The sequence below is a fragment of the Nocardioides imazamoxiresistens genome (assembly GCF_032378595.1).
In the GTDB taxonomy this organism is placed as follows: domain Bacteria; phylum Actinomycetota; class Actinomycetes; order Propionibacteriales; family Nocardioidaceae; genus Nocardioides; species Nocardioides imazamoxiresistens.
In genome coordinates this window covers 55,241-153,372 of sequence record NZ_JAVYII010000006.1, presented here as the reverse complement: position 1 = coordinate 153,372, position 98,132 = coordinate 55,241, and the positions used below count along the sequence as shown (strand labels likewise).

92 protein-coding genes, 1 pseudogene and 4 riboswitches (1 of these 97 cut by a window edge) are annotated in these 98,132 nt (G+C 74.6%); of the genes and pseudogenes, 50 read left to right on the top strand and 43 right to left on the bottom strand.

Going from position 1 to position 98,132, the window contains the following annotated elements:
- The 3 genes and pseudogenes from RDV89_RS14495 to RDV89_RS14485 form a co-directional block, all read right to left on the bottom strand.
- A pseudogene (locus RDV89_RS14495) lies at positions 1–193 on the bottom strand (30S ribosomal protein S12); the annotation flags it as partial.
- A gap of 82 nt (positions 194–275) precedes the next feature.
- Positions 276–1,649, bottom strand: a complete 1,374-nt coding sequence (locus RDV89_RS14490) for an MFS transporter (RefSeq protein WP_315733886.1) — start codon at positions 1,647–1,649, stop codon at positions 276–278.
- A 4-nt stretch (positions 1,650–1,653) separates the two neighbouring features.
- Positions 1,654–2,106 carry a MarR family transcriptional regulator gene (locus RDV89_RS14485; protein ID WP_315733884.1) on the bottom strand — a complete coding sequence of 151 codons (453 nt, stop codon included), beginning with the start codon at positions 2,104–2,106 and terminating at the stop codon, positions 1,654–1,656.
- A gap of 81 nt (positions 2,107–2,187) precedes the next feature.
- Here RDV89_RS14485 and RDV89_RS14480 point away from each other — a divergent pair, with 81 nt between their 5' ends.
- Positions 2,188–2,529, top strand: coding sequence for a DUF2530 domain-containing protein (locus tag RDV89_RS14480; RefSeq protein ID WP_315733881.1), 342 nt, complete (start codon positions 2,188–2,190; stop codon positions 2,527–2,529).
- Positions 2,530–2,538: 9 nt separating this feature from the next.
- Here the strand turns inward: RDV89_RS14480 and RDV89_RS14475 are convergent, their stop codons facing one another.
- Positions 2,539–3,333, bottom strand: a complete 795-nt coding sequence (locus RDV89_RS14475; protein WP_438823289.1) for a DUF3027 domain-containing protein — start codon at positions 3,331–3,333, stop codon at positions 2,539–2,541.
- A gap of 147 nt (positions 3,334–3,480) precedes the next feature.
- Here RDV89_RS14475 and RDV89_RS14470 point away from each other — a divergent pair, with 147 nt between their 5' ends.
- Positions 3,481–5,262 carry an MFS transporter gene (locus tag RDV89_RS14470; RefSeq protein WP_315733877.1) on the top strand — a complete coding sequence of 594 codons (1,782 nt, stop codon included), beginning with the start codon at positions 3,481–3,483 and terminating at the stop codon, positions 5,260–5,262.
- Between the two features lie 14 nt (positions 5,263–5,276).
- Here the strand turns inward: RDV89_RS14470 and RDV89_RS14465 are convergent, their stop codons facing one another.
- Positions 5,277–5,678 (bottom strand): cold-shock protein, encoded by a 402-nt coding sequence (locus RDV89_RS14465; protein WP_315733875.1) that lies wholly within the window; start codon positions 5,676–5,678, stop codon positions 5,277–5,279.
- Positions 5,679–5,797: 119 nt separating this feature from the next.
- Between RDV89_RS14465 and RDV89_RS14460 the strand changes: the two genes are divergently transcribed.
- Complete coding sequence (locus RDV89_RS14460; protein WP_315733873.1) at positions 5,798–6,550, top strand: SDR family NAD(P)-dependent oxidoreductase; 753 nt, start codon at positions 5,798–5,800, stop codon at positions 6,548–6,550.
- Positions 6,551–6,559: 9 nt separating this feature from the next.
- On the opposite strand, the gene RDV89_RS14455 is transcribed toward RDV89_RS14460, so the two are convergent.
- Positions 6,560–7,186, bottom strand: coding sequence for an HAD family hydrolase (locus tag RDV89_RS14455; protein ID WP_315733871.1), 627 nt, complete (start codon positions 7,184–7,186; stop codon positions 6,560–6,562).
- 100 nt (positions 7,187–7,286) lie between these two features.
- On the opposite strand from RDV89_RS14455, the gene RDV89_RS14450 reads away from it, so the two are divergent.
- From RDV89_RS14450 to RDV89_RS14435, 4 genes are all read left to right on the top strand, one after another.
- The gene (locus RDV89_RS14450) at positions 7,287–9,464 is read left to right on the top strand and encodes a carbon starvation CstA family protein (RefSeq protein WP_315733869.1); all 2,178 of its coding nucleotides are present in this window, start codon (positions 7,287–7,289) and stop codon (positions 9,462–9,464) included.
- On the top strand, positions 9,461–9,658 hold the full coding sequence (locus tag RDV89_RS14445) for a CstA-like transporter-associated (seleno)protein (RefSeq protein WP_315733867.1): 198 nt from the start codon (positions 9,461–9,463) through the stop codon (positions 9,656–9,658). Before RDV89_RS14450 ends, RDV89_RS14445 begins: the two co-directional genes overlap by 4 nt.
- Entirely contained in the window at positions 9,649–10,218 is a 570-nt protein-coding gene (locus RDV89_RS14440) for a P-loop NTPase family protein (protein WP_315733865.1), read from the top strand. The genes RDV89_RS14445 and RDV89_RS14440 overlap by 10 nt, the downstream gene beginning before the upstream one ends.
- A gap of 174 nt (positions 10,219–10,392) precedes the next feature.
- Positions 10,393–11,244, top strand: a complete 852-nt coding sequence (locus RDV89_RS14435; protein ID WP_315733863.1) for a DsbA family protein — start codon at positions 10,393–10,395, stop codon at positions 11,242–11,244.
- Between the two features lie 157 nt (positions 11,245–11,401).
- Here the strand turns inward: RDV89_RS14435 and cobF are convergent, their stop codons facing one another.
- Both cobF and cobN read right to left on the bottom strand, forming a co-directional pair.
- Positions 11,402–12,181, bottom strand: coding sequence for a precorrin-6A synthase (deacetylating) (gene cobF / locus RDV89_RS14430; protein WP_315733861.1), 780 nt, complete (start codon positions 12,179–12,181; stop codon positions 11,402–11,404).
- On the bottom strand, positions 12,178–15,816 hold the full coding sequence (gene cobN, locus RDV89_RS14425) for a cobaltochelatase subunit CobN (RefSeq protein WP_315733859.1): 3,639 nt from the start codon (positions 15,814–15,816) through the stop codon (positions 12,178–12,180). The genes cobF and cobN overlap by 4 nt, the downstream gene beginning before the upstream one ends.
- Positions 15,817–15,865: 49 nt before the next feature.
- Positions 15,866–15,952: riboswitch (cobalamin riboswitch) on the bottom strand.
- Between the two features lie 100 nt (positions 15,953–16,052).
- On the opposite strand from cobN, the gene RDV89_RS14420 reads away from it, so the two are divergent.
- Positions 16,053–17,375 (top strand): ATP-dependent 6-phosphofructokinase, encoded by a 1,323-nt coding sequence (locus RDV89_RS14420; protein WP_315733857.1) that lies wholly within the window; start codon positions 16,053–16,055, stop codon positions 17,373–17,375.
- Positions 17,376–17,402: 27 nt separating this feature from the next.
- Here RDV89_RS14420 and RDV89_RS14415 read toward each other — a convergent pair whose 3' ends face one another.
- The 4 genes from RDV89_RS14415 to RDV89_RS14400 form a co-directional block, all read right to left on the bottom strand.
- Complete coding sequence (locus tag RDV89_RS14415; RefSeq protein ID WP_315733855.1) at positions 17,403–18,158, bottom strand: (2Fe-2S) ferredoxin domain-containing protein; 756 nt, start codon at positions 18,156–18,158, stop codon at positions 17,403–17,405.
- Positions 18,155–18,952 carry an ABC transporter ATP-binding protein gene (locus RDV89_RS14410; RefSeq protein ID WP_315733853.1) on the bottom strand — a complete coding sequence of 266 codons (798 nt, stop codon included), beginning with the start codon at positions 18,950–18,952 and terminating at the stop codon, positions 18,155–18,157. The genes RDV89_RS14415 and RDV89_RS14410 overlap by 4 nt, the downstream gene beginning before the upstream one ends.
- The gene (locus tag RDV89_RS14405; RefSeq protein ID WP_438823288.1) at positions 18,949–19,929 is read right to left on the bottom strand and encodes a FecCD family ABC transporter permease; all 981 of its coding nucleotides are present in this window, start codon (positions 19,927–19,929) and stop codon (positions 18,949–18,951) included. The genes RDV89_RS14410 and RDV89_RS14405 overlap by 4 nt, the downstream gene beginning before the upstream one ends.
- A 65-nt stretch (positions 19,930–19,994) precedes the next feature.
- Complete coding sequence (locus tag RDV89_RS14400; protein WP_315733849.1) at positions 19,995–21,011, bottom strand: ABC transporter substrate-binding protein; 1,017 nt, start codon at positions 21,009–21,011, stop codon at positions 19,995–19,997.
- A 62-nt stretch (positions 21,012–21,073) separates the two neighbouring features.
- Positions 21,074–21,263: riboswitch (cobalamin riboswitch) on the bottom strand.
- A gap of 15 nt (positions 21,264–21,278) precedes the next feature.
- Here RDV89_RS14400 and bluB point away from each other — a divergent pair.
- The 3 genes from bluB (at position 21,279) to RDV89_RS14385 (ending at position 25,301) form a co-directional block, all read left to right on the top strand.
- The gene (gene bluB / locus RDV89_RS14395) at positions 21,279–21,944 is read left to right on the top strand and encodes a 5,6-dimethylbenzimidazole synthase (RefSeq protein ID WP_315733847.1); all 666 of its coding nucleotides are present in this window, start codon (positions 21,279–21,281) and stop codon (positions 21,942–21,944) included.
- A riboswitch (cobalamin riboswitch) is annotated at positions 21,939–22,127 on the top strand. Its footprint overlaps the gene before it by 6 nt.
- Positions 22,128–22,182: 55 nt before the next feature.
- Positions 22,183–23,724 (top strand): precorrin-8X methylmutase, encoded by a 1,542-nt coding sequence (locus RDV89_RS20250; protein WP_315733845.1) that lies wholly within the window; start codon positions 22,183–22,185, stop codon positions 23,722–23,724.
- Positions 23,721–25,301, top strand: a complete 1,581-nt coding sequence (locus RDV89_RS14385) for a precorrin-2 C(20)-methyltransferase (RefSeq protein ID WP_315733843.1) — start codon at positions 23,721–23,723, stop codon at positions 25,299–25,301. The genes RDV89_RS20250 and RDV89_RS14385 overlap by 4 nt, the downstream gene beginning before the upstream one ends.
- Positions 25,302–25,525: 224 nt before the next feature.
- On the opposite strand, the gene RDV89_RS14380 is transcribed toward RDV89_RS14385, so the two are convergent.
- Positions 25,526–25,957: an organic hydroperoxide resistance protein gene (locus tag RDV89_RS14380; protein ID WP_315733841.1), complete on the bottom strand. Its 432-nt coding sequence runs from the start codon at positions 25,955–25,957 to the stop codon at positions 25,526–25,528.
- Between the two features lie 102 nt (positions 25,958–26,059).
- Here RDV89_RS14380 and RDV89_RS14375 point away from each other — a divergent pair, with 102 nt between their 5' ends.
- The gene (locus RDV89_RS14375) at positions 26,060–26,659 is read left to right on the top strand and encodes a TetR/AcrR family transcriptional regulator (protein ID WP_315733840.1); all 600 of its coding nucleotides are present in this window, start codon (positions 26,060–26,062) and stop codon (positions 26,657–26,659) included.
- On the opposite strand, the gene RDV89_RS14370 is transcribed toward RDV89_RS14375, so the two are convergent.
- The 5 genes from RDV89_RS14370 to RDV89_RS14350 form a co-directional block, all read right to left on the bottom strand.
- Positions 26,643–27,410: a cobalt-precorrin-4/precorrin-4 C(11)-methyltransferase gene (locus RDV89_RS14370; protein ID WP_315733838.1), complete on the bottom strand. Its 768-nt coding sequence runs from the start codon at positions 27,408–27,410 to the stop codon at positions 26,643–26,645. The two genes, RDV89_RS14375 and RDV89_RS14370, sit on opposite strands and share 17 nt — an antisense overlap.
- Positions 27,407–28,645: a precorrin-6y C5,15-methyltransferase (decarboxylating) subunit CbiE gene (gene cbiE / locus RDV89_RS14365; RefSeq protein WP_315733836.1), complete on the bottom strand. Its 1,239-nt coding sequence runs from the start codon at positions 28,643–28,645 to the stop codon at positions 27,407–27,409. The genes RDV89_RS14370 and cbiE overlap by 4 nt, the downstream gene beginning before the upstream one ends.
- Entirely contained in the window at positions 28,642–29,037 is a 396-nt protein-coding gene (locus RDV89_RS14360; RefSeq protein WP_315733834.1) for an NUDIX hydrolase, read from the bottom strand. Before RDV89_RS14360 ends, cbiE begins: the two co-directional genes overlap by 4 nt.
- 10 nt (positions 29,038–29,047) lie before the next feature.
- Complete coding sequence (locus RDV89_RS14355) at positions 29,048–29,953, bottom strand: alpha/beta hydrolase (protein WP_315733832.1); 906 nt, start codon at positions 29,951–29,953, stop codon at positions 29,048–29,050.
- 77 nt (positions 29,954–30,030) lie between these two features.
- The gene (locus tag RDV89_RS14350; RefSeq protein ID WP_315733830.1) at positions 30,031–31,251 is read right to left on the bottom strand and encodes an FAD-dependent monooxygenase; all 1,221 of its coding nucleotides are present in this window, start codon (positions 31,249–31,251) and stop codon (positions 30,031–30,033) included.
- Between the two features lie 122 nt (positions 31,252–31,373).
- A riboswitch (cobalamin riboswitch) is annotated at positions 31,374–31,538 on the top strand.
- Positions 31,539–31,563: 25 nt separating this feature from the next.
- Here RDV89_RS14350 and RDV89_RS14345 point away from each other — a divergent pair.
- Genes RDV89_RS14345 through RDV89_RS14330 form a run of 4 tightly spaced genes read left to right on the top strand, consistent with a single transcriptional unit; the run spans position 31,564 to position 37,809 of the window.
- Positions 31,564–33,687 carry a magnesium chelatase subunit D family protein gene (locus tag RDV89_RS14345; protein ID WP_315733828.1) on the top strand — a complete coding sequence of 708 codons (2,124 nt, stop codon included), beginning with the start codon at positions 31,564–31,566 and terminating at the stop codon, positions 33,685–33,687.
- Entirely contained in the window at positions 33,687–34,301 is a 615-nt protein-coding gene (gene cobO, locus RDV89_RS14340) for a cob(I)yrinic acid a,c-diamide adenosyltransferase (protein ID WP_315733826.1), read from the top strand. Before RDV89_RS14345 ends, cobO begins: the two co-directional genes overlap by 1 nt.
- The gene (cobBC, locus tag RDV89_RS14335) at positions 34,295–36,859 is read left to right on the top strand and encodes a bifunctional hydrogenobyrinic acid a,c-diamide synthase/histidinol phosphate aminotransferase CobBC (protein WP_438823283.1); all 2,565 of its coding nucleotides are present in this window, start codon (positions 34,295–34,297) and stop codon (positions 36,857–36,859) included. Before cobO ends, cobBC begins: the two co-directional genes overlap by 7 nt.
- On the top strand, positions 36,856–37,809 hold the full coding sequence (locus tag RDV89_RS14330) for a cobalamin biosynthesis protein (RefSeq protein WP_315733820.1): 954 nt from the start codon (positions 36,856–36,858) through the stop codon (positions 37,807–37,809). Before cobBC ends, RDV89_RS14330 begins: the two co-directional genes overlap by 4 nt.
- Before the next feature lie 28 nt (positions 37,810–37,837).
- Here the strand turns inward: RDV89_RS14330 and RDV89_RS14325 are convergent, their stop codons facing one another.
- Both RDV89_RS14325 and RDV89_RS14320 read right to left on the bottom strand, forming a co-directional pair.
- Entirely contained in the window at positions 37,838–39,313 is a 1,476-nt protein-coding gene (locus tag RDV89_RS14325) for a GntP family permease (protein ID WP_315733818.1), read from the bottom strand.
- A 111-nt stretch (positions 39,314–39,424) separates the two neighbouring features.
- Complete coding sequence (locus tag RDV89_RS14320) at positions 39,425–41,200, bottom strand: IlvD/Edd family dehydratase (protein ID WP_315733816.1); 1,776 nt, start codon at positions 41,198–41,200, stop codon at positions 39,425–39,427.
- 116 nt (positions 41,201–41,316) lie between these two features.
- Between RDV89_RS14320 and RDV89_RS14315 the strand changes: the two genes are divergently transcribed.
- Positions 41,317–41,997 (top strand): GntR family transcriptional regulator, encoded by a 681-nt coding sequence (locus RDV89_RS14315; protein ID WP_315733814.1) that lies wholly within the window; start codon positions 41,317–41,319, stop codon positions 41,995–41,997.
- Between the two features lie 37 nt (positions 41,998–42,034).
- Here RDV89_RS14315 and RDV89_RS14310 read toward each other — a convergent pair whose 3' ends face one another.
- The 5 genes from RDV89_RS14310 to RDV89_RS14290 are packed head-to-tail and all read right to left on the bottom strand — an operon-like array spanning position 42,035 to position 48,381.
- Positions 42,035–42,763 carry a cobalt-precorrin-6A reductase gene (locus RDV89_RS14310; RefSeq protein WP_315733812.1) on the bottom strand — a complete coding sequence of 243 codons (729 nt, stop codon included), beginning with the start codon at positions 42,761–42,763 and terminating at the stop codon, positions 42,035–42,037.
- Positions 42,760–44,283 carry a cobyric acid synthase gene (locus RDV89_RS14305; protein WP_315733810.1) on the bottom strand — a complete coding sequence of 508 codons (1,524 nt, stop codon included), beginning with the start codon at positions 44,281–44,283 and terminating at the stop codon, positions 42,760–42,762. The genes RDV89_RS14310 and RDV89_RS14305 overlap by 4 nt, the downstream gene beginning before the upstream one ends.
- Positions 44,284–44,297: 14 nt before the next feature.
- Positions 44,298–45,665: an RDD family protein gene (locus tag RDV89_RS14300; protein ID WP_315733808.1), complete on the bottom strand. Its 1,368-nt coding sequence runs from the start codon at positions 45,663–45,665 to the stop codon at positions 44,298–44,300.
- Positions 45,665–47,557 (bottom strand): FHA domain-containing protein, encoded by a 1,893-nt coding sequence (locus RDV89_RS14295; RefSeq protein WP_315733806.1) that lies wholly within the window; start codon positions 47,555–47,557, stop codon positions 45,665–45,667. Before RDV89_RS14295 ends, RDV89_RS14300 begins: the two co-directional genes overlap by 1 nt.
- Positions 47,554–48,381, bottom strand: a complete 828-nt coding sequence (locus tag RDV89_RS14290; RefSeq protein WP_315733805.1) for a PP2C family protein-serine/threonine phosphatase — start codon at positions 48,379–48,381, stop codon at positions 47,554–47,556. Before RDV89_RS14290 ends, RDV89_RS14295 begins: the two co-directional genes overlap by 4 nt.
- A 60-nt stretch (positions 48,382–48,441) precedes the next feature.
- Between RDV89_RS14290 and RDV89_RS14285 the strand changes: the two genes are divergently transcribed.
- The 5 genes from RDV89_RS14285 to RDV89_RS14265 all read left to right on the top strand — a co-directional run bounded on the left by RDV89_RS14285 (position 48,442) and on the right by RDV89_RS14265 (position 54,634).
- Positions 48,442–50,718: a helicase-associated domain-containing protein gene (locus RDV89_RS14285; protein ID WP_315733803.1), complete on the top strand. Its 2,277-nt coding sequence runs from the start codon at positions 48,442–48,444 to the stop codon at positions 50,716–50,718.
- Between the two features lie 91 nt (positions 50,719–50,809).
- Positions 50,810–51,754, top strand: coding sequence for an ABC transporter substrate-binding protein (locus RDV89_RS14280; RefSeq protein ID WP_315733801.1), 945 nt, complete (start codon positions 50,810–50,812; stop codon positions 51,752–51,754).
- A complete protein-coding gene (locus RDV89_RS14275) occupies positions 51,751–52,743 on the top strand; it encodes a FecCD family ABC transporter permease (RefSeq protein WP_315733799.1) in 993 nt (330 codons plus the stop codon). Before RDV89_RS14280 ends, RDV89_RS14275 begins: the two co-directional genes overlap by 4 nt.
- On the top strand, positions 52,740–53,804 hold the full coding sequence (locus tag RDV89_RS14270; RefSeq protein ID WP_315733797.1) for a FecCD family ABC transporter permease: 1,065 nt from the start codon (positions 52,740–52,742) through the stop codon (positions 53,802–53,804). Before RDV89_RS14275 ends, RDV89_RS14270 begins: the two co-directional genes overlap by 4 nt.
- Positions 53,801–54,634 (top strand): ABC transporter ATP-binding protein, encoded by an 834-nt coding sequence (locus tag RDV89_RS14265; protein ID WP_315733795.1) that lies wholly within the window; start codon positions 53,801–53,803, stop codon positions 54,632–54,634. Before RDV89_RS14270 ends, RDV89_RS14265 begins: the two co-directional genes overlap by 4 nt.
- Here RDV89_RS14265 and RDV89_RS14260 read toward each other — a convergent pair.
- On the bottom strand, positions 54,619–55,440 hold the full coding sequence (locus RDV89_RS14260) for a hypothetical protein (RefSeq protein ID WP_315733793.1): 822 nt from the start codon (positions 55,438–55,440) through the stop codon (positions 54,619–54,621). The two genes, RDV89_RS14265 and RDV89_RS14260, sit on opposite strands and share 16 nt — an antisense overlap.
- 65 nt (positions 55,441–55,505) lie before the next feature.
- On the opposite strand from RDV89_RS14260, the gene RDV89_RS14255 reads away from it, so the two are divergent.
- The 8 genes from RDV89_RS14255 to RDV89_RS14220 all read left to right on the top strand — a co-directional run bounded on the left by RDV89_RS14255 (position 55,506) and on the right by RDV89_RS14220 (position 62,616).
- Positions 55,506–57,161 (top strand): DNA repair helicase XPB, encoded by a 1,656-nt coding sequence (locus RDV89_RS14255; protein WP_315733791.1) that lies wholly within the window; start codon positions 55,506–55,508, stop codon positions 57,159–57,161.
- Positions 57,158–57,553: a hypothetical protein gene (locus RDV89_RS14250; protein ID WP_315733789.1), complete on the top strand. Its 396-nt coding sequence runs from the start codon at positions 57,158–57,160 to the stop codon at positions 57,551–57,553. Before RDV89_RS14255 ends, RDV89_RS14250 begins: the two co-directional genes overlap by 4 nt.
- 170 nt (positions 57,554–57,723) lie before the next feature.
- Positions 57,724–58,374, top strand: coding sequence for a DUF5343 domain-containing protein (locus tag RDV89_RS14245; RefSeq protein WP_315733787.1), 651 nt, complete (start codon positions 57,724–57,726; stop codon positions 58,372–58,374).
- Entirely contained in the window at positions 58,361–58,894 is a 534-nt protein-coding gene (locus tag RDV89_RS14240) for a hypothetical protein (RefSeq protein WP_315733785.1), read from the top strand. Before RDV89_RS14245 ends, RDV89_RS14240 begins: the two co-directional genes overlap by 14 nt.
- A gap of 375 nt (positions 58,895–59,269) precedes the next feature.
- Positions 59,270–59,986 (top strand): DUF8453 domain-containing protein, encoded by a 717-nt coding sequence (locus RDV89_RS14235; protein WP_315733783.1) that lies wholly within the window; start codon positions 59,270–59,272, stop codon positions 59,984–59,986.
- 370 nt (positions 59,987–60,356) lie between these two features.
- A complete protein-coding gene (locus RDV89_RS14230) occupies positions 60,357–61,256 on the top strand; it encodes an arginase family protein (RefSeq protein ID WP_315733782.1) in 900 nt (299 codons plus the stop codon).
- Positions 61,257–61,295: 39 nt separating this feature from the next.
- On the top strand, positions 61,296–62,153 hold the full coding sequence (locus tag RDV89_RS14225; protein WP_315733780.1) for a hypothetical protein: 858 nt from the start codon (positions 61,296–61,298) through the stop codon (positions 62,151–62,153).
- 40 nt (positions 62,154–62,193) lie between these two features.
- Positions 62,194–62,616 (top strand): VOC family protein, encoded by a 423-nt coding sequence (locus RDV89_RS14220; RefSeq protein ID WP_315733778.1) that lies wholly within the window; start codon positions 62,194–62,196, stop codon positions 62,614–62,616.
- Between the two features lie 6 nt (positions 62,617–62,622).
- Here RDV89_RS14220 and RDV89_RS14215 read toward each other — a convergent pair whose 3' ends face one another.
- Complete coding sequence (locus RDV89_RS14215; RefSeq protein WP_315733776.1) at positions 62,623–62,760, bottom strand: hypothetical protein; 138 nt, start codon at positions 62,758–62,760, stop codon at positions 62,623–62,625.
- A gap of 139 nt (positions 62,761–62,899) precedes the next feature.
- Between RDV89_RS14215 and RDV89_RS14210 the strand changes: the two genes are divergently transcribed.
- Both RDV89_RS14210 and RDV89_RS14205 read left to right on the top strand, forming a co-directional pair.
- Positions 62,900–63,295, top strand: a complete 396-nt coding sequence (locus tag RDV89_RS14210) for a hypothetical protein (RefSeq protein WP_315733774.1) — start codon at positions 62,900–62,902, stop codon at positions 63,293–63,295.
- Positions 63,292–64,293: a nuclease-related domain-containing protein gene (locus tag RDV89_RS14205; RefSeq protein ID WP_315733772.1), complete on the top strand. Its 1,002-nt coding sequence runs from the start codon at positions 63,292–63,294 to the stop codon at positions 64,291–64,293. Before RDV89_RS14210 ends, RDV89_RS14205 begins: the two co-directional genes overlap by 4 nt.
- A 1,483-nt stretch (positions 64,294–65,776) precedes the next feature.
- Here the strand turns inward: RDV89_RS14205 and RDV89_RS14200 are convergent.
- Together RDV89_RS14200 and RDV89_RS14195 are read right to left on the bottom strand one after the other, a co-directional pair.
- On the bottom strand, positions 65,777–66,178 hold the full coding sequence (locus RDV89_RS14200; protein WP_315733770.1) for a putative quinol monooxygenase: 402 nt from the start codon (positions 66,176–66,178) through the stop codon (positions 65,777–65,779).
- A gap of 68 nt (positions 66,179–66,246) precedes the next feature.
- A complete protein-coding gene (locus tag RDV89_RS14195) occupies positions 66,247–67,008 on the bottom strand; it encodes an SDR family NAD(P)-dependent oxidoreductase (RefSeq protein ID WP_315733768.1) in 762 nt (253 codons plus the stop codon).
- Between the two features lie 198 nt (positions 67,009–67,206).
- Here RDV89_RS14195 and RDV89_RS14190 point away from each other — a divergent pair, with 198 nt between their 5' ends.
- Complete coding sequence (locus tag RDV89_RS14190) at positions 67,207–67,908, top strand: GOLPH3/VPS74 family protein (RefSeq protein WP_315733766.1); 702 nt, start codon at positions 67,207–67,209, stop codon at positions 67,906–67,908.
- 95 nt (positions 67,909–68,003) lie between these two features.
- A complete protein-coding gene (locus tag RDV89_RS14185) occupies positions 68,004–70,346 on the top strand; it encodes a SpoIIE family protein phosphatase (protein ID WP_315733764.1) in 2,343 nt (780 codons plus the stop codon).
- Here RDV89_RS14185 and RDV89_RS14180 read toward each other — a convergent pair.
- Together RDV89_RS14180 and RDV89_RS14175 are read right to left on the bottom strand one after the other, a co-directional pair.
- A complete protein-coding gene (locus tag RDV89_RS14180; protein WP_315733762.1) occupies positions 70,309–70,653 on the bottom strand; it encodes an STAS domain-containing protein in 345 nt (114 codons plus the stop codon). The genes RDV89_RS14185 and RDV89_RS14180 overlap by 38 nt on opposite strands.
- Before the next feature lie 94 nt (positions 70,654–70,747).
- On the bottom strand, positions 70,748–71,065 hold the full coding sequence (locus RDV89_RS14175; protein WP_315733760.1) for an STAS domain-containing protein: 318 nt from the start codon (positions 71,063–71,065) through the stop codon (positions 70,748–70,750).
- A 180-nt stretch (positions 71,066–71,245) separates the two neighbouring features.
- Between RDV89_RS14175 and RDV89_RS14170 the strand changes: the two genes are divergently transcribed.
- From RDV89_RS14170 to RDV89_RS14145, 6 genes are all read left to right on the top strand, one after another.
- Positions 71,246–71,932, top strand: a complete 687-nt coding sequence (locus tag RDV89_RS14170) for a maleylpyruvate isomerase family mycothiol-dependent enzyme (protein WP_315733758.1) — start codon at positions 71,246–71,248, stop codon at positions 71,930–71,932.
- Positions 71,929–73,368 carry a mycothione reductase gene (locus RDV89_RS14165; protein ID WP_315733756.1) on the top strand — a complete coding sequence of 480 codons (1,440 nt, stop codon included), beginning with the start codon at positions 71,929–71,931 and terminating at the stop codon, positions 73,366–73,368. The genes RDV89_RS14170 and RDV89_RS14165 overlap by 4 nt, the downstream gene beginning before the upstream one ends.
- Positions 73,365–74,183 carry a DUF1295 domain-containing protein gene (locus RDV89_RS14160; protein WP_315733754.1) on the top strand — a complete coding sequence of 273 codons (819 nt, stop codon included), beginning with the start codon at positions 73,365–73,367 and terminating at the stop codon, positions 74,181–74,183. The genes RDV89_RS14165 and RDV89_RS14160 overlap by 4 nt, the downstream gene beginning before the upstream one ends.
- A 181-nt stretch (positions 74,184–74,364) precedes the next feature.
- Positions 74,365–74,763, top strand: coding sequence for an ATP-binding protein (locus RDV89_RS14155; protein WP_315733752.1), 399 nt, complete (start codon positions 74,365–74,367; stop codon positions 74,761–74,763).
- Positions 74,760–75,185, top strand: a complete 426-nt coding sequence (locus RDV89_RS14150) for a MerR family transcriptional regulator (RefSeq protein ID WP_315733750.1) — start codon at positions 74,760–74,762, stop codon at positions 75,183–75,185. Before RDV89_RS14155 ends, RDV89_RS14150 begins: the two co-directional genes overlap by 4 nt.
- Before the next feature lie 16 nt (positions 75,186–75,201).
- The gene (locus tag RDV89_RS14145) at positions 75,202–76,713 is read left to right on the top strand and encodes a SulP family inorganic anion transporter (RefSeq protein ID WP_315733748.1); all 1,512 of its coding nucleotides are present in this window, start codon (positions 75,202–75,204) and stop codon (positions 76,711–76,713) included.
- Between the two features lie 36 nt (positions 76,714–76,749).
- Here the strand turns inward: RDV89_RS14145 and RDV89_RS14140 are convergent, their stop codons facing one another.
- From RDV89_RS14140 to RDV89_RS14110, 7 genes are read right to left on the bottom strand one after another with little or no spacing between them, the layout of a single operon-like run.
- Positions 76,750–78,018, bottom strand: coding sequence for an aspartate aminotransferase type Ic (locus RDV89_RS14140; RefSeq protein WP_315733746.1), 1,269 nt, complete (start codon positions 78,016–78,018; stop codon positions 76,750–76,752).
- 55 nt (positions 78,019–78,073) lie between these two features.
- On the bottom strand, positions 78,074–79,117 hold the full coding sequence (locus RDV89_RS14135; RefSeq protein WP_315733744.1) for an LLM class flavin-dependent oxidoreductase: 1,044 nt from the start codon (positions 79,115–79,117) through the stop codon (positions 78,074–78,076).
- A complete protein-coding gene (locus RDV89_RS14130) occupies positions 79,114–79,347 on the bottom strand; it encodes a tautomerase family protein (RefSeq protein ID WP_315733742.1) in 234 nt (77 codons plus the stop codon). The genes RDV89_RS14135 and RDV89_RS14130 overlap by 4 nt, the downstream gene beginning before the upstream one ends.
- Entirely contained in the window at positions 79,347–80,879 is a 1,533-nt protein-coding gene (locus RDV89_RS14125) for an aldehyde dehydrogenase (RefSeq protein ID WP_315733740.1), read from the bottom strand. Before RDV89_RS14125 ends, RDV89_RS14130 begins: the two co-directional genes overlap by 1 nt.
- Positions 80,860–81,630: an alpha/beta fold hydrolase gene (locus RDV89_RS14120; RefSeq protein WP_315733738.1), complete on the bottom strand. Its 771-nt coding sequence runs from the start codon at positions 81,628–81,630 to the stop codon at positions 80,860–80,862. The genes RDV89_RS14125 and RDV89_RS14120 overlap by 20 nt, the downstream gene beginning before the upstream one ends.
- 7 nt (positions 81,631–81,637) lie before the next feature.
- The gene (locus tag RDV89_RS14115) at positions 81,638–82,189 is read right to left on the bottom strand and encodes an amino acid synthesis family protein (protein WP_315733735.1); all 552 of its coding nucleotides are present in this window, start codon (positions 82,187–82,189) and stop codon (positions 81,638–81,640) included.
- On the bottom strand, positions 82,186–82,848 hold the full coding sequence (locus RDV89_RS14110) for an amino acid synthesis family protein (protein ID WP_315733733.1): 663 nt from the start codon (positions 82,846–82,848) through the stop codon (positions 82,186–82,188). Before RDV89_RS14110 ends, RDV89_RS14115 begins: the two co-directional genes overlap by 4 nt.
- Before the next feature lie 345 nt (positions 82,849–83,193).
- Between RDV89_RS14110 and RDV89_RS14105 the strand changes: the two genes are divergently transcribed.
- The 5 genes from RDV89_RS14105 (at position 83,194) to RDV89_RS14085 (ending at position 88,230) form a co-directional block, all read left to right on the top strand.
- Entirely contained in the window at positions 83,194–84,894 is a 1,701-nt protein-coding gene (locus tag RDV89_RS14105; protein WP_315733731.1) for a BCCT family transporter, read from the top strand.
- 47 nt (positions 84,895–84,941) lie between these two features.
- Complete coding sequence (locus tag RDV89_RS14100; protein ID WP_315733729.1) at positions 84,942–85,394, top strand: ester cyclase; 453 nt, start codon at positions 84,942–84,944, stop codon at positions 85,392–85,394.
- Between the two features lie 70 nt (positions 85,395–85,464).
- Positions 85,465–85,971, top strand: coding sequence for a flavin reductase family protein (locus RDV89_RS14095; protein WP_315733727.1), 507 nt, complete (start codon positions 85,465–85,467; stop codon positions 85,969–85,971).
- A gap of 30 nt (positions 85,972–86,001) precedes the next feature.
- Positions 86,002–86,667 (top strand): GntR family transcriptional regulator, encoded by a 666-nt coding sequence (locus RDV89_RS14090; RefSeq protein WP_315733725.1) that lies wholly within the window; start codon positions 86,002–86,004, stop codon positions 86,665–86,667.
- Positions 86,668–86,808: 141 nt separating this feature from the next.
- A complete protein-coding gene (locus RDV89_RS14085; RefSeq protein WP_438823287.1) occupies positions 86,809–88,230 on the top strand; it encodes an NAD-dependent succinate-semialdehyde dehydrogenase in 1,422 nt (473 codons plus the stop codon).
- A 21-nt stretch (positions 88,231–88,251) separates the two neighbouring features.
- Here RDV89_RS14085 and RDV89_RS14080 read toward each other — a convergent pair whose 3' ends face one another.
- Positions 88,252–88,578: a ribosomal protein L7/L12 gene (locus tag RDV89_RS14080; protein ID WP_315733721.1), complete on the bottom strand. Its 327-nt coding sequence runs from the start codon at positions 88,576–88,578 to the stop codon at positions 88,252–88,254.
- Positions 88,579–88,785: 207 nt separating this feature from the next.
- On the opposite strand from RDV89_RS14080, the gene RDV89_RS14075 reads away from it, so the two are divergent.
- From RDV89_RS14075 to RDV89_RS14060, 4 genes are all read left to right on the top strand, one after another.
- Entirely contained in the window at positions 88,786–89,961 is a 1,176-nt protein-coding gene (locus tag RDV89_RS14075; RefSeq protein ID WP_315733719.1) for an RtcB family protein, read from the top strand.
- A gap of 31 nt (positions 89,962–89,992) precedes the next feature.
- Positions 89,993–90,934, top strand: coding sequence for an oxygenase MpaB family protein (locus tag RDV89_RS14070; RefSeq protein WP_315733717.1), 942 nt, complete (start codon positions 89,993–89,995; stop codon positions 90,932–90,934).
- 103 nt (positions 90,935–91,037) lie between these two features.
- Positions 91,038–92,501 (top strand): hypothetical protein, encoded by a 1,464-nt coding sequence (locus RDV89_RS14065; RefSeq protein WP_315733715.1) that lies wholly within the window; start codon positions 91,038–91,040, stop codon positions 92,499–92,501.
- A 23-nt stretch (positions 92,502–92,524) separates the two neighbouring features.
- Positions 92,525–92,875, top strand: a complete 351-nt coding sequence (locus RDV89_RS14060) for a DUF8819 family protein (RefSeq protein ID WP_315733713.1) — start codon at positions 92,525–92,527, stop codon at positions 92,873–92,875.
- Here the strand turns inward: RDV89_RS14060 and RDV89_RS14055 are convergent.
- From RDV89_RS14055 to RDV89_RS14040, 4 genes are all read right to left on the bottom strand, one after another.
- Positions 92,862–93,422 carry a nucleotidyltransferase family protein gene (locus RDV89_RS14055; RefSeq protein WP_315734256.1) on the bottom strand — a complete coding sequence of 187 codons (561 nt, stop codon included), beginning with the start codon at positions 93,420–93,422 and terminating at the stop codon, positions 92,862–92,864. The genes RDV89_RS14060 and RDV89_RS14055 overlap by 14 nt on opposite strands.
- Before the next feature lie 38 nt (positions 93,423–93,460).
- On the bottom strand, positions 93,461–94,177 hold the full coding sequence (locus RDV89_RS14050; RefSeq protein WP_315733711.1) for a GntR family transcriptional regulator: 717 nt from the start codon (positions 94,175–94,177) through the stop codon (positions 93,461–93,463).
- A gap of 79 nt (positions 94,178–94,256) precedes the next feature.
- Positions 94,257–96,809, bottom strand: coding sequence for an ABC transporter permease (locus tag RDV89_RS14045; protein WP_315734254.1), 2,553 nt, complete (start codon positions 96,807–96,809; stop codon positions 94,257–94,259).
- A complete protein-coding gene (locus RDV89_RS14040; RefSeq protein ID WP_315733709.1) occupies positions 96,809–97,588 on the bottom strand; it encodes an ABC transporter ATP-binding protein in 780 nt (259 codons plus the stop codon). The genes RDV89_RS14045 and RDV89_RS14040 overlap by 1 nt, the downstream gene beginning before the upstream one ends.
- Before the next feature lie 96 nt (positions 97,589–97,684).
- On the opposite strand from RDV89_RS14040, the gene RDV89_RS14035 reads away from it, so the two are divergent.
- Positions 97,685–98,132: the 5' portion of an alpha-ketoglutarate-dependent dioxygenase AlkB gene (locus RDV89_RS14035; protein ID WP_315733707.1), read on the top strand. The gene runs 188 nt beyond the window's last position; 448 of the gene's 636 nt are visible here — the first part of the coding sequence; it begins with the start codon at positions 97,685–97,687; the stop codon falls past the right edge of the window.

Below are 98,132 nucleotides of genomic sequence, written 5' to 3'. Positions count from 1 at the left end.
CGGTGACCTCGACCTGCGAGCTCAGACGCACGCGAGCGACCTTGCGCAGTGCGGAGTTCGGCTTCTTCGGGGTCGTGGTGTAGACGCGGGTGCAGACGCCGCGGCGCTGGGGAGATCCCTTCAGGGCAGGCGTCTTGTTCTTGGACACCTTGTCCTGGCGGCCCTTGCGGACCAGCTGCTGAATGGTGGGCACCTGGTGGTTCCCTCTCTATGTCGAATCTCAGACCCCGGCACCCTGCCGGGGTCGAAGGTGGAGCGGTTGGTGCGACGTTCTCTCACGTGCCCCGGGCGACCGGCCGAGCGTCGACCTCGCGGGGGCTGCCCCCGAGGTCGGGCGTGTCGGACTGTTTTCCGGCACGCTCGACGGCCTGGCTGTCCCAGACACGAAGAGCGAGGCTACCGGCTCCCCCGGAGGGGGTCAAAACGCGCCGGCGCAGGTCCTTCAGGTGTCCCAGGACCGCCAGCGAGACCAGGATGCCCAGCACCGTCGCGGCCCCGCCGACGATCAGCGTCCATCGTGCCCCGAGGTGGCTGCCGATCCAACCGATCAGCGGCGCCCCCACGGGCGTACCGCCCATGAAGATCGTCATGTAGAGCGCCATCACGCGCCCGCGCAGCGACGGTTCGGTCGAGATCTGCATGCGGGTGTTGGCCGCGGTGATCATCGTCAGCGCCGTGATCCCGAGCACCGGGGCGAACACCACGAAGGACCAGTAGGTGGGCAGGAGGCCGGCGACGACCACCGACACCCCGAACACGAGGCCCGCCACGACGACCAGGCGCAGCCGCACGGTGGCCCGGCTCGCCGCCAGCAGCGCGCCGCTCAGCGAGCCGACCGCGACCGCCGAGCCGACGAGCCCGAAGGCGGCGGAGTCACGCTCGTACACCTCGGTCACCATCAGCGCGGAGGTCACCGAGAAGTTGAGCCCGAACGTCCCCGCGAAGAAGACGACGGCCAGGATCAGCATGAGGTCGCGCCGACCGCGCACGTAGCGCAGGCCCTCGCGCAGGGCTCCGGGACCGCGGGGCACCCGGGGCGGGCTGTGCAGCGCACGGGCGTCCATGCGCTGCAGGACCGCGATCACCGGCAGGTAGGAGACGGCGTTGACCAGGATCACCCACCCGGTGCCGGTCACTCCCCCGCCCAGCAGCGCGATCAGGACTCCGGCGAGCGCGGGACCCACGAGCCGGGCCGCGTTGAACGACGCGGAGTTGAGGCCGACCGCGTTCGTCAGGTCGTCCTCGTCGACGATCTCGCTGACGAACGACTGGCGCGCCGGCGCGTCGAAGGCCGTGCCGATGCCGAACACGAACGCGAGCAGGTAGACGTGCCAGACCTCCACGGTGCCGCTGAGCGCGAGCACGCCGAGCACCGCGGAGGGCACCGCCATCATCACCTGCGTCACCTGCAGCACCCGGCGCTTCGGGAAGCGGTCGGCGATCACGCCGGCGTACGGCGAGAGCAGCAGGATGGGGAGGAACTGCAGGGCCGTGGTGATGCCGAGGGCGATGGCGCCGTTGGCGGCCACGGCGAGCACGAGCCAGTCCTGGGCGATGCGCTGCATCCAGGTGCCGGTGTTGGACACCAGGCCACCGGCGGCGTACAGGCGGTAGTTGGGGTTGCGCAGTGCCCGGAAGGTGGGGCTCAAACGATCAGTCCTCCGCAGCGAGTCGGTCGAGGATGGGCAGGGCGGCACGCAGGGCGGCGCGGTCGTCCGCGCTCAGCCCGCGCAGGCGGGAGGCCAGCCACTCGTCGCGGCGGCGACGGTCGGCGAGCACGAGGTCGCGGCCCGCGTCGGTGAGGGAGACGAGTACCTGGCGGCCGTCGGTCTCGTGGGGCCGACGTGCGACGTACCCCTTCTCCTCCAGCTTGCGCACCGCGCGGGTCATGGACGGCGGCTGCACCCGCTCGTACGCCGCGAGCTCGCCGACGCTCAGCTCCCCGCGGCGGTAGAGGCAGGCCAGCACCGCCATCACGCCGATCCCGATGTCGTTGCCCGGCTCGCGCTCGATGGCCAGCCGGCGGCGCAGACGCATCACGGCGACCCGGAGCTCGGAGGCGAGGCCGGCGTCCGTGCGGGCGACGTGCTGCGTGGTGGGTGGCATGACACTGAGCGTAACTCGTTACCCGTGCTAACTATTCCTCCTGGGCGGCGGAGTCGGCGGGCGCCGCACTACAGTGACGGCGTGGACCTCCGCGACGACCAGCCGACGCAGCACGAGATCGGGCGACGCACCTACGTCGTCGCCGACGTCGAGCCGCTCGACGTCGACGGCGTGCATACCGTGGTCGTGGGCTCGATCGTGTGGGCGGTCGCGTTCGTCGCGCTCCTGCCCTTCTACTCCCGGCTCACCGAGCTCGGTCTGGAGTGGGTGCTGTGGACGTGCCTGGCCGGGCTCGGTCTCGGCCTGCTGGGGCTCGAGTACTGCCGCCGGCGCCGCCGGGCGCGCGCCGCGGCGCACGAGGGCGAGGACGACCAGGGCGCGGACCTCGCACCGGGCCTCGGCGAGGCCCGCGACGACGCCTGAGGTCGGGCCTCAGAACCGCTCGAGGTCCTCGAGCGTGAGCTCGTCGACGACCGGGTCGGGCAGCGGCGCGGGCAGGTTGCGCCGGGCGACCTGGGCCTCCGAGTGCGCACCGCAGCCGTGGTCCAGGGAGACCACGCGGCCGTCGTCGTTGGCGTTCGCGTTGGCGCACACGCCGAAGGTCTCCGAGAGCGGGCCCGCGAGACGCACGAGGAAGCCGCACGACATGCAGTCCGACGGCGCCGCCTTCGCGACCGCGGCGTGGGGGCCGCCGACGCCGGCGTACCAGCGCTGCGTCGCCTGGTCGCGTCCCTCGACCGAGAGGGTCCGCACCCGGCCGAGCCCGAGCTCGCGGGAGACCCGGCGGACCTGGTCGCGCTCGTCCTCGTCGAGGAGCTCCTCGACCGGGTCGTCCCCGAAGGACCAGGTCGGCACCAGGCGGGGGTCGTCGTCGTCGACGGGCAGCAGGTCGCCGGGCGAGAGGTCGCCGGGGCGTACGCGGTCGCGCCACGGCACCCAGGCGGGGGCCACGATGGCCTCCTCCCCCGGGATCAGCACGACCTCGTCGACCGTGACGGTGCGCTGGCGCGACGCCCGGGCGACGGTCACGGACCAGCGCCAGCCGCGGTAGCCCGCGCGCTCGCAGGAGAACGTGTGGGTGACCACGCGCTCGGCCTCGACGAAGCAGCCGAGGTGCACGCCGACCTCGTCGGCGGCGACGTGCTCCAGCAACGCCGCACGGGCCACGTCCTCGGCCTTCTCGAGGGTGGCGTCCGAGGCCCGCGTGCGCGGTCCGGTCTGCGGCAGTGGTGCGGTGGTGCTCACGGTGCACGATCATGACGCATCGGCGGCGCCCCTGTCGCGTCGGGTCGCGGCGCGGCGTCGGGCGCGGTGGCAGTATGGGACCTCGACCACCCGACCGACCGGCCGTTGACGAGGGGGAACCGGACGCCGATGAGCAGCCCCCACGGCACTCCCCACGAGCCCCCGGGCCACGGGCCGCGCGAGGCGTACGGGGCACCGCCCCCCGCCGACCCGCAGGACCCCCACGGGGCGCGGGCGGGCGAGATCGCGGCACGCACCGCCAAGGCCACCGGTCGCGGCGTCGCCGCGGCGGCCCGGGGCACGGCGCGGTTCGGTCGCTTCACGTTCACCCAGGCGCGTCGCGCCTCGCACGCCGAGGGGGCCGGCGCGAGCGGGCTGTCGCGGATCATCGAGCTGCACGCGTTCAACGCCGCCGGCGACGCCGCGGTCGCGATCTCCCTGGCCGGCACCCTCTTCTTCCAGGTGCCGGACGGCGAGGCGCGCGGACAGGTGGCGCAGTTCCTGGCGCTCACGATGCTGCCGTTCGCCATCGTCGCGCCGCTCATCGGACCGTTCCTCGACCGGTTCAGCCACGGCCGCCGCTGGGCGGTCGGCGGCACCATGGCGATCCGCGCGTTCCTGTGCTGGGTGCTCGCCGGCGCCGTGCTGACGGGCTCGACCTGGTTGTTCCCCGCCGCGCTCGGCGTGCTCGTGGCGTCGAAGGCGTACGGCGTGACCCGGGCCGCCGCGGTGCCCCGCGTCGTGCCGGCCGGACTGACCCTGGTCAAGGCCAACGGGCGCGTCTCGCTGGCGGGCGTGGTCGGCGCGGGCGTCTCGGCGCCGCTCGCCGGGCTGGCCTCCCTGGCCGGTCCCGAGTGGTCGCTGCGCTACGCGTTCGTCATCTTCGTGATCGCCACCATCCTGGCGATCCTGCTGCCCCGCCAGGTCGACGCCTCGCACGGCGAGACCCGGCTGTCCCTGGTGGCCGGGCCCTCGGCCGCCAGCGCCGGCCGTGACCCGGGCAACCGGCGCAAGGCCAGCCTGCGGATGCCCCCGGCCGTCGCGTTCGCGCTGCGGGCCAACTGCGGCCCCCGCTGGCTCTCGGGCTTCCTGACGATGTTCGTGGCGTTCCTGCTCACCACGCAGCCGTTCGGCCCCGGCTGGAGCACGACGGTGCTGTTCGCCCTCATCATCGGCGCCGCCGGCCTCGGCAACACGCTCGGCATCGCGCTGGCCTCGCTGCTGAAGAACGTGAACCCGGCGGTGACCGTGGTGGTCGCGCTGCTGGCGGCCGCCACCGTGGCCACGCTCGCAGCCGTCTTCTACAGCGTCGTCACGCTCTCGCTGCTCGGCCTGACGGCCGGGCTGGCGCAGTCGCTGGCCAAGCTGTCGCTCGACTCGACGATCCAGCACGACGTGCACGAGCGGGTGCGCACGAGCGCGCTGGCCCGCTCCGACACGCTCCTGCAGTTCGCGTGGGTCGTCGGCGGCTTCGTCGGCATCGCGGTGCCGCTGGGCAACGGGCGCGTCGGCCTCACCGTCGCCGCGGTCGTGCTGGTGGCCTGGAGCGGCTACGTGCTCGGCGAGCGGGTGCGAGGCGCCGCCCGCCGCCGCGCCGAGGGCCCCTCCCCCTCCGAGCGACCCGGTGCCGCAGCAGCCGGCGCGGCAGCAGGTCCGGCCAGCGGTCCGGCGACCGCGGGGCCCACCGACGACCGCGAGCACGAGGCGTACCCGGGGGCGCGGCCGCGGCCCACGCGGCGCTACGCCGCCGACGACCGCCTCCGGGACGACCACGCGGACCTCGACGACGACGGCCTGCCGCCCACCCAGCCCTACAACGCGGCCCGCGGGGAAGCCGGTCGCACGACGATCGTCATGCCGCCCGAGCCGCCGCGGCCCTTCGACCGCCGCGAGGACGACGAGCGCCGCTGAGACCGGCGGGCGGGTCAGCCGTTGAGCTCGAGCTCGTCGGCCAGGGCGCGCAGCAGCTTCGCGGTGGGGCGGGCGGTACGCCCGTCGGGGTGGCGACCGTGCCGGTAGCCCTCGCCGACGCCGTCGAGCAGCTGGATCACGTCCTCGACGATGCCGACCATCTCGTCTGGCTTCTTGCGGGCGGCGCGGGTCTGGTTGCGCACGACCGAGGCCGGGGCGTCGAGGAGCCGCACCTGCAGCGCCTGCTCACCACGTCGGCCCTGGGCGACGCCGAACTCCACCCGCGTCCCGGCCTTGAGGGTGGCGACGCCCGCCGGGAGCGCGTCCGCGCGCACGTGCACGTCCTGTCCGGTGTCGGAGGCGATGAACCCGAAGCCCTTCGCCGCGTCGTACCACTTCACCTTGCCCGTCGGCACTGCCTGACCTTCTCTCGTCCCGCTGGTCCGTCGTCGCTCCGGGTGCTCCGGACGCACGACGGCCGGGCAGCAGCCCGGCCGCGCCCAGCCTAGCGCCCACGTTGCTAGGTTCGGTCGTCATGCAGGACTCCCCCACGAGCCCGGACGGCACCCCGCGGGGCGTCGTCGCCGTGACGGGCGGCGGTCGCGGCATCGGGGCGGCAGTGTGTCGCCGTCTCGGTCGGGACGGCCGCACGGTGCTGGTCGGCTACCTGCGCGACCGCGAGGCCGCCGAGCAGGTCGCGGTCGACGTCCGCGCGGCCGGGGGCAGGGCCGAGGCGGTCGCCGTCGACGTGCGAGACGAGGGATCCGTCGAGGCCTTCGTCGCGGCGGCGCTCGCGCTCGGCCCGCTGACGGGGCTGGTCGCCAACGCCGGCGCCGCCCGGGCCGTCGGAGCCCTGGTCGACAACGACCTCGACGACATCCGCCGCGACGTCGAGGTCAACCTGGTCGGGGTGATCGCCACGGTGCGGGCCGGCCTCGCGGCGATGGGCGAGGGCGGGGCGGTCGTCACGCTGTCGTCGGCGAGCGCGACGCTGGGCGCCGCGGGGCGCTACGTGCACTACGCGGCGGCCAAGGCGGGCGTCGAGGCCTTCACCGTCGGCGTCGCGCGGGAGGCCGCCGAGCGCGGCGTGCGGGTCAACGCCGTGGCTCCCGGCACCACCTGGACCGACTTCCACGTCGAGCCCGACCGTCCGGCGCAGGTGGCGCCGACGGTCCCGCTGGGTCGCGCCGGCGACGCGGACGAGATCGCGGCCGCGGTGGTCTGGCTGCTGGGCGAGGACGCGTCCTACACGACCGGAGCCGTGCTCCGGGTCGCCGGCGGACTCTGAGCGGGCGTCTCAGGCGGCCGTCAGCGCCGGCGCGTGCTCGGCCAGCCAGCCGGGGAACGCGCGCAGGTCGTCGAGCACCACGTGGGTGCCGGCGGCGCGCAGCTCGTCGGCCTCGCAGCCGCCCGTCAGCACGGAGACGCTGCGGATACCGGCGGCCAGCGCACCCTCCACGTCGTGGACGTGGTCGCCCACGTAGACCTGGGCGCCGTGCTCGCGCAGCGGCCCGGCCTTGAGCGCGCCCCACACCCAGCCGTCGACGCCGTCGACGTCGAGGCCGAGGTGGTCGACGTGGCGCTGGGCGTTCGGGGCGTACTTGCCCGTTACCACCACGGAGCGCCCGCCCGCCCCGCGTACCGCCGCGAGCGCCTCGTGGGCGCCCGGCAGCACCGGGACGGTCGTGACCGCGAGGTCGGGGTAGAGCTCCCGGAAACGGTCGCAGGCCGGGGCGAGGAGCTCGGGCGGCAGGTGCGGACCGAGCAGCAGGTCCAGCGGGGGGCCCAACCGCCGCGTCAGCTGGGCGACCGGCAGCTCGACGCCGAGCTCGTCGGCCAGCGCGTCCAGGGTCGCGACGAAGCCCGGCACCGTGTCGATCAGCGTCATGTCGAGGTCGAAGCCGACCACCAGCGCAGCGCTCACCCGCCCCACCCTAGGAGCCGCTCGACGTGACGCGCGCGTAGGGGCCGAGCGGAGGTAGGTTTCCGTGGTCCTCGTCTCACCCGACCTCCTGGAGACGCCCATGTCAGCCCCCTCTCCCACCGCGACCGAACCCCGGTCACGGCGCTCCCCGGCCTCGATCGCCGTCTGGGTGCTCGTCGCCCTCGTCGGCGCCGTGTGCTGGTCGGTGCTCGCCCTCAGCCGCGGCGAGGAGGTCTCCGCGCTGTGGATCCTGTTCGCGGCCCTGGCCTCGTACGCCATCGCGTACCGCTTCTACTCCCGCTTCATCGCGCGCCGCGTGCTCAAGCTCGACGACCGCCGCGCCACGCCGGCCGAGCGGCTCGAGAACGGCTCCGACTACGAGGTCACCGACCGCCGCGTGCTGTTCGGCCACCACTTCGCGGCCATCGCGGGCGCCGGCCCGCTCGTCGGCCCGGTGCTGGCCGCCCAGATGGGCTACCTGCCCGGAACGATCTGGATCATCGTCGGCGTCATCTTCGCCGGCGCCGTGCAGGACATGGTCGTCATGTTCTTCTCGATGCGCCGCGACGGGAAGTCGCTGGGCCAGATGATCCGCGAGGAGATCGGCGTCGTCGGCGGCACCGCGGCCCTCGTCGCCGTGTTCGCCATCATGATCATCATCCTGGCGGTGCTCTCACTGGTCGTGGTCAACGCGCTCGCCGAGTCGCCGTGGGGCGTGTTCTCGATCGGCCTGACCATCCCGATCGCGCTGTTCATGGGCTTCTACCTGCGCTACATCCGGCCCGGCCGGGTGCTCGAGACGACCGGCATCGGCGTCGTGCTCCTGCTGCTGGCCATCGTCGGCGGCGGCTACGTTGAGTCGTGGGGCCTCGGCGAGGCGCTGACGCTCGACAAGGAGACGCTGACGCTGATGCTCGTCGCGTACGGCTTCGTCGCCTCGATCCTGCCGGTCTGGATGCTGCTGACGCCGCGCGACTACCTGTCGACCTTCATGAAGATCGGCGTGATCATCCTGCTGGCCGTCGGTCTCGTGATGGCCAACCCGGTGCTCTCCGCCGAGGCCATGAGCCCGTTCGCCTCCTCGGGCGAGGGCCCCGTGTTCGCGGGCAAGCTGTTCCCGTTCCTGTTCATCACCATCGCCTGCGGAGCCCTGTCCGGCTTCCACGCCCTGATCTCGTCGGGCACCACCCCGAAGATGGTCGCCAAGGAGCGCCAGGTCCGGATGATCGGCTACGGCGGCATGCTGATGGAGTCGTTCGTCGCCATCTCCGCGCTCATCGCCGCCTGCGTCATCGACCAGGGTCTGTACTTCGCGATGAACGCGCCGCTGGGCGCCACCGGGGGCACCCCGGAGACGGCGTCGCAGTTCGTCGGCGCCCTGGGCTACACGATCTCGCCGGACGCGCTGACCGCCGCGGCCGCGGCGGTCGAGGAGGACATCATCTCCCGCACGGGCGGTGCGCCGACCCTGGCCTTCGGCATCTCGCAGATCTTCACCGACGCCTTCGGCGGCAACCTGCAGGCGTTCTGGTACCACTTCGCGATCATGTTCGAGGCGCTGTTCATCCTCACCGCCGTCGACGCCGGCACCCGCGTCGGCCGCTTCATGCTGCAGGACACCATCGGCAACTTCTGGCCGAAGTTCGGCGACACGTCGTGGAAGCCCGCCGCGTGGGGCGCCTCGGCCGTCGTGGTCGCCGCCTGGGGCTACATGCTCTACGTCGGCGTCACCGACCCGCTCGGCGGCATCAACCAGCTGTTCCCGCTGTTCGGCATCGCCAACCAGCTGCTCGCCGCCATCGCCCTGACGCTGTGCGTCACGCTGTTCCTCAAGCACGGCTGGCTCAAGTGGGTCTGGGTGCCGGGCGTACCGCTCGCCTGGGACCTCGTGGTCACCATGACCGCGTCCTACCAGAAGGTCTTCTCCGACAACCCGGCGATCGGCTACTTCGCCCAGGCCGACGCGACGCGCACGGCCCGGGACGCCGGCGAGCTCAGCGGGGCGGCCCAGAACGCCGACCAGATGGACGTCATCATCCGCAACTCGACGACCAACGGCGTGCTGCAGGCGACCTTCGCGGTCCTCGTGATCATCGTGGTCGCCAACGCCGCGGTGATCTGGGTGAAGGCCGTGCGGGCCGGCTCCCTGCCGACCACCGAGGTGCCGGCCACGCCGTCCACCCTGGTCGCGCCGGCCGACTTCGTGGCCACCAAGGAGGAGAAGGCCGAGCTCGCCCGCTGGGAGGCGGAGCGCGCCGAGAAGGCGGGTACGCCGTGAGCGCGGTCGCCGTGCGCGTGCGCGAGGCCTGGACGGGGGTGCGCTGGTACCTCCGGGAGGTCAGCGGCGAGGGACGGTGGGACGCGTACGTCGCCCGCTGCTCCGCCGAGGGCGTCGCGCCGATGTCGCGGCGCGCCTTCGAGCGCCAGCGCGACCACGAGCGCGAGCACTCGGCACGCGGCAAGTGCTGCTGAACGACCCCTCCCCCGGCGCCGCCGGGACCCCGGGACGCCCGCGACGGTTCGCCGTCGCGGGCGTCTCCGGCGTCGGGAAGACGACGCTCGCCCGCGGCATCGCCGCCCGCCTCGGGGTGCCGCACACGGAGACGGACGCGCTCTTCCACGGGCCGGGCTGGACGCCGCGTCCCGAGTTCCTCGACGACGTGCGGGCCGCCGTGGCCGAGGACGCCTGGGTGATGGAGTGGCTCTACTCCGCCGCCCGGCCCGTCATCGCCGGGCGCGCCGACGTGCTGGTCTGGCTCGACCTGCCGACCCGCGTGACCATGACGCGGGTGGTCCGCCGGACCCTGGGCCGCCGCCTGCGGCGCACGGTGCTGTGGAACGGCAACGTCGAGCAGCCACTGCACCGCGTCCTGCGCGACCCCGACCACATCGTGCGGTGGGCCTGGCGGACCCGGCACAAGCTCCGCGACGGGCTGGTCGCGACGACCCTCGCCCAGCACCCGCACCTGCAGGTGGTGTGGCTGCGCAGCCGGCGCGAGGCCGTCGCGTGGCTGGACGCCCTGGGTCGGTGACGCCCGAGGTGACGCCCGACGGTGACGCGTCTGACGACGCCGCCGGCTCGCACCCGCGACCGGGCGTCCGGCACCATCGCCACGAGCGCACGTCGCGCCGACCACGCGCCGTTCTACGTCTTGTCGAGGACCGGTAGCGTGGCGCGCGAACGCCGGACGACCGAGAGGACCGAAGTGGCCAGCGAGCCGAAGAAGAAGGTGCCCACGAAGAAGACGGGCCCCACCCCGTCGCGCGTGGAGCGGGCCGCAGCCGCCCGGCGCCAGGCCGAGAAGGGCGCCTGGATCCGCGAGTGGGCCATCGTCATCGGCGTGGTCGCCGTCGTCGCGGTCCTCATCGGCGGGGCGTTCCTCGTCAGCGGCGGCGACAGCCCGCTGGGCGGCGACGACGACGAGCTCGCCACCTCGGGCCCGACCCCGGCGGTCGCGACCGCGGAGGCCGGCGAGGGGAGCGCCGACGGCGCCGAGGCCGGCCTGGTCGGCGAGGTCACCGCGGACGGCGGTCTCGCGTTCGGCGACCCGGCCGCCCCGCACCGCGTCGTGATCTACGAGGACTTCCTCTGCCCGTTCTGCGGCCAGCTCGAGGCCGCGGTCGGCGACGACCTGGCCGAGCTGGTGGCCTCCGGAGACACGGTCGTGGAGTACCGCGCCCTCAACTTCCTCAGCCGCATCGGTGACTACTCGCTGCGCGCGGCGAACGCCTTCGCGGTCGTGATGGACGCCTCCGGCCCCCAGGTCGCCCGCGACTTCCACGACCTGGTCTTCGCGAACCAGCCGGCCGAGAGCGGCGAGATGCCCGACGACGACTGGCTCGTCGAGCGGGCCGTCGAGGCCGGCGCCGACGAGGACGCCGTGCGCACGGGCATCGTGGACCAGGAGTTCGCCGGCTGGGTCAACCGCGGCACCCTCGCCGCCAGCGACGCCGGGGTCGCCAGCACGCCGACCGTGCTGGTCGACGGCGAGGAGCTCACCGGCTACGAGACCCTCGACGAGCTCGCGGCCCTGATCGTGGAGCGCGCTTCGGCCTGAGCCGCCGAGCGCCGCCGGAGCGCCGCCGGAGAAAACGCGGGCCGGAGCACGGAGAACGCGGACCGGGACCACCCTGGAGGTGGATCCGGTCCGCGTTCTCTCGTTCCCGGCCCGCGTCTTCTTTCCCAGGGCCCGTCCGGGCGGGCGCGGCCGCGGGTCAGGGGCGGCGGAGCAGGTACGCGTCCATCACCCAGCCGGCGGCGTCCTTGACGGCGGCACGCGTCGCCCGGATCTCGTCCAGCACGTCGCCGACGCGTCCGGCGACCAGTCGCTCGTCGGGGGCGGCCAGGTTGGCGCCCCACCAGATCGTCCAGTCCTCCAGGCCGTCGAGCTCGAGCGTCGCGTTCAGCATCACGAGCACGTTCTCGGCCCCGGCCGCCACGGCCTCGCCGAGGCGCCGGCCGGTCGTCACGGTGATCGGCTGCCCGACCTCGTGCAGCACGATCCGGTGGGCGGCGGCGAGCAGCTGCAGGCTCGAGATGCCGGGCACGACCCGGACGTCGGCCCCCACCCGGCCGCGCGCCAGCATGGCGTCGACGATGCGCAGGGTGGAGTCGTAGAACGCGGGGTCGCCCCACACGAGGAACGCGGCGTCGCCGGGACGCTCCAGGAGCACGCGCTCGTACGCCTCGGCCCGCGCACCGTGCCAGTCCGCCACCGCGCCGCGGTACGCCTCGGCGTCGCCCGCCACGCGCGCCGAGCGGTCCCGCTCGGGGTCCGCGACCTCGACCAGCTCCAGGTCGGGGGCCGCCGCGGCGAGCACGCGGCGGCGTACCTCGACCAGCGGGTCCGCTCCCCCGTCCCCGCGCGCCTTGCGGGGCGCGAGGGCGTACGCCGCGGTGCCCAGCGCCGCGACCGCCTGCCCGGTCAGGTGCGCGGGGTCACCGCACCCGATGCCGACGACGTGGAGGGTGCGCCCGGACGCCCCGGCACTCACCGGTCCTCGATCTCGCCCTCGACCTCGAGGTAGACGCGCTGCATCTCCTCGATCACGGCCGGGTCGGGCTCGGCCCACAGGCCGCGCTCGGCGGCCTCGGAGAGCCGCTCGACCATGCCGCGCAGGGCCCACGGGTTCGACTGGCGCAGGAAGGCCTGCACCTCGGGGTCGAGCACGTAGGCGCGGGTCAGCGACTCGTACATGTCGTCGCGGACCACGCCGGCGGTGGCGTCGAACCCGAAGAGGTAGTCGACGGTGGCGGCCAGCTCGAACGCGCCCTTGTAGCCGTGGCGCTGCATCGCGGAGATCCAGCGCGGGTTGACGACGCGGGCGCGGAAGACGCGGGCGGTCTCCTCCGAGAGCGTGCGGGTGCGCACGGCGTCGGGCGAGGTGGAGTCCCCGACGTACGCCCGCGGCGCGGTGCCCGTCAGGGCGCGCACGGTCGCGACCATCCCGCCGTGGTACTCGAAGTAGTCGGCCGAGTCAGCGATGTCGTGCTCGCGGGTGTCGATGTTCTTCGCGGCCACCGCAATCCGGCGGTAGTTGGCCTGCATGTCCTCGGTGGCGGGCACGCCCGAGAGGTCGCGGCCGTAGGCGAAGCCGCCCCACGCCGTGTAGACCTCCGCGAGGTCGGCGTCGGTGCGCCAGCTGCCCGACTCGACGGCCTGCAGCACGCCGGCGCCGTACGCCCCCGGCGCCGAGCCGAAGATGCGCGTGGTGGCCCGGCGCTCGTCACCGTGGACGGCGAGGTCGGCGCGGGCGTGGGCGCGCACGTAGTTCAGCTCGTCGGGCTCGTCGAGGTCCGCGACCATCCGGATCGCGTCGTCGAGCATGTCGACGACGTGCGGGAACGCGTCGCGGAAGAAGCCCGAGATGCGCAGCGTGACGTCGACGCGGGGCCGCCCGAGCTCCTCGAGCGGCACGGGCTCGAGGCCGTCGACGCGGCGCGACATCTCGTCCCACGTCGGGCGGACGCCGACCAGGGCCAGCACCTCGGCGACGTCGTCGCCGCTGGTGCGCATCGCGGAGGTGCCCCAGGCCGAGAGGCCGACCGAGGAGGGCCACTCGCCGGTGTCCTCGCGGTGGCGGGCCAGCAGGGACTCCGCCATCGCGGCGCCGGTCTGGTACGCGAGCCGCGAGGGCACCGCGCGCGGGTCGACGGTGTAGAAGTTGCGGCCCGTCGGCAGGACGTTGACCAGGCCGCGCAGCGGCGAGCCGGACGGGCCGGCAGGCACGAACCCGCCGTCGAGGGCGTGCAGGACGACGGTGAGCTCGTCGGTGGTGCGCGACAGGCGCGGCACGACCTCGGTGGCCGCGAACGCGAGCACCTGCGCGACCGCCGGGTCGGCGTCACCCTCGAGCCGCGCCACGACGCCGGGCACGGCCGTCGGGTCCCAGTCCGCCTCCTCGAGCGCGAGCACCAGGGCCCGGGCACGGGTCTCGACCGCGTCCACCTCGGCGACGCTCGGCTCCTTGCCCGCCCCGGTGGGCAGGCCGAGCGCGGCCCGCAGACCCGGCACGGCGCCGGCCTGGCCGCCCCAGACCTGGGCGGCCCGGAGGATCGCGAGGACGAGGTTGACCCGCGCCTCGCCGGTGGGCGCGGCGCCGAGGACGTGCAGGCCGTCGCGGATCTGGGCGTCCTTGACCTCGCACAGCCAGCCGTCGACGTGGAGGAGGAAGTCGTCGAAGTCGTCGTCCTCCGGCCGCTCCTCCAGCCCGAGGTCGCGGTGCATCTGCGCGGACTGCATGAGCGTCCAGATCTCGCCGCGGATGGCCGGCAGCTTGGCCTGGTCCATCGCGGCGATGTTGCCGTACTCGTCCAGCAGCTGCTCGAGGCGCGCGATGTCGCCGTAGGTCTCCGCGCGTGCCATCGGCGGCACGAGGTGGTCGACGATCGTGGCGTGGGCGCGGCGCTTGGCCTGCGCGCCCTCGCCCGGGTCGTTGACGAGGAACGGGTAGATCAGCGGGAGGTTGCCCCCGACCGCGTCGGCCGCGCACTCGGCCGACAGCGCGGCGTTCTTGCCCGGCAGCCACTCCATCGAGCCGTGCTTGCCGAGGTGCACGATCGCGTGCGCCCCGAAGCCGCCGGCCTCGGGCGCCGCCTCGACCCAGCGGTAGGCCGCGAGGTAGTGGTGGCTCGGCGCCATGTCGGGGTCGTGGTAGATCGCGACGGGGTTCTCCCCGAAGCCGCGCGGCGGCTGGATCATCACCACGACGTTGCCGGCGCGCAGCGTGGCGAGCACGATCTCGCTGTCGTCGTTGACGAAGAGCTTCCCGGGCGCCTCGCCCCAGGCCTCGACCATCTCCGCGCGCAGCCGCGTGGGCACGTCGGTGGTCCACGCCGCGTACTGCTCCGGGGTGATCCGCACGTGGGCGTCGGTGAGGTCGGCGTTGGTCAGCCACTCCTCGTCCTGCCCGCCCGCGGCGATGAGGGCGTGGATGAGGGCGTCGCCCGCGGCGGTGTCGTCGTCGAGGTCGAGCAGGCGGGTGACCTCCCCGTCGGCGGGACCGAGGTCGTAGCCGCTCGCGCGCAGCTCGCGCAGCAGCCGGATGGCGGAGACCGGGGTGTCGAGGCCGACCGCGTTGCCGATCCGGGCGTGCTTGGTGGGGTACGCCGACAGCATCAGCACGACGCGCTTGTCGGCGTGCTCGACCCGGCGCAGGGTGGCGTGCGCCGCGGCGATGCGCGCGACCCGCGTGCAGCGCTCGGCGTCGGCGACGTAGCGCGGCAGGCCGTCGGCGTCGACCTCCTTGAAGGAGAACGGGGCGGTGATGATCCGGCCGTCGAACTCGGGGATCGCGATCTGGGTGGCGGAGTCGAGCGGGCTGACGCCGTCGTCCGACTCCTCCCACTCGGCGCGGCTGCTGGTCAGCGCCAGCGCCTGCAGGACCGGGATGTCGAGGGCCGCGATCCGCTCGACGTCCCACGCCTCGTCGTCGCCGCCCGCGCTCGCGCCGGCGGGCGTGGAGCCGCCGGCGGCGAGCACCGTGACGACGAGGGCGTCGAGCGTGCCGAGCGCCTCGTACAGGCTGTCGGGCGCGGTGCGCAGCGAGGAGGAGTAGATCGGCACGCCGACGCAGGTGCCGGTCGCGTCGACGGCGTCGGCGAGCGCGTGCGCGAACGCCACGTTCCCCGAGGCGTGGTGCGCGCGGTAGTAGAGGATGCCGACCCGGGCGCGGTCGGCGGCGTCGGCGACGGGCGTACGCTCCGCCCACCCCCAGGCCGGCAGCTCGGCCGGGGGCTCGAAGCCCTCGCCGGTCAGCAGCACCGTGTCGGAGAGGAACGCGTGCAGCTGCGCCAGGTTCTCCGGGCCGCCCTCGGCGAGGTAGCGGTGCGCCTGCGCGGCGACGCCGACCGGCACCGTCGAGAGCTCCATCAGCTCGGCGTTGGGGGTCTGCTCGCCGCCGAGCACGACGGTCGGCACGCCGGTGCCGACGATGCGCCGGAAGCCGGAGCACAGGTCCTGGGGCGAGCCGAGGATGCGGGCCACCACGACGTCGGCCGACTCCAGGGCGGCCGCCATGTCCTGGTGGGCGGAGCGCGAGGGGTTGGCGACGGTGTAGCCCGCGCCGCTGGCGCGGGCGGAGAGCAGGTCCGTGTCGGACGTGGAGACGAGGGCGACGCGCGCGGACATGAGGTTCCTCCTCGGGGTTCTCGCCCCGTCGGGTGGGACCGCCGGCGGTCAGTGTCTGGCTGGTCGCGCCCCGCCCGGTCAGGCGTAGCACGGCGTCACAGTGGCGGAACCGCCCCGGATTCGCACCGGGTTCCTGGGCCCGTCGGCGGAAGGTCGTCCGCAGCCTAGCCGTCGGCCCGCCCGTGCTCCGGACCGCCCACGTCGAGCCGCTCGGCTCGCCCACTAGGGTGACGCCCGTGGTGACCCTCGCGGATCTTCAGGTGGCGACGCTCGGCGAGCCCCGTCTCGACTCCCCGCTCGCGTCCTACGTCGAGGGGCGCTCGACGAACCAGTACTACGTCGCCGAGGGCGACCGCATCCTCATGGACGACACCCAGGCCCTCGTCGAGAGCCGCCAGGTGCCGTGGGAGGAGCTGCCGACCTTCGAGGCCGGCGGCCCGCGGGCCCGGATCTTCTTCGACCCCGCGCGCACCAAGGCGGCCGTGGTCACCTGCGGCGGCCTGTGCCCGGGCCTCAACAACGTGATCCGCTCGCTGGTGCGTGCCCTCGACGACCACTACGGCGTCTCGGACGTGGTGGGTTTCCGCAACGGGTACGCCGGCCTCGACCCTGCCACGGGCCTCGAGCCGGTGGCGCTGACGCGGGACTACGTCGCGGACATCCACGAGCGCGGCGGCACGGTGCTGGGCTCCTCGCGCGGCGCCCGCGACGTCGGCGTCATGGTCGACACGCTGGTGCACCACGGCATCGACATCCTCTTCGTCGTCGGCGGCGACGGCTCGATGCGCGGCGCCCACGTCATCTCCGAGGAGTGCCGGCGCCGGGGCCTGGAGATCGCCGTCGTCGGCGTGCCCAAGACGATCGACAACGACATCCCCCACATCGGCCAGAGCTTCGGCTTCCAGACCGCGTTCGCCCGGGCCGCGCAGTCGATCACCGCCGCGAAGGTCGAGGCGCAGGCCGCGGTCAACGGGGTCGGGATCGTGCAGACGATGGGTCGCCACGCCGGCTTCATCGCCTGCTACTCCGCGCTCGCCGCGCAGACCGCGAACTTCGTGCTGATCCCCGAGGTGCCGTTCACCCTCGACGGCGAGAACGGGCTGCTGGCCCACCTGCGCCGCCGGGTCGCCGACCGCGGGTACGCCGTCGTCGTGGTCGCCGAGGGCGTCGGCCCGCACCTGCAGGAGGGCGCCGGCGACGCGACCGACGCGTCGGGCAACGCGATCCTGGGCGACCCCGGGCGCTACCTGCGCGACCGGATCCGCGCCGACTTCGCCGAGCACGGCGAGGAGGCGACCCTGCGCTTCTTCGACCCCGGCTACCTGATCCGCTCGGTGCCCGCCGACCCGGCCGACGCCGTCTACTGCTCGCGCCTGGCTCAGACCGCGGTGCACGCCGCCATGTCGGGGCGCACCGACATGGTCGTCGGGCGACGCCGTCACCGCTTCGTCAACGTGCCGATCGGCGCGGTCGTGCAGCGCTCCCACAACGTCTCCCCCGACGGCGACCTGTGGCTCTCGGTGCTCGAGTCGACGGCCCAGCCGCGCTCGATGGTCTGAGCGCGGCCGTCAGGTCCGTCAGGGCCGTCAGGGCTGCTCGGGCCGTCGCCGCTCCAGGCGCTTCGCCGCGAGCGGGACGCCCTCGACCAGGTGGGAGTCCACCAGGGCGTCGACGTCGTCCGCACCCAGGCGGGCGTACCAGCTGTCGTCCGGCTGCACGCACACCACCGGCGCGTGGTTGCAGGGGAACAGGCAGCCGGTCTGGGTGACCAGCACGTCGTCGTCGCCGAGGTCGCGGGCGCGCAGCGCACGACCCAGGGCCTCCGCGGTGGCGTCGGCGCCCTGCGCCGAGCAGCGCGGCCCGCGGCAGACCAGGACGTGGTGCCGGTGCCCGGGCACGTCCTCCCAGGCCGCGGAGGTCAGCGGCGCCTCGGCGCCGTGGATCGGTCGGGTCACGTCGAGGACTCCCAGCTCGAGGTCGGACTCGTGGCGCAGCAGCGTGGTGGCGACGGCGACGACGGGACGGTGCCCCGAGGTCTCGCCGCGCTCGCGCCACCAGTGCCCGGCGATGCGGCGCAGCCACGAGTTGGCGGGCGCCAGCGTGCCGAGGCTGACGCCGAGCAGCACGACGCGCTCGACGCCCTCGTCGGCGAGACGTGTCAGGGCGGCGGAGAGGGACGGATCGCCGACCTGGAGGTACGCCACCTGCGCCCCCAGCGCGTCGGCCATCGCGGCCATCCGCCCCGCGTGGCTGGCCTCGCGCACGGACATGCCGACGAGCAGGCGCACCTCCCCCGGCGGCAGGTCCGGCACGGGTGGCACGGGCGGCACGGCGGCGGTCACCGGCCCCACCACCGCACGCGCACCCGGCCGTCGACCTCGGTGACGTCGACGCGGACGCCCCACACCCGCGCAACCAGGTCGGGCGTCAGCACGTCGGCGGCGGGGCCGGCGGCCACGACGCGTCCGGCGTCGAGGACGACGAGCCGGTCGCAGTGCGCGGCGGCCAGGTCGAGGTCGTGCAGCGCGGCCACCGCGGTCACCCCGAGGGCCCGGACCCGGGCGAGCAGGTCGAGCTGGTGACCGAGGTCGAGGTGGTTGGTCGGCTCGTCGAGCAGCAGCACCTCGGGCTCCTGGGCCACGGCGCGGGCGAGGTGGACCCGCTGCCGCTCGCCGCCCGAGAGGGTCGGCCAGGCCCGGTCGGCGAGGTGGTCCACGTCGGTGAACCGCATGGCCCCGCCCACCGTCGCGTCGTCGTCGACGGGGGCCGCGAACCGTCCCCGGTGCGGGGTGCGGCCGAGGGCGACGACGTCGCGCACCCGCAGGTCGAGGCCGGTCTCCGCGTGCTGCTCCACGAGCGCGACCCGGCGGGCCCGGGCGCCGGCCCGCAGGGCGTGGAGGTCGTCGTCGCCGATGCGGACCGTGCCCGCCGACGGTCGCCGCAGCCCGGCGAGCAGGTGCAGCAGCGTGGTCTTGCCCGAGCCGTTGGGCCCGAGCAGCCCGGTCACGGTGCCGACCGGGGCGTCCAGGGCCGCGTCGGCCAAGACGGTGCGCCGCTGCGCACCGCGTCCGACGTGCCAGGTCAGGCCCTCCGCGCGCAGGGCCGCGCCGCCGCTCGTGTCGCCCGTGCCGCTCACGCCATGCTCCGGCGTCGCGAGCGGTGCAGCAGCCACACGAACAGCGGCGTGCCGACGATGCCGGTGACGACGCTGATCGGGATCTCCGTGCCGTCCACGAGCGTGCGGGCGCCGGTGTCGGCCCAGACCAGCAGCACGGCGCCGGCCACCGCGGTCGTCGGCAGCAGCGCCCGGTGGCCGGGCCCCACGACCATCCGGGCCACGTGCGGCACCACGAGCCCGACGAAGCCGATCGCGCCGACGTGGGCGACGAGCACCGAGACGACGAGCGCGGAGCCCGCCAGCAGCAGCCAGCGCAGGCGGGTCACGTCGACGCCGAGGCTGCGCGCGCCCGTCTCGCCGAACGCGAAGGCGTCGAGGCTGCCGGCGCAGGCCAGCACCACCACGACCGTGACGAGCGCCGTGCCCACGAGCACGGCGACGTCGTCGGTGCGCACCCGCGCGATCGAGCCGAGCGTCCAGCGCATCACGCGGTCGGCCGAGTGCGAGTCGCCGTGCACCATCACCAGGAACGAGGTGTAGGCGGCGGCCGCCTGGCCCACCGCGACGCCCGCGAGGACGGTGCGGGTCGGGTCGAGCGTGCCGCCGCGCCCGACGGCGAGGAGCAGCACCAGCACCAGCGCGCCCAGGGCCCCGAGGAACGACGCGAGCGCCAGCGCGGCGGAGCCGACGAGCCCGCCGACGCCGATCCCGAGCACGATGACCGAGACGGCGCCGACGGCCGCGCCGCCGGAGATGCCGAGCAGGTAGGGGTCCGCGAGGTCGTTGCGCGTCAGCGACTGCAACACCGCGCCGACGAGCGCCAGCACGGTGCCGCAGGCCGCGGCCGCCAGCACCCGCGGCATCCGCAGCTGCCACACGATCTGGTCCTCGGCGAGCGTGACGCCGTGCTCGCCCAGACCGAGGCGCCGCGCGACGACGGCCACGACGCGGTCGGCCGGGACGTCCACGGAGCCGCGGCCCAGGGCGTACGTCATCGTCGCGGCGAGCACGAGCAGGCCGACGACGAGGACGGGCGCCGCCGCAGGTCGTCGCAACCCGGTCAGCCCTGCGCGCCGAGGGCCTCGAGGCCCTCGGCCAGGGTCGCGGCGCCCTCGGCGAGGCGTACGCCCGGGGTCGAGGCCGAGTAGGGCACCGTGACGTACGCGCCCTCGCGCACGGCACGCAGCTCGCTCAGCACCGGGTCGGCCTCGAGGAACGCGATCTTCTCCTCGGCCGACGACCACGAGGCGTCGGCGAGCGCGATCACGTCGGGGTCGGCGGCGACGACGTCCTCCCACGGCACCTCGGACCAGTTGCCCTCGACGTCGGCGAAGACGTTCTCGGCGCCGGTCGCCTCGACGACCAGCTGCGGGCCACCGTCGCCGGCGCCGGCCAGGGCGGCGTCCTCGCCGGAGTCGAACCAGAACACCCGGGTGCCCGCGCCGACCGCGGCGGCCTCGAGGTCCGTCAGCGTCTGCTCCTGGGTGGCGCGCAGCTCGGCGGCGCGCTCTGGCACGCCGAAGACGTCGCCGACGGCCTCCACCTCCGACCAGACCGAGTCCCAGCTGGTGGCGGCCACGTCGGAGGCGTCGGGGCAGCCGAACGGCGAGAGGTAGGACGCGACGCCGCCCTCGGCGAGCTCGTCCTGCGAGCCGGCCACCTCGTCGCCGAACGCGGAGACGTAGGAGGCGTAGACGAAGTCGGGCGAGGCGCCGAGCAGCTCCTCCCGGCTCGGGTAGGTCGCTGCGAGCACGGGCACCTCGTCGTACGCCGCGGCGTGGGCGTCCGCGACCTGGTCGTCGAGGTAGGCCGTGCCGGCCATCCGGTCCTCGAGCCCGAGGGCCAGGAGGACCTCGGTGGCGCCCTGGTTGAGGGTGACGGCGGCCTCGGGCGGTGCCTCGAGGGTGGTGGTGAAGCCGCAGGCGGTGACCTCGACGGGGAACAGGTCGGGGTCGCCCGCGGCGGCGCGGTCCTCGGCGGCGGGGGCGCCCGCGCAACCGGCGAGCAGGACCCCGCAGGCGAGCGCGGCGGTCAGGGGCAGGGCGGGACGCAGGGTGGGGCGAGCACGGGTGGACATGGCCATCCTTCGTGTCGTGGCTCGGTCGCGGAGCCATGCGGACGTGTGACGCGACCGTCCGTGGCGGACGAGCGCGGCCAGCAGGTCTTCGGACTCGGGATCGACCGGACGGAGCGCCTTCCCAGGAGCTGCGCTCCCAGTGGCTGCACGTGTGCGTGCCCCGCCCGTCACCCTCACCGCTGCGCGTCAGTCCCGGATTCGCACCGGGTTCCCTGGCTCGTGGTGAGCACGACTGGCAGGGGGAACCTAGCAGTAACCTCGCCCGCCGTGAACGCCCTTCGAGATGCGGACCCCGACCACCACGCGTACCCCGCCGAGGTGCGGGCCGCCGTCTACCGCGTCATCGGCGAGCGGCGCGACATGCGCCGCTTCGTGCCCGGAGCCACCGTCGACGAGGACGTGCTGGCCCGGCTGCTCGCCGCCGCCCACGCCGGGCCCAGCGTCGGGCTGATGCAGCCGTGGCGCTTCGTGCGGGTGGTCTCCCCCGCCCTGCGCGAGCAGGTGCACGCCCTGGTCGACGCGGAGCGTCACGCGACCGCGGCCGCCCTCGACGAGCGCGCCGCGGAGTTCCTGCGGCTCAAGGTGGAGGGCATCCGCGAGTGCGCCGAGCTGCTGGTCGTGGCGCTGCGCGAGGGCCGCGAGCCGCACGTGTTCGGCCGCCGCACGATGCCCCACATGGACCTGGCCTCCGTGGCCTGCGCGATCCAGAACCTCTGGCTCGCCGCGCGGGCCGAGGGCCTCGGCATGGGCTGGGTCTCGCTGTTCGTGCCCGACGACCTCGCGGCGCTGCTCGGCATGCCCGCGGGGGCCGAGCCGGTGGCCGTGCTGTGCCTCGGCCCGGTGCCGGCCTTCCCCGACCGCCCGAGCCTGGAGATCGACGGCTGGACCCGTGCGCGCCCACTCGCGGACTTCGTCACCGAGGACGGTTGGTAGGGTCCGTGCGCCAGTCGACCCCCGAGGGGTCAGGGAACCCGGTGCGACTCCGGGACTGACGCGCAGCGGTGAGGGCGACGGGTCGGGGCACGTCCGCGTGCCGCCACTGGGAGCCCGCTCCCGGGAAGGTCCCCGGCCCGGACGACCCCGAGTCCGAAGACCTGCTGGCACCCGGTGGCAGCCGCCACCTGGTCGAGCAGGGGCCCCGCGCACGGGCCCCCGGACCGAGCGAGGACGCATGACCCGCACGCGCACCGACCTGTGCCCCGGCGTGAGCCGGCCCTGGCCCGCCGAGGACGGCGGGCTGGTGCGCCTGCGGCTGGTCGGCGGCGCCGTGAGCGTCGGGGAGGTACGCGCGCTGCTGGGCGTCGCGGCGGCCCACGGCGACGGCGACCTGCACCTGACGCGCCGCGCCAACCTGCAGCTGCGCGCCCTGCCGCTGACCGGGACCGGGGCGCTGCGCCAGGACGTGGCGGGCGCGATCGCGCACACCGGCCTGCTGCCCTCCCCCAGCCACGAGCTGGTCCGCAACGTGCTCGTCTCGCCGCTGACCGGGATCACCGGCGGGCGCCTCGACCTGCGTCCCACCGCCCGCGAGCTGGACCGGGCGTTGTGCGCCGACCCGGCGTTGGCCGGCCTGTCCGCCCGCTTCCTGATGGTGCTCGACGACGGGCGCGGCGACGTCCTCGACCGGTCCGCCGACGTGGCGCTGACCGTGCTCGACGACGCGACCGTGCAGCTGCGCCGGGGCGACGGGCACTGGCAGCCGCCGGTGCCGGTCGCCGAGGCCGTGCCCGCGCTGCTCGAGGTGGCCCGCGCGTTCGTCGTCGCCCGCGGCGACGGCCCCGAGGCGCCCTGGCACGTCGACGAGCTCACCACCCCGCTGGACCTGCCGACCGCGCCACGCGACCCGCGGGTGCCCGCGGCGGCCGAGCCCCCGGCGTACGGCCTCGTGCGCGGCGAGAGCCCCGACGCCCCCGACCTGCGCCACGTCCCCGTGCCCGACGGGGTGCTCGGCGCGGCGCTGGCCACCGAGCTGCTCGACGGCCTGGCCGACGAGGCGCCGCTCGTCGTGACGCCGTGGCGCTCGCTGCTCGTGCCGGTCGTCCCCGCGGCGGCCACCGGCGGGCTGCAGGCGCCGACGCGGCGCTACGCCTACGAGGGCGACGGGCAGGCCATCTACGTCGACTCGTTCGCGATGATCCGCGCCGAGTCCGACCTGCGCCACGTGCCCGCGGACGCCGAGAAGGTCGTCGTGCGGATGGTGCACGGCACCGGGCAGACCGACCTCGCGCCGCAGGTCGTCGTCTCGCCCGACCTGGTCGGGGCGGCCCGCGCCGCGCTGCGGGCCGGCGCGCCGATCATCACCGACGCCCACATGGTCGCCTCGGGCGTCACCCGCACCCGGCTGCCCGCCGACAACGAGGTGCTGTGCGCGCTGCGCGACCCCCGCGTCGCCGACCTCGCCCGCGCCTGGGGCACCACCCGCTCGGCGGCCGCGCTCTCGCTGCTGGCCGACCGGGTCGCCGGCGCGGTGGTCGCGATCGGCAACGCGCCGACCGCGCTGTTCCACCTGCTCGAGCTGCTCGCCGACGGCTGCCCGCCGCCCGCCGCGATCGTGGGCTGCCCGGTCGGGTTCGTCGGGGCGGCGGAGTCCAAGGAGGCGCTGGCGGAGTACGCCGAGGCGCACGGCGTCCCGTACCTCACCGTCCACGGCCGCCGCGGCGGCTCGGCGATGACGGCATCGGCGCTCAACGCGATCGCGCAGGAGGCGGAGTGAGCACGCAGCCCGAGCCGGCCGAGCCCACCGAGCCCACCGCGGGCCGGTTCTACGGCGTCGGCGTCGGCCCCGGCGACCCCGAGCTGATCACCCGCAAGGGCGCCCGGCTGATCGCGGCGGCCGACGTGGTGGCGTACCACGCCGGGCGCGGCAAGACGTCCAACGCGCGCCGGATCGCGGCCGACCTGATCCCCGCCGGGGCCGTCGAGGAGGAGCTGGTCTACCCCGTCACGACGGGCACCACCGACCACCCGGGCGGCTACGCGGGCGCGATGGCGGACTTCTACCTCGCGTCGGCGCAGCGGCTGGCCGCGCACCTGGAGGCCGGGCGCGACGTCGTGCTGCTCTCCGAGGGCGACCCGATGTTCTACGGGTCGTACATGTACATGCACGACGCCCTCGCCGAGCGGTTCACCACCGAGGTCGTGCCCGGCGTGCCGGCCTTCGCGGCCGCGACGGCGACCATCGCGGCGCCGCTGGTGCGCCAGACCGACGTGCTGACGATCCTGCCCGGCACCCTGCCGGAGACCGAGCTCGCGCGACGCCTCGCCGACACCGACGGCGCGATCATCATGAAGCTCGGGCGTCGGTTCCCGGCGGTACGCCGCGCGCTGGCCGCCGCGGGCCGCCTCGAGCACGCCGTCTACGTCGAGCGGGCCTCGATGAGCTCCGAGCGGCACCTGCGCGTCGTCGACGTGGACGCGGACTCGGTGCCGTACTTCTCGCTGATCGTCGTCGCCGGCGACTCGCTGCAGGGACTCGGGCGGCGAGAGGCCGCCGGGGCGCCGGCTGCACCTGCCTCCTCGGCGGCCTCCGCGGCGGTGGTCGACGCGCCCGCCGAGGTCGTCGTCGTGGGGCTGGGGCCCGGGCCGGAGGCGTGGCTGACGCCGGAGGCGAGCGCCGAGCTCGCGGCGGTCGACCACGTGGTGGGGTATGCCCCGTACGTCAAGCGGGTGCCGCACCGCGAGGGCCTGACGCGGCACGCGAGCGGCAACACGGTCGAGGTGGACCGGGGCCGGCTGGCGCTCGACCTGGCGCGCCGCGGCGAGCGGGTCGCCGTGGTCTCCGGCGGCGACGCCGGCGTGTTCGGGATGGCGACCGCGGTCTTCGAGGCGCAGGTCGCCGCGGCGGCCGACGACGTGGCGTACGCCGACGTGCCCGTGCGCGTCGTGCCGGGCGTCTCGGCCGTGCAGGCCGTGGCCGCGCGCGCCGGCGCCCCGATCGGCGGCGACTTCGCCGTGATGTCGCTGAGCGACCGGCTCAAGCCGTGGGAGGTCGTCGAACGACGGCTGCGGGCGGTGGCCGACGGCGACCTCGTGCTCGCGCTCTACAACCCCCGTTCGGCCAGCCGGCCCGACCAGCTGGGCGACGCGCTCGAGGTCCTGCTGGAGGTGCGCTCCCCCGCGACCGTGGTGGTCGTCGGCCGCGACGTCGGGCGGGCGGAGGAGTCGCTCGTCGTGACCACCCTGGGGGCGCTCGACCCGACGACGGTGGACATGAAGTGCCTGCTCGTCGTCGGCGCCTCGTCGACCCGCGTCGACCACGGACGGGTCTGGACGCCGCGCAGCGTGGGGTGAGATCCGGCCCGTGCCGGCCGGGTCGGATTGGTGGGTGCGGCCGGGCGAGGGCGCCCCGGACCCGCCGCCAGCCGGACCCTGTGCCGTTTCGCTCGACCTCTGCCCCGTTCACACAGGGTCTAGGTCGAGCGTTACCCGGTGAACCGGGTAATCCAGAGGCCCGGACACACCGACGCCCGCCCGGCCGAGGGGGCCGGGCGGGCGTGGGGCGTACGCCGGGGGCGTCAGGCGACGTCGACCTCGGTGGTGACGTCGATGTTGCCCTTCGTGGCGTGGGTGTAGGGGCAGATCGTGTGGCCGACCTCGACCGCGCGCTCCGCGTCGGCCTGCGAGACGCCGCCGCCGAACTCGACGATCAGCTTGACGGCCAGGCCGAAGCCGACGTCCTCGCGGGGGCCGATGCCGACCTCGGCGGTCACGGCCACGTCCTGCAGCTCGATGCCGTGCTGCTTCGCGCCGGCCTTGAGCGCGCCGAGGAAGCAGGCCGCGTAGCCCGCGGCGAAGAGCTTCTCCGGGTCGACGCCGCCGCCGGCACCACCGAGCTCCTTCGGCGGGATCAGGTCGACCTCGAGCGAGCCGTCGGAGGTGCGGGCGTGGCCCTGGCGGCCCTCGCCGGTCGCGGTGGCGGACGCCGTGTACTTGATCTCGGTGGGCATCGCGATCTCCTTCCGGGAGATGTAGAGTGACTAGTACGTCTACATCAGAGTGGCAGGTCCCGACGACCAACACAAGCCCGGTATCCAGGAAGGCGGAGCACCATGACGGCGACCACGACGCGCACGAGCCCGGTGCGCTCCCGCATCCTGACGGCCGCGCGGCGCCGCTTCTACGTCGACGGCATCCGCGCGGTCAGCGCCGACCGGCTGATCGCGGACGCCGAGGTCTCGAAGATGACCTTCTACCGCCACTTCCGCTCCAAGGACGACCTCGTCGTGGCCTACCTCGGCGAGTTCGTCACCGAGGAGCGCGCGGCGATGGCCGAGTCGCGCGCCGCCCACGCGGGCGACCCCGCCGCGGTGCTGCGCGCCTACGCCGAGCGGATCGGCACGCTGAGCTGCGTCGAGGGGTTCCGCGGCTGCGCCTTCCTCAACGCCGCGGCGGAGTACGCCGACCCCACCCACCCCGTGCGCGGCGTCGTGCAGACCCACCGCGCCTGGCTGCGCGGCGAGCTGGCCGACCTGCTGATCGAGCTCGGTGTGAGCGCCGGTCGGGCGGAGCGGGCCGCGGACGAGCTGCAGATGCTGCGCGACGGCGCGATGGTCGCCGGCACCCTCGACGGCCGACCGACCGAGGCCGCGGCCTCGCTGGTCGCGGCGGGCGAGGCGGTCGTGCGGGCCGCCCTCAGGCCCGGCGCTTGAGCGAGCGGTCGCGCTCGGAGTCGTAGAGGTACGACTCCCCCGCGCCCGCCGCGGACGGCCCGGCCAGGGCGCGACCCACGAGGATGACGGCGGCCTGGCGCAGCCCGGCCGCCTCGACCGCGTCCGCGACGTCGCCGAGCGTGCCGCGCAGCACGAGCTCCTCGGGCTGCGAGGCGCGGTGCACGACCGCGACCGGGCAGTCGGCGCCGTACGCCTGCGCCAGCGAGGCCGCCAGCTCCCGCGTGCGGGTGATCGCCAGGTGCAGCACCAGGGTGGCCCCGGTCGCCGCGAACGCCTCGAGCGACTCCCCGCCCGGCATCGCGGTCGAGCGCGCCTGGGTGCGGGTCAGCACGACGGACTGGGCGACGAGCGGCACCGTGAGCTCGCGGCCCACGACGGCGGCAGCGGCGGCGTACGCCGGCACCCCCGGCGTGACGTCCCACGTCACCCCCGCCGCGTCGAGGCGCCGGGTCTGCTCGAAGAGCGCGGAGTACAGCGACGGGTCGCCGGAGGTCAGCCGCACGACCTCGGCGCGGGCCCGGGAGGAGTCGACGAGCTCGGCCGTGATGGCGTCGAGGTCGAGGTCCTGCGTGTCGACGCGGCGGGCGTCGGCGCGGCAGTGGCCCAGCACCTCGGCGTCGAGGTACGTGCCCGGGTAGAGCACCACGTCGGCGGCGGCGAGCATCCGCGCCGCGCGCAGGGTGATGAGGTCGGCCGCGCCGGGGCCGGCCCCGACGAAGTGCACGGTCACGGGGTCTCCTCGGAGGACGTCGCGGGTCGGGTCCAGCTCCACTGGGTCACGGCGCGGGCGGGGGTGAACCCGCGGAAGCCGCCGATCGGCGTGGCCGTCTCGACGGAGAGCCGCACGAGCTCTCCCCCGTGCTCGGCGTGGCAGGCGGCCAGCAGCGCCTCGGTCTCGATCGTGACGCCGTGCACGACGAGCCGACCGCCCGGGACGAGCGCGGCCCGGCAGGCGTCGAGGACGCCGTCGCGGGTCGCGCCACCGCCGACGAACACCGCGTCGGGGCGCTCGAGGTCGCCGAGGGCGGCGAGGGCGGCGGGCGCGGCGCCGGTGACGACCCGCAGGTCCGGTACGCCCAGTCGCCCGGCGTTGCGGCGCACCCGGGCCGCGCGGGTGGCGTCGACCTCGACCGCCACCGTGCGGCAGGCGGGATGGGCGCGCATCCACTCGATGCCGACGCTGCCGGCGCCGGCGCCGACGTCCCACAGCAGCGCGCCGGGCGCGGGGGCCAGGCGGGCGAGGGCGGCGGCACGCACGTCGCGCTTGGTCAGCTGGCCGTCGTGCTCGAACGCGTCGTCGGGCAGGCCGGCGGCCCAGGACACCACCACCGGGGCGTCCGCGCGGGCATCGAGCGCCACGACGTTGAGCCGTGGGAACGCCGGCGGCTCGTCCGCCCAGGCGGCGGCGGTGCCCTCGACGCGGGACTCGTCGGCGGCGCCGAGGTCGCCGAGCACGGTCAGCGTGCTGGCGCCCCAGCCGCTCATGGCGAGCAGGGCGGCGAGGTCGGCGGGGGTGGTGGCGTCGGAGGAGAGCACGAGCACCCGGCGCCCGGGCGCGAGCTCGCGCAGCACGCGGCGCACGTCGCGGGCCACGGCGCTGACGACGACGAGCGACTCGGTCGGCCACCCCATCCGGGCGCCGGCCAGGGCGACCGAGGAGACCGCGGGCTCGACCCGCACGGCGTCGGCACCGGCGACCTCGGCCAGCGTGGTGCCGACCCCGGAGAGCAGCGGGTCCCCGGAGGCGAGCGCGACGACCGCGCGGCCGGCGTACCGCTCCAGCAGCTCCGGCAGTCCGGCCCGCAGCGGCGAGGGCCACGCGACCCGCTCCTGGCCGGCCGCGTCGGGCACGAGCGCGAGGTGGCGGGCGCCGCCGAGCAGCACCTCGGCGCCCCGGACGGTCGCGCGGTGCCGTTCGGGCAGCCCGGGCCAGCCGTCGGCGCCGATGCCGACGACGGTGATCACGGGCGCACCAGCAGGGGCAGCACGTTCTCCTCCAGCATCGGCGCGAGCGGCAGGCCCGCCGGCGGCGCGGCCGGGTCGACCCAGCGGACCTCGGCGATCTCCGCGGCCGCGGCGGGCTCGCCGTCGGTGGTCGCGGTGAAGACGGTCGAGTGCAGGCTGGCGCCCGGCTCGTTCGCGGCCGCGCCCTCGAAGACCCCCAGCAGGGCGAGGTCGCGCAGCTCGACGCCGATCTCCTCCGCGATCTCGCGCACCGCGGTCTGCTCGGGCGTCTCGCCCGCCTCGATCTTGCCGCCGGGCAGCATGAAGCGCTCGGTGCCGCGCTTGCGGACGGTCAGCACGCGGCCGTCGGCGTCCTGCAGGCACACCGCGGCGACGACGAAGTGGAGGGGCACGACGGGCAGGCTAGCGAAGCGCGTCGACGACCTCGCGCACGGTCGCGACGAGCACGTCGAGGCCGGGTTGCTCGACCGGGAAGTGCCCGCAGCCCTCCAGCGGCACCAGCCGCGTCGGCGCCCCGGTGACGCGGTCGAGGAACCGCACGCCCAGCTCGATCGGGGTCCAGGTGTCGGCGGCGGGGTGGGCGAGCGTGACGGGGCAGGCGGAGTACGCCTCCGGCGCGGGCGCCACGTGGCGGAACCAGCTGGCCAGCAGCCCGAGCGGGACCCGCGTCGCCCCGCCGAGGGGGTCCGTGGCGCACAGCCGCGACAGCTCGGGTTCGCGGCTCATCCGGCCCAGGTCGGCGACCCAGCCGACGGGCACCCGCAGGTGGCCCAGCGGACTGCGGCCGGCGCACCCGGCGAGCAGCCACGGGGCGTACCGACCCATCGGGCCGAAGCGGGCGGCCGCGGCCCGGGCGTCGGGGTCGGCGGTGTCGAGCAGGCAGGTCGCGACGACGTGGTCGACGAGACCGGTGCGGGCGGCGACCTCGTAGGCCAGCATCCCGCCCATGCTCGCGCCCAGCAGGACCAGCGGACGCGGGTCGGTGCGCTTCTCCTCCCGCACCAGGTCGCAGAGCAGGTCGATCCAGTCGTCGTAGCGGACGGCGCCGGGGCGCGGCTCGACGGTGCGGCCGTAGAGGGGCAGGTCGGGGAAGACCACCTCGACGTCGTCGCGGGCCGCGAGCGCGGCGTACGGCCACAGCGCCCCGACGTGGCCTCCCGCCCCGTGGATCCCCAGCACCCGCGGCGCCCCCGGTCGCGGCGCCCGGGCGACGTGCACCCGCCGGCCGCGCCAGTCGAACCAGGTGGTCGTGGGCACGGGGCACCCGTCCAGCGGCAGCGGGAGGAAGTCGGCGTAGGTCCGGCTCACGGGCTCCACCGTCGCAGGGCGCGGCCGCCGGTGTCCCCGGAACCCGCCGGACGGGTCGGGTGGGATCGGAGGCGGGATCAGACCTCGAGCGTCGGCAGCTCCCGCTCGGCCTGCGGTCCGCGGGTGACGCGCTGGGCGAGCGCGCGCACGGGCGAGGAGGCCGCGACGCGCACTCCCCAGCGCAGCACCTGCACGCCCGCCCGCGTGCGGGGCGCGGCGAGGCGCGGCACGCCGGGTGGCAGGTCCTGCGCGTCCTCGACCAGCGGGCGCATCCACTCCTCGTAGCGCTCGAACGCCCTCGCCAGGGCGTCGCGGGTCGGCTCCTCGACGTCGGCCAGGTGGGCGGCGAGGACGTACGCACCGACCAGCGCGAGCGAGGCGCCCCCGCCGCCGAGCGGGGTCAGCGACCACGCGGCGTCGCCGAGCAGCACCGTGCTGCCGCGGTGCCAGGTCGGGCAGCGCACCTGGCGCAGCCAGTCGACGTAGAGGTCGTCGGCGGCGTCGAAGCCGTCGAGGATGCGCGGCACCTCCCAGCCGACGCCGGCGTAGCGCTCGCGGATGGCGGCGAGCCGACCGGCGTGGTCCAGGTCGGCGAGCACCGGGCCGTCGGCCAGGAAGTTCAGGTTGGCCCGGATCGTGCCGACGTCGTCGGGTCGTAGCGCGGCCTGCCGCGAGTCCGGCGCGTGCAGGATCCGCCACCAGTCGTCGTCGGCGTCGGTGCGCGGGATGGTGCCGTAGACCGCGTACATCCCCAGCGGGTCCTCCTGCGGCTCCTCGCCCAGCACCAGCGCGCGGGTGCGCGAGCCGACGCCCTCGGCGACGACCAGCACGTCGTAGGTCTCGCGGCTGCCGTCGTCGAGCACGACCTCGACACCCCGGTCGGCGTCCGCCACGTCGTGGACCTCGACGACCTGGGCGCCGAAGCGCCACCGCACGGTCTCCGGGCACGCGTCGGCCACGACCCGCGCGAGCGCACCCCGCAGGATCTCGAGCTCCGCGGTCGGACCGTCGGAGTCCTCGGAGCCGTCGACGTCGAACTCGGCGAGCACCGATCCGTCCTCGTCGACGAACCGGGTGCCGACCTCGCCGGTGTTGCGGTCGAGGACCGCCTGCTCGAGCCCCATCCGGCGCAGCACCTCGCGCCCGGTGGCGCGCACGTCGATGTTCTGCCCGCCCTCGCGCAGCTCGGGTGCCCGCTCCACGACGGTCACCTCGAACCCGGCGCGCGCCAGCCAGAAGGCGGCCGCGGGGCCGGCGATGCTGGCCCCGGTCACCAGGACCCGTCGTGTGCTGCCCATCGCGCCGCCTCCGTCCCCGCGGGCCGGGCGGCGCGCGTACGGCGAGTCTGGCGCGCGACCGGTGAGCGGTCCCGCCGTCCACCGGCCGCGGACCGGCTCCGGGCGACGCGCTCCCCGGGGCTAGGGTGGCGCCGTCGTGAGGTGCCCCGTGGGCACGTGCCGGAGAGACAACCGGGCGTGCGGGGAGAATCTGGGAAGCCGGTGCAAGTCCGGCACAGGGCCCGCTGCGGTGACCACTCGTGCGTACGGGTGGAAGTCCGAAGACCGGCCTCGCGACCGTCCATCCGATGGCAGAGCGAGCGGGAGCCCCACATGCCACAGCACTACCCCTTCACGGCCGTCGTCGGCTCCGACGACATGACCCTGGCCCTGCTGCTGACGACCGTCAGCCCCGAGATCGGCGGCGTCCTCGTGCGCGGCGAGAAGGGCACGGCGAAGTCGACCGCGGTGCGCGCCCTCGCCGCCGTCCTGCCGCCCATCGACGTGGTGGCCGGCGACCGGTTCTCCTCCGACCCCCGCGACGCGGGCCTCTCCCCCGACGGCCCGTTCGCCGCCGACGCGTCCGTCGAGACCCGACCCGTGCGCCTCGTGGAGCTGCCCGTCGGGGCCACCGAGGACCGGCTGCTGGGCTCCCTGCACCTGGAGAAGGCGCTGTCCTCGGGGGTGGCGGAGTACGAGCCCGGGCTGCTCGCCCGCGCCCACCGCGGCATCCTCTACGTCGACGAGGTCAACCTCCTCCACGACCACCTCGTCGACCTGCTGCTCGACGCCGCGGCGATGGGCCGCGCCACCGTCGAGCGCGACGGCGTCTCGGTCGTGCACGCCGCGCGCTTCGTGCTCGTCGGCACGATGAACCCCGAGGAGGGCGAGCTGCGACCGCAGCTGCTCGACCGCTTCGGCCTCACCGTCGAGGTCGCCGCTCCCCGCGAGCCCGCGCTGCGCACCGAGGTGGTGCGCCGCCGGCTGGCGTTCGACGCCGACCCCGAGGCCTTCGCGCAGGGGTACGCCTCCCCCGAGGCCGACCTGCGCGACCGGATCGCCGCGGCCCAGGCGCTCGTCGCCGACGTGCTGCTCGGCGACGGCGCGCTGCAGAAGATCGCCGAGATCTGCGCCGCGTTCGACGTCGACGGCCTGCGCGCCGACATCGTCACCGCCCGCACCGCCGTGGCCCACGCCGCCTGGCACGGGCGCCGGCACGTGCTGCGCGAGGACATCCGCGCCGCCGCGCTGCTCGCGCTGCCGCACCGCCGGCGCCGCAACCCGTTCGACGCCCCCGGCATCGACGAGGACCTGCTCGACCGCCTGCTCGGCGACGACGAGCCCGACCCCGAGCCGCCGCGGCCCGACGAGGGGCCCGACGACGGCGCCGATGGCGCGGACGGCACCGACGGCACCGACGGGCCCCAGCAGCCCGAGGCGGGCCCGGGCCAGGCGCCGCCGCAGGACGGCGGCGAGCGCGCCGACACGAGCCCCGACTCCCGCGCCGACGGTGCCCCGTCCGACGCCCCGACCGACGCCCCGACCGACGCCCCGACCGACGACTCGACCGACGACCCGTCCGACGACTCGACCGACGGCGGCGTCCCGGCCCCCGCCGGGGCGGGCACGACGGTCGGGGCGGGGGCGCCGTACCGGCCCCGGCTGCTGCGCGTCGCCGGCACCGGCGAGGGCGAGGCGGGCCGACGCTCGCGGGCGATCACCTCGACCGGTCGTCGGATCGGCACGACCCCGGGGCGCGGCGCCGGGATCGACCTGGTCGGCACGGTGCGCGCGGCGGTGCCGCGCCAGTTCGACCGCGGTCGCCGCGGCGGCGCCCTGGTGCTGCGCTCGGACGACCTGCGCAGCGCCGTGCGGGAGGGCAAGGAGTCGAACCTCGTGCTGTTCTGCGTCGACGCCTCGGGCTCGATGGCGGCCCGTCGCCGGATGCAGCAGGTCAAGACGGCGATCCTCAGCCTGCTGCTCGACGCCTACCAGCGCCGCGACAAGGTCGGGCTGGTCACGTTCCGCGGCCACGAGGCCGACGTCGCGCTGCCTCCGACCGGGTCGGTGGACGTCGCGGCCCGACGGCTCGAGGAGCTGCCGGCGGGCGGGCGTACCCCGCTGGCCGAGGGCCTGCTGGCCGCCGCCGACGTGATCCGCCGCGAGCGGCTGCGCGACCCGCGCCGCCGCCCCCTGCTGGTGCTGGTCACCGACGGTCGCGCGACGGCCGGGGACGACCCGGTGGAGCGCTCGCGCCGGGTGGCGGAGTGGCTGGCCGACCAGGGGGTCGAGACCGTGGTGGTGGACTGCGAGTCCGGTCCGTTCCGGCTGCGGCTGGCCGAGCGGCTGGCGACGTCGCTGCGGGCGGCGTACCTGCCCGTCGACGAGGTCAGCGCCGACGTGCTGACGGTGGCCGCGGGTCGCGGCGGCGCCACGGGTCGGCAGGGGGTGGCCTGATGCCGCAGGGCAAGCCGTTGGTCGTGCCCGACGACGGCCTGACCACCGCGCAGCGCCGCAACCTGCCGCTGCTGATGGTCAACACCGGCGACGGCAAGGGGAAGTCGACCGCCGCGTTCGGGCTCGCGGTCCGGGCGTGGAACCAGGGCTGGGACATCGGGGTCTTCCAGTTCGTGAAGTCCGCGAAGTGGCGCATCGGCGAGCAGACGGTGCTGGAGCGCCTCGGCGAGCTGCACCGCGAGACCGGCGAGGGCGGCCCGGTGGACTGGCAGAAGATGGGCGCCGGCTGGTCGTGGTCGCGCAAGGCCGGCGAGGCCGAGGACCACGCCCGCGACGCCGCCGAGGGCTGGGCGGAGGTCAAGCGCCGGATCGCGGAGGAGCGTCACGACCTCTACGTGCTCGACGAGTTCACCTACCCCATGGAGTGGGGCTGGGTCGACGTCGACGACGTCGTCGAGACGCTGTCGAACCGGCCGGGGCGCCAGTACGTCGTGGTGACCGGCCGCCGCGCCCACCCACGCCTGGTCGAGGCCGCCGACACCGTCACCGAGATGACGAAGGTCAAGCACCAGATGGACCGCGGCCAGAAGGGCCAGAGGGGCATCGAGTGGTGAGCGCCCTGCCCCGCGTCGTCGTCGCCGCCCCGGCCTCGGGCCACGGCAAGACCACGGTCGCGACCGGCCTCATGGCCGCGCTCGCCCGCCGCGGCCTCGAGGTCTCGGGCCACAAGGTCGGCCCCGACTACATCGACCCGGGCTACCACGCGCTCGCGACCGGCCGCCCGGGCCGCAACCTCGACCCGCACCTCGTGGGCGTCGAGCGGATCGTGCCGCTGCTGCTGCACGGCTCGCGCACCCCGCGCGCCGCGGACGTCGCGGTCGTCGAGGGCGTGATGGGTCTCTTCGACGGCCAGATCGGCGGCGACGGCTTCGCCTCCACGGCACACGTCGCGACCCTCACCGACACCCCCGTCGTGCTGGTCGTCGACATCTCGTCGGCCTCGCGCACCATCGGCGCCGTCGTCGCGGGGCTGGCCGGCTTCGACCCCGGCGTGCGGGTGGCGGGCGTGATCCTCAACAAGGCGGGCTCGCCGCGGCACGCCGAGGAGGTACGCCGCGCGGTCGCCGCCACCGGCATCCCCGTGCTGGGCGTCCTCGGCCGCGACGACCACATCGTCGCCCCGTCGCGCCACCTCGGGCTGGTGCCCGCCGCCGAGCGCGCCGACGCCGCCACCGCGCTGGACCGCCTCGCCGACCAGGTCGCCGAGCGCGTCGACCTGGACGCCGTGCTGGAGATCGCCCGCTCCGCCCCGCCGCTGGACGCGCCGGCGTGGGACCCGACCGCCGAGGTCCGGGGCCCGGGAGCCGGCGCCGCCGCTCGCCCGCGCGTGGCCGTCGCCGGCGGTCGGGCGTTCACCTTCACCTACGCCGAGACCACCGAGCTGCTCGCCGCTGCCGGCTGCGAGGTCGTCGTCGTCGACCCGACGCACGACCAGCGGCTGCCCGACGACGTCCAGGGCATCTACCTGGGCGGCGGGTTCCCCGAGGTGCACGCCGCGGCGCTGAGCCGCAACGCCGCCCTGCGCGAGGACCTGCGCGCCGCGGTCGCCGCCGGCGTGCCCACCGTCGCCGAGTGCGCCGGGCTGCTCTACCTGACCGAGACGCTGGACCACGCCCCGATGGTCGGCGCGGTGGCCGCGACCGCGGCGATGTCGCCGCGGCTGACGCTCGCCTACCGCAGCGCGACCTCGACGGAGCCGACCCTGCTGGGTCGCCCGGGGGAGACGGTGACCGGGCACGAGTTCCACCGCACGCGCGTGGAGCCCGCCGCCGGCGGCACCCCGGCGTGGGTGCTGGAGCCGACCGCCTCGCACCCCCGCACCGCCGACGGCTTCGCCGGCCCGACCCTGCACGCGTCCTACCTGCACGTGCACTGGGCCGGGCACCCGCACCTGGCCCAGCGGTTCGCGGACGCGGCGGCCGCGGCGACGGCGTACCGGCGTTCCCCCGGCTCCCCCGGCGCCCTCGGCACCTCGGGTCGCGGTACCTCCGGTAGTCGAGAATTACCGGAGGTACCGCGACCCGAGGTCGCGCCCGCCGACCCGCTGCGCCACCACGGCGACGTGGAGACCTCCGACGCGACGGGCCGGCCGCTGGTCGACCTGGCGGTGAACACCTACGACGGTCCACCGCCGCCGTGGCTGGCCGACGCGCTGCGGGCGTCGCTGGAGGACGCGGGGGCCTACCCGGACGCGGGTCGGGTACGCGCCGCACAGGCCGCGACCGCACGCCACCACTCCCGGGCCGACGACGAGGTCCTGGCCGTCGCCGGGCTCGCCGAGGCGTTCACCCTCGTCGCCCGGGCACGCGCCTGGCGCCACCCCGTCGTCGTCCACCCGCAGTTCACCGAGCCCGACGTCGCCCTGCGCGCGGCCGGGCACACGGTGCACCACGTGCTGACCCACGCCTCCGAGAACTTCGCGCTCGACCCGTCCCGGGTGCCCGAGGAGGCCGACCTCGTCGTGGTCGGCAACCCGACGAACCCGACGGGCCGGGTGCACCCGGCGGCGACCCTGCGGGCGCTGACCCGGCCGGGCCGGCTCGTGGTGGTCGACGAGGCGTTCATGGACTCCGTGCCCGACCGGCGCCACACGCTCGCCGACGCCCCGGTGCCCGGCCTGCTGGTGCTGCGCAGCCTGACCAAGCTGTGGGGCATCCCGGGGGTGCGGGCCGGCTACGTGCTCGGCGAGCCGGCCGTGCTGGCCGAGCTGCGCGCCGTGCAGACACCGTGGTCGGTCTCCGCGGCGGCCATCGCCGCGCTGCACGCCTGCGTCGGTCCGGACGCCGTCGCCGAGGCGGCCCGCCGCACCGGCGAGCTCGCCGCCTGGCGGCTCGTGCTGACCCGGGGCCTCGACGAGCTGGGCGTGCATCACGTGCCCGGCGGCGCGCCGTTCGTGCTCGCCCGTCCCGGCGCGGGCGTGCGCGACGCGTTGCGCGCCGACGGCCTGGCCGTGCGCCGCGCCGACACCTTCCCGGGCCTGGACGCCAGCTGGGTGCGGATCGCGGCCCGCCGCCCGGCCACCACGCGGCGGCTGCTGAGCGCGCTGGGCGTGCTGGACCTGCGTGTGCCGGACCTGGGCGTGCCGGACCTGGGCGCCGCGGCCCGCCCGTGAGCGCGCCGGTCGCCCTCGGGCTGCTGCTGGGCCACGCCGCCGACCTCGCCCTGGGCGATCCGCGCCGCGGCCACCCGGTGGCCGGGTTCGGCTCGCTGGCCGCGCGCCTCGAGCGGGGGTGGTACGCCGACGCCCGCGGTCGCGGCGCCGCCCACGCCGCCGTGCTGGTCGGGGGCGCCGCGCTGCTCGGCACGGTGACGCAGGGCCGGGAGCGCTCGGGCGTACGCACCACCGTCACGGTCGCCGTCGCCACCTGGACCGTGCTGGGCGGCCGGTCGCTGGACCGCGAGGCCGCCGCCGTGCAGGCCCTGCTCGAAGCTGGCGACCTGCCCGGCGCCCGGCAGCGGCTGACCCACCTGGTGGGCCGGCGCACCGAGGACCTCACCGCCGCCGAGGTGGCCCGCGCGACCATCGAGTCCGTCGCGGAGAACACCTCGGACGCGGTCGTGGCACCGCTCGTGTGGGGTGCGGTGGCGGGGGCGCCGGGGCTGCTGGCGCACCGCGCCGCCAACACCCTCGACGCCATGGTCGGCCACCGCTCGGCACGCTACGAGCGCTTCGGCTGGGCCTCCGCCCGCCTCGACGACGTGCTCAACCTGCCGGGCGCGCGGCTCGCGGGCCTGCTCGCCGCGGCCGCCGCTCCCACGGTCGGCGGCCGGCCGCGCAACGCCCTCGTGGCGTGGCGCCGCGACGCCGCTGCTCACCCCTCCCCCAACGCCGGTGTCGTCGAGGCGGCGTTCGCGGGCGCGCTGGGGGTACGCCTGGGCGGGCGCACCGTCTACGGCGCCCCCGGCACGCCGCCGGAGCAGCTGCGGGTCGAGCAGCGCCCCGTCCTGGGCCACGGTCGCGAGACCAGCCCGGCCGACGTGGCGCGGGCGCGGCGGGTGGCGACGTGCGTCGGCCTGGGCGCGGCGCTCACCGCGGCCGGCCTCGCGGCGCTGCGGCGCTGAGCGAGCCGGCCCCGGTGGCGTCAGTGCCTCACGGGACGAACGGGCTCAGCGTCAGCACGACGACGAAGCCGGTCAGCCCGACCAGCGACTTCATGATCGTCCAGGACTTCAGCGTGTCGGCCACGCTCATGCCGAAGTACCGGTTGGCCATCCAGAAGCCGGAGTCGTTGACGTGCGAGAAGCCGGCGCCGCCGCACGCGATGGCGATGCAGGTGAGCGCGACGGTCGCGGGGCTCGCGCCGAGTGACTCGGCCAGCGGGGCGCTGAAGGTCGCGCCGGTGATCATCGCGACCAGGCCGGAGCCCTGCGAGATCCGCATGACGGCGGCGACCACGAAGCCGAACACGACCAGCGGGATGCTGGCGTCCTGCATCGCGCTCGACAGGGTGTCGCCCAGCCCGGACGAGACGAGGACGCCACCGAAGACGCCACCGGCGCCGGTGACGAGGATGATGTTGCCGGCCGGGCCGAGCGCCGTGCCGGCGAGCGTGCCGAGGTCCGCGCGGGAGACGCCCCGACGGATGCCGAAGGCCCACATGCTGTAGACGACCGTGATCAGCAGCGCCATCACGGGGTGGCCGACGAAGGTGAGCGTCGGGTCGATCGGCGAGTCCGTCTCGATCAGGCGACCGGCCGTGCCCAGCAGGATGAGGGCCAGCGGCATCAGCAGGGCGAGGACGACGCTGGTGAACGAGGGCAGCTCGTCGACGTCGCGACCGGAGAGCACCCCGGTCGGACGGGTGGAGACGGCGCCCGACGCACCGCCGCCCGTGCCGGTGCCACCGGTGCCACCGGTGCCACCGGAGGCCCCGGACGACCCCGACGACCCCGTCGCCTCGGTGTCCCCGGGCCGCGGCCCGGCGATCGCGGCGGGCGGCTCGACGAAGATGCGCTTGCCGATGAACCGGCCGAACAGCGGGCCGGCGACGGCGACGGCGGGGATGCCGCACACGACGCCGAACAGCACGACCAGGCCGATGTCGGCGCCCATGATCTCGGAGGCGGCCAGCGGGCCGGGGGCGGGCGGCATGAAGGTGTAGGCCGCGCTGAGGCCGGCGCACAGGGGCATGCCGTAGTGCAGGAGCGACTTGCCGGTGCGCTGGGCGACGCCGTAGAGCATCGGCACCAGGATCACGATGGCGACGTCGATGTAGACCGACGTGGCGACGAGGAAGCCCGCGAGCCCGAGGCCCCACGAGATGGTGCGGTCGGAGAACCTCTCGACGAGCGTGACCGCGATCCGCTCGGCGGCGCCGGCGTTCTGCAGGATCATCCCGAAGATCGCGCCGAGGGCGATCACGATCGCCAGCTGTCCGAGCGAGTCGCCCATCTCCGCGACGATCAGGTCCATCAGCTCGGGCGGGGTGTTCCCGACCGCGAGCCCGAAGGCGATGGTCGTCAGGAGCAGGGCGAGGAACTCCTGCACCTTGAGGGCGATGATCATCACCAGCAGCACGCCCACGGCGAGGACGGCGGCGGTGATGACCCAGGCTTCGTGGGTCATGGTGTCTCCAGGGGATCACGGGTCGCTGAGGACCGCGACGTCGCCGGACGTCACGGTGGTGCGGGTCTGGGGTCTGCGGGTCTGGGGGTCGGGCCGGTCGCGGCCCGCCGGTCAGGGGGCGTCGCGCCGCAGCGGGACGCTCGTGGTCGTCTCGACGGCCTGGAGGAAGCGGAAGTCGCAGCCCTCCTCGGCCTGCGTCACCTCGTCGACGTAGAGCTTGGCGTAGCCGCGCTCGGGGCGCGGGAGGGTACGCACGTCGCCCCGGCGCCGCTCGAGCTCGGCGTCGTCGACCTCGAGCACGAGGCTGCGCGCCTCGGCCGAGAGGCTGATCGTGTCGCCGGTGCGGACGAGGGCCAGGGGCCCGCCGACGGCGGCCTCGGGCGAGGCGTGCAGCACGATCGTGCCGGCCGCCGTGCCGGACATCCGGCCGTCGGAGATGCGGACGATGTCCTTGACCCCGGCGCGGGCGAGCTTGCGCGGGATGGGGATGTAGCCCGCCTCGGGCATGCCCGGAAAGCCGACGGGACCGATGTTGCGCAGCACGATCACGTCGTCCGCGGTGACGTCGAGGTCGTCGCGGTCGATGCGCTCGGCCATGTCGGCGGCGTCCTCGAAGACGACGGCCCGACCGCGGTGCTCGAGCAGGGCCGGGGTGGCGGCCGACTGCTTGATGATGGCGCCGTTGGGCGCGAGGTTGCCGCGCAGCACTGCGATGCCGCCACCGGAGTGGATGGGGTTCTCGCGGGTGCGGATGACGTCCTGGTCGAAGGGCGCGGGCGCGTCGTCCAGCTCGTCGCCGAGTTTGCGGCCGGTGATGGTGAGCGCGGTGAGGTCGAGCTGGTCGCGCAGCTCGAGCATGAGGCGCTGGACGCCGCCGGCCTTGTGCAGGTCCTCCATGTAGTGGTCGCCGGAGGGCTTGAGGTCGACCAGCACGGGCGTCTCGCGACCCATCGCGTCGAACGCCTCGAGGTCGAGCGGGTAGCCGCAGCGCCCGGCGATCGCGGCGAGGTGCACGAGAGCGTTGGTGGAGCCGCCCATGGCCAGCAGGATCCGGAAGGCGTTGTCGAAGGCCGCCGGCGTGAGCACCTGGTCGGGCGTGAGGCCCTCCTCGGCGATCCCGACCGCGCGTCGGCCGGTCTCCTCCGCGACGCGCATCCGGTCGGCGGTGACCGCCGGCGGGGTGGCGCTGCCGGGCAGCGCGATGCCGAGCGCCTCGCTGACCGCGGCCATCGTGCTGGCCGTGCCGGCCACCGAGCAGGTGCCGACGCTGCCGACCAGCCGGCCGTTGACCTCGGCGATCTCCGCGTCGTCGATCTCCTCGGCGCGGTACTTGCCCCAGAAGAAGCGGCAGTCGGTGCACGCGCCGACCGTGCGGCCGCGGTGCGAGCCGGTGAGCATCGAGCCGGTCACGAGCTGGATGGCGGGCTTGCCGGCGGACGCGGCGCCCATCAGCTGGGCGGGCACGGTCTTGTCGCAGCCGCCGATGAGCACCACGGCGTCGACCGGGAGGGCCTTCAGCATCTCCTCGGTGTCCATCGCCATGAGGTTCCGCAGGAACATGCTCGTGGGGTAGGCGAAGCTCTCGTGGATCGAGATGGTCGGGAACGAGACCGGCAGGCCGCCGGAGAGCATCACGCCGCGCTCGATCGCCTGGATCAGCTGCGGCACGTTGCCGTGGCAGGGGTTGAAGCCGCTCTCGGTGTCGACGATGCCGATGACGGGGCGGTCGAGCGCGTCGTCGCTGAACCCGGCGCCCTTGATGAACGCCTTGCGCAGGAAGAGCGCGAAGTCGGTGTCGCCGTAGTTGGTGAGGCTGGAACGGAGGCCGCGGGGAGCCGTCGTCATCGTCATCATCCTTTTTATTGATAATCCGTGTGCGACCCGCATCACACCACACGGGTGCGACGCACGCAACACCGCCGCGCCCGTCCCCCGCCGCCGGCACCGACGCCACCCCTCGCCGTGAGACGATCCCGGCCGGGCGCGAGGAGGGACACGACGCAGTGAGCACCGGGGCCATCCAGGGCGGTCCGTCGACGGGACGGGCGGCCGAGGTGACGACGTCGATCGTGCGCGAGCTCGAGGAGGAGATCGCCCTCGGCGTCCGCCACCCCCGCGAGCGCCTCATCGAGGACGAGCTGATGGAGCGCTTCGGCGCCAAGCGGCACGCGATCCGCAGCGCCCTGCAGACGCTCGAGTCCCGCGGCTCGGTCGAGCGGCGGGCCAACGTCGGCGCGCTGGTGCGGGCGTACTCGGCCAAGGAGGTCCGCGACCTCTACACGGTGCGCGAGCTGCTGGAGACCACCTGCGCGGCGTCGATCGACCTGCCGGTCGCCCCGGACGGGCTCGACCCTCTGGTCGAGGTGCAACGCGCGCACGACCGTGCCGTGGAGGCGCGCGACCGGCGCGGGGCCCTGCGCGCCAACCTGCGCTTCCACGAGGTGCTGTTCGGGCTCTCGGGCAACCAGACGCTGGTCGACGCGGTGCGCCAGCACGCCCGGATGGCCTCCACCATCCGGTCCCTCACGGTGGCCGACGACGCCCACCTCCTGCAGGCGCAGGCCGAGCACTGGCGCATGATCGAGGCCCTGCGCGACGGCGACTCCGACGCGCTGGTCACCGTGTGCCGCGCGCACCTGGCCCCGTCCCGCGACGCCTACCTCGCGCGCCTCGAGCTCGCCTGAGCCGGCCGCCGCACCCGCCCGCCGGCCCCTCCGGGTCCTACAGGCCCTCCAGCCAGCCCAGCACCGCGGGCACCGAGGTCACGGTGGCCGTGCCGCGGACGGCGGCGGGGCGGCGTACGACCACGACCGGCACCCCGAGCGCGGCCGCCGCGTCGAGCTTGGCGCTGGTCTTGTCGCCGCCGGAGTCCTTGGTGACGAGCACGTCGCGCCCGCGCAGGATCGCGGTCTCCCCGTCGAGCGTGTAGGGCCCGCGGTCCAGCAGCACCTCCCAGGTCGTCGGCACCGCGATCTCGGGCGGGTCGACCACGCGGGCGAGCACGGCGTGGTCGACCAGGGGCGCGACGTACTCCCCCAGCCCCTGCCGCCCCACCGTCAGGAACGGCCGGCGCCCCAGCGCCGCGGTGGCCTCGGCGGCCGCGGCGCTGTCGTCGACCCAGGTCCAGCCCGGGGCCTCGGGCCGGCCGGACCAGCCGGGCCGCTCCAGGCGCAGCAGGGGTACGCCCGCGCGCTCGGCCGCCGCGACCGCGTTGCCGGAGATCACCGCCGCGAAGGGGTGCGTCGCGTCGACGAGGGCGCGCACCTCGTGGGTGCGCAGCCACGCGGCGAGGCCGTCCACGCCGCCGAAGCCGCCGACGCGCACCTCCCCCACCGGCAGCCGCGGCCGCGCCACGCGCCCCGCCAGCGACGAGACCACCGCGACGTCGGCGGCGTCGAGCGCGGCGGCGAGGTCGCGGGCCTCGCCCGTGCCGCCGAGCACGAGGATCACCGCTCGCTCCCGGGCGGCAGCAGCCGCAGGTCGCGCGGCGGGCCGGACAGGGCGAGGTCGAGCAGGGCCTCCACGTCGACGTGCTCCTCGACGAGGTCGGCGAGCAGGTCGAAGCGCGCCTCGCGGGCGGCGGCGAAGGAGACGGTGGGATCGGGCCGGTACGCCGCGCCCGCGGCCGCCGCACCCTCGGCGAGGTAGGCGCGCCGGAACCCGTCGGACTCCAGCGAGCCGTGCCACATCGTGCCGGCGACGGCGCCCGAGCGGGCACCGCCGAGGAACTCCTCGCCGCCGTTCCGGGTGATCCGGCCGTGGTGGATCTCGTAGCCACCGACCGGCTCGCCGAGCGCCGTGCCGCGGGGCAGGCGCAGCACCTTGGCGGGCGCGAACCTGGTCGTGACGTCGAGCAGCCCGAGTCCGTCCGCCTGCGCCCCGGCCGCGCCCTCGACTCCGTCGGGGTCGGCGACCGTGCGACCCAGCATCTGGAAGCCGCCGCAGATGCCGAGCACCGGCCGGCCGGCCGCCGCGTGCCGCGCGATCGCGTCGGCGAGGCCGCGCTCGCGCAGCCAGGCGAGGTCGGCGAGGGTGGCGCGGGTGCCGGGCACCACGACCAGGTCGGCGTCGGCGAGCGCCGCGGGCGAGGAGGCGAAGACGACGTCGACGCCGGGCTCGAGGCCGAGGGCGTCGACGTCGGTGAAGTTGCTGATCCGCGGCAGGCGCACGACCGCCACGCGCAGCGCGTCCGCGCGACCGGCCCCGGCGCGCCGCCCGGCCAGGTCGAGGGCGTCCTCCGAGTCGAGCCACACGTCCGGGCTCCACGGCAGCGTCCCGTAGACCCGCCGCCCCGTGAGCGCCTCCAGCTCGCGCAGGCCCGGGTCGAGCAGCACCGGGTCGCCGCGGAACTTGTTGACCACGAAGCCCGCCACCAGCGCCTGGTCGGCCGGCGCGAGCAGCGCCACCGTGCCGTGGAAGGCCGCGAACACGCCGCCGCGGTCGATGTCACCGACCACCACGACCGGCATCGCCGCGTGCTGCGCCAGGCCGAGGTTCACGTAGTCGCCGGAGCGCAGGTTGATCTCCGTCGGGCTGCCGGCGCCCTCCGCCACCACGACGTCGTAGCGCGCGGCCAGGTCGTCGTACGCGTCGTGCGCGGCCGCCGCGAGGTGCCGACGGCCCTGCTCCCAGTCGGCCGAGGAGACCGACCCGCCGGGCCGGCCCATCACCACGACGTGGCTGCGCCGGTCGCCACCGGGCTTGAGCAGCACGGGGTTCATTGCGGCCTCGGGCTCGGCACGCGCGGCCAGCGCCTGGGTCCACTGCGCGCGGCCGATCTCGGCGGTCTCGCCCGCCTGCGCGGGGTCGTGGGGCGCCAGCGCGCAGACCATCGAGTTGTTCGACATGTTCTGCGCCTTGTAGGGCGCGACCCGCACGCCCCGACGGGCGAACGCCCGGCACAGGCCGGTCGTCACGGCCGACTTGCCGGCGTCCGACGTCGTCCCGGCGACCAGCAGCGACCCGTGCACCCGGCGGAGCCTACTCAGCCCTCCCGGCTGACGCGCATCTCCCGGTCACCGAAGCGCACCACGTCGCCGTCGAGCAGCGTCGCCGGGCGACCGGCCGTGAGCTCGCGCCCCATGCCGCCGCGGTGGATGAAGGAGCCGTTCGTCGAGCCCCGGTCCATCACCACGAGCGCCCCCTCGGAGGACAGGTGGAACTGGGCGTGGGTCTTCGAGACCGACATGTCGTTCGAGCGCAGCGGCACCAGGTGGGCCACCTCCTCGCCCGGTCGCGCCTCGGGCTTGCGGCCGACCAGGCCGAGCCCGGTGACCACGAACGACTCGCCGTGGTCGAACGTCACCCGCCACACGCTCGTGGTGCGCACGGCGCGCGTCGAGTCGGCCGGCGGCGCCGACCGCGTCTGCTGCGGGGGCTGCGGGGGGCGCTGCGGCTGCTGGGGCCGGCGCTCCCCCGTCGGCTCCTCGCGCCGGCGGCGACCGGTCTCGACCGGCGGCGGGGTCTGCTGCGGGGTCTGCTGCGGGGTCTGCTGCGGGTTCTGCTGCGGGGGCCGCGGAGGACTCTGCCGCAGCGGCGCGCCGGGCGGCTGCTGCGGACCCGGCGGACGCGGGGGCTGGTTGTGGGACTGGCCCTGGGGCTGCCTCTGCGGCTGGCGCGGGGGCTGGTTGCGCGGCTGCTCCTGCGGCTGGCGGACGAACCGCTGCTCCGCGGGCTGCCGCTCCGGACGGTGCTCCTCCGGACGACGCTGCTCCGGACGACGCTCCTCGGGGCGCTGCGGCGCGCGCGGGGGCTCCTGCGCGGGGCGGCGGGCCGGCGGCGTGACGGGCTGGGCGGGCGCGGGACGCAGCCGCATGGCGGTGAGGTTGACGACGTGGCGGGGGCCGGAGTCGACCTCCTCGGCCACGTCGACCGGCTCGGGCCGCACGTCGAGCACGACGGAGCCGACGATGGTGTCGTGGAAGCCGCGCCGCTGGCGGCTCGGGTCGGTCACCGTGCTCCACGCGATCATCACGAGGCCGAAGCCGAGCGGCACCGTGCCGGCCAGCACGATGAGGCCGCGCAGCACGGCGGCGCCGACGCCGATCGGTCGGCCCGTGCCCTCCTTCACCACGCGCAGACCGAGCAGCGCCTTGCCGGGCGTGACGCCCCGCAGCCCGGTCATCACCGCGAAGGCCAGACCGACCAGCAGCGCGCCGAGGACGGCGACGCTCCAGCCGACGAGCGCCATGTCCTCGGCGACGAGGAAGCGCCAGGAGGCGTACCCGATGCCCGCCACGAGGCCCCAGCCGACCAGCCGGTCGACGACGAGGGCGAGGAAGCGGCGGTCGACCTCGGCCGGGCGGGCGGTGTCGGGTGCAGCGGAGGTGGAGAGGTGGTCCGAGACGGTCATCAGGGGTTGGCTACCTGGATGGTCAGCCCGTCGCCGAGGTCGATGACGGCGCCGGGGATGAGCTGCACGGCGATGCCGGGCTTGAGCTCCTCGGGGGGCAGGCCGGGCTGCACGAGCACGGTGCCGTTGGTCGAGCCCATGTCGGTCGCGACGGCGGTGCCGTGGTCGACGCCCGAGCCGGGACGGATCTCCAGGTGGGTCGAGGAGATCTCCTGCTGCGGGCTCGGCACGGTGACCAGGCGCGGCTGCTCCGCCGAGGTGAACCGGCGGGCCTCGGGGGCGCGACCGATCAGCACGGCGCGGTCGACGTCGAGGGTCTCGCCGTGCGAGAACACCAGCTTGGCGACGGGACGCACGGTGACGCTCGGCGCGGGCGGCTGGCCCGGGATGCCCTGCGGCGGACGCAGCGACCCCGGGTTCCACTCGGAGTCCTGGGTCATCCCGTCGTGGTCCTCGTCGTCGGCCGGGGCGGGCTGCTCCGGCGCGGGCGGCGTGGGGGCCCAGCCGGGGGGCGCGAACCCGCCGGAGGGCGGGGGCGGCGCGGACTGCTCGTCCTCGACGGCCGGCATCGCCATGGTGCCGTCGTCGGGCGAACCGGCCCCGGCGGACTCGGCCGTCGAGGAGGTGTCGGTGTCGAAGGGCCACGCCGGCGCGGAGGGCGCCCGGGGCGGCAGCGGCGGCATGGCCGAGGACGACCCGTAGGACGGGTCACCGGAGTCGGACGAGGACGAGCCGTACGGCTCCGTCGAGGCCAGCGGGCCGTACCCGTCCGGGTGCTCCACCGGCTCCGAGGGGGCGGGGCGACCGGTCACCAGGGTGACGTCGTCCTCGACCTCGTCGCTCTCCTCGGGCGCGGCGGGCGCGGCGGGCGCGGCGGGACCGCCCTGCGGCACGCCGGCGCCCGGCAGCACCGGCGCGAACACGGTCGACTCGTTGTCGGCGACGGCCGGCTGCGACTCGGGACGGTCCTCGAACGCAGGCTCGGGCTGGGGCTCGGGCTCGGGGGCCTTCTCGAACGCGACGGGCGGCGGCGGGAGGTCGACGCGCTCGTCGGCGACGGGCTCGGGCGGCAGGGCTCCCTCGAGGTACGCCTCGTCGGCGGGCGCCTCGTCGGCCGGCGAGGCGGACTCCGCCTCCGGCTCGGGCTCGGGCCCGGCCTCCGGCTCCTCGCGCTTCTCCCCCGGGCGCGGCGGGAGCTCGGGCAGCCCGGCGGCGGCCGCGAACCCGGCGGCGGGGACGGGAGCGACGGCCGGCACGGGCTCGACCACCGGGGCGGGCTCCTCCGCCGGTGCGGGCGGCAGCGGCGCCTCGGCGGGGGTCGCGGGGGCGAGCACCTCGGCCTCGGCCTCGGGCTCGTCGCCGACCTCGGCGACGACCACGGGCGTCTCGACGGGCGCGGCGACGGCCGGGGCGTCGACGCGGGCGACGCGCACGAGGCCGGTGCCGATCGGCAGGTCGGTCTCGCCGCCGTCGGTCCGTCCGTCGGCCTGGCCGTCGGTCTGGGCGTCGGGCAGCGCGACGGAGCAGCGGGTCACGTCGCGCAGGGTCTGCTCGACCCAGGTGCCGGCGCTGGCGCCGCTGACCTCGGTCTCGCCGTCGGCGGTGGTGAACACGGCGGACGCGGCGCCGCGCACGACGATGCGTACCTCGCCCCCGTCGCCCTCGCTGAGCAGCACGAAGGCCGGCAGGTCGCGCAGGCCCGTCGCGATGAGCGCGTCGAGCACCTCGTCGAACGCGGCGCCGTCGTCGACGAGCGCCCACAGGGCGGCGACGCGGCGCTTCTCGCTCGGGGGCAGCAGGACGCTGGCCCCGGTGCCGAAGACGGCGAACCAGGACCCGGGGCGGTAGGACCGGGCCACGACGGCGGTGCTGTCCAGCTCGTGCTCTGTCATGGAAGTGCCCCCAGCTTCGACTCGAGACTCATGCGTTCGCGGGCAGCGTCGTAGACCTGCCCAGATCGGGCCAATCCCACCACATCGACCACGACGGCGGTGGCGTTGTCCTCCCCGCCACCCTCGAGCGCGGCCTGCACGACGCGCTCGGCGGCGTCGCGCGGGTCGGAGGCGTCGGTGAGGATCTGCTCGAGCCGCTCGTCGGTGACCATCCCGCTGACGCCGTCGCTGCACAGCACGATTCGCTCCGCGGAGGCCAGCGGGAGCAGGAAGAAGTCGGGCTGGGCGAGCACGGGCCCACCGAGCGCGCGGGTGATGACGTTGCGGCGCGGGTGGGTGCGCATCTCGGCGGCGCTGATCTGGCCGGAGTCGAACAGCTCCTGCACCAGGGAGTGGTCGGTGCTCACCTGGTCGAGCACGCCGTCGGCGAGCTTGTAAAGGCGCGAGTCGCCGAGGTTGGCCAGCAGCCACTTGGGCACGCCCTCGTCCTCGACGACGAGGGCGATGACGGCGGTGGTGCCCGAGTACCAGTCCGGGTCGCCCTCGGCGGCCTTCTCCTCGGCGATCGAGACGAGCCGGTCGTGGCAGGCCTGCAGGGCCGCAGTGACGAGCTCGGCGCCGCGCCGCGAGTCGCAGCCGGTGTCGGTGATCTCGCCGAAGACGTCGACGACGAGCGCGCTGGCGACGTCGCCGTCGTCGTGGCCGCCCATGCCGTCGGCGACGACGAAGACGGGGGGCTGGGCGAGGTACGCGTCCTGGTTGGTCGACCGCACGCGCCCTATGTCGGAGGCCGCACCGTGGTGCAGCTCGACCTCGTTCACCACCGGGGTCCGTCCTTCCGCGTCCGTCCCCCGACGATGGGCCCACGCAGTAGCGTGGGCGTGATGTCCAGGGAGATCGCGTCGTACCGCAGCCTCGCCGACCAGCTGCGCGACTGGTCCGACGAGCAGCTCACCCGCCTGCTCACGGCACGTCCCGATCTCGCCACTCCCGCTCCCCACGACTCCGGCCAGCTCGCCTCCCGAGCGACCACCCGTGCCTCCGTGCTGCGTGCCCTCGACCGGCTGGACCGGTGGGAGCTGCTGGTCCTCCATTCCCACGCGCTCGTGGCACAAACCCCGGTCTGGACATCGGCCGACCTGCTCGGCGCCGACGCCCCCGCCGATGCCTCCGCCGTGGACCGCGCGACACAGCGGCTGGTCGACCTGGCGCTGCTGTGGCACTCGACCGAGGGCCTGCGCGTGGTCACCACGGTGCCGGACGCGCTGGGCGCCGGACCGGTCGAGACGCGGCTGCCGCTGGAGCCCCTGACCCCCGAGGCCCTGGACCGCGCCGAGGTCGAGCGCCGGCTGGCCGCGCTGAGCCCGCCGGCCCGCGGCCTGCTGGAGCACGTGCACGGCCACGGCGGCCGCGGCACGACGACCGAGGACCTGCGCGATCCCGCGCCGACGACCCCGATCGGCGAGCTGGTGCGGGCGCGGCTGCTGGTGCCGCGCGGGCGCGGCGAGGTCCGCGTCGCGGGCGAGACGGGCGCGGTCCTCGGCCTGCCCGAGGTCGCGCCGACACCTCCCCCGCTGGCGACGTCGGCGCGCGAGGCGTCGGTGGTCGACCGGGCGGGTGCCGGCGCGGCGGCCGAGGCGGTGCGGCGTACCGAGCTGCTCCTCGACACCTGGGGCACCCGGCCCCCCGGCGTGCTGCGCGGCGGCGGGCTCGCGGTGCGCGACCTGCGGGCCGCGGCGGTGCTGCTCGGCACCGAGGAGGCGGAGACCGCCCTGCTGGTCGAGACGGCCGCGGCCGCCCAGCTGCTGGCGGAGGGCACCGACGCCGACGGCGAGCTCGTGTGGGTGCCGACGGACGTGTACGACGTGTGGTCGACGCGCTCGGTCGCCCAGCGGTGGGCGGTGCTCGCCCGGGCGTGGCTGGCCTCCGACCGGCTGCCCGGCCTGGTCGGTCGGCGCGACGAGAAGACGCGCAAGGCGACCAACGCGCTCGAGGCGGACCTCGCGCACCCGGTCGGTGCGGCGACGCGGCGCGCGACCCTGGCCGCCGTGGCGGGCCTGCCGACCGGCGAGGTGCTGGCGACCGGCACGGGCGTGCCGTCGCTGGTGGAGCGGATCCGCTGGGAGCACCCGCGGCGCCCCTCGCTGCGCGACGACGTGGTGACCTGGACGGTCGCGGAGGCCTCGGCGCTCGGCGTGCTCGCCCTCGGTGGCGCCACCGCCGCGGGCCGCGCAGTGCTCGCCGACGGCGAGGACGAGGCGGTCGCCGCGCTCGACCCGCTGCTGCCCGACCCGGTGGACAAGGTGCTGCTGCAGGCCGACCTGACCGCGGTGGCGCCCGGGCCGCTGGAGACCGAGCTGGCGCGCCGCCTGCAGCTGGTCGCCGACCTGGAGTCGTCGGGCGGGGCGGGGGTCTACCGCTTCCGCGCCTCCTCGGTGCGCCGCGCCTTCGACGTCGGCTGGTCGGCCGCCGACGTGCACGCCTTCGTCGCGGAGGTCTCGGCGACCCCGGTGCCGCAGCCGCTGACCTACCTGGTCGACGACGTGGCGCGCACCTTCGGCACGGTGCGGGTGGGCCACGCGGAGGCGTTCGTGCGCACCGACGACGAGACCGCGCTGACCACGCTGCTGCACGACCCGCGGGCCGCCTCCCTCGGCCTGCGCCGGATCGCCCCGACGGTGCTGATCTCGACGACGCCCCTCGACGTGCTGCTGCCGCGCCTGCGCGAGCTGGGCGCCGCGCCGGTGGTCGAGGCGCCCGACGGCACGGTGCGGGTGGCGCGCCCCGACGTGCTGCGGGCGCGGGTCGGCCGCGCCCGGCGTACGGCTGCGGTCGCGGCCCGCGACGTCGCCCACACGACCTCGGTGGTCACGGCGGTACGCGCGGGAGACCGCGCCGCAGCCGCCCGCCCGCGCCCCGAGACCGGCGGCCCGACCACGTCCTCGCCCACCTCCCCGGCGGCCGCGCTCAGCGCGCTGCGCGAGGCGGTGGAGGCGCGGCGCACGGTGCGCATCGCGTACGTCGACAACCACGGCTCGTTCCTCGAGCGCGTCGTCGACCCGCTGCGGGTCGAGGGCGGGCAGCTGACCGCGCACGACCACCGCAGCGACGACGAGCGGCTGTTCGCGGTGCACCGGATCACGGCGGTCGACCCGGTCTGAGACACCCCGACGGAGTCGAACTTAGGTATTGCTAACCTTCGTCGCCGTCCGTCGACCTCACCCGAAAGGGCGTCTCGTGCACCTCCCCCGGTTGTCCCGCCCGTCCCGTCCGCGTCCGTCGCGGCGCCCCCGCCTCGCCCTGGCCGGAGCCGCCCTGGCCGCCCTCACCCTCGCGGCCTGCGGCAACCCCGCCGACAGCGCCACCGACGAGGGCGGTGACGACGACCGCGAGGTCACCCACGCCCGCGGCGAGGCCACCGTGCCCGCGGACCCGCAGCGCGTGGTCGTGCTGGAGCCCGTGCAGCTCGACACCGCGGTCGCGCTCGGCATGACGCCGGTCGGCGCGGCGGTGCTGAACGAGGCGGCCGGGGTGCCGGCGTACCTCGGCGACGACGCCGACGACGTCCAGACCGTCGGCACGGTCACCGAGCCCGACGTGGACAAGATCGCGGCCCTGCGCCCCGACCTCATCATCGGCACCGAGACCCGGCACTCGGCGCTCTACGACCAGCTCAGCGACGTGGCCCCGACGGTCTACATGGCCTCGCAGTCCGACCCGTGGCAGGACAACGTGCGCTTCACCGCCGCGGCGCTCGGCGACCCCGAGGGCGCGGACGAGCTGCTGGAGGGCTACCAGGAGCGCTGCGACGAGATCGCCGCGGAGTTCGACACCGAGGGCCGGACGGCCCAACTGGTGCGCCCGCGCGACGGCCTGGTCACGCTCTACGGCCCCACCTCGTTCGCCGGCGCGACGCTCGAGTGCGCCGGGTTCACCACCCCGGAGCGCCCGGAGTTCGCCGAGGAGATCTCGGTCGACCTGTCGCCGGAGCGCGTGCTGGAGGCCCAGGCCGACCTCGTGCTGGTGACCACCACCGACGTCGAGGACGAGTCCACGATCCCGCCGTCGATCACGGCCAACGCCGCGTCGTTCCCCGAGCTGCACCTGGTCGACCAGTCGTTCTGGATCACCGGCGTCGGTCCGCTCGGCGGCCAGACCGTGCTCGACGACCTCGAGCGGATCCTGTCCGGCTCGTGACCCTGCGACCGAGCCCGGTCGCCCTGCTGGTCCTGGCGGTCCCGGCCGCCCTGGCCCTCTCGGTGCTCGTCGGCTCCAACCCGGTGCCGCCGGGCGACGTGTGGGCGGCCCTGACCGGCGGCGGCGACGCGACCGCGCGGTTCGTGGTCGCCGACCAGCGGCTGCCGCGCACCGTCGCGGGCGTCGTGGTCGGGCTCGCGCTGGGGGTCTCGGGCGCGCTGATGCAGGCGTACACCCGCAACCCCTTCGCCGACCCCGGCCTCTTCGGCGTGAGCGCCGGGGCGTCGTTCGCGGTGGCCGTGGCGGTGGCGTACGCCGGCGTGACCGCGCCCGCGGCCTACGTGTGGTGGGCCGTCGGCGGCGCCCTGCTGGCCAGCCTCGTCGTGGTCGCCCTGGGGCGCCCGACCGACCCGCGCGTGCCGCCGACCCGGCTGGTGCTGACCGGCGTCGCGGTCGGCGCGGTGCTCGCCGGGCTGACCACCGGCATCTCGCTGAGCGACCCCGACGCGTTCGAGCGGATGCTGACGTGGCACGCGGGCAGCCTGATCGACCGGGGGTACGCCGTGACGCTCGCCGTGGCCCCGTTGCTCGTGCTCGGCGCGCTCGCCGCCGCCGCGACGGCGCCCTCGCTCAACGCGATCGCGCTGGGCCGCGACGTCGCGCAGGCCCAGGGCGTCGACCTGCGTCGCTCGGACCTGCTGGCGCTCGCGGCGATCACCCTGCTGGCCGCCGGCGCGGCCGCGGTGGCCGGGCCGGTCGCGTTCGTCGGCCTCGTCGTGCCGCACGTCGTGCGCTGGTGCGTCGGCGTCGACCAGCGCCGCATCCTCGGCGTCTCGGCGGTCGCCGGCGTCGTGCTGGTGCTGGTCGCCGACGTGGTCGGCCGCGTGGCCGTGCTGCCCGGCGAGATGCCGGCCGGCATCGTGACGGCGTTCATCGGCGCCCCCGTGCTCGTGCTGCTGGCGCGCCGTTCGAGGGCGACGGGCCTGTGAGGGCCGCGGAGAGGGAAGCGCCGCGCGGCGCCCTGGTCGTCGGCGGCGAGCGGGCCCACGTCGGGCTCGACCGACGCGAGCTCGCGGTCTGCGGCGTGCTCGGCGTCGCCGCGCTGGTGCTGGGCTTCGTCGGCCTGTGGGCGGGCGACTTCCCCTTGACCGCGGGCGAGGTGGTCGGCGCGCTGCTCGGCCCGCCGTTCCCCGTCGTGGAGCCGATCGTCTACACCGTCGTGGTCGAGTGGCACCTGCCGCGCGTGGTGGCCGCGCTCGTCTTCGGCGCCGCGCTGGCGGCCTCGGGCGCGATCTTCCAGACCGTCACCCGCAACCCGCTGGCCAGCCCCGACGTGATGGGCCTGGCGAACGGGTCGTTCACCGGCATGCTGCTGGCGCTGGTCGTGCTCGGCGGGTCGTGGGCGGGCGTGATGACCGGCGCCCTGGTCGGCGGGCTGCTGACCGCGGGCGCCATCTACCTCCTCGCCCTGCGCGACGGGCTGCGCGACTTCCGGTTCATCGTGGTCGGCATCGGCGTCTCGGCGTTCCTGGCCGCCGCGAACTCGTGGATCCTGCTGCGCATCGACGTCGAGACCGCGCTGTTCGCCTCCGCGTGGGGTGCGGGCACGCTCAACAACGCGACGGCCGGGGCCGTGTGGCCCGCCGCGGCGTTCCTGCTGGGGACGCTGGCGCTGCTGCCGTTCGGGCTCGCGACGCTGCGCCAGGTCGAGCTCGGCGACGACCTGGCCCGCGCGACGGGCGTGGCGCTGGACCGGCACCGCGCGCTCCTGCTGCTGCTCGCGGTCGCGCTGGTCAGCGCCGTCACCACGGTCGCCGGGCCGGTGGCGTTCGTGGCGCTGGCGGCGCCGCAGATCGCGCGGCGCCTCGCCGGCTCCCCCGGCATCCCGATGGGCGCGAGCCTGGCGACCGGGGCGGTGCTGCTGCTGAGCGCCGACCTGGTCGCGCAGCACGTCGTGCCCCTGACCGTCCCGGTCGGCGTCGTCACCGTGGTGATCGGCGGCGTCTACCTCACCTGGCTGCTGCGACGAGAGATGCGGACCCGCGGATGACCTCCACCGACCGACCCACCGACCGGCCCGCGACCCGGCTGGCCGCCGAGGGCCTGACGCTGCGCTACGACGAGCGCGTGGTCGCCGAGGGCCTCAGCGTGGCCGTGCCCGACGACCGCTTCACCGTGATCCTCGGGCCCAACGCGTGCGGCAAGTCGACGCTGCTGCGGGCGCTGTCGGGGTTGCTGACGCCGGCGGCCGGCGAGGTGCTCCTCGACGGGGCGCCGATGCGGGCGCTGTCCGCGAAGGAGCGCGCCCGCCGCCTCGCTCTGCTGCCGCAGACCATGTCGGCGCCGGAGGGCATCACGGTGCGCGAGCTGGTGCACCGCGGCCGCTTCGCCCACCAGCGCGTGCTGCGCCGCCACTCCGCCTCCGACCAGCGCGCCGTGCACGACGCGCTGGAGGAGACCCGCGTCGCCGACCTCGCGGACCGTCGTCTCGACGAGCTCTCCGGCGGCCAGCGCCAGCGGGTGTGGATCGCGATGACGCTGGCGCAGGACACCCCGCTGGTGCTGCTCGACGAGCCGACCACCTTCCTCGACCTGCCGCACCAGATCGAGGTGCTCAACGTGCTGCACCGGCTGGTGGCCCGCGGCCGCACGGTGGTCGCGGTGCTGCACGACCTCAACCTCGCGGCCCGGTACGCCGACCACGTCGTCGCCCTGCGCGACGGCACGGTCGTCGCCGAGGGCCCGCCCGAGCAGACGATCACCGCTCCCCTGCTGCGCGAGGTGTTCGCGCTGGAGGCGAGCGTGCTGCCCGACCCGCTGACCGGCGCGCCAATGGTGGTGCCGGCGGACACGCGGAACGTGGGTCAGGTCGTGGTCTGACCGTTCCGGTCGCGGAGGCGGTTACGCAGGCGTCGCGGGCGGGCCCGTCGTACGCCGCAGCCGTACGCGTCGCCGCGCGGCGCGATCGCTGCGGCGAATCCCTCGACCTCACGGGAACGCACGTAGGCCCAGAGCCCCTGGGTGCCGTCGGCCATCCCGCAGACCGCCCCGTCGGGGCCGTCCAGGTCGGCGCGAATCGACCAGGGAGCGTAGGTGCGCAGCAGCCGCCAGTCGGCCTCGTCGCCGGGGTCGAGCTCGAGACCCATGTACGCGTTGCCGCCCGTTCGCGTCGACCGGGCCCGAATTGCCTCCTGGGCGGCCGCGACCTCCGCCGGGAGGTCGTCGTCGGCGTACGCGTCGACCATCGCCGTGGTCAGCTCGGGCCGGACAAGGTCGAGCACGGCCCGCGCCGCCTCCGCCCGAGCACTCGTCTCGGTGTCGTCCACCGGCTCGACGAGACAGCAGGTCCACTCCTCCTCAGCGTCCGGCAGCAACCGCCGCCACAGGGCGTACCGCTCGGGGCCCTCGAGCCACGCGACGTCGAGCTGTCCGCCGTTCGGAAGGCTGAGCCGACCGGCCAGCGCCTCGGCGACGCCGGGCCACTGCGGTCCGCGGGCGCGGACCACCTGACGCGGCTCTCCGTCGAGGTCGACGTGCAGCTCCACGATCTCCTCGCGTCGGGGCGGCAGGCCCCACGTCCAGCGGGGGCGCACCACGGAGGCGACCGCACCCACGACGACGCCGTCGCGGCGCAGGTGGCCGGCGCCGTCGCGTACCGCGTCGAGGGAGAGGTCGGTCTCGTGCATCCCGGCAGCCTCCCAGCCCCGACCGGGCGGGCGCACCTCGATTGCGGGGTCCGTACGCTGGTGCGGTGAACGACGGCCCCCTCATCGTCCAGTCCGACAAGACGTTGCTGCTGGAGGTCGACCACGCCCAGTCGGGCGAGTGCCGCAAGGCGATCGCGCCGTTCGCGGAGCTGGAGCGCAGCCCGGAGCACGTGCACACCTACCGGCTGACGCCGCTGGGGCTGTGGAACGCGCGGGCGGCGGGCCACGACGCGGAGCAGGTGGTGGACACGCTGCTGCAGTACAGCCGCTACCCCGTGCCGCACGCCCTGCTGGTCGACGTCGCGGAGACGATGGCGCGCTACGGGCGGCTGCGGCTCGACAAGCACCCGACCCACGGGCTGGTGCTGACCTCGACGGACCGCCCGGTGCTCGAGGAGGTCCTGCGGGCCAAGCGGGTGCAGGGCATGATCGGCGCCCGCCTGGACCCCGACACGGTCGCGGTGCACCCCTCCGAGCGCGGCAACCTCAAACAGGCGCTGCTGAAGATCGGGTGGCCGGCGGAGGACTTCGCGGGCTACGTCGACGGCGAGGCCCACCAGATCGACCTGGACGAGTCGGAGTGGCAGCTGCGGCCCTACCAGCGGGAGGCGGCCGAGTCGTTCTGGCACGGCGGCTCCGGCGTGGTGGTGCTCCCCTGCGGCGCCGGCAAGACGCTGGTCGGCGCGGCGTCGATGGCGCACGCGAAGGCCACGACGCTCATTCTCGTCACCAACACCGTGAGCGCGCGGCAGTGGAAGGACGAGCTGGTGCGCCGCACGTCGCTGACCGAGGACGAGATCGGGGAGTACTCCGGCGCCACCAAGGAAATCCGCCCCGTCACGATCGCGACCTACCAGGTGCTGACGACGAAGCGGAAGGGCGTCTACCCGCACCTCGAGCTGCTCGACGCCCGCGACTGGGGCCTCGTGGTCTACGACGAGGTGCACCTGCTGCCGGCGCCCATCTTCCGGATGACGGCGAACCTGCAGGCGCGTCGGCGCATCGGGCTGACCGCGACGCTGGTGCGCGAGGACGGCCGCGAGGGCGACGTGTTCTCCCTCATCGGCCCGAAGCGCTACGACGCCCCGTGGAAGGACATCGAGGCGCAGGGCTGGATCGCGCCGGCCGACTGCGTCGAGGTGCGCGTGACGCTGCCCGGCGACGAGCGGATGGTGTACGCCACCGCGGAGCCCGAGGAGCGCTACCGCCTGGCGTCGTGCACCTCGCAGAAGACCCACGTCGTGAAGGCGCTCGTGGAGCAGCACGCCGACCAGCCGCTGCTGGTGATCGGGCAGTACATCGAGCAGCTCGACGAGCTCGCCGCCGCCCTCGACGCGCCCGTGATCAAGGGCGAGACGACCGTCAAGGAGCGCCAGCGGCTCTTCGAGGCGTTCCGCACCGGCGAGATCTCCCGCCTGGTGGTCTCGAAGGTCGCGAACTTCTCCATCGACCTGCCCTCCGCCGAGGTCGCGATCCAGGTGTCGGGCTCCTTCGGCTCGCGCCAGGAGGAGGCCCAGCGCCTCGGTCGCCTGCTGCGCCCCGGCACCCCGCGCCCCGGCGAGGACCGCAAGGTCGCCCGCTTCTACACCGTGGTCTCGCGCGACACCGTCGACGCCGACTTCGCCCAGAACCGCCAGCGGTTCCTGGCCGAGCAGGGGTACGCCTACCGCATCGTCGACGCGGAGGACATCGGGGTGTGACCAGCGCCCGCCTCGCCGCCGATCCCCGACTGTCGGGGGATCACTTCGAGATCCAGGTCGACGGCTGGCTCCACCGCTGCCACGGTGACGCCATCGAGCGCAACGAGCTCGTCTCATGGCTCTGCGTCGTGCCGGCCGAGGGGATGCTGGAGCTGGACTACCACTACAGCCCGGAGCACGACGAGGACGTCGACACCGCGACCGTGACCGGTCGGGTGGTCGAGCTCGAGGTGCTGGTCGACGGGGTACGCGTGCCCGTGGCGCGGGTGCCGAGCGGAGCCGAGCTGAATTCACGGGACCCCGAGCAACCGGTGCGGATCGGCGCCGCGTGGACTGACGAGGTGCTGGAGTTCGCCGAGGAGCCTTTGTTCGTGGTGACGCTGGCGAGGTGACGTCGGCCGCTTCCTTCCGCCCGAGACGACCCTGGCCAGTGATTGAAGTAGCGACATTGCCTGGGACTTGCGTGAAAGCCCGCTGCAGAGCAAGTTGGTGCGTAGATCTGCCCTCCCCGCACCTGACTAAGTACCGGATGTTTGTGCGTTCCGCCACATAGAATCCCCACATGGCTGCGACCCAGTTCGTCTTGAACCACACGCCGGGCAAACTCGAGGAGTTCCTTAAGAAGCTCCAGAACGTCGGAGTCCCTGACAAGTTGGGCACTGACTACCCGAAGTCCATCGGCTTCGGGTCCTCCCACGCGCGTGGCTTCCCCGCGGTGCTGAAGTACGCGGGGCTGCTCGACTCGTCAGGTGCCCCGAATGACGCTTACAAGAAGGGTCTTCGCGGTGGCGCAGGTGGCCGCAAGATCGTTGGAGCAGCGATCGCGGCCGGATACAAGCCCTTCTTCGACGTCTACGCTAATGCGAACGCGCATCCGGACTCTGACCTGATCACCCTTGTGAAGAGCAACTCGACTCTGGACGATGAGAAGGCAACACTGGTCGTCAAGACGTTTAAGGTGCTCTGCAAGTTTGGAGATTTTGACGACGCAGGCGCGGGCTCAGATCACGACGAAGACGGCGTCCACGCTGACGATCCCGGCGCAGACAGCAAGGGCAAGCGGCGCCGACGGACTGGGGGTGGCGGCAACGGTGTGGTGATCAACGTGAACATCGCCCTGTCCGTTGATGCCACCAGCGACCCTGCCGTTTACGACGCCTTCTTCTCGGCTATGGCAACCCACCTCAAGGGACTGGTCGATGGCGGCTCCTAGGACACCGCGTGAGGTCGCGGACTGGGCCGCGATGGTTCAAGACGACCTGACCAAACTGCTGGCGAAGCGCGAGACCTCGACTCACCGAGTCATGACTCTTACCGAGTCGTACGCCAAGCTAACGAGGCTTAACGTCAAGCAGGATGCACTCTTCCGCGAAGCCCTTCAGTGCGTCGAGCACGGACTCTACCGATCGGCCCACGTCACGTCGTTCGCCGCGCTCGTTGACTTTGTGCACGAGTGGGTGGCGAACGACCCAAAGCGGCTCAAAGATGTTCAGGACGCCTACCCAACATGGAAGATCACAAAGGCTGCCGACCTCAGGGAGCAGAAGGACTTCACGGTCTTCGAGGTTCTCAAGAAGCAGGGCCTGATTACGAATCCGATGATGAAGGCACTCCATGGCCTTCTCGCCAAGCGCAACGAGTGTGCCCACCCCGAGGATTACGAACCGGGCATCAACGACACCCTCGGCTACCTCGACGAGATGATGAAGAGGATCGACGCGCTAGGGACGTAATGCTGCATTGGTGCCGCACCGTGATCGGCCCGGGTGACGGCCGGCCGTCATCGGTGGCGTCCTGCGACCGACAGGAGTGAACGCAAGCCGGGATGGCTGCCGACGTGACGCGGATGCGTCACTCCGCCGCAAAGTTCTGCGGTGACCCGCAAGGGTCTCGTCACAGCAGCGGCGGGTGAGGCGAGCCGGGTCAACATGGCCGCGAGGCTGGACATGTCAAATAAACCCTCGGGTGAGCCACTGACCTCGTGGCCGCCCACCGAGAGAGCGGCCTGGCCGTCCCCTAGAGGGCGCAACAGTCCCGCCGTCGCCCGGCACCAGAAGACTGGGCGCGCCTTGGGCGGCGTGGCCGGACCTCCGATCTACTGTCCCCTTGTGGACTTCAGAACGTGGGAATCGGCGGAGTGGGCAGCGTTCGGCGGCGTCGGTGCGCTGATCGTCTACGTCGTGATTGGTGTCATTGCGCTTCGACAGTTCCGCGAGTCGCGGCGGCTGCGAGAACTTGAGTACCGGCCGTACGTGATCGTGGACTTCTACTTCAAGGGCTTCTCTGTGTACCTGGAGGTCCGGAACACTGGCAGAAACCCCGCGCGGGACGTCACCGTGTCCTTCGATAAGGAACTGGTTTCATCTGACGACCGCCGCGCCGCTAAATTTTCCATCTTTGATCAGCCAATTCCGATGATGGCGCCCGGCCGAACCATTCGCATCCCGCTTGGTTCAGGACCAGCTTTCTTCGAAGAGGGGCAGACAGCCCCCCTCTCCTACGAAGTGCAAGTGACGTACACAGACATGTCGGGGAAAGCGCTCAGAGACCCACCATTGCTTCTAGACCTGGCGCCCTACAGGCACACAGTCCCCCCGCGAGACGACGCCGCCGACCTTGTGGCGGCGGTCCGCGAGATTCGAAACACTCACAGGAGATGGACGTCGAATGGTGGCCTCAAGGTCATCTCGACCGACCACCTCCGAGCCGAACGGCGTCGTGACCGAACTGACCACTGGTACGACGTACGTCACGCCTTCGACCAGGGTGGGGTTCGAGCCGTTATCCAGGCCGAGGTTCAGCATTTTCGACGTCGGTTTGGATAGCCCTCAAAGGTGCCAGCCAAAACTGTCACGATCAACCTCGCGCGCCACAACCACGTCACCGCCGCAGTCGACGCGTACGGGTCGCTGGTGTCGAGGCCAGTCGGGTGGGCATAACCGCCACCCGGCAGCGACCGACGGAGGCCCCATCAACATCCTCGTCCCGTTCTTCATCTGCCTCGCCCTGCTCGCCGGGCTCTTCGTCGTCGTCATCCTGCTCCTGGGCTTCCGACCGCAGAAGGGCTCGCGCTACAAGCGCAGCTCGCGCGGCGACGGCGGAACCGGCAGCCCGGGCGGCGACGGCGGCAGCTCGTTCTGAGCGTTCACCGCCGAGCCCGGTGACAGACCGCGCGAGGTGTGCTGCCCTGGGAGCGTGTCTCGGACTCTCTCGGTCATCGGCGCCCCCTCGAGCGCCGGCGCGTACGCCGCCGGCCAGGAGCGTGCCCCCGACGCGTGGCGGCAGCACGGCGTTCTCGCGCGGCTCGAGGCGTCCGGGCGCGGCGTACGCGACCGCGGCGACACCCAGCGCCGCCGCTGGACCCCGGACCCCGGCCGTCCCGACGCGATGAACATCGCCGGCGTGGGCGCCACCGCCCGCGAGCTGGCCGACCGGGTCGCGGAGGCCGTCGCCGACGGCGACGACGTCCTCGTGCTCGGCGGCGACTGCACCACCCAGCTCGGCGCCATGGCCGGCGCGACGCGGCGCGAGGCGTCGGTGGCGCTGCTGTACGTCGACCTCGACGCCGACCTCAAGGTCCCCGCGACCGGCGAGGGCGCCATCGATTGGATGGGCGTCGCCCACCTCGTCGACGCGACCGGCGCCGTCGACGAGCTCGCCGGCCTCGGCGCGCGGCGGCCGATCGTGCCCGGCAGCGACGTGCGCCTCTTCGCCCAGGACAACATCACCGCCTCCGAGGCGGACCTCGTGAACCGCCACGGCATCGCGGTGACGACGCTGGACGAGGTGCACCAGAACCCGGGGTACGCCGCCGACCAGGCCGTCGCGTGGGCCTCCGGGCACGACGAGCTGTGGGTGCACGTCGACATCGACGTGCTGCGCTGGGTCGACTTCCCCATCGCCGAGAACAGCCGCCGCCGCGACGGGCTCGCGCTCGACGAGCTCGGCACCGTCCTGCGCCGCGTGGTCGGCGCGGCGAACTGGCGCGGACTCACGATCTGCGAGGTCAACCCCGACCACGCGCCCGACGAGGCCGAGTCGTTCGCGCGGCTGGTCGCGTGGCTAGGCGGGGTGTTCGACACCGACGCGCGCTGATCGGCTCAGGTCCTGGCCGGGCCCGACGATCGGGCCGGCATGGGGAAGTTCGATCCGTACTCGCGCCGCGAGCTGCGACGCCGCCGCCGAGCGTGGCTGCTCGAGCGCAAGACCATGCTCGCGCTGCAGCTCGCCGTCGCGGTGGCCCTGTTCGCCTTCGTCACCCCGATCGTCTGGTTCACCCTCCCGATCGGCGATGGGCGCTGGTACGTCCTCGGCGTCCTCCACACGGTCGTCGTCGCCGCCTGGCTGCACGTCCTGCACGAGACGCACCTGGCCTCCGACGCGAAGGCGATCCAGCACGTGCGCGGCGCCAACGGCGAGGAGATGACCCGCTACGGGCTGCAGACCGCCAAGCGTCGCCGCCGCATCTGGGGCTGGGTCGACAGCATCCAGACCACCGGCGGCGACATCGACCACCTCGTCCTCACGCGCACGGGTGGCGTCGTGGTCATGGACTCGAAGTGGCGCACCCGTCGCATCGACCCTGACGAGGCCGACCGCATCGCCGAGTCCGCGCGCCGCGCGGCGACCCGCGCGGAAGGCGTACTGCGCACGAAGCTGCCCCGCGAGCGCGGCACGCACCGCGCCCCCGTGCGCTCGTCGCTGACCGTCACCCCGCTCGTCGTGGTCTGGGGTCCGGCGCAGGACGAACTGCCGCCGGACGCCGAGCGCGGTGGGGTCCGCTTCGTCCCCGGCCGCGCGCTCCAGACGTGGCTGCGCGCGCTCGACGGCGAGGCGATGTCGCAGGAGGCCGCCACCGACCTGCTCGCCAAGCTGCGGGAGTTCCGCTTGGACACGTGGTCGCCGCTGCCGGTCCCGCCGGGTACGCGCTCCCCCGCGTCCCTGCGACGCTCACGGCCCGCGACCCCGCCGCCGACCGCGGCGCGCGGCTGACGGGCGTACCGGCTCCCACCCCCGTGCGAGAGTCGTTGACATGTCCATCACCACGAACGGCTTCAGCCACGTCCGCCTGACCGTGCGCGACATCGACGTCTCGCGACGCTTCTACGACACCCTCTTCGGGTGGGACGTGGCGTTCGAGCTGCCCGACGACGCGGACGAGGAGACGCGCGAGCAGCTGTGGTTCCTCTTCGGCGGGATCATCTACAGCATCCCGGGCGGCCTGCTCGGCCTGCGCCCGGTGGCGCCCGGCGACGACCGCTTCTCGGAGAACCGCGTCGGCCTCGACCACGTGTCGTTCGGGGTGCCGAGCCGCGCCGAGCTCGACGCGGCCATCGAGATCCTCGACTCGCTCGGCGCCGAGCACGAGGAGGTCAAGGACGCTGGTCCGATGTACATCCTCGAGTTCCGCGACCCCGACGGCATCGCCGTGGAGCTGTCGGCGCCGAAGGACTGAGCCGGCTCAGTCGTCCCGCAACGCCGCGTGCTGGTCGGCGTTGCGCTCGGCGTCGTGCGCCGGTGGCGCCTCGGCCTCGACGGTCGCGACCAGCTCCTCGTCCCTCACCGGCTCGGGCAGGTGGCGGTAGTCCGGCATCCTCATGGCTCCATCGTGCTCCCCCCGCGGGACCGCGTCGAGAGCGTGCGCGGGTAAAACCTCGGCGAGCGCCGCGCGTACTCCTCACCTCCGCCCCACCCCCGCCGATCGGCTGCGCGTCGAGACAACGAAACCGGGGGCGGACGTGCTGCAGACCTTGACCTGTCCGGTGTGCCGGACCGACGTGGCGCCGAGCGCGGCCGCCTGCCGGTCCTGCCACCTGCCGATGCGCGACGTGACGCGCCACCAGCCGACGGGCTCCGAGCGGCGCTCGCGGGTGCTGCGCGGGGTGCGTAGGCGGCTGTGGGGCGCGGCGATCTACGCCGGCATCGTCGTGTGGTGCCTGGCGCAGCTGCCGACGGCGGCGTCGTTCGTGGTGCCCGGGGCGGCGGTCGGCGCCGCGCTGCACGTCGTGCTCGGCCGACCGATCGTGGCGGCCCTCGCGTTCGTGCTGATCGTGGTCGTCGCGCCGTTCCTGCTCGTGCCCTCGATGGGCGCCGACATCCTCGACGACCTCGGCACCTGGACGAACCGGTCGTGACCGACCAGGCCGTCCCTCCCCTGCTCTCGGCGGAGGTGTCGTGGCGCTGCGAGCCAGGCGTCAACGAGGCGTACGTCTGGCTCTCCGACGGCACGATCGCCGGTCACCGCGACCTCCTGACGGGCACCGACCACCTCGCGGACCCGGCGTACTCCGACCTCCTCACCCGCGTCCTCGCCGACTGGCTGGCCCGCGAGGGCGCCTCGTGCCCGCCGGCCGTCGAGCCGCTGCCCTGGGTCCCGGAGGGCCGCGGCATCCTCGGGTGGCTGGGGCGTCGGCGGGCGCGGCGCGAGTACGCCCGGCAGCTCACCGCCTACCGCGACCACCGGCTCGACCACCCCGCCTGGAAGGCACCTACCGACCCGCCCCACGCGGGCTGGCGCGACCTGGTGCGCAACGAGGCGGGCCAGGCGCTGTGGGAGCACGCCGCGACCCTGCCGAAGCCGGGCCTCCTCGACGCGGCCGGCCGCCGCGAGCAGCGCGCCTGGACCACCGGCGCGCTCGGCGAGGAGACCGTCGCGAAGCAGCTGTGGCAGGTCGCGCGCCCCGGCGCCTGGCGCGTGCTGCACTCCGTGCCCGTCGGCAACCGCGGCTCCGACCTCGACCACGTGCTCGTCGGCCCCGGCGGCGTCTTCACCGTCAACACCAAGTCGCACCGCGGGGCGAACGTGTGGGTCGGACCGAACACCTTCATGGTCAACGGGCAGCGGCACCCCTACCTGCGCAACTCCCGCCACGAGGCCGCTCGCGCGGCGAAGCTGCTGGAGGCAGCGGTGGGTACGCCCGTCGCCGTGCGGCCGATGGTCGTGCTCGTCGACCCGCGCTCGGTGAACCGGGCCAAGGCCCCCGACGACGTGGCGGTGGTGACGCGGATGGAGCTCGTGCGGTGGGCGTCGCGGCTGCCGACCGTGCTGACGCCGGAGCAGGTCGACGCCGTGTTCGCCGCGGCGCGGCGCTCGACGACGTGGGTCACCCCGGAGCGCCGCCGGGGGCGGTGACCAGGCGGGCGTGCACGGCGGTTCAGCCGGGCATCGGCGCGCGGGCGCCCGCGGCCAAACCGGCGCGACCGAACTGTCGGTGGCCCCGTCTAGGTTGGTCCCATGGTCGTCGCGGGCAGTGTCGTCGCAGGTCAGGTGGGGTGCGCCACCAGTGACCGCGCTGCGCTGCTCGCGGCGGCCGGCTCCGCCCAGGAGGCCGTCGCAGTGGCCGAGACCGCGAAGCTGGTCGCGGCGGTCCGCTGGCTCGCCGTCCACACGCTCGCGCCGTCGCACGAGCACGAAGCGGCCTGCCTGGACCCCGCCGTCGAGGTGTTCCTGCCGCTCGGCGGCGAGGGCGCCCCGTTGGTCGCCGAGTCCGCGGTGGTCGACTTCGGCCCGGCGCTGAGCCTGCACCCGCGTGCAGCCCGCAGCTACCTCGCCGATGCGCTCGAGCTCGGCTGGCGCCTGCCGAACGTGTACGCCCGCGCTGCCGCCGGCGACCTGCCCGCCTGGCGGGCCCGCCGCGTCGCCGCGCTCACTCGCGACCTCGACCTCCGCGTCGCCACGATCGTCGACGAGCGCATCGCGCCGTTCGTGCACGGGCTCGGGCCGATCCAGATCGAGCACTTCGTCGCCGCTACCCGCCAGGAGGTCGACCGGATCGGCCTGCTCACCGACCTCGAGACGAGGGTCGACCGGCCGCACGTGGCGATCGACCGGCGCCAGGTGGGGTACGCGGGCACCCTGCGCCTGAGCGGCATGCTCGACCTGGCCGACGCCCACGACCTCGACGACGCCCTGGCCCACATCGCCGCGCACCCGTCGCTGGCGGGCCTCGCCGACGTCGGCGACCACGACGCCCGGCGGGCCCGCGCCCTCGGCGAGCTCGCCCGCGCCGCGCTCGGGCAGGACACGCTCGGGTTCTTCTCCCCGACGGGCGACGGCGCGGGCGATGTCGACGCGCCGCGACCGCGACGCCGCACCACGCTCTACCTGCACCTCGCTGAAGCGGCACTCGGCGGTTCAACCGGGACCGGCCGGGTCGAGAACACCGGAGCCCCGGTGACGGCCGACCAGGTCGCCGGCTGGTGCGGTCGCGCCGACACCGACCTCACGGTCACGCCCGTCCGCGACCTGGCCGACCACGTCGGCGGCGGAGCGTACGAGCGCTCGCCCCGGGCCGCGGAGCTCATCGCGCTGCGGGACCCGTCGTGCGTGTTCCCGTGGTGCACCCGCCCGGCCCGCGCCCTGGCGCCCGGCGACCACGCGGCCGACTGCGACCACGTGCACCCGCACGAGCGCGGCGGCGTCACCTGCACCTGCAACCTGGCGCCGCTGTGCCGCACGCACCACCGCGCCAAGACGCACGGGCGCGGCGGCCGGCCGCCGTGGCGGTACCGGCCGTTGCGCCTGGGCCTCTACCTGTGGACCGCTCCGCACGGTCGGCAGTACGTGCGGGACGCGACGGGGACGTACGGGCTCGACCCGCCGCCCCTCCCCGCCGTCAGTCCATCGACAGGTAGGGCAGCAGGAGCCGCACCGGCCCCTCCCCCATCCTCGCCCGCAGCTCGTCGCTCGGCACTCCCAGCGTCTCGCCCTCGACCGAGGTCGCCGTCGCCAGGATCTCCTGCATGAGGTCGTCGCCGATGTTCGCCAGGTGCTGGATCAGCGCGTCCGAGTCGCGGTAGCGCTCGATCACCACCGCGCCTGCGCCGGCCTCGTCGAGGTAGATGTCGTACTGCAACGTGCCCTCGTCCTGCGTGCGCACGATCTCCATGCACCGCGCGGAGAGCCGCTTGAAGTCCTCCACCCCGCCCTCGCGGAACGTGAAGCGCGCGATGCCCAGCAGCTCGCTGCCGCGCTCGCTGTGCTCGCCCTCGACCGATCGTCCATACGAATGCGCCATGCCGAACACGACCCGCCGAACCGCAGACTCTCATCGGTCGGCGACCGACGAGAAGAGGACCGGCAAGATCAGACGGCCGTGTACCCACCGTCCGCGGTGTGGATCGAGCCGGTGATGAACGAGGCGCGGTCGCTGAGCAGGAACGTGACGAGGTAGGCGATCTCCTCGGGACGACCGACCCGCCCGATCGGGTGCTTGGCGGTGATCTCGTCGACCAGCTCGGTCGGCAGCGTCTCCATCAGCGGCGTCCACACGTTGCCGGGCGCGACGGCGTTGATCCGCACGCCGGCGGGGCCGTACTCCACCGCCGCGTTCTTCGTGACCCCGGCGACCGCGTGCTTCGACGCGACGTAGGGCGTGTTGTTCGGCGCCCCCACGAACGCGTGCATCGAGGCCATGTTGACGATCGAGCCGCCGCCGGCGGCGATGATCGCGGGGATCTGGTGGCGCAGGCCGTAGACGACGCCGTGCAGGTTGATGTCGATGACGCGGCGGTAGTCGTCGAGGTCCAGCTCGCCGGTCGGCGCGGCCACGCGGCTCGCGACGCCCGCGTTGTTGACCGCGTGGTGCAGCGCGCCGAAGCGCTCGATCGCGAAGGCCACGCCGGCCTCCACCTGCTCGGCGTCCGAGGTGTCCTGCACGACGTACGCCGCGCTGCCGCCGGCCGCCTCGATCTCGCCGACCGCCTCGACCAGCGCCGTCTCGTTCACGTCCGTCAGGACCACGTTCGCGCCGTTGGCCGCCAGGTCGACGGCGATCGCCCGACCCAGCCCCGAGGCCGCGCCCGTCACCAGCGCCGTCCGGCCTGCGAACTCCTGCGTCCCGCTCATCGTCACCACTCCGTCTCGTCCGAGGTGCGCCGTCCGGCGCATTGCTTCTACTTTCAACCATTCGGGCGGGGGTCGGATTCCAGCGGAACCTCCCCGCACCACGTGACAGATCGCACCTGTGCGGCCGCCGCCGATGACGTTGCATGGGACCCGGAACCAGACGACCGACCGACCACCAACGACATCCGGAGGAGCCGCATGGACGCCGACCCCCTGCTCGTGGAGGACCTGATGCTCCTCCTGCTCGACGACGCGGGCAGCTACATCGCCGGCGCCGGCCACCTGCACTACACGCTCGGCGGCGCGATGCTCGTCGACCTCGCCCAGCGCGGCCGGATCGAGGTCGAGGACGACCGACCGGCGCTCAACGGCCCGAAGGTGGCGGCCGTCGGCAGGCAGCCGCCGTCCGACCCGCTGCTGGCCGACGCCTGGACGAAGGTCGCCGCCAAGCCCCAGCGCGTGCAGTCGCTGCTGCTCGCCATCGGCAACGGCCTGCACGCCGGCGTCACCGACCGCCTCGTCGAGCGCGGCTGGGTGCGTCGCCAGCGCAAGCGGTTCCTCGGGCTGGTGCCCTACACGACCCTGCCCGCGACGGCCGGGAAGGCGGGCGCCGACGACCGCGAGGCCGAGATCCGCGCGCGCATCGTCGCGGTGCTGGAGCAGGGCGCGGAGCCGGACGCGCGTACCGCCGCGCTCGTCGCCCTGCTGTCGGCCAGCGCCACGCTGCCGATGCTCCGCCCGCCCCTGCCGTGGTCGTCCGCGGTCGCCGCCCGAGCCAAGGAGCTCGAGCAGGGCAGCTGGGGCGTCGAGGCCGTCGGCACGGCCGTGATGCGCGCCGCGGCGGCGATCGCCGCCGCCAGTGCGGCGAGCATCGCGGTGGCGGTGACCTCGACGAACTGACCCTTTCGGCAGACCCGGGGCCCCTCGTGGGGGACAATCACCCGAGCGCTCGCACCGACGGGCGCGCCCACCGACGAGAGGACCCGGTACTGCACGTGGAGACCAACCCGCTCCAGGCAGTCCCCGGCCCCGCGACCCGCCCCGTCCCGCGCCCCGTCCGGGTGCCGCTCGGGGTCGCGCACACCCCGGCGTACCCCGAGGTCGACCTCACCAACTGCGACCGCGAGCCGATCCACGTGCCCGGCGCCATCCAGCCCCACGGCGTCCTGCTGAGCCTCGACGCGGGGCTGCGCAACGTCGTCTCGTGGTCGGCCAACACCCGCGCGGCGCTCGGCGTCGAGCCGACCGGCGCCACCCTGGCCGAGCTGATCGGCGTGCTCGCCGCCGCCCAGGTCACCGACCGCGTCGCCGCCGACCTGCCCAGCGAGCCCCTGGTGCTGACCCTGCCGCGCAGCGCCGGCACGCTGGCCCAGGCCGACGTCGACGTCCACCTGTTCCGCAGCGGCAGCCGGATCGTGGTCGAGCTCGAGCCGCTGGTCACCACCGGCGCCGCCCCGCTGTCGTACGCCTCGGCGCGGGCGCCGATGGCCCGTCTGGCCAGCGCGGGCTCGCTGTCCGAGCTGGCCGACCACCTCTCCCGCGAGGTGCGCGAGCTGCTGGGCTTCGACCGCGTCATGGTCTACCGCTTCGACCCGCGCTGGAACGGCGAGGTCATCGCCGAGCAGCGACGCGAGGACCTCAACCCGTTCCTCGGGCTGCACTACCCGGCCACCGACATCCCCGCCCAGGCGCGCCGGCTCTACACCGTCAACTGGACCCGCCTCATCGTCGACATCGGCTACACCCCGGTGCCGCTCGAGCCGATCCTCGACCCCGCCACCGGGGCGCCGCTCGACCTGTCCTTCTCCCGGCTGCGCAGCGTCTCGCCGATCCACGTGGAGTACCTCGGCCACATGGGCGTCACGGCGTCGATGTCGATCTCGCTGGTGGTCAACAACCAGCTGTGGGGCCTCATCGCCTGCCACCACTACTCCGGGCCGCACCGTCCCGCGCAGGACGCCCGCGCGGCCTCCGAGTTCCTCGCCCAGGTCGCCTCGCAGATGATCGGCGAGCGCGAGCAGAGCGACCGCCGCGAGGCCGCGCTGCGGGCCCGCACCGTGCTGACCGACATGGTCAACCGCGTCACCGCCAGCGAGCGGAACCCGCTGGTCTCGCTGATCGAGGACCCCGAGCTGCTCGACGTGATGGGCGCCGGCGGCGCCGCGATCGCCTACGACGACGGGTTCCTGACCGCCGGCCAGGTGCCGTCCGAGAAGCAGCTGCGCGCCATCTCGGCCGCGCTCGCCGACCCCGACGACCACGTCACCTACACCGACAACGTCGCGCTGCTGACGCCCGAGCTGGGCGCCGACCCCGTCGTGACGCAGCACGCCGCCGGGGCGCTGCGGGTGGGTTCGGAGCCGGACCGCTGGATCCTGTGGCTGCGCCCCGAGCAGGAGCGCACCGTCGACTGGGGCGGCGACCCCCGCAACAAGGAGGTGGCCGCGGCCGAGGGCCCCGAGGTCCGGCTGAGCCCCCGTCGCTCCTTCGAGAAGTGGCGCGAGGTGGTGCGCGGCGTCGCGCTGCCGTGGGACCCGTGGCAGGTCGAGGCCGCCGACGCGCTCGCCGGCCAGGTCACCAGCCTGCAGCTCTCGCGCGCCCGGGAGCACGTGCTGGTCGCCGAGGCCGTCCAGGCCAGCGTCGTGCTCGGCGAGGTGCCGCGCCTCGACGGGCTCGAGGTCGCCGCCCGCTACCTGCCCGCCGCGACCCTGCAGATGGGCGGCGACTGGTGGGACGCGTTCGAGGTCTCCCCCGGCCGCGCCGTGCTGGTGCTCGGCGACGTCGCCGGCCACGGGGTCGAGGCGGCCTCCACGATGGTGCAGCTGCGCACCGCCCTGCGGGCGTACCTGTACGCCGGGGCGGGCCCGGCCGTCGCGCTCGACCAGCTCGACGCCCTCATGCGCAACGTGCTCCCCGACCGGTTCGCGACCGCGCTCGTGGCGTGCGTCGACCTCGCGACCGGCCAGGTGGACCTGGCCGGAGCCGGTCACCTGCCGCCGCTGCTGGTCACCCCCGAGGGCACCGTCGACCTGGAGATCGACGCCCGTCCCCTGCTCGGGTTCGAGGCGGTCGGCGCCCCGACCACGACCTTCCTCCTCGAGCCGGGGCAGACCCTGCTGCTGTTCAGCGACGGCCTGGTGGAGCGCCGCGGCGTCGACATGGACGAGCGGACCGACGTGGTGCGCGGGCTGGCGCGCTACGCGCCGGCGGAGCCGATCGACGGCTGGACCGACGAGATCATGACGATCCGCGACGGCACGGAGGACGACGACACGACGATCCTCGCGGTGCGGCGACCGCTCAGCTCGCGTCCAGCAGTGGGAACCCCGTCGCCGTGAGCACGCGGTGCGGCAGCGTCCCGGACTGCGCCCGCACCTCCACCTCGGCGCCGTCGCGCTGAGCGGTGCGGCGCGCGACGCTCGCCGTGCGGCGAGCCAGGATCAGGGCGCGGATGGCCAGGGTCGGGAAGAACGTCACGTCGCTCAGGTCCACGACGAGGCGGTGCGAGACCCGCACCAGCGCCTCGCTGATCTGACGCTCCAGACGTCGCGCGTCGAGCTCCGAGAACAGGCCTCCAGAGACCGCCAGGACACCTGTGAGCTCGTCGAACGTGAACTCCAGGTCGTCGCTGCTCGCGTCGAACACGACGCCGACTCCTCCCGTGGCGGCGGCGACCCGGGGAACGGTCGCCGGGCCCCACCCTAGGGGGCGGGGTGCAAACCGGTGTGGGGGGCGACGCTCAGGGCGTGGTGACGGGGACGCCGACGACCGTGAGGATCCGGTGCGCCAGCGAGCCGTTCTCGGCGACGAGGGTCAGGGAGCCGCCACCCTCGCGGGCGCGGCGGTCCAGGGCCACGAGCGTGCCGACGGCGAGGCTGGGCAGGAACTCGAGCGCGCCCAGGTCGACCGTCACCGGGGCGGTGAAGCCGGCGCTGGCCGAGGTCAGCTCGAGGTCGAGCTTCTCGAGGTCCTGCTGGTCGTAGATGCCGCCGGTCAGGCGCAGCACGCCCGTCTCGGGCGCGGTCTCGATCACGAGGGAGTCGTCGTTCGCGGACATGCCGTTCTCCTTGGCGCAAGCAGTGTCGTCGGCGGACCCCGAGCCCCCGGGTCCGGCCTCGTCAAGAGTTAAACAGATCGTGCAAGTTGCTGTTGAGGTTCGACGTCATATTTCACCACGGTTGGTTCCATGGCTCCCACAGGCCGAGAAACACGGCCCTCGACAGGATGGTGACGCTACATGGCCGGAGACCCGCAGGCAGCACAGGCATGGCGTGAGACGTACGAGCGCGTGCGCTCGCTCGTCGAGGAGACCGACCGCGACGACCCCGGCGCCCTGGACCGCCCGGTCCCGGCCACCCCCGACTGGAGCGCCCGCGACCTGCTCGCGCACATGATCGGCGTCGACCGCGACACCCTCGCCGACGACGTCGACGACGAGCTGGGCGAGGCGTGGACCCAGAAGCACGTCGACGAGCGCTCCGGGCGATCGGCCGCCGACCTGCTCGCCGAGTGGCGCGACCTGGCCGACGACCTCGAGCGCTTCGTCGCCACCCAGGACCCCGCTCCCCTCGGTGACGCCGTCATCCACGAGCAGGACCTGCGCGGGGCGCTCGGCGTGCCGGGCGGCCGCGAGTCCGCCGGTCTCGCCGCGATCCGCGACCAGATGGCCGAGGGCCTCGGCGAGCGGCTGGCCGGCCGCGGCCCCGTGCGCCTGCAGGCCAGCGACACCGACTGGGTCTGGCAGTCCGGCGACGGCGAGCCGGCCGTCGTGCTGCAGGCGAGCGCGTACGACCTCGCCCGCGCCCTGACCACCCGCCGCACGGCCGAGCAGCTGCGCGGCTACACCGTCGACGGCGACGTCGACCCGTTCCTCGACGACTTCGCGGGCCTGGGCCCGCTGCCGACCGAGGCCCTGCCCGAATGAGCGCGCAGGACGCCACCCACTACGACCTCGTCGTCGTGGGCGCCGGCTCGGGCAACACGATCGTCGACGACCGCTTCTCCCACCTGCGCGTCGCGATCGTCGAGCGCGGCCCGTTCGGCGGCACGTGCGTGAACCGGGGCTGCATCCCCTCGAAGATGTACGTCCACGCCGCCGAGCTCGCCACCTCCGCCCTGCGCGGGCCGGCGCTCGGCGTGGCCACGGGCCTGGAGAACGGCGCGCTCCAGGCGGGCGCCCGCTGGTCGCAGCTGCGCGAGCGGGTGCTCGGCCGGATCGACCAAGTGGCCGCCGACGGCGAGGAGTACCGCCGCGGGCTCGACTTCGTCGACGTCCTCACCGGCACCGCCCGCTTCACCGGCCCCCGCCGGCTCGTCGTCGAGACCGAGGAGGGCGAGCGCACGCTCACCGCCGACCAGGTCGTCCTCGCCACCGGCAGCCGACCGGTCGTGCCCGACGTGCCCGGCCTGCACGACGTCCCCCACCTCACCAGCGACACCGTGATGCGGCTCGAGGAGCTGCCGCGTCGCATCGTCGTGCTCGGCGGCGGCTACGTCGGCACCGAGCTGGCGCACGTGCTCTCCGGGCTCGGCGTCGCGGTGCTGCAGGTCGAGGGCGAGGACCGCCTGCTGTCCAACCAGGACCGCGAGGTCGGCGAGCTGGTCAGCCGCGCGGCCGCGCAGCGCTGGGAGGTACGCCTCGGCGTGCGGCTCGCGGAGGCCCACCGGACCCCCGACGGCTCGGCCGAGCTGCGCCTCGACGACGGCTCGGTCGTGCACACCGACCTCGTGCTCGTCGCGGTCGGGCGCCGGCCGAACGGCGACCAGCTCGACCTGGACGCGGGTGGCGTCGCCGCCGACGACACGGGCCTGATCGAGGTCGACGAGCACCAGCGCACCAGCGTCGAGGGCGTCTGGGCGCTCGGCGACGCCAGCAGCACGCAGCCGCTGAAGCACGTGGCCAACCAGGACGCCCGCGTCGTGCAGCACAACCTGCTGCACCCCGACGACCTCGTGGTCTCGGACCACCGGCACGTGCCGAACGCCGTGTTCACCGAGCCCCAGGTCGCCGCCGTCGGGCTGACCGAGGAGCAGGCCCGCGAGCAGGGCCTCGACCTCGCGGTGGCACGCCAGGACGTCGCGGACACCGCGTACGGCTGGGCCCTGCAGGCCGACCCGGACGACGACGCACCGTCGGGTCCCGGCGGGTTCGTCAAGCTGCTGGCCGACCGGTCCACCGGGCTGCTCGTCGGCGCCCACGTCGTCGGCCCGATGGCCGCGACACTGATCCAGCCGCTGATCCAGGCGATCAGCAACGACGTGGCCGTGCGCGGGCTCGCCCGCAGCCAGTACTGGATCCACCCCGCACCCACCGAGGTCGTCGAGACGGCGCTGCTGGCGCTGGAGGAGGAGCTGTCATGAGCTGGTGGAGGAAGGACGAGCAGCCGCTCGACGCGGCCAACCTGCGCACCGTCGCGGCCGCGTCGGCCGCCGTGGTCACCGCGGTCCAGGCGGGCACCGCCGTGCTGGCGTTGCGCAAGGGCCGCCGCGACTACGCCGACGCCGCCTGGGGCCCCGGCCTCGCCGGCGTCGCCCTGACCGGCGCGGTGCTCGGCAGCGGCGACCCGGTGCGCCGCTGGACCCTCGCCGCGCTCACCAGCGCCTGGGCCGTGCGGCTCGAGCGGCTGATGGCCGGCCGGATCGCCGCGCACGACGAGGAGGACCCCCGCTACGCCGAGTTCCTGGAGGGCGACGGCACCGCCGCCGTCGTCGGCAAGGTGTTCGTCACCCAGGGCCTCGCCCAGCTGCTGGTCTCCGCGCCGCTGCAGGTGGCTGCGGCCAGTGCCCTGCCCGCCGGTCGACGCCGCTGGCTCTTCCCGCTGGGCGCCGCCGTGATGGTGACCGGCGCGGTGCTGGAGGCGACCGCCGACCGGCAGAAGAAGGCGTACCAGGAGCTCGACGACGACGAGAAGCCCGACGTCCTCGACACCGGTCTGTGGGGCTGGTCGCGCCACCCGAACTACTTCGGCGACTCCGTCGTCTGGGACGGCGCCTGGGTCGCGGCCGCCGCCTCGCCGCCTGCGGCGTGGACGCTGCCGGCGCCGGTGGCGATGAGCTACTTCCTCGTCTACGCGACCGGGGCGAAGCGCACGGAACGGCGGATGGAGGACCGACCGGGCTACCGCGACTACCAGCGCCGCGTGTCGTTCTTCCTGCCCCGTCCGCCGCGCTCGTGACGCGCCGCACCGGGCCGGGACCCAGGGCTTTGGCAGGCAGGCCTAACGTGAACGCATGGTGAAGGACCCGGAGGTCGAGGTGGCGCGCTCGGAGGCAGCACCCGCGACCCAGGATCCTGGCGCGGATCCGACCGCACCGACCCCACCGACGGACGGAACCGCCGTGCACCACGATGCCTCCTTGCCCTTCACCGACGCGACCGCCAACGTCGCGCGTCGGGAGCTGCTCGCGCAGCTCGAGCCGCTCGGCGTGCCGCGCGCCTGCGTCGAGGACGCGGTGACGATCCTGCACGAGCTCGTGCGCAACGGACTCGACCACGGCCGCCCCTGCGTCGCGGACACCCTCACGGTCGCCTGGGACCTCGCCGGCGACGAGCTCACCCTCGCCGTGACCGACTGCGGCACCGCGACGAGCGCCGAGCAGCCCTGGCGCGTCAAGCAGCTCACCCCGGTGCAGCCCGACGCCCTGCGCGGGCGCGGCCTGCACCTCGTGGCCGCGCTCAGCCACGACTGGCACGTGCGCACCACCCCGGCCGACACGACGGTCACGGCCTGCGTGCGCGTGTCGCACGGCGCGTGAGCAGCCTCCAGATCGGCGAGGTCGCCGCCCGCACCGGGCTGAGCCTGCGCACCATCCGCTACTACGACGAGATGGGCCTCGTCGTGCCCTCCGAGCGCACGCCGGGCGGGTTCCGGCTGTACGCGGAGGCCGAGGTCGCGCGGCTCGAGCTCATCATGCAGATGAAGCCGCTGGGCTTCACGCTCGACCAGATGCGCGACCTGCTCGGCGTCGTCGACGGGCTCCGGTCCGCGGCCACCACGCCCGCCGAGCGGGTCCGGCTGACGGCGAGCCTCGCGGCGTACCACTCCGACGCCGTGGACCGCGTCGCGCGGGTACGCCGGGAGCTCGCCACCGCCGAACAGCTCGCCGCGGAGCTGGGCTCGATGCTCGAGGTGACGCAGGGCACACCGACGACGGATGACGACCCTCCCGTTACGTGAGGTTTGATGGGGACCCGTGAGCTCCCCCTCGACCGTCGTCACCGACGGCCCGCGTGACGACTCCGTCCGTGCCGCCCTGCGCAGTCCCCGGATCCTGCGTCGTGAGGTCGTCGCGGGCCTCGTCGTCGCCCTGGCCCTGATCCCCGAGGCCATCTCGTTCTCCATCATCGCGGGCGTCGACCCGCGCCTGGGCCTGTTCGCCTCGTTCACGATGGCCGTCTCCATCGCGTTCCTCGGCGGGCGACCCGCGATGATCTCCGCCGCGACGGGCGCCATCGCGCTGGTGATCGCGCCCGTCGCCCGCGAGCACGGCGTCGACTACCTCATCGCCACCGTGATCCTCGGCGGGCTGATCCAGGTCGTCCTGGCGCTGGCCGGCGTCGCGCGACTGATGCGGTTCGTGCCGCGCTCGGTGATGGTCGGCTTCGTCAACGCGCTGGCCATCCTCATCTTCACCGCGCAGCTGCCCTACCTGAGGGACGTGCCCGCGCTCGTCTACCCGCTCGTGGCCGCCGGCATCGCGATCATGGTGCTGCTCCCCCGCCTCACCGACGCCGTGCCCGCACCGCTGGTGGCCATCGTCGTGCTCACCGGGCTGACGCTCGCGGCCGGCTGGGTGCTGCCCGACGTCGCCGACCAGGGCGACCTGCCCGACACCCTGCCGTCGTTCCTGCTGCCCGACGTGCCGTACACCGTCGAGACGCTGCGGATCATCGCGCCGTACGCCCTCGCGATGGCCGTCGTCGGCCTGCTCGAGTCGCTGCTCACCGCCAAGCTCGTCGACGACGTCACCGACACCCACTCGGACAAGACCCGCGAGTCCTGGGGCCAGGGCGCGTCCAACGTCGTCACCGGCTTCTTCGGCGGCATGGGCGGCTGCGCGATGATCGGGCAGACGATGATCAACGTGAAGGCCTCGGGCGCCCGCACGCGGATCTCGACCTTCTGCGCCGGCGTCTTCCTGCTCGTGCTCGTCGTCGGTCTCGGCGACCTCGTCGGTCGGATCCCGATGGCCGCGCTCGTCGCCGTCATGGTGATGGTCGCGGTCGGCACGTTCGACTGGCACAGCGTCGACCCGCGCACCCTGCGCCGGATGCCGCGCAGCGAGACGACCGTGATGGTCGTGACCGTCGCCGTCGTCGTCGCGACCCACAACCTCGCGATCGGCGTGGGCGTCGGCGTCCTCGTCGCCACCCTGCTCTTCGCGCGCCGCGTCGCCCACCTGGCCCGCGTCGAGCGGGTCCTCGAGCAGGACGAGGCGGGCGACCTGGTGCGCTACCGCGTGACCGGCGAGCTGTTCTTCGCCTCGAGCAACGACCTCTACAGCCAGTTCGACTACGCCGCCGACCCCGCCCGCGTCGTCGTCGACCTCAGCGAGTCCCACGTGTGGGACGCCTCGACCGTCGCGGCGCTCGACGCGGTCACGACGAAGTACGCCGCCCGCGGCACGGCCGTCGAGATCGTCGGCCTGAACGCGGCGAGCGCCGGCATGCACGAGCGGTTGAGCGGACGGCTCGGGCAGCACTGAGGCGCCGCCCGGCCGCTCAGCCGAAGCCGGCCGGCGTCAGCCCCCGAGCTCCTCGGCGGCGGCGAGCAGCACGCAGGTCGCGACGGCCTCCATCGCGGCGGTGACCTCCGCCAGCGGCGGCAGGGTCGGCGCGAGGCGGATGTTGCGGTTGCGCGGGTCCTCGCCGTAGGGGAACGCCGAGCCGGCGGGGGTCAGCGCGATGCCGGCCTCCTTCGCCAGCTCCACCACGCGGCGGGCGGTGCCGTCGAGCACGTCGAGGTTGACGAAGTAGCCGCCCACCGGGTCGGTCCACTCCGCGATGCCGTGCTCGGCGAGCCGCTCGGCCAGCACGCGCTGCACCTCGGCGAACTTCGGCGCGATCAGCTCGCGGTGCTTGGCCATGTGCGCGCGCACGCCGGCCGCGTCGCCGAAGAACTCGACGTGGCGCAGCTGGTTCACCTTGTCGGGGCCGATGGAGTAGAAGCCGAGACCCTTCAGGTACGCCGCGACCGTGGCCTCCGAGCCCGCCAGCGCCGCCACGCCCGCGCCGGCGAAGGTGATCTTCGAGGTGGAGGCGAACACGACGACGCGGTCGGGGTTCCCCGCCTCGGCGCACAGGGTGACGATGTCGGGCGTACGCACCTCGGTCTCGGTGAGGTGGTGCACCGCGTAGGCGTTGTCCCACAGGATCGTGAAGTCGGGCGCCGCGGTCGGCATCGAGGCCAGGGCGCGGGCGACCTCCTCGGAGCACACGGCGCCGGTGGGGTTCGAGTACGTCGGCACGAGCCACATGCCCTTGATCGTCGGGTCGCCGGCGACGAGCTCGGCGACGACCTCGACGTCGGGGCCGTCCGCGTCGATCGGCACCGGCACGAGCTCGATGCCGAGACGGTCGGCGAGCGCGAAGTGCCGGTCGTAGCCGGGCGTCGGGCACAGGAAGCGCACGACGTCCTCGACGCCCCACGGCTCCACGCTGCCCGGGCGGCCGTAGAGCAGCGCCTGCACCAGCGTGTCGTGCATGAGGGTGAGGCTCGAGCTGCCGGCGGCCACCACGTTGGCGGCCGGGATGCCCAGGAGGTCGGCGAAGATCTGCCGCATCTCGGGCAGCCCGGCCAGGCCGCCGTAGTTCCGCACGTCCGTGCCGTCGGCCGCGACGTGGCCCGTCGGCAGCGTCAGCAGCGCCTCCGAGAGGTCGAGCTGCTCCGGCGACGGCTTGCCCCGCGTGAGGTCCAGCTTCAGCCCCTGGGCCTTGAGCTCCGCGTACGCCGCGCGCTGGGCGTCGGCGAAGGCCGTGAGGTCGGCAGGGGCGAGGTCGGACAGGGCCATCTCGGGCTCACTCTCAGTGGGGGTCGACGGTGCCGCCGGCGATTCTCTCAGGCCCTCAGGAGAAGGCCGGCACCACGTGCTCCACGAACCGCTGCAGCGAGGCCTTCTTCTCCTCGTGCGAGAGGCTGTTGTCGATCCAGAAGCTGTACTCGTCGACGCCGAGCGCCTCGTACTGCTTGACCCGCGCTACCACCTCGTCGGGCGTGCCGATCATCGCCGTGCGATGCAGCGCCTCGGGCGCGAACTCGGGGCGCTCGGCGAACTTGGACTCCGGGCTGGGCTCGAGGAAGCCGTCCACGGGCGCGGTCTTGTTGCCGAACCACGCGTCGAAGGTGCGGTAGAACCGGTTGATGCCCTCGGCGGCCGGGCGCCAGCCCTCGGGGTCGTCGGCGTCGTGCACGTGCGTGTGGCGCAGCACCATCAGCTGCGGGCGCTCGACCTCGGGGTGCGCGGAGACGGCGGTCTCGAACTTGTCGACGAGCGCCTCGACCTCCTCGTCACCCTTCATCAGCGGCGTGACCATGACGTTGCAGCCGTTGGCGACGGCGAAGTCGTGCGACGCAGGGTCGCGGGCCGCGATCCACATCGGCGGCGTGGGCTGCTGCACGGGCTTGGGCACGCTGGTCGAGGTGGGGAACTGCCAGATCTCGCCGTCGTGGGCGTAGTCGCCCTGCCACAGCGCGCGCACGGCGGGCACGAGCTCGCGCAGGTGCTGGCCGCCGTCGCTGGCCGGCAGGCCGCCGGCGAGACGGTCGAACTCGAACTGGTACGCCCCGCGTGCCAGGCCGACCTCCATCCGGCCCCCGCTGATGACGTCGAGCAGGGCGCACTCCCCCGCGGCGCGGATCGGGTTCCAGAACGGCGCGATGATCGTGCCGGCGCCGAGGCGGATCGTCGTCGTGCGGGCGGCCAGGTAGGCCAGGGTGGGCATCGGGCTCGGGGAGATCGTGTACTCCATCGAGTGGTGCTCACCGACCCAGACGGTGCTGAAGCCGCCGGCCTCGGCGAGGAGCGTGAGCTCGACGAGGTTCTCGAACGCCTCGGTGTGGCTCACCTCCTCGTCCCAGCGCTCCATGTGGACGAACAGCGAGAACTTCACGACGACTCCTTGTCGGGTGCGGTCGGACGGGACGGGTCGGGCAGGCCCATCTCGGCGACGGTGACGTCGCCGGTGGCCCAGTGCGTGCGCGGGACCTCGCGCACGATGACGCGGATGTGCTCGGGGCGCGCGCCCACCGTGCGGTGGACGGCGTCGTGGACGGCGTGGATCAGCTCGCGCACCTGCGCGGGGTCGCGGCCCTCGGTCAGCGTGACGTCGACGAGCGGCATCAGGACCTCATCACGAACGGGTCGCCGAGCGGCTCGGAGCTCGTGTTCACCCACACGCTCTTGAGGCGGGTGTACTCCTTGATCGTCTCCTGGCCGTGCTCCACGCCGACGCCGCTGTTCTTGAAGCCCTGGCGCGGGGACATGGGCGACATGGCCCGGTAGGTGTTGATCCAGACCGTGCCCGCCTCGAGGCGCGAGGCCATCCGGTGCGCGCGGCCGAGGTCGCGGGTCCAGACGCCGGCGGCGAGGCCGTACTCGGTGTCGTTGGCCATCCGCACGACCTCGTCCTCGTGGTCGAACGGCATGACCGCGACGACGGGCCCGAAGATCTCTTCCCGCACGACGCGCATGTCGTTGTGCACGTCGACGAGGACGGTGGGCTCGTAGAAGAAGCCGCCGAGGCCGCCGCCGTCGCTGGCCGTGCCGCCGGTGAGCACGCGGGCGCCCTCGGAGCGGCCGAGGTCGACGTACCCCGCGACCTTGTCGCGCTGGTCGCCGAAGGCGAGCGGGCCGAGCTCGGTCTCGTCCAGCAGCGGGTCGCCGATGCGGATGGTGCCCGCCCGGGTCGCCACGCGTTCGAGCAGCTCGTCGTAGACCGAGCGGTGCGCGAACACGCGGCTACCGGCGATGCAGGTCTGCCCGGCCGCCGCGAACACGCCGGCCACGACGCCCATGGCCGCGTTGGCGACGTCGGCGTCCTCGAACACGATGTTCGGCGACTTGCCGCCCAGCTCCAGGGTGGAGCCAAGGAAGCGCGAGGCGACGTTGGCCGCGATCCGCGACCCGGTGCCGGTGCTGCCGGTGAACGAGATCTTCGCGAGGTCGCGGTGGTCGACCAGGGCCTGGCCGGCCTCGGCGCCGAAGCCCGTGACGACGTTGACGGTGCCGGGCGGGAAGCCGGCCTCCTCGACGAGCTCGGCCAGGCGTAGGACGGAGGCGGAGGTGTGCTCGGACGGCTTGATGACCATCGTGTTGCCGACGCACAGCGCGGGCGCGAGCTTGCTGGTGGTCAGCGTCAGCGGCGAGTTCCACGGCGTGATCGCGCCGACGACGCCGAGCGGCTCGCGCACCGTGTAGTTCAGCACGGCGCGGTCGGAGGTCGGGATGACGTCGCCCTGGATCTTGTCGGCCAGGCCGGCGTAGTAGTGGTAGTACTCCGGCAGCGTGGCCAGCTGGCCGCGCATCTCGCGCAGGAGCTTGCCGTTGTCGAGGCTCTCCGTGCGCGCCAGCTCCTCGGCGTTCTCGGCGATCAGCTCGGCGAGCCGCCGCAGCAGGTGGCCGCGGCGGGTGGGCGAGAGGTCGCGCCAGCGCGGGTCCTCGAAGGTGCGCCGGGCGGCGGTGACGGCCCGGTCGACGTCGACGGCGTCGCCGCGCGCGGCGGCGTACAGCGTCTGGTTGGTCGCGGGATTGGTGCTGTCGAACCACGCGCCGGACGCGGGCTCGACCCTCTCCCCGCCGATGTGGTGGTGCAGCCGCGAGACGCCGGCTGCGGGCGTGGTGGCGGTCGCGGGGTCAGTCACGGACTCGGTCACGGGTCGTGCCTCCGATCAGCTCGAGGACGTGCTCGGCCAGGACACCGGGTGCCTCCAGCGGGAGCATGTGGCGGACTTCGGGGACGACCACCGCGCGGCACCCCGGGATCGAGGCGGCGAGGCGGTGCGTCATCTCGGGCGTGGAGCCGGGGTCGGCGGCGCCCGTCACGGCGAGGGCGGGGACGTCGATCCGCCCGAGGTCGTCGGCCACCGCAGCGTCGCCCGTGGCGAAGACGCGGTAGCAGGCGAGGAACTGGTCGGGGTCGTTGGCCGCCAGCACCGAGCGGGTACGCCCGACCGCTGCGGCGTCGACGTCGGAGCCGGCGAACCAGCGCTCGACCGACGCGGCGTAGCTCGCGTCGACGTCGCGCTCCGCCGTCGCGAGCCGGGCCGCGACGGCCTCCGCCTCCTGCGGCGTGCGCCGGCACACCGAGCTGACGCTGGTGAGCGAGGCGACGAGCTCGGGACGGTGGATCGCGAGGTGCTGGGCGACCAGCGCCCCGAGCGAGAAGCCGACCAGGTGGACCGGGTCGGCACCGGCGGCGAGCAGGCCGGCCGGGAGGTCGCGGACCACCAGGTCCGCCAGGCCGGCGAGGTCGACGTCGAGCGGCACCCGGGGGCCCGCACCGTGGCCCGGCAGGTCGGGCACCACGACGTCGACCGGCCCGGCGAGGAGCGGGGCCACGCCCTCCCACACGGAGTGGTCGAGACCCACCCCGTGCAGGAGGACGACCGTCGGCTGGCTGCTCACCGCGACGTCACTGCTCCGTCGAGAGCGCGGCCAGGCGCTGCTGCGGGCGCCCCTGCGCGGCCGCGGCGAGCGCCACGACGATCTCGCCGGGGTGCGGGGCGTCGGAGATCCGCACCTCGAACGACTGGTGGTGCGAGCGGATCGTCGCGTCGGTGATGTGCTTGAGCGGGATGTCGAACACGATGCCGGCGGGCCCGCGCTTCTCGACGGCCGGCAGCAGCGTCGTCGCGGACGCGGCGTTGCGGAAGTGGTCGCCGAACTTGAGCGTGTGGATGAGCGCCGAGCCGTGCTCGACCTCGCCGTCGAGGCCGACGATCGCCGCCTTGCCGTACGCCTCGACCGTGGCGCCGAGCGCCTCGGTGACCAGCGGCGCCAGCAGGGCGCCGAGGTCGGAGGCGGTGGCGTCGATACCGGGCCCGAGGTCCTGCACGAAGCCCTGGCCGGCCCACGGGTTCTCGATGACGGCGGCGACCACGGCGACGCGCGCGGCGGGCTCGACCGGACGGCCGCCCTCCGTGCGGACCTCGTCGACGATGGTGACGATCTTGCGGACGTTCACTGCTGCGCTCCCTTGCTGAGGTGGTCGGCCGTGACGACCGGGTCGGTGCGGCGGTCGCCGATGCGGGCGTGCGGTCGGGGTCCGGTCGAGGCGGCGGCCACGACGACGATCTCGTCCGGCCGGGGCGCGTCCGACACCCGGGTGGTGACGGTCTGGTAGTGCGTGCGGGTCGCCGCCTGCGTCTTGTGCCACAGCGGCACGACCAGGGTCTCCCCCGCGTCCGCACGGGCGTCCGCGAAGCAGATGATCGACTCGCCGCCGAGGAACTCGCGCACCAGGTTGCCGAAGTAGGGCGTGTGGATCAGGGCGCCGGCGTGCTCGATCTCGCCGGCGGAGCCGACGATGGCGGCCTTGCCGAACGCCTCGACGGCGTCGACGCCGCCCAGCTCCACGAGCAGCCGGTCGGTCAGCTCGCGGGCGAGCACCGGGGCGATCCGGGCGACGTCCTCGTCGAGGGAGTGGCGCGGGCCGGTGCCGATCCACGGGTTGCGCACGACGGCGGCGACGCTCGCCCGGCGGGCGGGCCGCGCGGGCGCCTCGCCGTTCTCCACGAGCACGAGCTCGCTGTACAGGCTGATCCGGCGCAGCCAGCGTGGCGCGGCGTCGTCCGACGCCGTCACCACCGCGGTGCGCGGGGCCTCGGTCACGTTCACTGACATGCCACGTCCTCCTGGCTCTTGTATGCAAGAAAAGTACGAGCACGGCGCGGTTCGTGTCAACCACCCCGGCGTTCGCGCTCCGGCCCCGTGGCGCAGCGAGCTCGGCCGGTACGCAGTCGAGAACACCGTTGACCTGGCAGATTCGTCCCGGAAACACAGCAGACACGCGGACCGTCGAGGATCGACGGCGTCGCCCGGACGCCGTCGTCCGGACGACGTCCTCGATCGGTCCCGGATCGACCATTGACGCATCCGTGTGACCGCCCTAACATCCTGTTGCATGCAAGGCGCCGCTGCCGCGAGCCCCCGTCCGGCAACGCTGGCGCACCAACCCAAGGAGGCGGCATGACAGACACGACGATCCGGAGGGAGAAGACCGTGCCGACGGCCGACACCCCGGTCCCCGACCCCGACCTGAGTCTCGAGCCCGACACGCGCAGCCCTCGCCGGCTCGGCAGCGTGTTCGTCGCGTCGGTCACGGTCTGCGCCCTGTTCGTGGCGTGGGGCGCGATCTTCACCGAGAACCTGAACGAGGTCACCACCAGCTCGCTCAACTGGCTCACCGCGAGCTTCGGGTGGGCCTACCTCGTGGTGACCCTGGCCCTGCTGATCTTCCTCGTCTTCCTGGCGTTCAGCCCGCTCGGCGACATCCGCCTCGGCGCCGACGACGACCGTCCGGAGTTCTCGACCGTCACCTGGTTCGCGATGATCCTCTCCGCGGTCATGGGCATCGGCCTGGTCTCCTACGGCGTGGCCGAGCCCATCTCGCACTTCACGAGCCCGCCGCACGGCCTGGCTGACGCCGGCACGCCCGAGGCGGCCGTGCGCGCCATGCAGTACAGCTACTTCGACTGGGGCCTGCACGCCTGGGCGATCTTCGCGGTCTTCGGCCTCGCGATCGCGTACTCCACCTACCGCAAGGGCCGTCGCACCCTGGTCAGCCAGCTGTTCCGTCCCCTGCTCGGGGACCGGGTCGACGGTCCGATCGGCAAGGCGATCGACGTCCTGGCGGTGTTCGCCACCCTGTTCGGCACGACGACGTCGCTCGGCCTCGGCGCGCTGCAGGTCAACAACGGCCTCGCCACGCTGTTCGGGATCCCCGTCAGCTCCGTGAGCCAGGTCCTCATCATCGCGGCGGTCACCGCCGTGTTCACGCTCTCGGCCGTCACCGGCGTCAGCAAGGGCATCAAGTACCTGAGCCAGGGCAGCGCCGGCCTCGCCCTCGCGCTCTTCGTGTTCATGCTCGTCGTCGGCCCCACGGTGTTCATCGCGAACCTCTACACCGAGTCCATCGGCCTGTGGGCGACCGACTTCTTCCGGATGAGCCTGCAGGGCACCGCCTTCGGCGACCTGCAGTGGATGCAGTGGTGGACCTACTTCATGATGGCCTGGTGGGTGTCGTGGGGCGCCTTCGTCGGCGTGTTCCTCGCCCGCATCTCCCGCGGCCGCACCATCCGCGGCTTCATCACCGGCGTCCTCGTCGTGCCCACCGTCGTGTTCTTCACCTGGTTCACCGTCTTCGGCGGCACCGCCATCCACGTCGACATGTTCGAGGGCGGCACGATCGGCGCCCAGACCGCGGCCGACATCAACAGCGCCTTCTTCGCCACGCTCGACGCGTTCCCCTTCGCCTCCATCACCTCGGCGATCGCCATCCTGCTGGTCGTCATGTTCTTCGTCTCCGGCGCCGACGCGAACACCTACGTGCTGGCGATGATGACGACCGGCGGCTCGCTGCACCCGCCGCGCTGGGTGCTCGTGCTGTGGGGCGTCCTGACCGGCGTCACCGCGGTCGTGCTCATGCTCGCCGGCGGCCTCTCCGCCCTGCAGAACACGGTGATCGTGACCTCGGCGCCGTTCCTCGTCATCATCGCCGGCCTGGCCGTCGCCTTCTGGCGCGACCTCCTGCTCGACCGGCGCCAGGTCCAGGCCCGCTCGGCGGCGCTGCGCACGGCCGCCGCCAAGGTGGACGCCGCCGCGGCGGCACCGGCCCCCGACGCCGCGGCCGGCAGCTCCGCCACCGACCCGCGGCGCGACGAGGCCTGAGCGCCCCACCACCCCTCCCCCGCACCCCGCCACCGGAAGGACCCGACATGACCGCGACGCCCACCCCGACCGAGACCCCCGACGAGCGGCGCGCCCGCATCACCGAGGCCTGGAGCCGGGCGTGGGACCGCGGTGAGGTCGACGCGCTGGACGGGCTGCTCGCGCCGGACTACCGCCGGCGCAGCCGCTCCGAGGAGGACGGCCTGGACCTCGAGGCGTTCAAGGCCACCATCGTCACCACGCGTACCGCCTTCCCCGACCTCGTCACCCACGTCGAGGACATCGTCGTCGAGGGCGACGTGGCCGCGATCCGGTGGCGCACGACCGGCCGGCACACCCACCCCTTCCTGGGTGTGCCGGCCACCGACCGCGAGGTGGAGGTCGCCGGGGCGACCTTCGCCCGCTTCGGGCCCGACGGCCTCGTCCACGAGGAGCGCGTCACCTGGGACGCCCGCGGCCTGCTCACGGCGCTCGGCATCATCACCGTCGGCCAGGACTGACGCCGTGCCCGCGACACCCGACGATCCCCGGCGACCCGCCCCCACCAGCACCGCCCCCGAGGAGGAGCAGATGACCACCACCGCCCTGGCCCGCCCCGACGCCGACCTGCTCAAGCAGGTCAACCGCCGCTTCGTCACCGGCGTCACCCTCGTGACCGCGATGGACGGCGACACGCCCCGCGGCCTCGCCGTGAACGCGTTCGCCAGCATCTCGCTGGACCCGCCGACGGTGATGGTCTGCGTGCAGCGCACCTCGTCGACGCACGACTGCCTCTTCCGCGCCCGCCACCTCGCCATCAACATCGCCTCGGTGGAGCAGATGGACGTGCTCGGCGTCTTCGCCTCGAAGACCCCCGACAAGTTCGCGGACGTCGCGTGGACGCCCGGCCCGCACGGCAGCCCCGTCCTCGCCGGCAGCAGCGCCGTGATGGAGGTCGAGATCCGCGAGCGGCTCCAGGCCAGCACGCACACCGTGTTCATCTGCCGCGTCGTGGCCGCCGAGGTCAGCGAGGCCGCGCCCGTGGTCTACTCGGCCGGAGGGTTCTTCGACGCCGAGGGCCTCACCCCGCTCACCTGAGCGCCTGCGACGACGAGAGGAACGAGAGCGTTGAGCGCCCTGCCGGCCGCCCCCGGGAGCATCCAGGCCCGCGTCATCGCCGAGATGCGCCGCCGCATCATCAGCGGCGCGGCACCCTCGGGTGCCCTGCTCTCCGAGCTCGCGCTCGCCGAGGAGTTCGGCGTCAGCCGCACCCCGGTGCGCGAGGCCCTCAAGCAGCTGCAGACCGAGGGGCTCGTGGAGGTACGCCCCCGGGTCGGCACCTTCGTGGCCGCTCCCTCGCGCCGCGACATCAACGAGCTGTTCGACATGAAGGAGCTGCTCGAGGGCGCCGCCGCACGGTTGCTCGCGCAGCGCGGCCGCGTGCACGAGATCGACCTGCTCGAGGAGAACGTCCGCCAGTCCGACCTCGCCGTCGGCGCCGACGACCGTGACCGCTACGCCGTGCTCGTCGAGGAGTTCCACGAGCTGCTCATCACCGGCGCGGACAACAGCAAGCTCGAGGCCCACTACCGGACCCTGATGAACCAGCTCGCCTACTCGCGGCTGGTGACGACGTCCCTGGACCAGCCCGGACGGCCGATGCAGTCCGGTCGCGAGCACCACGTCGTGCTCGACCTCGTGAAGGCCAAGGACGGCGACAGCGCCGAGCGGGTGATGCGCGAGCACGTGCGTGCCAGCCGCAGCGCCCTGCTCGCCGGCCTCGCCGTCACCTGATCCGCCCCACCTGCCTCGCACCCCCCGCACGCCCCGCCGGAAGGACCGATCGTGACCACCGCCGTCTCCCCCGCCCCCACCACGTCCCCCGCCGCCGACCGCGCGCTGGAGGCGGCCGCCGCCCTCGCCCCCGCGCGCGGCCTGCGCATCGGTGGCGAGCAGCACGCCGCCCCGAGCACGTTCGTCGTGGACGACCCGGGCACCGGCGCGGTCCTCGCCGAGGTCGCGGACGGCGACGCCGACGCGGCCCGGGCCGCGGTGGACGCGGCGGCCGCTGCGGCGGCCGGGTGGCGGGCGTACTCCCCGCGCTCGCGCTCCGACGTGCTGCGCCGGGCCCACGAGCTGGTGCTCGCCGACATCGACCGGCTGGCCCTGCTGGTGATGGCCGAGAACGGGAAGCCGGAGGCGGACGCGCGGGCCGAGGTGGCGTACGCGGCGGAGTTCCTGCGCTGGTACTCCGAGGAGGCCGTGCGCCCCGGCGGCTCGTGGGGCGAGTCGCCCGCCGGCGGCACCCGCTCGATCGTGACCCACCAGCCGGTCGGCGTCGCCGCGCTGGTCACGCCGTGGAACTTCCCGGCCGCGATGATCACCCGCAAGGTCGGCCCGGCGCTGGCCGCCGGCTGCACCGTCGTCGTCAAGCCGGCCGCCGAGACCCCACTGACCGCCCTCGCGCTCGTCGACCTGCTCACCGAGGCCGGTGTGCCCGCCGGCGTCGTCAACGTGGTGCCCAGCACCGACCCCGGCACGGTCGTCGGCTCCTGGCTGGCCGACGAGCGGGTCCGCAAGGTGTCGTTCACCGGGTCCACCCGGATCGGGCGCCTGCTGCTCGGCCAGGCCGCCGACCGCGTCCTGCTCTCCTCGATGGAGCTGGGCGGCAACGCACCCTTCGTCGTCACCGCCGACGCGGACGTCGACGCCGCCGTCCGCGGCGCGCTCGTCGCGAAGTTCCGCAACGGCGGCCAGGCGTGCACCGCCGCCAACCGCTTCCTGGTCCACGAGGCCGCCGCGGAGCGGTTCACCACCGCGCTCGGCGAGGCCGTCACCGCGATGCGGGTGGGCCACGCGCTCGGCGGCTCGCCCGTCGAGATCGGGCCGATGATCACCCGCGCGCAGGCCGAGCGGATCGACGCCGCCGTGGCGGCCGCGGAGGCCGCGGGTGCCCGCGTACGCGCGCGGGCCGAGGTGCCGGACGCGGCCGGCGGCAGCTACGTCGCACCCGTCGTGCTCGACCGGGTGGAGGCCGGCTCCGCGCTGGTCGCGGACGAGATCTTCGGGCCGGTCGCCCCGATCGTGACCTGGGGCGACGGCGACGACGTGGTCGCGCTGGCGAACGCGTCGGAGTACGGGCTGGCGGCCTACGTCTACGCCGGCGACCTGCGCCGGGCGCTCGAGCTCGGCGAGGCGATCGAGGCCGGCATGGTCGGGGTCAACCGCGGCGTCGTCTCCGACCCCTCGGCGCCGTTCGGCGGCGTCAAGCAGAGCGGCATCGGCCGCGAGGGCGCCCGCGACGGGCTGCTGGAGTACACCGAGACGAAGTTCCTCAGCGTCGACTGGCCCGCCTGAGCCGCGGGACCGTCCGGGTGCTCAGAGGCGGGCGGGCGACGGCACGACGTCGGCCGTCGCGCCCGCCTCGGCGAGCACGCGGACGGCGGCGTACGCGCTGCCGTGCGAGAGGTCCGTGGCGAGCAGGACGGGCGTGGAGCGCGTCGCGTCGGTCGCGCTGGTCAGCGACCAGCCGGTGATCTGGCGGACGGCGCGGACCACCGCGACCGGCCGGTCCCCGGTGTGGACCAGCTCGACGGCGTGCTCGCCCGGGGCGGTGAACGCGGGCAGCGGCCACGGCGCGGTCGTACGCCGCCACCAGCCACGCACCCCCGTGGTCACCGTCTCCTCGTCACGCCGCGCACCCATGGCCCCATGGTGCCGGGCGAGGCCGCGGGACCCCAGCGCCGCGACCGTCTGGTGCGCCACACTCCCCCGCCGCCTGCCGGGGGCGGACGGCCCGCACACCGCAAACCGCTCGTGCAACCGGATTCGGCGCCCCTAGCGTCGACCTCGGACGGCGGGCGCGGTGCCCGCCGCAGGAACGGAGAGGGCCGGGAAGCCGGCAGGACCACCATGGAGCACATCACCCCGACGCTCGTGAACTGGGCGTCGATCCTCGAGGACTCGACCCGCGCGCAGGCGGTGACGACGGCGAGCATGCCGTTCGTCTTCCCGCACGTCGCGCTGATGCCCGACGCCCACCTGGGCCTCGGCGCCACCGTCGGCTCGGTCATCCCCACCGAGCGGGCGATCATGCCCGCCGCGGTGGGGGTGGACATCGGCTGCGGCATGATCGCGGTGCGCACCCCGCACACCGTGGACGAGCTGCCCGCCGACCGTCGGCCGCTGCGGGAGGCGATCGAGCGGGCCGTCCCGCTCTCGGCCGGCGCCGCGAACCGCACGGTGAGCCGCGACCACACCCGCGAGCGGCTCGAGGAGCTGACGCGGCGGGCGCAGGAGGCGGGCTTCGAGCCGGGCGACCACGCGCGGCGCTGGGAGCTGCAGCTCGGCACGCTCGGCAGCGGCAACCACTTCATCGAGGTCACGGCCGACGAGCTCGGCCGGGTGTGGCTGTTCCTGCACTCGGGGTCGCGGGGCGTGGGCAACCGGATCGCCCAGCACCACATCGCCGTCGCCCGGGAGCTGTGCGAGAAGTGGTGGGTGCAGCTGCCGCACGCCGACCTGGCGTACCTGGTCGAGGACACCCCCGAGTTCGACGCCTACGTCGCGCAGATGCGCTGGGCGCAGCACTACGCGCTGCTCAACCGCGAGGAGATGATGGACCGGGTCGTGCGCCAGTTCTCCGAGTGGGTGGGCGCGGGCGCCACGGTGCCGCGCCTGGAGTCGATCAACTGCCACCACAACTACACCGAGCGCGAGCGGCACTTCGGTCGTGAGGTGTGGCTGTCGCGCAAGGGTGCGATCGACGCCTCGGAGGGCCGGCCGGGCCTGATCCCCGGCTCGATGGGCACGGCGTCCTACGTCGTCGTCGGGAAGGGCGACCGGATGTCGTTGCGCTCGGCGCCGCACGGGGCGGGGCGGGAGTACTCCCGCTCCCGGGCCCGCCGGACGTTCACCCGCGAGCAGCTGCGGGAGGCGATGACGGGCATCGAGTTCCGCGACACCGACGCGTTCCTCGACGAGATCCCGGCGGCGTACAAGCCGATCGACCGCGTGATGGCCGACGCCGCCGACCTCGTCGAGGTGCGTCACACGCTGCGCCAGCTCGTCAACGTCAAGGGCGACTGAGCGGCGACCGGGCCGCGTGCATCATGGATGCATGAGCGTCCCGCTGCTGAGCCCCGTGTCCGAGCGCGTGGGCGAGGTGGCGGGCGGCCTGGTCGCCGGCACGCGGCGCCGCCTCGGCGACGCGCTGTTCTCGCGGGTGGCCGGGCCCGAGGGCCCGAGGCAGCGGGCGCGCATCCACGGCGCGCCCGGCCCCCGGCGCTTCGGGCCCGGCGACCCGATCGCCCGCGTGCACGGCGACGCCTCGATGTTCGTCGGCGGCATGCGCGCGCTGATGCTGCAGGCCCTGCACCCCGCCGCGATGGCCGGGGTGGCCGAGCACTCGGCCTACCGCGAGGACATGTGGGGCCGCCTGCACCGCACCGCCACGTTCATCGCCGCGACCACGTTCGCCACCGACGCGGACGCCGACGCGGCCGTGGCGGCCGTGCGCCGCATCCACGAGAGGATCGTCGGCACGATGCGGGACGGCACGCCGTACGCGGCCTCCGACCCGCACCTGCTGCGCTGGGTGCACGTCGCCGAGATCGACAGCTTCCTGACCGCCCACCAGGTCTACGGCGCGCGGCCGCTGGACGACGCCGAGGCGGACACGTACGTCGCGCAGGCCGCGCACGTCGCCGAGGCGCTCGGCGCCCGCGACGTGCCGCACACGCGGGCCGAGCTCGACGCCACGCTGCAGGCGTACCGTCCCGAGCTGCGGGGCACCCCCGAGGCCCGCGAGGCGGTGCGGGCGCTGCTGGTGGAGCCGCCGCTGCCGCTCGCGGCGCGGGTGCCGTACGCGACGCTCGCGGCCGCCGCGGTCGGCCTCATGCCCGCCTGGACCCGGCTGCCCCTGCGACTGCCGTGGCTGCCGGTCACCGAGCGCACCGCGGTCCGCGCCGTGGGCCGGGTGGCCACCGGCACGATCCGCTGGGCCATGGCCACCGACCGTGCGGAGGCCGAGCGCCTGCGCACGGGCGCGACCTCCGGGTGATGCTCGGGGGACGTTGCCGCGTTCTTGAGGCCGGGCACGGTTGGCGCACCTAGGCTGACCTGCGTCGAAGTCCGCGTGCCGTCCCTCCCGGAGTTGCCCTGCCATGCGCCGTCCCCGTCTCAGCCCCCGCCGTCGAGCCAGCGTCATCGTCGCGCTCGCGAGCGCCCTCCTGGTCGCGCTCGCGACCGTCACCTCCGCCGGGACGACCGCTCCGGCCGCCGCCGCCGACACCCGCGGCAGCGTCGTCGGCACGATCACCCAGAGCGGCGGCCAGGTCTACAACGGCTGGGTGAAGGTCACGCTGTTCACCAACGACTGGCAGGTCGTGCACAGCGCGAACGTCCGCTCGGTCTACGAGTTCCGCGTGCCGGCCGGCGACTACCGGATCCAGGTCACCGACACCCGCCCCGTCTACGACATCAACCGCTTCGGTCCGAGCGACCGCACCACCCGGGTCTACACCGGCCGCACCGTGCGCAAGGACGTCGGCATGGGACGCGGCGCCAGCATCACCGGGACGGCGCGCACGAACGGCTCCGCCGCGGCCAACGCCCGCGTGGTCGCGGCCAACAACTACGGCCAGAGCTTCGAGACCAAGGCCAACGGTGCCGGCCAGTTCGCCATCGGCGGGCTGCCGGCCGGCAACTACTCGGTCTACACGTGGGACGCCCGCGGCCAGTGGTCCGGCCCGAGCACGTGGCTGCCGCGTCGCTGGGCCGGCACCAACGCGAACATCTCGATCAACCTGACGCAGCGCTCCGGCGCCCTGTTCGTCCGCTTCTACGAGCGCACCAACCGCCTGTGGGGCACCAGCGGCTGGGCCACGGCCCGCAGCAAGGCGACCGGGCAGTGGTACACGGCGCGGATCACCAACGGCGCCGCCACCTTCGCGGGCGTGCACCCCGGGGCCTACGAGCTCACCGTGCCCACCCTCGGCAGCCAGTTCGGCCGCACCGGCTCGCTGCCCGGCAACCGCCAGGTGCCGCGCGGCGGCCTGCTGGAGACGTACTTCCAGCTCAACGAGCGCGGCGCGTCCGTGACCGGCACCATCGTCGACTCCAAGGCCGGCGCGCGCACCCTCGCCGGCGTCCGCGTGCGGCTCTACAGCACCTGGGGCAACAAGCTCGGCGAGACGCGCACCGCGTCGAACGGCACGTTCACCATCGCCGGCGCGATCCGCGACCAACCCGCCGCACGGCTCGTCATCGACGCCGACGCCACCGGCGGCTGGCTCAAGACGGGCTCGGGCAGCAACGACCAGTGCCAGTACGCGGCGACGAAGAGCATCCCGTTCTCGATGAGCACCGGGCGGATCTCCAACCTCGGCTCGGTCGGCCTGACGGTGGTCGGGAGCACGCAGAACCCCTACTGCTTCCCGCAGCAGCCGACGCCCACCAGCCCCACGACGCCGGCCAGCCCGACGACCCCGCCGAGCAGCCCCGCCACGCCCACGACGCCGCCGACCTCCCCGTCGCCGAGCGCCACGACGAGCCCGGCGACCCCGGCGCCGACGTCCACCGCCACGGCGACGGCGACCTCCACGGCGACCGCCACCGCGGCGCCCTGAACCCCACGACGCACAATGGGGGCATGAGCGTCGACGTCCTCCTCAACGCCCGCGCCCTCGTGCTCGCCGACCTCGGCGCCCGGGGGTTCGCGGACGCGGAGGCCGTCTCCGCGCTCGAGGACGCCGTCTCGACGCGGCGCTGGTGGGTCGAGCAGTGGCCGGCCGGCGAGGCGTACGCCGCGGGGCTGGTCGCCGCGGACGTGCAGGACGCGCTGTTCGACGCCGGTCAGCGGTGGCCGCTGTGCACCACGTGCGCCTCCATCGAGGAGCACTCGCTGCGCATCGATCCCGAGCTGGGTGGTCCCGACCCGGCGTGGGTGTGCGAGACGTCGGGCCAGGCGATCGCCCGGCTGGGCGAGCTCACGGCCGGCTGAGGTCGGGCCCGCCGCGCGAGTCGACGTCGTCGCCCCCGGCGAGGTCCCCGCACCACACGGCGCGCACGTCGTTGCCGGCGAGGTGGTCGCGCGCCCCGCGGTCCCCCACCGCCACGTCGCGCACCGCGTCCAGGTGCTCGCGCCCGAGGAGCACGGGGTGCCCGAGCCGCGGGGCGGCCGGATCGCCGTAGGCGGCGCGCGCCAGCGTCGTCGGCCCGTGCCAGGCCTCGAGCACGCGGCGCACGACCGCGGACCCCACGTCGGGCAGGTCGACCAGGTGGACGAGCACGGCGTCGGCGTCGGCGACGGCTGCGAGGCCGGTCCGCAGCGAGGCGCCCATGCCCTCGGCCCAGTCGGCGGCGACCACGTGGTGTACGTCGCCGGAGGTGTCGTCGAGGAGCGCTACCGCGTCCTGCGCCCGGGCGCCGAGCACGACGGTCACGTCGTCGCAGCCGCCGTCCAGCAGCACCCGCACGGAGCGCTCCAGCCAGTCGTCGACGAGCGCCTTGGGTCGGCCCATGCGGCGGCCGGCCCCCGCGGCGAGCAGGAGCCCGGTGACGTGCGGAGCGCGAGCCGGGTGGAGCCTCAGTCGTCGCTCAGCTGGACGTAGAGGGTGAACCGGTCGGCGCGGTAGACCGAGCGCGAGACCTCGACGACCTTGTCGTCGGCCACCGCCCGCCGCGCCACCCGCAGCACCGGGGTGCTCGTGGTGATCTCGAGGGCCTGGGCCTCCTCGGCCGTCGGCAGGTCCGCGGTCACGGAGTCCTCGGCCCAGGTCGGGCGCAGGCCGCGCATCGCGAGGGCCTGGTAGAGGCTGGTGGGCATGCCGCTCTGCAGGAAGCCGGGCAGGAGCACCTCGTTGAGGTAGGCGTCCTCCACGCACATCGGCTGGCCGTCGGCGCGCCGCAGACGCTTCCAGTGGATGACCGCGTCGCCCTCGGTGACGTCGAGCGCACGGGCCACGCCGGGACCGGCCTGCTCGCGGCGGGCGAGGATGGTCTGCGACTCCGACATGAGGCCGCGGCGCTGCATCTCGGCGGAGAAGCTGAGCAGCAGGCCGACCTCGTTGCGGGGCTTGGCGACGAACGTGCCGCGGCCGGGCACCCGCTCGAGCAGGCCTTCGCCGACGAGCGCGTCCATCGCCTGGCGCACCGTCATCCGGGCCACGCCGAAGCGCTGCACGAGCTCCCGCTCGGACGGCGCGGCCGAGCCGGGCTCGGCGTCGGCGACGAGCTGTCGCACGTACTCACGCACCTGGACGTGCTTGAGCGGCTCACGCTCGAGGGCGACGGCATTCTCCACGTCGGCCACGGTAGGCAGGATCGGCGCTCCTGTCCGCCATTTCGAGCGAGATTTGAGGAACTTCCGTGGTTCCTGGCCGCTACTCGGACCCCACGGCCGTCAGCACGTCCATCCGGGCGGCCCGTCGCGCCGGCAGCACCGCGGCGAGCACGCCGACCACCAGCGAGGCCGCGCCGAAGCCGGCGAGCTGGCCGAACGGCACGCTGATCACCTCCAGGCCCTCGTCGCGCAGCGCCGCCATGAGGGCGACGCCGAAGACGACGCCCATCACCAGCCCGAGCACCGCGCCGAGCGCGGCGATGACGACCGACTCCAGCGTCACCATCCACCGCAGCTGCCCGCGTCCCAGCCCCACGGCCCGGAGCAGACCGACCTCGCGGGTGCGCTCGACGACCGAGAGGGCGAGGGTGTTGACGATGCCGAGCACGGCGATCACGAGCGCCAGCCCGAGCAGGGCGAAGATGACCAGCACGAGCTGGTCGATCGGCTCGCGCTGCTCCGCGGCGTAGGCGGCCTGGTCCTTGACGGTGACGAGCGGGTTGTCCCCGACCACGGCCGAGAGCCGCTCCTCCACGCCGTCGAGGCCGCCCGCCGCGTCCGCCGCGGCGTCGACGACGAGGGTGTTGTCGAGGTCGCGGTAGCCGGCGTCGAGGAGCGTGGCGGTGGTCGTGACGACCGGGAAGCCGAGGACCGGGTCGGGCTCGATGACGGCCACGACGGGGTAGTCGGTCTCGCCGGCGAGCGTGGAGAGGGTCAGCTCGTCGCCGACCTCGAGGCCCTGCTCCTCGGCGTACTCGTCGTCCACCACGACGGTGCCGTCCCGCAGGTCGCCGAGGTCCCCGTCGACGGTGACGACGTCGAGCGCGGCGAGGTCAGCGGGGTCGACGCCGCCGAGCCCCTGCGGGCGGGAGCCGGACTCGACGAGGCCGTAGCGCAGCGCCACGAGCCGCTCGACGCCGTCCACCTCGCGCATCCGGTCGGCCACGGCGGTCGAGAAGCCCTGCCCGATCTGGTTGCTGACCACGAAGTCGCCGGGGAAGGTCTGCTCGATGGTGCGGTCGACCGAGGCCTTCGCCGAGTCGCCGAGGATGGCCATGGTGCTGGCGAGCGCCAGGCCGATCATCAGCGCGGAGGCCGTCGCCGCGGTACGCCGCGGGTTGCGCAGCGCGTTGAGCCCCGCCAGGTTGCCCACCGCCGCGAAGGCGCGGCGGAAGAGCGCGTGGGCCGCCAGCAGGAGCGGCCGCCCCAGCACCGGGCTGGCCGCGGCCACGCCCAGCAGCACGGCGAGGACGCCCAGGCCCACCCACCAGCCGGCGCGGGGCACGTCGGCGAACAGGCCGGCGACCATGGCGGCGGCGCCGAGGGCGACGAGCACCACCCCCAGCAGCATCCGCCGTCGGATGGTCGTCTCGGGCAGCGCCACGTCGTCGCGCAGCGCCTGGACCGGGGCGATCCGCGACGTGCGCCGCGCCGGGCTCCAGGCCGCCACCATCGTGACCACGATGCCGACGCCGTAGGCCGCGAGCACGGTGCGCGGCTCCAGCACCAGGGGCTGGCCCTCGAGGTCGAGGCCGAAGGTCGCGAACAGCGCGCGGATCCCCATGGCCAGCAGCACGCCGAGGCCCAGGCCGATGGTCGAACCCACCAGGCCCACCACGAGCGCCTCGAGCTGCACCGACCGGATCACCTGGCCGCGCGAGGCGCCCAGGGCCCGCAGCAGGGCGAGCTCGCGGGTGCGCTGGGCGACCAGCATCGAGAAGGTGTTGACGATGAGGAAGCCGCCGACGACCAGCGCGATGCCCGCGAAGATCAGCAGGAACGTCGTGAGGAACGAGATGGCCTCGAGCAGGAACGAGGCGGACTCGTCCGCCGCGTCGTCGCCCGTGATCGCCTCGGCGCCGTCGGGCAGCAGCGGCGCGACGGCGTCGCGCAGCTCCTCCTGCCCGACGCCCGGCTCCGCCGTGACCCAGATGTCGGTGTAGGCGTCCTCGCCGTCGAGGAAGAGCTGCTGGGCCGTGCCCATGTCGACGACCGTGATGGTCGCGCCGTTGAGGGAGGCGCGCTCGCCGAAGCCCACCAGGCCGACCAGCTCGGCCCGCAGCTGTCCCTGGGCCGACGGCGTGATCAGCGGGACCGTGTCGCCGAGGTCGTAGCCGGCCCGCTCGGCGGTCGCCCCGTCCAGCGCGATCTCGTCGGCGCCCTCGGGCGCGCGTCCGTCGAGGAGCCGGAGCCCGTCGTTGCCGCCCGCCGCGGGGCGGGTCGTGAAGCCGAGGGAGAGCCCGGGCGCGCCCTGGCCCCCGACCACCTTGCCGTCGGTGTCGACCACGTAGACGCCCGCGGTCGTCACGCCCCCGTCGGCGCGCGCGGCGCCGTCGACCGCGGCCAGCTCGTCGACCAGGGCCGCGGGCACCGACCGCGTCGAGCCCTCGACGGCCCCGAACGACGTGCCGGCGTCGGGGCGCACGACGACGTCACCGACGGTGGAGGAGAACAGCGACGTGAACGAGCGCTCCAGGGTGTCGGAGAACATCAGGGTGCCGCACACGAAGGCGACACCGAGCACGATCGCGAACGTGCTCATCAGCAGGCGCACCTTGCGCCCGAGCAGGCTCTTCCAGGCGGCCCGCAGCATCACGCGCCGCCGTCGGACGCCCCGGCGTCCAGCGCCGCGGCCGTCATCCGGGTCATCACCGCGAGCACCTGCTCGCGGTCGGGGTCGCGCAGCTCGTCGACCACCAGGCCGTCGGCGAGGAAGACCACGCGGTCGGTGTACGCCGCCGCCACCGGGTCGTGGGTGACCATCACGACCGTCTGCCCGACCTCGTGCACGCTGCGGCGCAGCAGGCCGAGGACCTCGGCGCCCGACTGCGAGTCGAGGTTGCCGGTGGGCTCGTCGGCGAACACGATGTCGGGCCGGCTGACGAGCGCCCGGGCGACGGCGACGCGCTGCTGCTGCCCGCCCGACAGCTCGTTCGGCCGGTGGCCGAGGCGGGGGCCGAGGCCCACGGTGTCGACCACGGTCTCGAAGAAGCCCTCGTCGGGGCGGCGGCCCGCGATCGCCAGCGGCAGGAGGATGTTCTCGCGCGCCGTGAGCGTCGGCACGAGGTTGAAGGACTGGAAGACAAAGCCGATCCGGTCGCGCCGCAGCCGGGTCAGCTCCTTGTCCTTGAGCCGGGTCAGCTCCGTGTCGCCGATGCGCACCGAGCCGGAATCGCCCGTGTCGAGGCCGGCGCAGCAGTGCATCAGCGTCGACTTGCCCGACCCGCTGGGCCCCATCACGGCGGTGAACTCGCCCTGCGCCAGGTCGAGGGTGACGCCGGCGAGCGCGGTGACCCGGGCCTGCCCGGTGCCGTAGGTCTTCACCAGGTCGCGCACGCTCGCCGCGGGCGGCGGCGCGGAGGGCTCGGTCATGGGTCCACTCTGGTCCCTCCCCCGGTCCGACGCCACCCGGGACGACCCCGACCCGTCCCCTGTTCTTCGAACCTGTGTTCGACTACCGTGCGGGGCATGGACTTCCAGGGCTCCCTGTTCGGCGGCCTCGCCCCCACGGCGTACGCCGACGGCGTCCCGCCGCTGCGCGGCCGTGTCGAGCGCCGCCACCTCGGCGACGGCGCCTGGATCGACGTCGCCCGCGACTGGCTGGCGACCGCGGCCGACGAGGTCGCCGCGGCGATGGTCGCCGACGTGCCGTGGCGCGCGGAGCGTCGACCGATGTACGACCGCGTGGTCGCCGTGCCGCGGCTGCTGCACACCTACGGCGCGGGCGAGGACCTCCCCCACCCCGCCCTCGTCGCGGCCCGCGAGCAGCTGAGCGCGCACTACCGCGACGAGCTCGGCGAGCCGTTCGTGACCGCCGGCTGCTGCTTCTACCGCGACGGCGACGACTCCGTGGCCTGGCACGGCGACACCATCGGGCGCGGGTCGACCCACGACACGATGGTCGCGATCGTCTCCT

Coding starts and splice junctions, on each gene's coding strand:
- RDV89_RS14265 (WP_315733795.1), top strand. CDS start 53,801: ATGACCTCCACCGACCGACCCACCGACCGGCCCGCGACCCGGCTGGCC.
- RDV89_RS14260 (WP_315733793.1), bottom strand. CDS start 55,440: ATGCACGAGACCGACCTCTCCCTCGACGCGGTACGCGACGGCGCCGGC.
- RDV89_RS14160 (WP_315733754.1), top strand. CDS start 73,365: ATGAGCTGGTGGAGGAAGGACGAGCAGCCGCTCGACGCGGCCAACCTG.
- RDV89_RS14405 (WP_438823288.1), bottom strand. CDS start 19,929: ATGACGTACGCCCTGGGCCGCGGCTCCGTGGACGTCCCGGCCGACCGC.
- RDV89_RS14100 (WP_315733729.1), top strand. CDS start 84,942: ATGACCGCGACGCCCACCCCGACCGAGACCCCCGACGAGCGGCGCGCC.
- RDV89_RS14105 (WP_315733731.1), top strand. CDS start 83,194: ATGACAGACACGACGATCCGGAGGGAGAAGACCGTGCCGACGGCCGAC.
- RDV89_RS14220 (WP_315733778.1), top strand. CDS start 62,194: ATGTCCATCACCACGAACGGCTTCAGCCACGTCCGCCTGACCGTGCGC.
- RDV89_RS14295 (WP_315733806.1), bottom strand. CDS start 47,557: ATGACAGAGCACGAGCTGGACAGCACCGCCGTCGTGGCCCGGTCCTAC.
- RDV89_RS14200 (WP_315733770.1), bottom strand. CDS start 66,178: ATGGCGCATTCGTATGGACGATCGGTCGAGGGCGAGCACAGCGAGCGC.
- RDV89_RS14215 (WP_315733776.1), bottom strand. CDS start 62,760: ATGAGGATGCCGGACTACCGCCACCTGCCCGAGCCGGTGAGGGACGAG.
- RDV89_RS14225 (WP_315733780.1), top strand. CDS start 61,296: ATGGGGAAGTTCGATCCGTACTCGCGCCGCGAGCTGCGACGCCGCCGC.
- RDV89_RS14165 (WP_315733756.1), top strand. CDS start 71,929: ATGAGCGCGCAGGACGCCACCCACTACGACCTCGTCGTCGTGGGCGCC.
- RDV89_RS14075 (WP_315733719.1), top strand. CDS start 88,786: ATGGAGCACATCACCCCGACGCTCGTGAACTGGGCGTCGATCCTCGAG.
- RDV89_RS14060 (WP_315733713.1), top strand. CDS start 92,525: ATGAGCGTCGACGTCCTCCTCAACGCCCGCGCCCTCGTGCTCGCCGAC.
- RDV89_RS14140 (WP_315733746.1), bottom strand. CDS start 78,018: ATGGCCCTGTCCGACCTCGCCCCTGCCGACCTCACGGCCTTCGCCGAC.
- cobN (WP_315733859.1), bottom strand. CDS start 15,816: ATGTCCGCGCGCGTCGCCCTCGTCTCCACGTCCGACACGGACCTGCTC.
- RDV89_RS14065 (WP_315733715.1), top strand. CDS start 91,038: ATGCGCCGTCCCCGTCTCAGCCCCCGCCGTCGAGCCAGCGTCATCGTC.
- RDV89_RS14460 (WP_315733873.1), top strand. CDS start 5,798: ATGCAGGACTCCCCCACGAGCCCGGACGGCACCCCGCGGGGCGTCGTC.
- RDV89_RS14190 (WP_315733766.1), top strand. CDS start 67,207: ATGGACGCCGACCCCCTGCTCGTGGAGGACCTGATGCTCCTCCTGCTC.
- RDV89_RS14070 (WP_315733717.1), top strand. CDS start 89,993: ATGAGCGTCCCGCTGCTGAGCCCCGTGTCCGAGCGCGTGGGCGAGGTG.
- RDV89_RS14320 (WP_315733816.1), bottom strand. CDS start 41,200: ATGCGGGTCGCACACGGATTATCAATAAAAAGGATGATGACGATGACG.
- RDV89_RS14245 (WP_315733787.1), top strand. CDS start 57,724: ATGGCTGCGACCCAGTTCGTCTTGAACCACACGCCGGGCAAACTCGAG.
- RDV89_RS14450 (WP_315733869.1), top strand. CDS start 7,287: ATGTCAGCCCCCTCTCCCACCGCGACCGAACCCCGGTCACGGCGCTCC.
- RDV89_RS14080 (WP_315733721.1), bottom strand. CDS start 88,578: ATGGGTGCGCGGCGTGACGAGGAGACGGTGACCACGGGGGTGCGTGGC.
- RDV89_RS14040 (WP_315733709.1), bottom strand. CDS start 97,588: ATGACCGAGCCCTCCGCGCCGCCGCCCGCGGCGAGCGTGCGCGACCTG.
- RDV89_RS14380 (WP_315733841.1), bottom strand. CDS start 25,957: ATGCCCACCGAGATCAAGTACACGGCGTCCGCCACCGCGACCGGCGAG.
- RDV89_RS14350 (WP_315733830.1), bottom strand. CDS start 31,251: ATGGGCAGCACACGACGGGTCCTGGTGACCGGGGCCAGCATCGCCGGC.
- RDV89_RS14175 (WP_315733760.1), bottom strand. CDS start 71,065: ATGTCCGCGAACGACGACTCCCTCGTGATCGAGACCGCGCCCGAGACG.
- RDV89_RS14375 (WP_315733840.1), top strand. CDS start 26,060: ATGACGGCGACCACGACGCGCACGAGCCCGGTGCGCTCCCGCATCCTG.
- RDV89_RS14485 (WP_315733884.1), bottom strand. CDS start 2,106: ATGCCACCCACCACGCAGCACGTCGCCCGCACGGACGCCGGCCTCGCC.
- RDV89_RS14345 (WP_315733828.1), top strand. CDS start 31,564: ATGCCACAGCACTACCCCTTCACGGCCGTCGTCGGCTCCGACGACATG.
- RDV89_RS14325 (WP_315733818.1), bottom strand. CDS start 39,313: ATGACCCACGAAGCCTGGGTCATCACCGCCGCCGTCCTCGCCGTGGGC.
- RDV89_RS14400 (WP_315733849.1), bottom strand. CDS start 21,011: ATGTCCACCCGTGCTCGCCCCACCCTGCGTCCCGCCCTGCCCCTGACC.
- RDV89_RS14195 (WP_315733768.1), bottom strand. CDS start 67,008: ATGAGCGGGACGCAGGAGTTCGCAGGCCGGACGGCGCTGGTGACGGGC.
- RDV89_RS14095 (WP_315733727.1), top strand. CDS start 85,465: ATGACCACCACCGCCCTGGCCCGCCCCGACGCCGACCTGCTCAAGCAG.
- cobO (WP_315733826.1), top strand. CDS start 33,687: ATGCCGCAGGGCAAGCCGTTGGTCGTGCCCGACGACGGCCTGACCACC.
- RDV89_RS14470 (WP_315733877.1), top strand. CDS start 3,481: ATGAGCAGCCCCCACGGCACTCCCCACGAGCCCCCGGGCCACGGGCCG.
- RDV89_RS14110 (WP_315733733.1), bottom strand. CDS start 82,848: ATGTCAGTGAACGTGACCGAGGCCCCGCGCACCGCGGTGGTGACGGCG.
- RDV89_RS14170 (WP_315733758.1), top strand. CDS start 71,246: ATGGCCGGAGACCCGCAGGCAGCACAGGCATGGCGTGAGACGTACGAG.
- RDV89_RS14300 (WP_315733808.1), bottom strand. CDS start 45,665: ATGACCGTCTCGGACCACCTCTCCACCTCCGCTGCACCCGACACCGCC.
- RDV89_RS14130 (WP_315733742.1), bottom strand. CDS start 79,347: ATGCCGCTCGTCGACGTCACGCTGACCGAGGGCCGCGACCCCGCGCAG.
- RDV89_RS14045 (WP_315734254.1), bottom strand. CDS start 96,809: ATGCTGCGGGCCGCCTGGAAGAGCCTGCTCGGGCGCAAGGTGCGCCTG.
- RDV89_RS14240 (WP_315733785.1), top strand. CDS start 58,361: ATGGCGGCTCCTAGGACACCGCGTGAGGTCGCGGACTGGGCCGCGATG.
- RDV89_RS14285 (WP_315733803.1), top strand. CDS start 48,442: ATGTCCAGGGAGATCGCGTCGTACCGCAGCCTCGCCGACCAGCTGCGC.
- RDV89_RS20250 (WP_315733845.1), top strand. CDS start 22,183: ATGACCCGCACGCGCACCGACCTGTGCCCCGGCGTGAGCCGGCCCTGG.